The organism is Providencia sp. 6390, from assembly GCF_058148425.1.
In genome coordinates, this window is record NZ_JBYVYL010000001.1 from 1 (window position 1) to 113,578 (window position 113,578).

Below are 113,578 nucleotides of genomic sequence, written 5' to 3' on the forward strand. Positions count from 1 at the left end.
GAATAATGAGCTACAAGCGATTAAGCTCCAAGCCTCATTAACTGCGCAAACGGCGCAAGTTGAACAGAAGAAGACATTAGAGTCTGAGTTGAAAGCGGTACAGCAGCAATTACAAGTTCAAAAATCTGAACTTGAAAAGCAAAATAAAGAACGTGAGCAGCAAGTTAAACGTCTTGAAAGTGATGTTGACAGTAAAGCGAAGCAAACTGCTGAATCAGACAAGCAGTTAGTTGAAGCGAATAAGCTAATCAGCGCATTGAAACTTGACGCAGACAAATTAACTTCAGTAAATGCGCAATATAAAGCACAAAGTGCTGAGCTAGAGCAGTTGAAGAAGCAATTAGCGGATAATACTAAGTTACAGCAAGAGCTAACGCTTGCAAAAGAACAGTTGAAAAAACTCCAAACTGAGCTAGAAAAACAAAAATCAGTAATGCCTGATGAAGCATTGAAATCGCAGATTATGGATCTCAATAAAAAGATCATGCAACTGCAAGAAGAGAATGACAAGTTAAAAGCGAAGCCAGCGGTATCTTCAAGTGGGCCAATTTCAGTCAAACCATCGGTAAAACAGCCGACAGAAAAAGAACTGAATGTGATAGCTCAAGAGAATGATAAACGTAATCAGAAGATAATTGCTGAAATCACTCAGCAAAAATACAGTAAGTTAGATAGCTTTACTTACTATAAAATATTGCAAAAAGGTAAACCGATTGCGAATGTGAAAAATAAAAACATCACATTTATCATGAGAGAACAGCTAACAGATGGAACGGTGACCGTAATGTATACCGATAAAAACCCTGTTACATTGCCTTATAGCGAGTTACCTGTACCACTTAACTCATTTATTGAGAAAGCAGGTGAAGGTGGAATGGTTAAAGTTTATATTAAGCCTGAAGGTGGTTATGGCGTAAAAGGCATACCAGGACAAATCCCACCTAACTCAATGTCAATTATTGATCTGAAAATTATCAGTGCAAAATAATTAGCGATATCAGAAAAGGCTGTTTACTAAATTAAGTAAGCAGCCTTTTTCTTTTATATTAGTCCACTTTAAATTGTAGCTGTTTACATTGAGGTATAGGGACTATGTTTAATCACTTCTAGTGAGCTGCTTGCTTGTCGCCTATTTATATGATTATGGATTATTGTTTTTAGAACTCGCTTGAGGTTGTTCAAAAGGGGATTTTGTCAGTGAAGAGAATGGTCGGTTAGTAGAGCTATCGTGGAGGGAGTTGCCTTTCTGCCAGTATATAGAGATTATAACTGACAGGGCATGTGTCGCTTTAGCTAATTTAAGACTATCTCATTAGTGAGATGGCGCTCGAGATTTACTCGGCGTGTAACCAAAACGCTTACGATAGCTTTGTGTAAAATAGGATTGGCTAGAAAAACCTGCTTCCATTGAAATTTCGACAATACTCATCTGTGTATTCACCAATAATTGATGTGCATACATAATTCTTTTTTCGCTGATCCATGAACGAGGTGACGTTGAATAAACGTTGTTAAATAATTCTTTAAAAGTCGTTAGTCCCATCCCAAATGTTTTTGCAAACTCAGTAAGCTTCCATTCTTTTAGGAAATTATTCTCCATAAAGTTTTGCAAACGTTCCGCTTGGCGATTACTGAGCTGTCTTAAACTGGACAATAGCTGGGAACCTTGGTCACTATAAGAGAGCAATAACAAGAATTCTGAAATGCGTAATGTCACCATTAGACGAGGGTACTGCTCATTGACGATGGCTTTAAAGCTATTTTTTAGTTCATCAATAATTGCTGAAGTAGTAAACCGAATAACATCATGACTACTATTATCAGTCCGTTCAATTTCACTGAGGTGGCTACCATACAGGTTAATAAATTCACGTAAGAAATCATCTTCTAATGAAACCCACAGAAATTCACATTCGGATTCATTATTGGGGATCTGCAATGCGTAAGAACCTTGTTTATGATAAAGAATATCGCCTGCATGTAATGCTTCTATTGCAGTAGGGCTTTCCCATATGAGTGTGCCACGTTTAATAATGATCAACCCTTTAGTCGGCTGCTCAATAATAGAATGCGGGTTCCCTTTATTAATAACCATCCTTTTTATACGTCGATTAGTTACATTGTAATCATTTTGCATAATGTGTTCCAAATGTTAATTTTCATCACTTAAATGTTGAATGTTTTCATCAAAAGTTACTATTAAATGCTTTTAAGGTATAAATATAAGAAATATAAATTCATCTTTATTTGATTTATTAAAATTATATAAAGCAGCTTTTTTTGTGTCACAATTTAATTCTAAATATTAATAAATGTTTCCAAATTGAATGAAACAGCATTAATGACTTTAATTTGTATTTTTATTAATCAATTTTATTGCTTTTATTTTATGATTTTCTATTTTTTTGGGGTTTATGGGGTGTAAATCTCGGGGGTTATACTTTTGTGGTATAAAATAGGTTTGAATATAATTACGCTATTGGAGTGTTTTTTGATCTAGACGCGGAAACTAATCATTTTCAGTATATTAGTGAAAAATTTAGGTATGGCTTTTGTTGTGGTTAATATCGGAAAAAATACCATTTATTAAAAATATTAATGTTTTAAATTGTTAGCTATGTTATTAATTAAAAGTATTTATCGTAATGATTTATTGTATGTATTAAGGTGGCTATAAATTGCAAATTATGAGACATACATCTTATTTATTGTGCGCATTTACCTTAATTATCATTTCTCATGGATAAATAAACATAGATTTTAATTATTAGTTATAATGGGGTACTAATTTTTAGAAATACGTCGTTCTATCATTGGGGCTGTATGGCAACTGTACTCGCAATAAGACATTTCATTACACATACTAGATAAACTAACAATCTGATATTGACTAAAACCAATAAATGAATGAGTAAAAATTAATACAGCCTCAACAATATAGTGAATGAATATTTTAAATGTTGCTTAATGGTTAGCCATTAGGCAAAGTGATTATTGTGCGAATCTATTCATCTTTTGGTCGTATTCTACGTTGTCTTTGAGGAAGCTCAGGTAGTGGCTTTCTGTCATCCAATAAATGGCGTATTGCTAATATAGGATGGCGAAACAACATTTTAGGGCCGGACCAGCGCATAACAATTTTCATTTGCTCACGCATTTTAGGCTGATAACAGTGTACAGGGCATTGCTTGCAGGCAGGCTTGTTTTCCCCATACCGACATTTTTCAAGTCGGTTAATTGCGTATTTATACAATTGTTGGTATTGGTCAGGGAAATCTGTGGTTGCAGGGTGCGATTTCTCATAGATTAGTATCATCTTTTCTATAGTTTTAATTTCTCTCTGAATTCGTTTCCCTGCCATTTTGCTGTCTCAATAAAAAAACATATAAGATGTATTTAATATATAACTTATTGCCAAGGATAGGAAGTACTGATTTAGGTGACTATATTCGTCAAATGTAAAATGGCATAAGTAGAAACTTATGCCATGATAACGAAAGTGTTATTAGCCTAGATAAACCCCTGATATATACTCGTCATACTTCAAGTTACAGCGCTTTACGTTGAGGTATGGTGACTACGCTCATTCGCACCAGTCACATCGTTTTCTATGTTCCTAGCAACTCATTCACTTGTCGCCTAGCTGCACCTCGAATTATTTAGAGTATATGATGCGATGTATTTTTCTAATGAATCAGTAATACAACAAGAGAATTATGTAAACAGGCGGTTACCTAGTAAGTTTATTGTTAACCTTTACTCACTGACTGCATTATTTTTTGCATTTCATCTTTTATATGTAATTTTTCTTTTTTCAGCTTAACGACTTGCTCATTATAGCCAGCGCCTGATGGGCCTTCTAGCTTACTGATTTCTTTATCGAGCTGATGGTGTTTTTCATAAAGGTTTTGAAAACGGGGGTGTGTGGACACTAACTTTGAAACTAAATCTTGATCTGTAGATAACATACTACCTCCTCAGAATGTATTAAGCCTCAATATCAGTATAAGTCTTGCTTATAATTTGTGCATTAGAACGAAATAGAATTTACATATTTTTTATCTGATTTATGATCACTGTACTAAAATTAGTCATAATGACTTAACTTTAAAGAGTTATATTGAGTGTTTTTACTTAATTTTGAAATTAAGAATTATCCATGATGTAAAAGGCAGTGTTTTTAACTTATTCTATAGCAACTTATTTCTTTTTTTGATTAACTTTATTGCACTTAATAGGATTTTATAATGAAAAGAGCGATTTTGTCTGTTATGGCTGTAGCATTGGTTTCTTCTTGCGCAATGGCAACTGGAGAATTGGAAAAGATCGCACCTTATCCTAAAGCTGATAAAGGTATGACTCGTCATGTAATCCAATTGACTCAAAAGCCGAATGAAGAAAATTTCCAAGTTGAGCTGGTGATTGGTAAAACAATTAAAGCAGATTGTAACCGTCAGTGGTTTATGGGGGAACTCGAAGAGAAAACGCTAGAAGGATGGGGCTACAACTATTATAAGCTGGAAGATGTTAAAGGGCCTGCATCAACGATGATGGGGTGTTCAGAACCCGCAAAAGATCGCTTTGTGACCACTCACTTGGGGGATGAAGCATTTGTCCGCTATAACAGCAAATTACCAATCGTCGTTTATGCACCAAAAGATATGGATGTAAAATATCGTATTTGGTCAACTGACGATCAACTACAGAATTCTGTAACAAAGTAATAAGATTATAACCACCCGCTATGCGGGTGGTTATGAATAGCTAATTATCTGATCACCAATACAGATGTTTTAGCATGGCGCACAATCGTTGAGGCTGTTGAGCCTAATAAATAAGTTGATGTGCTTGGGCGATGTGAGCCAATCACGATTAAACTTGCATTAATGTCATCAGCATAGCTGAGAATTTCATCTTTTGCCGAACCAATCCCTACTTTGCAGATAATCTTATCGTCTGGAACCTGAATATCCTTGATGACATCTTCTAAAGCCCTTAGAGCCAAAGCTGAACGCTCTGCTGAGTTTTTATGGCTTTCAGGTAGGATAGTGACTTCAATTCCAAAAAACAGCTCCGCACTTGGAATGACTGATAGAAAATGAATTTCAGGGGAGCCTAATTTTGCGAGTTCTTCAACATGTTTGATGATTTGTGGATTAAGAGTGTCTTCTAATAGGTCAATAGGGACTAAAATTTTATTATGCATAACCACCTCATTAATATGTGAATTTGAATCAGTATATCAGCAATAAGCAAATTTATCATAGGGGTTTACTATTTTGAAAACGTATCTAATCAAAATAAGAATTAATCTTTTTCTGTTATTCTAATCAATATCAAATTATAAAAAATAATCATTATCAGTTAACATAATAATCTACAATTAAATAACAAGACTTTTCTTTTATATTGTGACATCATTCATTTTGTTTTTGTAATTTATTGATTTTTAAAGTTTATTTAAATGATAATTGTTTTGCTTTTCATTAAGAATATATACTATGGATAAAAATAACCTATCAAATACAACAAGTAATGAGCTTAGCCTGCAAGAAGAAAAGTTCCATGCTGCCAAAAAAAGCACTTTAATTAGTGTGATTGTTAATTTAGCTCTTTCGATATGGCAGATTATTATTGGGGTTATCTCACATTCTCAGGGCTTAATTGCCGATGGTATTCATACACTGTCTGATCTTATTGCTGATTTTGTAGTTTTAATTGCCAACAAAAAAAGCCATAAGAAGCCAGATGAAGATCACCCTTATGGACATTTTCGTTATGAAAATGGTGCATCCTTAATTTTAGGGATTATTTTATTAATTGTTGGCGTTGGCATGGTGTGGTCCGCAATCCAAAAAATGCTCAATCCTGAACTCATTCAGGAAGTTCATTTTATTGCATTAGTGGCAGCACTGATTGCACTAGTAGCAAAAGAAGGATTATTCCGTTATATGCTACGGGTGGCAAATAGGGTCAATTCAAGCATGCTGGTGGCTAATGCATGGCATGCACGTTCTGATGCTGCTTCTTCGTTAGTGGTTGCGATCGGTATTATTGGTAGTTTATGTGGATTTAAGATATTTGACCCTATTGCTGCGTTAATTGTAGGAACATTTGTGTTCCGTATGGGGTATAAATTTACTCATCAGTCAATGCAAGACCTCATGGATAAAGGGGCTGATGAAGAAACACTACAAGAAATTCGTAATGTGCTGGAGAATATTGAAGGTATAAAAGGTTTCCATGATTTGAAAACTCGTAAATCAGGCGATTTTTATTTAGTTGATGTACACCTCGAAGTTGACGGTGATATGTCGATTATGAAGGGGCATGATATTGCAGTGAATGTTCGAGATAAATTGATGGAAAATCCACAAATCCTCGATGTGATGACGCATTTAGATCCATACGATGAAGAATGCCTTCACTAAAATAGTTACCTTTCCATAATGACGGCCAGAAGTTTACGGATTTCTGGTCGTTTTATTTTTATCTTCTAACTCAGACAAGCTGATTGGGTATTTGTGTAAACGTTTACACTAACGCGAAGCCGATCACAGATTGTTATGTTGTCTCGTTGCTATACTCCTCAAAGTCGATTTTGCCATTCAAATTTACTAAGGGGTAAATAATGCAACAAACAAAAGTGCTGGTAACAGGCGGGATGGGGTACATTGGTAGCCACACCTGTGTGCAAATGATCCATGCAGGGTTTACCCCAATCATCATTGATAATCTCTGTAACGCCAAAACAGAAGTACTTAACCGTATTGAGAAGCTAACAGGCCATCGACCTGTTTTTTATCAAGGTGATGTGCGTGATGAAGCATTACTCGATAGTATTTTTGTTGAACATAAAATTAATGCAGTAATCCATTTCGCAGGCTTAAAAGCGGTGGGGGAATCAGTAGAAAAACCGATTGAATATTATGATGTGAACGTGAACGGCACATTAGTTCTAATCAGATGCATGCAGCGGGCTGACGTTTCGCGCATTATTTTTAGCTCTTCTGCGACTGTTTATGGTGAACCTAGCGCTGTACCTATCACTGAAACTTTCCCTACTGGCAATACGCAAAGCCCCTATGGTACGAGTAAATACATGGTAGAGCGTTGCTTATCTGACTTATTTATCTCGCAACCTAATTGGTCTGTGACATTGTTGCGTTATTTCAACCCTGTAGGTGCTCACCCATCAGGTGCTATGGGGGAAGATCCTCAAGGAATACCGAACAATTTGACTCCTTATATTGCACAAGTTGCTGTTGGCCGTCGTGAAAAACTGTCTATTTATGGAAACGATTACCCTACTGTGGATGGTACGGGTGTACGTGATTATATTCATGTGATGGATTTAGCGGATGGACATGTTGCAGCGCTTAAATCTGTTAGTCCAAAAACTGGGCTGCACATCTATAACCTTGGCACAGGTAAAGGAAGCAGTGTGCTTGAGGTTTTACATGCATTCGAACAGGCGGTTGGAAGAGCGATCCCGTATGAAATGATGCCTCGCCGGTCAGGTGATATTGCTGAGTATTGGTCAACTTCAGAGAAAGCACAACGTGAGTTAGGTTGGCAAGCGATACGCTCGATTGATGATATGGCGATTGATTCATGGCGTTGGCAATCAAATAACCCGAACGGTTATGAAACACGATGATCGGAGATAATGCTATGAATAAAATTCAATTTAACCCTTCAGATTGCCCTCATCGTCGCTATAACCCGTTGACGGGGCAATGGGTGTTAGTATCGCCGCATCGTGCTAAACGCCCTTGGAGTGGGCAAGATGAAAAGCCAGAAATCAAACAGCTACCTAGCTATGACGAACACTGTTTTCTTTGTCCTACTAACCATCGTGTATCAGGCGATATTAACCCTGATTATCAGGGAACATATGTTTTCCAAAATGATTATTCTGCACTATTGCCTGACGTATGTGAGCAGCCTGAAAAACAGTCTGCATTATTTCAGACACAAGCGGTCAGTGGGCTAAGCCGTGTGATCTGTTTTTCGCCTGATCACAGCAAAACATTGCCTGAATTATCGACACAACAAATTGGGTTAGTTATCGATACTTGGCAGCAACAGATTGATGAGCTTAGCCAGGATTTTCTTTGGGTACAAATTTTTGAGAACAAAGGTGAAGTGATGGGCTGTTCACAGCCACATCCACATGGGCAGATTTGGGCTAGTGATTTTTTACCAAATGAAATTGCCCGCAAAGATCAACATTTACGTCAATATTATCAGCAATATGGCAGTAATCTACTGTTGGATTATGCACAAGCTGAATTAAATGATGGCTCAAGAACAGTCGTTGAAACAGAACATTGGCTTGCGGTTGTGCCTTATTGGGCTGCTTGGCCATTTGAAACCATGCTGATGCCAAAAGCGCATATCAGGCGTATGGGGGAGATGAATGCAGCTATTCGCGCCGACCTCAGTATTGCGTTGAAAAAGTTAACTTGTCGTTACGATAATTTATTTAACTGTGCATTTCCTTATTCAATGGGTTGGCACTTTGCGCCATTTTTTGCTGATGAACAAAATGTAGATCATTGGCAGCTTCACGCATTGTTTTATCCACCTCTACTACGCTCTGCAACGGTTAAAAAGTTTATGGTTGGCTATGAAATGCTAGCAGAAACTCAACGTGACCTAACACCTGAACAAGCCGCAGAAAAGTTACGTGCAGTGAGTGATATTCACTACAAGCACACGGGCGAATAAATTCATTTTATCGAGAGATTGTTTTATGAACAATAATGAAATTCTTCAACAAAAAGTCACTGACGCCTTTATTCAAAGCTTTGGTGATCAACCTGAGATCTATGTTCAAGCACCAGGGCGCGTCAATATTATTGGTGAACATACTGATTATAACGATGGCTTTGTTTTACCTTGTGCAATTGATTACCAAACAATAACGGCAGCAAAAAAAAGACATGACCAGCTAGTTCGTATTGTTGCTGCTGATTATGATAATGATGTCGATGAATTTAGCCTCAACAGTGAAATTCAATTCTTGCCAGAAAAAATGTGGGCAAATTATGTTCGCGGTGTGGTGAAATTTTTACTGGCAAGAGGCTATCAATTTTCTGGATGTGATATTGCTGTTAGCGGTAATGTTCCTCAAGGGGCAGGTCTGAGCTCTTCCGCATCATTAGAAGTTGTGATTGGTCAAACGATCAAGGCGCTATATCAATTAGATATTAGTCAGCAAGAAATTGCCTTGAATGGGCAGCAAGCAGAAAACCAATTTGTTGGTTGTAATTGCGGCATTATGGATCAACTCATTTCAGCTTGTGGTGATGAAGGACACGCCTTATTAATTGATTGCCGTAGCCTAGAATTAGCCCCAATTTCCATTCCTGATGATCTTGTTGTTATGATCATCAATTCAAACAAAAAGCGTGGTTTAGTGGATAGTGAGTATAATATTCGCCGTCAGCAATGTGAAAGTGCCGCTCAACAGTTTGGTGTTAAGGCGTTACGTGATGTCACAATGGCGCAGTTTGAGCAAAAACAGCATGAACTGCCGCCGCTAGTGGCGAAGCGTGCTAAGCACGTTATCAGTGAAAATGATCGAACACTTGCAGCAGCAAAAGCGTTAACAGAAAATAACTTGCCGCAGCTTAGTGTGTTGATGGAACAATCCCATATTTCTATGCGTGATGATTTTGAAATTACGGTCAGAGAGATTGATACTTTGGTTGATATTGTAAAATCAGTACTCGGTGAGCGAGGCGGTGTACGCATGACTGGTGGTGGTTTTGGTGGCTGTATTGTTGCGCTGATGAAACAGCAACTGGTTGAATCAGTGGTGAAAGCCGTTGAACAACAATATTCAGCTTTAACAGGTTTAACAGCTGATATTTATGTTTGCCAGCCAAGTGATGGGGCTGGTGTGATTAACAAAGCATCAAAGTAGGGAGATTAATATGCAGTTATCAAAAGACCAAGGATATGTTGCACGCGCCTCAAAAGTGATCGCGCTCACCAACAGCAACGGGATGAAAATTTTGCTGTCTACCTTGGGGGCTAGCTGGATTAGCTGCATATTGCCTATGCCTAATGGCAAACGTGATGTTTTGCTTGGTTCGCCAAATATGGCGGCGCAGATGGATCAAGGTGTTTATTTAGGTGCAACGGTTGGACGAGTGGCTAATCGTATTGCCAATGGGCGTTTTAGTTTAGCGGGCCGCCAATATACAGTGACAGCAAACCAAGGTGAACACTGTTTGCATGGTGGGCAAGATAACTTTAGTTATCGTGTTTGGCGAGTGACTCAGGTGAATCCGCAAGAGGCCATTTTTTCATTAACTTCAGAGGAGGGTGATCAGGGCTTCCCTGGTGAATTACAAGCTGAAGTTCGCTATATCCTAACTGATGAAAACAAAGTGGTTATTGCTTACCGTACCCAAGTCAGTGAGTTGTGCCCTGTGAATTTAACTAATCACGCTTATTTTAATTTAGCTGGTGAGGATTCAGCTAAAACGGCATTAGAGCATGATTTACAGCTGACGGCGACACACTATTTACCGACTGACAAAAGTGGCATTCCAACTGGAGAATGGCGCGATGTTAGTGACACTTTTTTTGATTTTCGCTGTAAAAAACGGATTGGATATGATTTTTTACAGGATGATGATCAAAAAGCGGCTGGTGGCTATGATCATGCGATGATATTGGATCCTGAGCTGACAGATGGTGAAAAAACAGTTGCTTCCGTCTTTTCACCCGATGGCGATGTCAGAATGGATATTGCGACAACCATGCCATCGATGCAGATTTATACAGGAAACTATCTGATTTCAGTGCCGGGCAAGTCGCGTTATTACACACCATTCTCTGGTGTGGCATTTGAAACTCAGTTTCCACCTGATGCGGTCAACCACCCTGAATGGGGGGAGCAATACAGTGGTATTTCTCAACCAAATCAAGCCCATTATCAGCTAACTAGCTATCAATTTATTTTTTGATCTTAACCTATTGTTAATATATTTGGCGGATACACATAGAGGGAACGAATGGCGACAATTAAAGATGTAGCGAAAGAAGCTGGTGTGTCGGTGGCGACAGTCTCTCGAGTGATTAATCAATCACCTAAAGCGAGCAAAGCTTCAATTGCCTCAGTGAAAAGCGCCATGGATAAACTCGGTTATCGGCCAAATGCTGCAGCGCGAGCGCTGGTTAGCCAAAGTAGTAATACTATCGGCGTATTGGTGAATGACGTTTCTGATCCTTTCTTTGGGACTATGGTCAAAGCGGTAGATGGTGTTGCCCATAAAAATGGTAAACATATTTTAATTTGTAATGGATACCACACCGCACAGGAAGAGCGTCAATCCATTGAGCTATTGATTAATAATCGTTGTGATGGGTTAGTGATCCACTCCAAAGCGTTATCTGATGAAGAGCTAATTGAGTTTGCAGAAGAAGTCCCCAGTATGGTGCTTATCAATCGGCATATTGATGCGATTGCTGACCGTTGCATTTCGCTAAATAACTATAAAGGCGCTTATATTGCTACTGAGCATTTGATTCGTCATGGTCATACCAAAATTGCTTATATTTCCTCAAATCATAATATTGAGGATGTCGAACAGCGATTACAGGGGTATCGTGATGCGTTGAAACAGCATGCTATTACCTTGCCAGAAAGTTATGTTGAGTATGGTGTGCCTTATGGGGAAGGCGGTGAGCAAGCAATGACTAATTTGCTCACTAAGTCGTTAGAGATCACTGCTGTGGTTGGTTATAACGATTTTATGGCTGCGGGGGCGATTGCTGTTCTTGATGAAAATAATATTCAATCACCTGAGCAAATTTCTGTAATCGGTTTTGATGATGGGTTAATTGCACGTTATATTCACCCGCGTTTAACCACTATTCGCTATCCCATTCAGATGATGGCAGAAACCGCGACTGAGTTAGCATTAGCTCTCGCTGGCCAAGAGCCGACTAAGGTGAAAGGCTCTGTCTACTCACCAACGCTAGTGCAACGCAATTCTGTTCGGTCATTAAAATAATTATTGGGAGCTATTTGGCCCCCAATAGTCATTAAATCACCCACAAATCAATAAATTCGCTGACAGGCATGGCTTCAAGCAGTGGCTTATCTAATGAAGCTGAAAGAATACGTAATTGCTGCGTTTGCGGAAACTGCCGAGCAAGGTTGGTGCGGTATTTTTTGAGTAACAGGGGGATACCTTCTTTGCGGCGACGTTTGTGACCTACTGGATATTCGATCAGAACCTCATCTAGCACCATACCATCTTTTAATTTAATGGTTACACCGTTAGCAATTGAACGTTTTTCAGGATCGTGATAGTCCTGCGTAAAACTCGTTTCTTCACGGCAAATAATCTTGTCGCGTAATAGGTCGATACGTGGATCATGAGCAATGCTATCTTCATAATCAGCAGCGGTTAAGCGACCAAAAATTAATGGTACGGCAACCATGTATTGAATGCAGTGATCGCGATCAGCTGGGTTATTGAGAGGTCCTTGTTTATCGATAATGCGTACACAAGCTTCGTGAGTACGAATGGAAACACTTTCGATATCTTCTGAGCTTTTGCCCAATGATGTTAATTTTTCATGTAATTGTAGCGCGGCCTCAACCGCTGTTTGCGCATGAAATTCGGCAGGGAATGAAATCTTAAATAACACATTCTCCATTACATAAGAGCCATAGGAGCGTTGGAAACGAAATTCTTGACCGTTAAACAAGGTATCGTAGAAGCCCCAAGTTTTTGCAGTCAATGCTGTTGGGTAACCCATTTCTCCTTTTTGCGCCATTAGCGCTAAACGTACTGCTCTTGATGTTGCATCGCCAGCAGCCCACGACTTACGAGAGCCTGTATTTGGGGCATGCCGATAAGTACGCAAGCTGTGCCCATCAACCCAAGCTAGTGATACTGCATTTAAGATTTCTTCACGATTAAGCCCTAGCATGTGTGCGACAACGGCGGTTGAGGCGACTTTAACTAAAATCACATGGTCTAGTCCGACTTTATTGAAAGCATTTTCTAATGCAATGCAGCCTTGAATTTCATGTGCTTTGATCATAGCAGTGAGTACATGTTTTATGGTAATCGGTGTTTTACCTTTTGCAATGGCTGTGCGTGATAGCCAATCAGCGACGGCTAAGATCCCCCCTAAGTTATCGGAAGGATGGCCCCATTCAGCGGCGAGCCATGTATCATTAAAATCGAGCCATCGGATCATTGCACCTATATTGAATGCAGCCTGAATGGGATCAAGTTGGAATTGAGTGCCCGGAACTTTTGCACCATTGGGAACAACGGTTCCTTGGATGATTGGTCCTAACAGCTTTTTACACGCAGGGTATTCAAGTGATTCCATACCGCAGCCTAGGGTATCTAAAAAGCAGTAGTAGGCAGTTTCATAAGCTAAGTCAGAAATAATGGGATACTCAGTGACGTAATCAACGATATCACTAATAACTTTATCAAACTCTTGATGTACAGGGGTAATGGTGGTCATTGATATTATCCTTATGAGCGCTGTTCCATGCGGGTAAATAGTTTATTTTCTGGACCCACATAATTGGCGGATGGGCGAATGATTTTATTGTCTTGACGCTGTTCAATGATATGGGCAGACCAGCCCGCAGTGCGTGCCATAACAAACAGTGGGGTAAACATGGCGGTTGGCACCCCCATCAAATGGTAAGTTACTGCTGAAAACCAATCTAAATTGGGAAACATATTTTTTTCGCGTTTCATGATCAATTCTAAATGGTGGGCGATATCATACAGCTGGCGATTTAGGCTCTGTTCTGATAATTGCAGGGCAACGGATTTGATAATGGGATGGCGAGGATCAGCAATAGTGTACACGGGGTGACCAAAGCCAATGATCACTTCTGATTTTCCAAGTCGCTGGATAATGTCTTGTTCGGCTTCTTCAGTGGAGGTGTAGCGTTGTTGAATTTCCAGCGAAACTTCATTCGCACCACCATGTTTAGGACCTCGTAAGGCTGCAATGGCTCCGGTGATTGCAGAATAAAAATCAGTGCCAGTACCTGCAATCACGCGAGCGGCAAAAGTAGAGGCATTGAATTCATGTTCAGCATATAAAATTGAGGCAATATGCATAAAGCGTTCCCACTGTGCTGGTGGTTTTTTGCCATGCAGTAAATGTAAAAAATGTGCACCAATAGAATCATCATCTGTTTCCGTTTCAATACGGCGACCATGATGGCTAAAGTGATACCAATACAGCAACATTGAACCGAGAGAAGCTAATAACCTATCTGCAATTTCTTTTGCGCCAGCTAAGGTGTGAGATTCTTTTTCGGGAAGAACACAACCCATAACCGAAACGCCAGTTCTCATGACATCCATCGGGTGTGCATTGGCAGGAATCGACTCTAAGGTCTGTTTAACACTGGCAGGCAGACCTCTAAGCGCTTTTAGCTTTTCTTTATAGGCTGTTAGCTCTGAGCTGGTTGGTAATTTTTCATGGATCAGTAGATAGGCGACTTCTTCAAACTGACATTGAGTGGCTAAGTCGTGAATATCATAGCCACGGTAGTGCAAGTCATTGCCGTTTTTACCAACAGTACAAAGTGCGGTATTACCTGCGGTGATACCTGATAATGCAACGGATTTTTTAGGTTTAAATTGAGTGTTTCCAGTCGTCGTAAGTTGTTCATTCATCGGAGTATCCTTTGTAGGGGGACAACTTGTTTCATGGGTATTATTTTTGTTGTGAAAATAGCGCGTCTAACTTTTGTTCATAATCATAGTAATTAATGCTTTGATAGAGTTCGTCACGAGTTTGCATCAGTGGAACGACATTTCGTTGTGTACCTTCTTTGCGCAGAGTGCTGTACACCTGCTCAGCGGCTTTGTTCATCGCCCTAAAGGCAGAGAGTGGATAAAGAGCAATCGCAATACCAACACTACGCAATTCATCAAGGGTAAACAGAGGCGTTTGACCAAACTCAGTAAGGTTGGCAAGAACTGGCACTTTAGTTTGATCGACAAACTGTTGGTACATATTTAACTGAGTGATCGCTTCAGGAAATAGCATGTCTGCACCGGCCTCAATGTAGGCATGTGCCCTCTCTAGTGCGGCTTCTAAACCCTCAACGGCTAAAGCATCAGTACGCGCCATAATCACAAAATTTTCATCATTACGTGCATCAACCGCAGCCTTTATGCGATCGACCATCTCTTGAGTCGAAACAATTTCTTTATTGGGTCGATGACCGCAACGTTTAGCGCCAACCTGATCTTCCAAGTGCAAACCCGCAGCGCCAGCTTTGGCAATAGATTTAACCGTACGTGCCACATTAAATGCGGAAGGGCCAAAACCAATATCAGCATCCACCATTAAGGGTAGCTCACAAACATCCGTAATGCGCCGAATATCAATTAGAACATCTTCTAGTGTGGAAATACCTAGATCAGGCAAGCCTAATGAGCCTGCCGCTACGCCGCCCCCTGACAAATAGATGGCTTTATAACCTGCACGTTGTGCAAGCAGTGCATGGTTAGCATTGATAGTACCGACTAGTTGTAAAGGGGTTTCACTACTCAGTGCCTGACGAAATGCTTGACCAGCAGAAATAGATGACATAATAACCTCTCACCATTGTTATTAAATAGATAGCAAAATGTAGCGTGAATTAATGAGATTATTTACAGCAAGTATCGTGCCATAAATAAAAAATAGCTTGGGAATTATTAAAATCCTTTAAAATCATTGTGATATATTCTTGTCTGCTTTTGTGACCTAACAAAGAGTTTTTAACAAAAGTGGATGAATGTTCCATTGAAATGATGATAGTGTTTCAGTGTGTTTCATTCGAAACAAAATGAACTGAAGAGGATGGTTTAATGCAAAAACCAATCATTTGGACAGTTTCAGTATCGCGATTATTTACTCTTTTTCGCGATATTAGCCCTGAGTTTAGTGCTCAGGCGGATATTACACCGCTGAATATTGGTTTTGAGCAAGCCGCCGCGGAAGTTCGAGAAAAGCTGAAAACAGGGCACTGTGATGCGATCATTAGCGCAGGATCGAATGGGGCTTATTTAAAAAGCCATGTTTCAGTACCTGTGATTATTGTGAAGGTCAGCGGTTTTGATGTGATGCAAGCTCTCGCTAAGGCAAGAGAAATTAGCCACAAAGTCGGTATTATTAATTATCAGAAAATCATTCCTTCACTCGATGAATTTCAAAAAAATTTTGGCTTGCGTATAGAACAACGCAGCTATATTACTGCTGAAGACGCGCGGGCACAGCTAAAATCACTCAAAGCAATGGGGATCACGGTTGTTGTAGGCGCTGGGTTAATTATGGATTTAGCCCAAGAGCTATCAATGACGGGGATCTTTATCTATTCAACTGAAACAATACGTCAAGCCTTTTATGATGCAATAGAGCTGAGCCGTATCTCCTACGATCAAAAAACAACACCTATCGGCTATTTACCTGAAAATAGCACTAAGGTTCGCCATACTATTAATGATTTAATCGGAGCATCACCACTGATGGAATCAGTTCGCCAATATATCATGCTATATGCACGTTCAGAGGCGACTGTACTGATCCAAGGCGAAAGTGGTACAGGTAAGGAAATGGTGGCTCAAGCGATACATCATGAATACTGCTTATTTAATCAACATAAAAGAAACAAAGCTCCGATGCCATTTGTTGCCGTCAACTGTGGTGCGATCCCTGAAAACTTACTTGAAGCTGAACTGTTTGGTTATGAAGAAGGCGCTTTTACGGGATCTCGGCGTGGTGGGCGAGCAGGTTTGTTTGAAATGGCAAATGGCGGGACGTTATTTTTAGATGAGATAGGTGAAATGCCACTGGTATTACAAACTCGATTATTAAGAGTATTAGAGGAGATGACCGTCGTACGCATTGGGGGCTACCGCCCATTACAAGTTAATGTGCGAGTGATCTGTGCGACACATTGTGATTTAGATAACTGGGTTAAAGAAGGGCGTTTTCGGGCCGATTTATTTTATCGACTAGGAGTTCTACGCATGCAAGTTCCTTCGTTATATCAGCGTGGTGAAGATATTTTTATGTTAGCAGAAAGACTGCTAAAACTGGCTTTTGCGGGGCTACAACAATCATTACCTGCTTTTCGTGTCCAGCAGTTATTCAGCTGTCATCAATTCTTCAGGTACTATTCATGGCCGGGTAATGTAAGGGAGTTACGTAACTTGATGGAGCGAGTCGCGTTGTTTTGCAGTGCTTACCCTGAAAAAGCCATTACTCAAGAATTATTAGAAAGCTTATCACCTGAACGCAGAATTGAAACCGATGACGTGACACAACTTAATCCTATTGGTGCTTCTTTAACAGAGGTGATGGATTATTTTAACGGTGATAGGCAAGCGATTGCTCAGTATTTAGGAATTAGTCGGACGACATTATGGCGCCGTTTAAAACAGGAAAAGAATGAAAGTTAGTTTTTTTGTATTTAATTAAAGATAAAAGATCTTCAATTTAAAAAATGAACAAAATTAATTATTGATCCTAATAACGGGAACACTAGAACCAAGACAACAGCATAATATTGTAAGAAACTATTTTTCATCACTCTTCTAATAAAGAAAAAATATTTTTTCTGTATAAAAAACGCTCTATTCATAATCATGAATATTTTTATTTAACTGATTGTTTTTAAATTATTTTATTGGGTTTTCCTGATTATTTTAACAAACTTCCTCTCGAAAAAAAACGTGATTTTTCTCACATAAATATTTTTGCTAGTGAGCATTAGTTTTTCTCATTTTAATTTAGTGAATTAAAGTTCTATATTGCCGGCAAATTAGTCTTATCTTTATTTTAATATCTGCACTAGTCGCCGGACTGAGTTGTTATTTTTTGCTTAGTGTTGCCGCATAGCCCCTCGATGAAGATGCAGCGCATTTAATTTTTTATTAGCGGGAGAGTAGGTCGTGAAACAGGCCTCGACAATAATGCGCAAACAAGACAGTACTTTTGTACCTGTCGCTGGTTTAACTATTTTTGCAATCGCTTCAGGGTATTTGATGAGCCTGATCCCATTATCAATGGGCGGCTTTAATATCGATACCAGCTACGCAGGTTGGCTTGCAAGTGCTTATTATATTGGCTTATTAATTGGTTCGATGATGATTGAGCCTGTGATAGCTAAGATAGGCCATCGCCTTTCATTTATTGCTTTTTTATTAATGCTTGCTACGACGGTAGTGGTTTTACCATGGACAGCAACCATCGGCGCTTGGCTACCAAACCGTTTAATTGCAGGTATTGCAGTTGCTGGGATTTTTGTTGTTGTCGAATCATGGTTACTGATTGGTGATAGCGCCAAAGAAAGAGCGAAACGTCTTAGTTTTTATATGACATCGTTATATGGTGGTACGACATTAGGTCAATTAGCGATTGGCGCAATTGGCACCCAAGGCGTCTATCCATTTATGGTGGTGTTAGGTTTATTATTAATGGCTGTTTTACCACCACTGCTGTTTCGCCAAGGGCAGCCTGCTTGTGATTCCCACAAAAAGTTGTCATTGAAAAAAATTACTCGTTTGAGTAAGCCTGCGATGATTGGCTGTATGACATCAGGTATTTTGATGGGAACAATTTATGGTTTAATGCCGTTATCACTTAAAAATGGCCCATTTACCACTCAACAAGTCGGTGTATTGATGGCGTCGATTATTTTAGGTGGCATGTTGATCCAGCCGGTGATAAGCAAACTATCAATTATAATGAGCAAAACACTGTTATTAGCGATGGTTTCATTGCTAGGGGTATTTGCTATGGGGATTATTTATCTCTCTGAAGATTACCTTGTGATGATTGTTGCGTTAGCGTTGTTAGGGATGTCATCTTTCGCACTGTATCCCATTGCGATCACTTTAGCCTGCGATAACCTTGATTCATCTTATATTGTCGCTGCGACACAAGTAATGTTATTTAGTTATAGCGTTGGTTCTGCGGTTGGCCCATTGGTTGCGGGAACGTTCTTAGAGCAACACAATGGTTTGGTTAGCTTCTTCTTTATTGTGTTAACGGTCACGACAATTTATATGTTGATTACTAGTGTGCGCCGTAAAGCAGGTGTGTTGGCTAACTAATTATTGGTAGTCAAAGAAAAGCCGTGTTGCTGATGAGGTAAACACGGCTTTTTTGCTTATAAAGGTTATTTTTTCTTGTTAGGGAAAGATACAGTGGCAAGTGCACCTTCTATTGCAATATTACCCTCTGCACTAGTAATGCGCTGTTCCCACATTTCACCAAGTCTAAAATCCCATGATAGTGGTTGAATTTCTGTACGACCTGCATTTGGCGCGAACGTGAGCTCACTAAAATATAGCTTTTGATCAGACATCAAGAAATCAGCACGGCAATAGTCAAATGGGCTCACAAGTCGCTGAGCTAGCCTGAGCATTTCTTGAAATAATGGTGGTTCAGCAACAGGCTCTAACATGTTTGGGTAGCCAAAGGTCATTGGCTGTAATTGCCATTGCGTATCATAGATATTGATAAACTCAGTGCCATGTTCATCGGTGTAGTCGATCTCTGCGTACGCAGGTTTACCCGCAAAGCAGTGGATACGGCATGTTTCAGGCACTAACTTTCTATTCTTATTCGCAAATAAATCAATATATTGCTCACAAATGATTTTGGCTTGAATATTTTTATAGTGTCGTTCTCGAGTAATATAATACAGGTTTTTTATTAAATGGAACCCAAGCTTGTCTTTAGCTTTTTGTAAATCAAACCGATTTTTATCCGTACAAATGATGCTACTACCACTATCATGGTTACATTTTAATACAAATCGCTCAGGTAATTTATCAATATTGATTTCATTGACATTATTATAAGCGGCTAAAATTGGTACTAAATATTGATCACCTATTTTTCGTGTAACATATTCACGTACAGCAAGCTTATCAGCTAACTGTGTATATAAAGGATTTCTATCATATATCATGCGGTGATTAACTTTTTCATTAAAACTTTTAGGTATATCAAAATTAGGAATATAACCTATCTTTTTCCTAAATTTATTAGTGAGATAGAGTTTATCACTGATGACTAAGGTGCGTAGCTTTTTGAGTAAATATTCGACTTTTTTCATATGAGTCGCCTAACCATTCTTTATGTTATTATTTAATAAATTTTGTACAGCTTAAAATTACTCAGGAATTATATTTGGCTAAACATAAATAGATATTAAATATGGAGGGTATTGTTAAGTTTTCTGATTTTCTGTTTTCTTATTAACACTTGACTTAAGTGATATATTAATTAAACGAATGATAAACAACCATTGTATTAATAAGTCAATTAAAACTGATATTTGTTTGTTTTTATATCAATATTCGCCAGTTTATTTTAGTTAAGCATAGAACAATCCTAATATTATCCTACGATAACAGTAAAAATCTAAGCAAACCTTAAGGGATTATTTAATTCTTATATTGTTAGTTGGCTAATTAATAGTCACTCATCTATATTTATTGATGTGAATTAATCAAACGTATGATGAGGTGTTTGCAGTGAAAGATAATCAACAATCCCAACCTGACTTATTACTGCTTGATATCGACAATCCTGCCATTGTTGGGTACCACAAGATCACGGGGCAAATGCATAATCTTATTGAAGGGCTTGGTGGTACGCCTGATGGTATTGCCGTTGATCCCGAAAGACGCTTAATCTACTGGAGCAATATGGGTGAGGATTATGCGGCAGATGATGGTTCTATCAATGTGGCCAACTTTGATGGCACAGGTTGGAAAGTGTTAGTTAATCAAGGCCGAATTCGTACACCAAAACAGTTGCAGCTTGATCAAATTAATCAGCGGTTATATTGGTGTGATAGAGAAGGTGGCAAAGTCTCATCCTGTAATACTGATGGCAGTGATTTACAAACACACATTGAGCGACCTAGAAATCATCAAGGTAATGTTGACATACTTGATCAGTGTGTAGGAATTACAGTTGACGTTGTGAATAACTGGTTGTATTGGACTCAAAAAGGTACACCAAAAGGTCACCAAGGTCGTTTATTTCGAGCGCCATTACGACCAACCACAAGTAATGATCCTGCCAATAGAAAAGATATTGAGTTATTGCTTGATAAATTACCTGAACCTATCGATCTGTTACTTGATCAGGAAGAACAGATCCTCTACTGGACAGACCGTGGTGGCGAACCAAACGGTAATAGCTTGAATAAGGCTGATATCACTAAACGTGGTTTGGTTAATTATCAAGTGATCTGCCGTGGCTTTAATGAAGCGATCGGTTTAACTTACGACAAGCCAGCTCAGTTAATGTATGTTGCCGATCTATTAGGTGGTTTATACCGTGTTGCCCTGAGCACAGGAGAAATTCAGAAGTTGTACCAAGGCAACGCATACACAGGGTTAACTCAGTATTCAGCAAAAAGCTAATGAGGCACTTCACCCATTTTACGTAAAAAACGGATCTGGGCATCAAGTAACTGCTGGTAGCTGATACAACGATAAGGCAGATTATACTGCTTAGCTAGCCGAGCAATAATAGTGGCTAAAGCAGGATAGTGGCGGTGATGCCAACCAGGAAATAAATGGTGGGTAAGGTGATAGTTCAGCCCACCAGTTAAACGCCATAACCATTTGGGTGAGGGTAGCCAATCGCAAGCGGTCACAAAATTGTGATGATACCAACCATGAGGCATTTGCTGGTTATCAGGAGCCTCAAAGAATTCCGTTTCAGCCCAATGAGTACCGAGCAGTAAATAAACGACAAATAAAGAAGCTATCATTTGGCTAGCCACATAAGTTAACAAGATAGTCATTATGCCGATGCCATGATGATGCGCGACCAATAATGGCAATCCAAGCATTAAGAGTAAATGGCAAATTTTACTCCCTAAAAACAGCGCCCAACCCAATTTACCTTCTAACACTTTGCGTGATTGCAGCGGCGTTTTTCCCGTTCTGTCTGACCAATCAAAAACTAAGGCAATCCATGTGAGAGAAAATGATGCGACGATTGGCCAATAAATGTGCTGATATCTCATCATTGGTCGCCAATTTTGAAAAGGCGTTTGCCTAAAAATACCATTTTCTTCGGTATCTAAATCGTAATGTTCAATATTGGCATAGCGATGATGAAAATAGACATGGCGTACTCGCCAAAATTCAGGTTCGAGACCTAGAGGTAATGTGACTAGGCGACCAAAAATACGATTTAACCACGTTTGCCTAAATAGGGTATTGTGGCAAGCATCGTGCTGGCCTAACACATTCAGTAGCATGATAAGTAATACAAAGCAGACATAGCCGGCAATATACACTATCGTTGAAGAGGTCAATAATGTGGGAACATAACACATCACAGCGATGACCATCATGCTAACAATAAGAAAAATATCTTTCTTACTTGCATAGACATGATCATTTCGACCATTAAGATAGCTGCGACTGGCTTGCTTTAATGCATCATGAAACGCTTGTTCATGCGCCTGTGTGAATTGCAATTCATTTAATTGTTGGCTCATTATTTATCTTTTTATTTGCAAAAGAGATAATTCATTATGCATCAAGTAGCTCTTGCAACATAGAGCCTGCTTTCTCTAACGATTTTAATCCACCTTTCACCCAACGTCCTTTACCACTCCATTCAAGCCGTGCTGCATGATCAAATTGGTCATAATCGACAGGATAAACGAGGGCTGGGATATTGTTTTCTATGCAATGCCACATAATACCTGCGCCACCATGATGGATCACCGCATCGTAACGTGTTAGCCACAAATCATAATTAACCCACGGTATGCGATAGACATTATTCACTTGCTGAGCACCTTCAGTCATCTGATGTCCATCAGTAAAATGAAATACATACTCAGGCAACGTAGAGGCTAATGTGATCACTGCCTTCATCACAGCATCTTTGTGCCAATCCAAATGTGTACCGAGGGTGACTAATATATGACGTTTACCCTCTTCAAACGGTGGCATCTCACATTGCACTGGCGGTGTATATAACGCAGGACCGATAAAGTGAACTGAAGCAGGCCAACTACGTGGAAATTCAAACTCTTTTTCGCCAAGAGCTAATATACATGATGATGAATACGCATTTTCGCTGCCATCAGCGCGATATAACTGAGTGATACCCGTTTGGCGGATCACGTTTCTAAATAACCAAAACACACTTTGTTTAAATAACCGTACTTTCTTTCGATGAAATGCATGCAACCAATTTTGATAAATATTTTGTGGTGGCATCAACCCACCGCAGTAGGCGGGGACACCATCAGGGGTTTCAAGTACACAAGGGGATGGCAGACTACTCCACCATAAAATATCCTGCCTGCGACAGACTTCACCCACAATGGGTAGTGTAAAATCAGCTATTGCTAAATCAGGTTTACCTTCGTCTAGCCATAGCTGATCTAACTCGTCAGCAAAGTTTTTCAATAAACCAACGACATTGCGAAACTGTCGATATAGACGAAGTGGGTTTGCACCCACTGAATATTGTGGGTTAACCACTTGTAGTAATGGCTGATCATAATCACTTGGAAGAGATAAACTGGTTAGTTCAGCGGCAAGGACGGATGCAGCGGCACCTTGCGTGCTAATAACGCGAACTTGGTAATGCGTAGATAGTGCGCGGGCTAGCGCTAATATCGGATGCAAATGCCCTGAAAAGGGAGGAGCCAATAAATCAATACGAGTGGTACCCGTAGGGATCAAGTTGTATAAGCGCTGCATTTAACCACCAAATCTTCTATAAACTGATTGCATAACGATAACAATTGCGGTTGTTCAAGGTAATTCATATGACCGCAGTCAATACGCTTATCGGCATGTCGAAACCAACAACGGGAAATCCAATCTTGTTTTCCTTGCACTAACAAGTGTTGACAGCTAGGGCGCTGCCGAGCAACAGGCCCGTAAGCAAAAATACTCACCCGTTTTAGTAATGCGGGTTCTAAATGCAGCTGGTTAAATAATTCAAGCCCACAACTACCGGAAAGCAATAGGGTGTGATTGGCTGAAGTTAGCATGTTGATCGTTTGCTGACGATAACGTAATGCAAAATTCGCTGAACGAGATCCGAAATATTCACGTGTATTATTGATGCTAGCGCGTAATAGCCCAGTTGTAGTCCATGGCGTAGTTTGAACTGTCCATGGAAAATTCATCATAACTTGCTGATGAGCACCTACAATTTTTTGTAAAAAAGTAGTTTGAACAGGGCTGAGAGACCAATTATTAGGGCGACTACGACCAGTAATAAACGCTACCTGTAAATGATTATTCATCATAATGAAGTGAATCGCTCGTTACTGAAAATGCGATAACGCCGTGAACGCCAATAAATAGTACGGTTAATTAATGCATGTATTAAATGGAATGGTTGTAATAATTCCGATAGCAATGATAAAAGTGGATTACTTGGGATCTCAGGTGCCATGACTTGCTGAATGTAGCGAAGTATCCAATGACGGGTCACTAATATAACGAATATCAGTACACCACTTGTTAAGTTGCTAAAGGCTATCACTAATAAGCCCCATAACAGCAGCGGATGTAACCCTTGCAGAACAAAAATAACTAAATTAGTTGCAGCACTTTTTTCACGCATCAATAAGGTGGCAAATAGAAACCAACGATGCATTTGTCGAAAGTAAGCTTTACTATTAGCGACGCTTGTTTGCACACAAACCGTTGCCGTGGATTGAACGATAGCGATGTTGTGGCGTGTGAGTAAAGTGGCTAAAGCGAGATCATCGGTTAATTGATGCAATATAGATTTAAAGCCGCCAACGCTTTCTAATGTTTTATTACGGACCACATAACACATGCCATTCAATGTTAGCGGTGGAATGAAAGGCAATAACGGTAAATAAGTCATTGCTGAATTATCGTTGACAAATTGCGCTAATAAACGCGAAGGGAGATTATTCGTTGTTCGATACCAAGGTAACGCAGTGACTAACGTATTATCTGCTAGCTTACCTAACATACAGCGTAATGACTTAGCGCTTAATACTGCATCATCATCAAGAACTAAAATAACGTTATTCGTTATTTGTATTCTTGCTTGTTCTAATTTAAATAATTTAGGATTCACCCCTTCAGGCGCTTGAGGAAAAGAGAGAATTGATATTTGCTGTTGCGGATGGCGTGATTGTAACCGTTGCGTTACTTGTTGTGCTTCTAAGTCATCATTATCAATTAACCAGAAAAAATGTGCTCCGTTTAACTGATTAATGGTTTTTTCTAGTACTGTTTCTAATGCGGGATCACCACTGAGAATGGGCTGCATCACTGCCACTGAATTTAAATCATTATCACAATAGATAGCAGGAACCCGTAATTCTTTGAGGGTAAAATAAAACTTAAACAACAGAATACATAGCCAAATAAGGGCAACTAACAGCATTTATTCATCATCCTATAATGTTGTAAAAACGCCTGAAGGCATTGTTGAAGGTCTTCTTCTGGCTTCCCAAAATCCTCATACATTGCTGCTACATCTAATGTGCAAGTATAGCCGAATACACCAATACCAAAACGCGTAATTGGGGGCTCACCTGATAAAGGTAACCAACGCCATAGCCATTCTAACAAGCCAGCAAATCGCATCGCATTGCTTAGTTTTATTGTTCTAACGGGTAAAGGTAACCCTAATTGACTCAGAACTTGATCCAAAAACGCCTCCGTTTCGACGGCTTGTCCCGCTGAAATGTTATAGCAGCTTTTCAATTGGGGATGATAGGCCGCCCGTAACAAATAATCACATAACATCTCAATAGGCATAATATCAGCCTGTGCCGACATCACTTTATTTTTTAGTCTAACTAGCTGATTTTTTCTAGCAGCCGCTAATAGTGGGGGAAGGAGTAATTGATCGCCAGTTCCAAATACAGCACAAGGGCGCAAAATGGTTTTTTCCCCTTGGTAGGAGCTGATTAATTGTTCTGCTTGATACTTACTGCGGCCATATTCATTGGTAAACGCTGTACTTAACTGTTGGCTTTCTTGCAAATTGAGTTGATGCTCAAAACGATAATAGACTGCGGCACTAGATAAAAAGATTAAGCGGGGAAAGCCACATTGGTTACAAAAATTGATAACTTGTTGAGTCGTTTCAACATTATCCTGATGATACTGCTGTATGGAAGCCCAAGGTGATGTTCTCCCTGCCGCATGAATAACCACATCAGGGGTAAAATCGAGTTGTGTAAGTTGACTCAAGGGCAACGTTTGATAGCGTATAGAAGCAGGAAAACCGCTCACCGATCGTCTCCCAATGCCATAAAGTTCAAGATCAGTATTACCAGCAAAGCGTCGTAGAAACGAACTGCCAATAAAGCCTGATGCACCGGTGATGAGTATTTTCATGATGTTAGAGACTGAAAGATTATTGATAAACATGTTTAGTAGCACAGAATACCACCGGTGACTTAAAGGAGGTAGTTGTACTATCTCTTTTAAAATCTTATTAATAGCTCTAATGTCGAGATGATTTTTTAAGGGAAATTAAGTGACATGATGACACGGCTATAAGATGCCGCTTTATCTGTATTAATCACTTTAGGTGCCTGACCTTTTTCAATCCGTTGAAGAAGTTACTTAAAAAACGATAAGCTACATTGATATTTCTGCGAGGTAAAAGATAAAAATCCAGGGCATCTCCTTTGCTGTCAACTGCACAGTGCAGATACGCCCATTTACCATTTGTTTTGGCATTGCTGCAAAGTTTTACAGGAGATAATTTCACTACCAAATATAGCCATTCATCTGATTTAAAATCCAATATATTGTGGCTATAGCGCTCCAATTTTTATAAAATCAAACTCTGCAACAGTGCCCTGCATTTTTCTTTGTGGCCAAAATATAAAGTAATGTGCAGGAGTAAAACACGATTTAAAATGAGACCATATCGGCAGGATTAAAGGTACTTTTCACGGTCAATGCACCTTTAATCAGAGGAATAACGACTGGCGAGATATATTTGCCTAATGGCAACTCGGCATGGTTGATGCGCGTAAGCATGTCGAAGTCGTTGTTGCGCCCAGTCACGTCATCGCTGATGGCCTTGCCGATGCGCACCGTTTGCGCCACGCCGTGGCCGCTCCAGCCATGTACCATATACACTGGCGCTTTGCTTTCGCTCTTGCGGCTATCGGTCGCACCATTGATGGTAAGATCGGTTATTCCACCCCAGGAATACTCAAGCTTTGGCTTCTCCAACTGTGAGAATACAGTCTCAATACGTTCGAGCAAGTAATTGTTAACATCTCTGGGCGACCAGGAATTCCCCGTACCCTGCCCACCGAATAATAAGCGGTTGCCACGTACAGCACGATAGTAATCGATCTGCAATTGTGTGTCGTAGATTGGAAGATCGGCAGGCAGCAGTTCGCGTACATCAGTTTTCAGCGGTTCAGTCACCCCAACATAAGTCACGAATGGCATCGTAGTGGAACTGCCAGAAATAAATTTGTGCGTAGCATAGTGTACTGCCAACACCGCGGCCTTACGTGCTCTGATAACGCCGGAGGCGGTTGTCACTACCGTGCCTTCCGCAGTCTCCTGAATACCTATGACTTCGGTGTCTTCATACACGCGCCCGCCTTGTTGGACAAAACCGTAAACCATGCCACGCAGCAACGCTAACGGATGAACTTGGCCACCAATACTGTCTAGGGTGCCGCCGTGATAGATGTCTGAGCGGACATATTCTTGCAACTCATGCGGGCCGATAATGCTCACATTACGATCGCCAAGCGCGCGCCGCGCATCGGCGTTTTTTACTAGTGCACCTATATGTCCACTATGTATCGCGGCGGTAAGATGCCCGCGCTTGCGGTCACACTCAAATCCATAGCGTTCGGCAAGTTCATCGATGAGCTCCATAGCTTCAATTGAAGAAAAGCGCCATAGACGTCGAGCTTCATCGGATGGTAGGTTTTCGAGGATGGTGTCGGCCTCCCATCGAGCCAGACCGGGTGTAAGCTGACCGCCGTTACGGCCTGAAGCACCTGAGCCGATGTTATTCTTCTCAACCAGAATCACGTCCAACCCGGCTTCAGTCAGGTGAAGCGCTGTCGAGGCCCCCAACAACCCGCCACCAATGACCACCACATCACAGGTCCGTTCACCTGGCAATGCGCTAAAGCGCGGCCATTCGGCCAGAGAGTCTTCATAGTAATTGGCGGGCATGGCGCCGGAAGCACCCTTGCGCCAGTTCCAGATTCTCGGATCAAGCCCCAACTTGCTCTCCGCCTTACGGGCATCCGGCAAGATTAAAGGCCGTAGAAGATCAGAAGCGCCTGCCGTTGTCACGGAGCTTGGCTCTGTCTGTGCAAACAAATAAAATGGCTGTAGAGCTGCTGCGCCTGAAATGGCAGCCGCCTTGAGTACAAATTCACGTCTGTTCAATTTCATAAATTTTTCCTCTGTTCATCAAAATATCTCAAGCTTGTCAGCCCTTGGGATTGGCGCCATATTTATTATTGCCTGGTGTACTATCTAGCAGGGTGAAGGTCAGCACAACGACAGCCCCGATAAGTGGGATTATATAGAGTAGCACCCACCATCCGGAGCGGCTGGTGTCGTGCAAACGACGCACTGTCACGGCCAGAGCCGGCAGCAAAGTGACCAATAGATAAAGAGCCGTGAACCAACCGAAGAGGATTTCAGGGTTGGCGATGGCAAGTTGACGCTCAACAAAAGAGATCGCTAATACGGCGATGATCTGAAACAGCGCGAAATACCAGTAATCCCTGCGCCGAGTTCGTCCCTTGAACACTGCATACTGCTTCAATGCATGCAAATACCCATTCATTTATTTTCTCCCCACGACTCGAAAAACAAGCTAAACATGATGCGCTCTCGGTCTGCTATACAGTTGTTACATCTATTTGAACAATTAAGTTTGTTTGTTCAAATTAGTATCTAAACCAGATTATCGAATATCAATTAAGCGCCGTCGTTTGCTACAGATACTTCAGTTCAGTGTAATCATATATGCCATACTTTGAGCCTTCTCTCCCAATCCGAGGCTAGCCACGTCGAAACGTCTATCTGAAGCGCTTTCGGATAGCCATTGTCTACCGACTTGCGCCTACTGCACAAACAGGGAAGGGTCTTTCATTCTGGCGGCCAGTTTAAAACCGCTTGTCATCACATTTGCTCCCTACCAGTCAGATCAAGCAGTACGGTTTCGAGGATGCTGAGTGCTTCGTCAAAGTGAGCATCCTCGATGGTCAGAGGAGGCAGAAAGCGGATTACGTTGCTGTACACACCGCAGGTCAGCAAAATGAGTCCACGTTCAAGCGCAGCTAGGCGTACCGCACTGGTGAAATCAGGATTGGGGGCAGATTTATCCGCTTTGTTGAATTCGACTGCGACCATAAGCCCCAGTCCACGCACATCGGCGATCTGCGGCACTCGATCGCGTAAAGCCAGTAGGCGTGCTTTGAGCCTATCGCCGAGCTGCTCAGCGCGCGCAGGCAGGCTTTCTTCCTCAATAACATCAAGCACCGCGTGTGCAGCGGCGATGCTAACCGGATTACCGCCGAAAGTGCCACCTAGACCACCTGGAACCGCCGCATCCATCAGTTCTGCACGGCCGACCACCGCCGCTAGTGGGAAGCCTCCTGACAGCCCCTTGGCCAACGTGATCAGGTCGGCGGTGATTTCATGGTGCTCCATGGCAAAAATTTTACCGGTACGTGCGAAACCAGTTTGGATTTCATCGGCGATCAGTACGATGCCATGGCGATCAGCAATTTCACGTAATGCTTTCATCAGAGCCGGCGGGGCTGCATAGAAACCACCTTCTCCTTGCACCGGCTCAATAATGATGGCAGCCACACAGGATGGTTCAATGTCAACCTTAAACAGTGTTTCCAACTCATCCAGAGTCTGTTCGATACTAATTCCATGTAGCTCGACCGGAAACGGAATACGATAGACATCACCGACCAACGGGCCAAAGCCAATTTTATACGGTGTGACTTTTCCGGTCAGCGCCATTCCCATGAAGGTGCGTCCATGAAAAGCACCACTAAAGGCAATCACGCCTCTACGCCCGGTTGCAACGCGGGCGATCTTAACCGCATTCTCCACCGCCTCGGCACCAGTGGAGACGAATATGGTTTTTTTGGCGAAGTCGCCGGGTACGAGTTGGTTAAGCCGCTCAGCCAACGAGACATAATTTTCGTAAGGAACCACTTGATGGCAGGTATGGGTGAACTTGTCAATCTGCGCTTTAGCCGCGGCGATAACCCATGGGTGGCAGTGGCCGGTGTTGACAACTGCGATGCCGGCAGCGAAGTCGATGTAGCGACGCCCCTCCACATCCCAGATTTCGGCATTTAGCGCACGTTCCGCGTAGATCTGCGTGGTCACGCCCACGCCTCTGGCAATCGCTGCGCTGCGTCTTTCAGGTAGGTTGTATAAGGTCATAACGGTTTTCCTTATTGGTTAAAAATGACTGTTGGCAATAATTGTTAGAAACGTTCTAACTCTATGTTTTTGAGAAAAATCTCGGTCTTTCTCAAGCTATATTCAGGTTGTTGCAAGCACCACTAGGTATAACGCGTTTCCCTCACTGCTCGAGATGCGGCTGCGGTCCTTGCCCTTCCAGAGTGAACCGGGACGAACGCCAGACATTGCGGAAGTCACCACCCGCGAATCTCCGTTAATGACCAGCGCCGGCTGACCTATGGCGCCCAATGCTGGCTGGATGAAGCGTTCCAGTGTCGAAACCAGCACATCTACTGCCGCCACTCCGACAAAGGTGTCATCGATCAATACAGGATGCGCTGCGGTGATGGTGTAAGCGCCATTGCAAACATAGTCCACGTAGGGACCGTCAACAAAAGGCCTGTGGTGGCGGGCGGGTTGTTCGAACCAATCGAATAAACGGAAATCTAGACTTTGCCGAGCTTCTTGATTGTGTTCCAGTTGCGCCTGTTTTATGTCCTTTCCCTCCTGGCGCCACCATTCTAGCGTCCAGTAGCCTTGATTGGTCTGCGTCGCTGCATAGCTGGCAAAACCAGCGCCGTTGCATAAGGGGTTGCTTAGCAGCGCTTTGCGGATGTGCCCTTGAAGTGTTTGCCGGTGCTCGTCGGACAATCTGATACCGTCGCCTTTATAAGCTGAAGAGCCAGACAGAAGACAAACTGCTTCCTCGGCCAGCGTTTCGGCTGTTTTCTGCGCATCCATCAGGATACAATCTAAAATGTTTCTGGCCTGATTGATCTGCGAGTTTTCATGTCTCATTTGTTGCCCCCATTTCGATTTCACCACCGCCTACCTAGCGCTGCGCGGCTTCTTATCTATCTAGCCTGCGATTCGACATCAATACGCAATTTGTCCTCGAGCATTCGATCGGTAAGTACAGCGATCATGCTCTGAGCTAACTGGCAACTGACCAGATCGTCTGCCTCGTGTAGAGCGGTTTCCAGCAAACGATAAATCGCTACGATCTCTGCGTGGATCGTTGCATCCTGATACAGACCTGCCGAAAGTGGCGCCCATTCCCCCTGGATTTCCAGCTCTTGGTTAGCGAGGCGTGCAGATTGGGCATTAGCCGCTAGCATCAGCAGGCAGCGCATGTCTGCCTGCGCCCTAGCTTCTGGTTGTACCGCAGCCGCAAAAGCATCTATCTGTTGCGTCAACCTGCGTATTTCAGTCGGTGTGGATCTTTGCGCTGCTAGCCGAGCGCTGTGCCCAACTACCGCGCAGTGAAATTCACCAAGATCTGCCAGATAGTGGGCTGTCGCCAGACGCAACGGGTGGTGTTTCTGCCTCTCTTCAGAAGACATTTCACACACGAAACTGCCACCGTTACGTCCTCGCCTAGTGTCGATCAAACGCCTGATGCGCAGCGTGTTCAGCGCTTCGCGCACAGTCATCGGCGATACCCCCATCAGACGCGACAGTTCAGTCTCGTTCGGTAACTGCTCCTTCGGCTCCAACAGCCCCGCGATAATTGCATTCGTCAACCGTTCAATAACTTGTTCCGACCGCGTCGCCTGACCGATTGGAGCATAAACAATGGAATGTGCGGTCATGTCTTCTCCTCTAGAGATACGCATCGTGTAAGGTGTGCTTATTGTTCAATTCATCAAAAGGCATCGTAACGACGCCGAGCTTGATCGTCTTTCGGTACGGGCGTGATGGCATCCCATAATTCGATCACCTTCCCCCCCTCGACTCGCCACAGTTCGAAATAAGAATGGCGGACGCCAGCGATACTGCCCTCAGAATGAGTCAGTACAAACTGACCGTCAGCGACGGTATGATGGATACGCTGATAGTTTAGCCCTTGCCCATCAGTCCTCAGCTTATCTAGGAAAGCAATCACGGGTTCCACGCCATCGGTGATGTCAGGGCTATGCTGAAAGAAGGTCTTGCCGTCTGTATAGCGGCGGAAACCGTCGTAGTCACTTTCGATCAGCGTGCGAGTGAAAAACTCTGTCACCAAAGCTCGATTTTTTTCACGGTCATGCCCAGTACCGGGTTCGGTAGGGCCGTCAAGCTGAGTGCGACCACTTGCATTGGGTGCGGCCTCAGGCACCAGACCATCCCAGTGTTTGATGATTTTGTCGCCGGCCACTCGGTATAGGTCGAAACCGACCAGCGGCTGTTCATCCAGACCGATAAAACGCCCGTGTATAGCCACGAGATCGCCATCTTGCAATACTCGGTGGGTTTCATGCCGCAGGTTGGGGTGTGTCTCAACTAACTCGCGCAGGCCCAAAACACCCTCTTTTTTGACTCGCTGTGAGTGCTCGATAAAATCGGGCGAAAAGTAGCGGTCAAGCGCTCCCGTGTCGCGCTCAGTGAATAGTTCGCGGTGCGCACGCGACACCAAGTCGCGTAGGGATTCAATATAGTTCATTACAGTCACTCCAGTTGTCAGTCGTTGGCGCTCATGACGTGCTTGATACGTGTATACTCTTCAAAACTATAGGCTGAAAGATCCTTACCATAACCGGAGCTCTTGAAACCACCATGAGGCATCTCACCAGTCAGCGGAATGTGGGTGTTGATCCACACCGTACCGAAGTCTAGTTCACGTGATAGACGCAGCGCGCGTCCGTGATCGCGAGTCCAAACGCTGGAGGCCAACCCGTATTCCACATCGTTAGCTTTTTCGATGGCATCAGCTTCATCTCGGAACTTCTGCACTGTGATGACAGGGCCAAAGATCTCGGTCTGGATAGCTTCATCATCCTGTTTCAGGCCAGTGATCACAGTCGGCTCGAAGTAAAAGCCCAATCGGTCTGCTTGACGTCCACCGGTCTCGATACGTGCATGGGCAGGCAGGCGGTCGATAAATCCCTTAACCCGCTTCAGTTGGTTGGCATTATTGAGCGCGCCGTATAACGCATCAGTGTCGTCTGGATCACCGAAGCGAGTAGCTTTAGCGGCTGCTACCAATTTGGCAACGAAAGCGTCATGGATAGATTCAGCGACAATCACGCGTGCAGCAGCAGTGCAGTCTTGGCCAGCATTAAAGTAGCCAGTCATGGCGATAGTTTCCACAGCTTTCTCCAGGTTAGCATCTTCGAATACTACCACCGGTGCTTTACCACCCAGCTCCAGATGCGTCTTAGTGAGGTTGGCTGCAGCCGAAGTGGCTACCTGCAAACCGGCGCGCACCGAACCTGTGATGGACACTAGAGCAGGCGTTTTGTGTGAAATAACCTTAGAACCGGTACTTGCATCGCCGAGTACCACGTTGAAAGTCCCCGCAGGAAAGAACGGCGCAGCTAACTCGGCTAGCAATAATGAACTTTCAGGTGTGGTATCGCTAGGTTTAAGCACCACGGTGTCCCCTGCGGCAAGAGCCGGAGCAATTTTCCACACTGCCATCATTAGAGGGTAGTTCCACGGTGTAACCTGACCAACCACACCGAGTGGCTCACGGCGGATACTAGAGGTGAATCCTTCCAGATACTCGCCGGAGGACTTACCTTCTGGCAAGCGAGCCATACCAGCGAAGAAGCGGATCTGATCTACGGATGTCGCAACTTCTTCTGATGCGATAAGGTGCTTGATCTGACCTGTGTTGCGGCTCTGCGCTTCGACCAGTCGATCGCTATTTTTCTCTACCGCATCGGCCAGCTCCAACAACGCCTTCTGACGCATTGATGGCGTGCTGCGCCCCCATATTTTGAAAGCCGCTCGCGCTGCAGCGTAAGCCTGGTTTACATCCTCATCGTTGGAGTTTGGGGATTGGGCGTAGACCTTTCCTGTGACTGGGCTTATCAGATCGAAGCGATCATCACTACTGGATTCGACGTATTCACCGTTGATAAAGTTCTTAAGCGTTGAAACGGTCATCGTTCTCTCCTTAACGGGTGTATGGTTGAAAACAAGTCATATTACATAAATGTTAACAATTTGTTATCCTCATAATTAACTATAACCTATAATGTTATATGTTTAATTAAAATTGCTCAAATTATGACCATGGTCACAATATGGCACTGTTGGGATTTGGAGAGAGACGGAATAATAAACGCCGTTAAATGAAGACGTTGTCGTCATCGTAGGTAAGGTCCTAATCGAGCTTGTCTTAAATGCCGGGGAGTGGAATAGACAGCTTGAATGAAAAGTACTCCCCCGTCATTGGTAAATAAAATTACCGTCCACTATTTGTCTGCCGAGTGTGGGCTTTTTTATGCGTCCAATATAGCAGCCTGAGCGCAACTCAGAGCGCACCAATCACCCGACCACACAACGCAATAAATAAAATGGATCGCACTTACTGCATTGCGCTGGCGAATCACAGAGCCCACGAAATAAAAGTTTTCACCACGTAAAACGCACCCGCCTGCACAATTTGGATCTAAAAATTATTTCAGTTTTAAAATTCTACAAACCATATCGCTAAGCCACACCAATACTAGGGAGCTGCCGAAATTATCAAAATGAAATATATAAATATTTTCTATTTTACGTGGATTTCATTGGATCGGGATCTCGATATCACCCGCGTAATTTCAATAAGTCAGTAACCGTACGGCTTGAGGAGAAATGAAAAACTGAAATGAGTTACAAAATTATTTGGGGAAAATAGCGTGACATACTTTTGAAAAAATAAAAGTCGTCGTGACATGTCACGAAAAAATAAGGGGAAGTAAAAAATTTCAGGCTACGAAAATATCCAATGGTTACATAAAATAAAAAAGCCACTTCTTTCACAGTGGCTTAATGTACTCGTTTGAGAATTAAATTTAACTGTAATTTATTTTAAGCAATTTCGACACTAAAAGAGCCTATAGAACAAGCGGTTAAAGCATCATCGAAGTTAGGGAGAATTAAGTCAATATTCTTATTTGGCGATAAAATTAATACAACTTCTTTAATGGTATTTAAAAATGAATATATTTCACCAGCAATCATCATGGTATACCTTACATCATAAAAATTACCAGTATCTACCAGTATAGAATCTCTATTGTCAACAAAGAACTTAACGCATTTATTGGCTAAATCTAGATTAGGATTTACTTTAAAATTCAAAAATTCTTTAACAATATCAATTGATTTTGATATTCGAATTATCTCTTTACCAACAGTTATAAATACTTCATTTGAGTTAATATTAGATTTTTTGAAATTATCAACATCATGTATAGAGTCTCTTATAGTTAGAAACGTGTTATAACATGAACCAATTGATTCATTTAGATAATCATAAAAATCTGGGTTTTCAGTATCTTCATAATTAGATTTTAAATCGAATGCTTTTGTATATAGTAAGTTGGATTGAAAAATTTCTTCATCTGCACTGGTTTTAACAGATGATAGTAACTCATTTATATTTTTCCTAGATAAAAAATATAAATCTACCTTATTCTTTTTTTCTGTAATTTCAATTTGTTTAGCCATCTGAATCGAGCGATGTGCGTAAACAATAAAAGCACCTAAAATCGGTGATAATGCCAAAATACCTAATGAAAATTTATTGATCTCTAAAAATGAATTATAACCATTGGCATCAAATTGAAATGGGTATGGTGCACTAAGCCATAAAATAAAATACAAACTGGAAATTAGTGGAAAAACTATAGCTAATCTGAAAAGCCATTGCTTTTGTAAGCTATCCGAATTTAATGAGAATCGTTTTCTCTTTTTCCATGCCCAGAATGTAATACATAAAGAAATAAAACAATAAATTATGAAACTCATATTATTACGTAGCCTAATTAAAATTGGTGAGAAAATTACACAAGAATTTTATAAATAGTTAGTAAATTTCATCTAAAAGCAATAGTGTATACTAGTGGACGCAAAGTGGACATTAGATAAAGCAAAGGGGCTGTGTTTTCACGCAACCCCTTGATTTAATTGGTGGGCTGGCGGAGTCTGAATTAAGCTTTTATTGCATTGATTTTAAACTAATAAAATCCAATTCAACTTTTAATTTGGGCCTATTGTTGGGCCTAAAGTTTATTTTGCTGTTTTTGTGATGTGGATTAAAAAAGTAGTTTGCTATTCTAACATGGTTGATTGGTTACGTTGTCAATACAGTTCGGATGTTCCAGATATAGTCATTCAAACCCTGAGATTTATACTTCTTAGTGATTTAGAGTATGCAGACAAGCTGCTGACTATGTTTTTTCGAAGAACTTGGAATGCGTATCGATCTCCCGATATAAAGGGTTGCTAATGACTATAATAGAGTAGTTCACTGCTCATGTTGTTCTGGAGTGAGCAGATGAGAAACACGATATTTACATTTATTTTATGGTGGTAAATATTCTTTTTGATTAAACGTACATTAGAAGCAATTGATACCAGGCTCAGAGAGTTGCACTAAAAGGTAAAAGTCAGGATCATTATCTTTGTTATCTCTGGCCCGCTATAGGTAAGCCTTCTACCCCAGTGGTGTAAAGGATGATCTGCAAGATGCAGAGTTAGAGCTAATGCCACACTATCCCTGAAAAATAAAAGTCACAGAACCCGACAGCGCTGATATCCAGTTACTTAAACAGTTAGTTGAGTAGCGCCGACAGCTAGTTAACTACAGCTCCGAGTGTTGTGTTATAAAGGCTAATATTTTGATGGCAACAACGCAGGCGACACAAACAAAAGATGTTAGTTAAATCATCAACACTTATGATGAGTGAATCGAAACGCTGTTTAATACATTCCCAAATACAAAACTGGTCAAATCACTATCAGGCATTGAGCCATGTATGGACCCACGAATACTTATTTAATTTAGTGATAACCGTTACTAATTTAATAACGAGGGATAAATTCAAAACTATGCATGTATTGAGTCAGTAACAGAGTGAAGGGTCAGAAGATGTGGGGGTTATTGACGATGGTAATGTTCAAAGCTCATCCGACAGGCATTCGCAGAGTGGGCAGCGAAAATAGTTAATTCGTCATATTGACCATATTTTGTTATCAGAGCCAGTGAGAAAGAGGAAAATTACCTCAATTAGCCGCATTTAAATGAATAAGTATCATTTATCGGTGCTGTAAGATAAGAACCAACTAGGATGAAGCAAAATATTTGTTGGTACTTGAAGATAAACTGTTTCTCTTTCTAAGGCTAAAAAAGGTTTGCTGAATGTATCAGGGTGTGAACGTACTTCGAGAAGTCTTTTGTATCAAAGTTATAGGATCGGTTATCACTGGCTTGATTTGGAGGGACTGAAAATAATCATGTGTGTCAATCCAAATATCAGAGCGATGCACTGAGTGAATTTTGTATTATTTATAATAAAAAATTGATACTAGTAATGAGGTTTATTTAAACATGCCGTTAGTGTATATTATGTTTAAAATTTCTAATAAAAATTGAATGTAGCCATGAACTATAAGCAGGAAATAAAAAAATGGAATAATGAAGAAATCTGGAGGAAGTTCTCTGTTGATTTTCTGAATGATATGGGATGGGAGACCTATGAAATATCAGATAATATGGGAATTTGTGATTATAGAGGAATAAAGTACCTTGTTTCTTTCAAACACAACATTAATAAGGGAGCTATAGGTACAGGTTTAGAAAAAAATATTGCAGATAGAATCAGAGAGCATAATGTAGAAGGGTTTATAGGCTTTTATTCAGGGAATTACACAACATCGTTACTTGATAGACTCAGGGCTATGCAAATTAATTTCAAGTTATTTAATGGTTCAAGAATAACTACATTTATTCCTTTTTCGCACTCCAATATTATTGACACTTATTTCGGTAGCGGAATAAAAGGTCTATCTTTTATATCAGCAAATTATTATTTGAACTTAAATGATGAATCACTTTATAAGCCACTTGAGTGCATGTGTGGGTGTGGTGAAGATATTTTAAAACCCATTAATATTGCATATTCTATGGTTTTATTACATAAAAATAAAAATAGTATTTATTTAATCTACGGACTTAAGTCTTGTATAAATAAATATGATGATAACACAGAATGTGGATGGCTTGAGATAGGTCAGATATTACATCCTGACCAATTTATTGAATGGAATCAATCTATTAGGTGTTACCTTGAGAAGAGTAAAAATTTGGAAACCGAATGTTTCTATAAATGTAAAAGACTATTTACCATGAGAATTATGCAAAGAATTAGATCTGTTAATGCAGGTCTTTTTTTGAGGTTAGGGTAAAAAATGAATATATTTCAAAATATGTCTCCGGATGACTGGGAGAATTTTGCTGCATATTATTTAGAAAATATCGGATATACGATTTTAGAAGATGCTTCTGTAGGCCCTGACGGAGGTAAAGATCTAATTGCTGAAAAAGATTCAATACGGTGCTTAGTTAGTTGCAAAAACTATGTGAGATCTAATAAATCGGTAACACTTTTTGATGAGGATTCAATTACTGATAGAATGTTACAACATAATACAGAAAGATTTATAGGTTTCTATTCAACTAAGGCAGGGAAAAATTTAAGGGATTATTTAAATTTATCTGATATTCCTCATTTAATATTAGAAAATACTGAGATAGCTAAAAATTTAACAAGTCTTCCATTCATGGTTAATCAAAGTTTTTTTTACTCAGGAAGTATTACTCAGCCTAAGATATTTGGAGCCGACTATGATCCTTTGCTTTGTTGCTGTGGCTGTGGTGATGATCTACTAAATGCTGATAATATCGATAGTGCTAAGTGTTGTTTACTCTTATTTGATAAGGATTTAAATCTAAAGTGGTACTTAAATGACCATATGGGGAAGCTGAAAATTCTTAAGGAATATCAGTTAAATAAATTCATTCACCTAAAAAAGTTAAATACAATGATCAATGAGATTGAATTTTTTATCGATGCTTCAGAATATAATGTTACTGCTCAATTTGATGAAGCTTTTACTAAGATAGTGGAACTATGCCATCAGATGATTTATCCATCTGATTGGCTTATTGATTAGTCAACCTTTTATGTTTTTCGTCTGCTTTTCGTTAAAATCGTTGGTTAGCTGGCTTATTTGTATATTATATCAGAAAGTTGTTAGCCCGAATCTGAACCAATATATATCATTATTAGATTGATGATTAAGATACCTAAAAAGCACCCGAATCAAAAAATGGCAGATCACTCATTCTGCCATATGTTACCTTGGTAGAGAGCCAAAAATGATTATTTCCCCCCAGCCACACTCATCTTCGCCAGCTCCGGATTATTGGCCTCAAAGATCGATAGCGGTAATTCGATTTTGCGTCCATTCTGATATTCCACCGCTTTAACTACTTCAAACTCAGCAACATCCTCACACGGAATTTCCAACCCTGCAAAGGTGGCTCGAGTGGCGCTAGAATCGCCAAAAGGTTCCACTTCCAGTATCGTATCCCCTAATACTTTTCCTTGCCCATCTTTCATTCGCAGCGTTAGTTCTAGTGCGCCAAATTCAGCGTGGTCTAAAACCATATGGTTACCGCCATTATCGAGGGTAAATGAATAACCACAGTAGCCTTGGTTAATAAAATTTGAGCTGGTATGTGTGATGCTCGCATAACGCTGTTGTTCTTCAGCCAAACTAAATGCACTGGCTGCCAATAAACCCACCGCAAATACGCTTTTTATCTTATTCATTACGTTACCTTTTTGTTCTCTTTTATCGTCCTCACTACCGTCAATGGCGGTAGCGAGAATATAGATTTATTGTTGGTAGGCTTGAAATCCGCCTTTAGTACGATCTTTTTCTTTCCAGCGCGGTCGGTTCTTACCTGAGAACTCTTTTTGCATACTCCAATACCCAATGGGGTAACGGGCTACAATCGTCCCACCAACACCAATATCGACCGAGGAGTACTGACCATTATTAATGGTTCCTTTTTGGACGTAGGCATTAGGGCTACAAGTGCCTGTATCGCGTTGTTGCCAGTTTCCGTCAGTTCTTGCCACGATATAAAAATCACCAAATGCACAGTCTGATGCTGATTTATGATTCAGTACAGCAACATAATGCTTGGTTGAGCCCACAATCCTACAGCTACTGTTTTGGCTTCCACACACTTGCCATAAGGTTTTACCGCCATCCCCTTTATATTCCCAAATGGTATTTTTAGGGGGCTGGCTGGTGGCAGAGGCGGGTGATGTCATCAGCCACAGTGAGGCCAATACAGTCACAACTACATATCTTTTCATTATAAATTCCTATCAACATAAATAGAAACGTCAGATTGACGCTTGATGAACACCGTCTAATGGGTGCTTGGTTTTCCCTGATATGGCGTATTCTGTGGTTATCTGGTGAATAAGGCATTCACAACAAAAATTGCTGATCATGCTTAATGTGATGACTGACGGTTTAGTCGCATTGAAACCCAGTGATGAATTCGCCGATGAAGATAAAAGGCGATACCAGTGGCGATAAGCAAATCAATCAGCAATATTGTGGTGGCGATAACTTCAGTAAAACCGTATAGCCAACCGGATGACATGATAATCAGTAGGCTAGAGAGGGCTAATCCGATAATGATGGTAGAGATAATGGCAACTAATTTGGGGTTGAAATGGATTCTATAATCATTCCCCTTAAAGGCACTTAAAACCCACAAGCCTAATTGCGCCAAGAGTTGTGGGATAACCAAAGCAAAGAGATATAAAACGAGGTACATCAATGTGATCCCATACGGGTTCATGATGAGAGCGATAAGCTGGAAGTGTGTTAACAATACGCCAGTGATCCAAAGGCATAACAAAATACTGATAACGATAGCTATTCTCTCTAAACCCAGTTGTAAGTGTGAAACGGTGTTCATATTTTTAAGCTTCCTTATGTGATGATGAGTTCACGGTGTGAGGGTGATTTTGAATAGGCATGATCCATTCGTGGCCGCAATCGCGGCACATCCAGCCCGTGCCCCATGCAATGATGTCTTGCTCAGAAGAACAGTGGGGGCAATGTGTAGGATGCGATGCTGGTGGGGTTAATAGCGTCATGGTCGGCTCCTTTCTTTGTGTGATGGAAGAGAGGTAAGTACTTGTGATATCAATCGAAAATGCGGTAGTGCCGCGATAAAACTGTTTTGTTGTGACAGTTGCATCACTGCATGTTTCGGTGTGAAGGGGGTATTAAGTGATTGAACTTGCTGGATATCCTCTAACAACAAGACATGTACTTGCTGGTGGTATTCCGCCAATAAGTACCACTGACCTTCACGGTAAATGAGTTGATAAGGTTGTAGTGGATTAAAACGACGCTCAGGCGTGAGTAAGCTAATAGATTGCTTACTGGTAATGGCATACACCAATTGATAGAAATGGTCGGCATGTAGAGCTGAAATCTTATGGGCGTGATGCCAAATCAAACAAGGTGCATGGGGCTGCTGGGTTAACAGCAACCCGAGTAAGCGGCTGTCTAGCCCCGGGAACAACCGAGTCATCCCAATCTGTTTCACAAAGGTAAGAACATCTTTGTCTCGATAAGCTTTTAGCGTATTGATGGGCAAGCGATAACAACCTTGCCGACCTTCTACACCAAGATAGGCCAAGCGTTCACGTAAATCCCGTTGTAACGTGCGTTCAGAAACATTGAACTCTTGGACTAAATGCGAGAGCACAAGGCTTTCTCCTGCCATTAAGCGGGCAATCAGCGCAGAGAGTCGCACAGCCATGCGGTCATATTTTCGGTTGGTCTGAAACATAACGTATTGCTCTCAATAACAGACGTTAGGAAATTAAGAAGTGAGGGAGTTTAACTTAGGGGATTGACAGGTTATGTCTGTTGGGAAAAATTCTCATTGGGCTTTTTAGTGAAAAATGACTATAAGTAATTCATTGATAAATAACGCGATGCTGTTTATTTAAACGATAGGAAAGTGAGGTGTAACGACACAACCTGTCAGGGCGGGAAAATTAGTTGGGCTGACGAGGGGCGAGTTGGTTAAATAAGGTATCTGCCATCACCCACAGGGCTTTATTGAGTTTGATATCGCCATCAATCCCATTCACCGAACGAGTTCGGGCCCGTTTACCTTTTGCGGTTCTGCCTGATAATCCCCCTTTAATCAGGTTTTCTTGTAGACGTTGGTACACCGTCCAAAGATCTTCTTTCTTATCTTCAAAGCGTCGAGGCTGTAGAATTTGCTCTCGTGTGACGGGCTGGAACTCTTCACCAAAGCGGTAGGTCAAAGCCGCTTCAGCAAAGGCTTGCTGGGCGGGAGGCGGTAACAATAACGACTGCATACTTTCGCGTTTTTCAGCCACTTGCTCAAAAGTATCTAGCACCTCATACGCCCCTTCAATCACTTTACCCACCACATCCCCTTTATGGGGTACACGCACTTCCCCTAATACATCGCCGCAGACCAAACCGTTAGAGCACACGGCTCTAAAGAGTCCCGGTAACATTTGATAGCTACTTGAGCCATCATGGCTATTGAGCAAAATAATTTCAGGAACTTGTATTCCCGTAATTTGGTCATGGCGTCGAAGCCGTAACATATGCTTGGTGTGCTCTCGACGACTGATATCCCGTACACGGGTCTGGCAAGCAAAGAACGGATAAAAGCCTTCTTTTTGCAGGCTATCGAGTAAGGTAATGGTAGGAATGTAAGTATAACGCTCACTGCGCGAATCGTGTTTTTCTTCAGAAAACACACTCGGTACAGTACGGAATAACTCTTCGATAGTGAGTGGACGGTCACGGCGAATACTGTTAGCAGAGCCAAAACGAGACGCTAATAAACTCATGATAAAACTCCTGATTAATCAATTAAATGGAAAATGGCAGCGGATTCAGGATGTTGTGAAGCGTAGTCACGCAGCTGATAAAAGCGGTCGCACATCACTTCACTTTCCGTTTGGAATGACCAGATACTGTACAGAATCAGACACACAGCAATCCCTGCCGCTTCTTGACTCACAGTGGCTTCATTGCCGTTGTGCATGTTGAATAGGGTTAAGGTGTCTGCGTTGATATCGGGGAAGATAAAGGCACCGCCATTACTGAGCATCCCGTACTCCCAGTAACCGCCATGATACTCGTCGCAGAATTGACCCATCGTGGTGAAGATCACCACTTCAAAGGTGGCCCAGCCTTTCACTGCACCAAAATGGTTGAACCAAAAATCAAGGCGTTGTTCATCAGGGACTAATTCCATTGTGATAGTAGATTCAGTTGTGTTACTCATAAGTTGATACTCCAATAAAAAGAAATAAAAAAGCGCCAATCCCGTTAAGGACTCGCGCTTGATGTCATCAATGTTGTGTTAATTTAAGAAGTTAAAAGAAAAAACTCCACAGGGATTTAGCGACGGAGACGATGCTATTTTTGACCGTACCAATCGTACTTTTTATCAGTGGTGGCAACGGAATGATGTCGATTAAAGTATCAACAATATCACTGACACATTGCCCAAAATCGTTACGTGCCGAAGTTTCTACAGATTGCGTCCGGTAAGTGTTGTTCAGTTGCCTAGCGACACCGCTACTAGCCTCTGCCGGTAATACCTGTATTAATTGCTCTGCTAATTCAGTCAGTTGGTAACCTTCTGCCGCAGAAACCGTCATCACAGGATGATGCGGCTTAAATGCTGTTATCACGGCTTGCTGCTTTAACTTCAAGTTAGCCGCTTGCTCCGGGGAGGGCTGATGCTTGTGTTCATCCCACTGGCGATAGGGTTCTATTTTGTCAGCTTGGTTAAGCACAAATAGAAAGCGGTTTGGTTGATAACCACATTGTTCCGTGAGAAAGCGGTAGCACTGTTCATCTGACGACCATGCTCTATCATCGGCCTTAAGTACCCAGATAATGAAATCCAGTTCCAGCAATAAGCTGCGATAGAGCTGGTGGTATTCTCTATCTCGCTTAAGGCTTTCCCCTACACCGGGTAAATCAACAAAGGTGAGTGTATGGTTGTTCATCGACATACTGAAGCGCTGGGCTTGGCGTGTACAACCAGAAACATTACTTACAGGCGATAGTGAGGATTGGAATAGGGAGTTGATCAGACTGGATTTTCCAGCTCCAGTTTTACCCATCAGACCTATGGTGGGTGAGTAGTTGATTAGGTGATTGAGTTGGTTGAAAAAAGAGGTTTGGAATGAATGAGGTAGAGCGGATAAGATGGGTTTAAAGTGAGAGCTCTGATGCATATTACTCCTTGAAATGAAAGAAAATGACAGTTATTCAAAGAGATAATATATATCTGAGATTTTTTTATTTGTGTTGTTTTTCAATATTACCAATATTGAATTATTGAAATCGATTTGACACAAAATATTTTATAGGTTCATGAAGTTGGTTAATACAAAAATGATTATGCAAAAATTAATACTAGTGATGTTGATATAACACATAGGATAGTGTTTAAAACAATTGAAAAGCTGGAATCCGAAAAATACTACGATAATATTTATTTTTAATTGGTTACTATAGATCGAGTGAGACAGAAAGGGCTGACGCAAATTCTTCTAAAAGATCTGAATCTAAAGGCCAGTCTCTTACAACTCTATTTTTTCGCTCTATTATTAACCAGCCAGTAAAAATAGAGATACTTTGCTTATAGAATGGATTTTTATGTGCTTTAGTTTTTATCACATTAACCAAGTCATAGGCATCATTTTCAATTATTTTTCGTATTCTTAATTGAAACTTATTTTCAAAAAGATCTTCAAATGCATCTAAAACATAATAGGATGACTTTTGCAATTTTAATGGTGGTGAAGATAGAAATTCTGTGTATAAAGAATCAAGTATTGATACAATTTCATATTGCTCAATAGGTCCTTGTAAGCTAGTACTTACTTCTTTAAAAAAATCGTCTGTAGTTTCAATCAATGCCATGCTTTTAGCGACGGTTCGATGGATTTCTGGTTTAACTATTTTGTTAGTTTTATAAATTGAATCATGCGTTAGCTCCGCGTATGCATGCTGAAGTAGGGTTCGAATTTGTATTTCACATGGTGTACTTTCTGGTATGGTTATACCATCAAACTCTATGTTTCCTTTTGCTCGAACAACAAAATGTACAGATTGATATGTGAATAATAATGGACTCTTGTTACGTTCATCGTTGAAATGCCTACATTCCTCAGCAATCCAAGATGTATCAGATCTAATGATATCGGCAATTTGTTCAACTTGATCAATAAGTAACACTACAAATCGACACCCCACCTTATCCTCAATATCATCGTAAGGCTGTTCATATGACTTGTCCGGCCTATAAAAAGCTTTGTCAATAAGTGAATTATTGTCTTTAATTCGAGCAAAAGGTGTTATCTTTACGTAATTGTTAATATCATATCCTAGCAATTCAATAGATGAGTTGATTTTAGATACGACAAAGTTGCCCCAAGCTTGGTAGAAGGGTTTTTCTATATGCCATTTTTCAAGAAATTCAGCCTCATTCACTGTGGTAAGGCCAATTTTTCTTTTATAACTAGTTTAGTCCAATTTACGGGAATACCGTTTTCATCAAATACAATCGGCTCCATAATTACTTTGTCCTTTAGTATTTCAGCAGGTGCTAATAAGCGTATATTTTGTCCAAATGACACTTTTTGCATTTTAAGTTTGCTGTTAACATGCTGTGTATCCTTTGTAAAGGATGTAGTAGGAACCCCCGAATCCCCTAAGTGAGCGATGAAGTCATCAGCAGTGTCAGAATCGAAATAAGTTCGGGCAAATTTGTCTGGTGATATAACTCCGGATTTATCTAGTTTTAAATAACAGACTAGCGCATTATTTAGCTCGTATTTTTCCTCATTCGATACTTCTAGATTCTTGATGAAGGTTTTAACAGATTCAAAGAATTTTTGGGTATTTCTTGCACTTGATTCTGGATATCCGCAGCCTAAGAATGTTTCATAGAAATACTGAGCAGCTATTTTTCCATCTACTTGGCTAATTTGATAGTCGGATACAGCTACTACCCAGCTATCATTTAAGTCAAGAGTTGTTGAATCGCCCGATTTGGGATGTTTTTCAGCAAATGCTGCGGTTTTAAATAGCTTGGAAGACGGTGTTAATAAAGCCTCTTTTACATATTTAAGAGAGATTTCATGAGTGTTCTCATCTTCAATTTTCTGATAGGCGCTGTAAATATCAGCCTTTATAACGCCAACTATTTTTTTTCTTTTATCCGCTTCGGTTGAACCAAAAGAACCCAAGAACACTACTACTATACCACCCGATAAACCTTTACGTTTTTGAGCATCAGCAAGTTTATCTGCTAATACGTATGTTGTGTCAATAAATGTTACATCTGTAACTGATCTTAGAGATGTGAATAAACTTGGTGTTTTGTCTTTATCTTGTTCAATGATCTTCATATCTACGGCTTTTGATTGAGAGCCAAGAGCACCGATTACTCTTTGTTTGAAGGTCTCCATAGCTACCGTATCGAATTTAACAAGAACTGAACTTTTTTCAGGGGCCTTCTTAGAACCGTCTGGGTTTCTTTTAAAAATCTGATGGATACAAATTTTATCTATTTCTAAGTGAGTTAAATGCATGTTAATCCTATTCTAATCATCTGAATTCTTTAATGAGATGGAATTACGGGATGATGTACGATTTATATTACGCCATTCACTACCATTGTCTTCCCAAATATTTTGGTATCGTTCAAATAACTCTAATTGTTTATCATGTGACATTTGTCCTACAGATTGTGAGAAACAAATATCATTTTTTAATTGATATAAGTGTAATAGAGTCGACTTTTGTCTTATCCATAATTTTTTATAATCAAATATCACATTCCAACCGTTTACAGCAGTAAGTATAGCGCCAAAACAGAGGGCCAAATTTCTTTGATATTCTTGGTAGCCACTAATAGTAAGTCCCAAAGTAACAGTAATCGAAGCACCGAGGAGAAGAGTTAATATATTGATAATTTTTGTTTTCCTCTTAAGGCAATCAACCTTTGATTTGAGTGTGACAATACTATTTTCAACTTCGCTCAAAAGGAATGTATCAGTATTAATGATTTCCACTTATACCTCGTTTATACATTTATGAAAATAATGAATTATGCCATTATATCTTAGTGTTTGAAATATCTAACTTGGTAGTGTGTCAGCTAATTCTGTGCCAGATCACATTGGGCGTTAAAGTGGCTGTTTAAAAAAGAATTTTAGCTTTCTCCGCCCAAACTCACTTGATTTTATGCGATAATCTTAGCCAAACCTATTTTGTATACATTATCGGCAGTTAGCGTAAAAATAATCAACACTAACTCCGCGCTTGCCGATAATAACTGATAAGCAAAGAGAATCTATCGATATGGCCAAATCACCCGCGAAAAAACCAACCAAAGGCTTTGAAGAAACCCTGTGGGATACCGCTAATCAACTGCGTGGTAGCGTTGAATCGTCCGAATATAAACATGTGGTGCTTAGTTTGGTGTTCCTGAAATTTATCAGTGATAAATTCGAAGCCAAACGCAGCCAATTAATCAAAAATGGTCAGGAATCCTTTGTTGATATGGATGTTTTCTATCAACAAGATAACGTTTTCTTTTTACCGCAACAGTCTCGTTGGTCTTATGTCCAAGAGCGTGCGAAGCAAGACGATATTGCAGTCATTATTGATACCGCATTATCCACCATCGAAAAAAGCAACGCATCACTGACGGGCGCTTTACCTGATAACTATTTTTCTCGCCAAGGGCTTGAGCCGAAAAGACTTGCGTCACTGATCGACAGTATTGAAAACATCAATACGCTTGCCACCGAATGTGGGGTGGGGGAAGAAGATCTGGTGGGGCGTGTTTACGAGTACTTTTTAGGGCGTTTTGCTGCCAGTGAAGGTAAGGGCGGCGGTGAGTTCTATACCCCGAAGTCGGTCGTAACACTGCTTGCTGAAATGCTCGAGCCCTATCAAGGCAAAGTGTATGACCCTTGCTGCGGCTCGGGCGGTATGTTTGTGCAATCGCTGAAGTTTGTGGAAAGCCACCAAGGGAAAAGTAAAGATATTGCGATTTATGGGCAGGAGCTGACCAGTACAACCTATAAACTGGCAAAAATGAACTTGGCGGTAAGGGGGCTTACGGGCAATTTAGGGGAGCGCCCAGCGGATACCTTTTTTGCCGACCAACACCCTGATCTGAAAGCCGATTTCATTATGGCGAATCCGCCGTTTAACTTAAAAGATTGGCGTAATGACGCTGAACTAACCAACGACCCGCGTTTTGCTGGTTTCCGTACTCCACCAACGGGCAACGCTAACTATGCGTGGATCTTGCATATGTTGTCTAAGCTCAGTGAAGACGGTGTTGCGGGGTTTGTGCTAGCTAATGGTTCGATGAGTTCGAATACCAGCGGTGAGGGCGAAATTCGCCAAAAACTGATTGAAGATGACCGTGTTGAGTGCATGATTGCCTTACCCAGTCAGCTATTCTTTACTACGCAAATCCCTGTTTGCCTGTGGTTTATCAGTAAAAGTAAACAAGCCAGCGCCAAATATGGCTATCGTGACCGCCAAGGGGAAACCTTGTTTATCGATGCGCGTAATTTTGGCACCATGATCAGCCGTACCCAAAAAGAGCTCACAGCGAAAGATATTGCCACTATTGCCGATACCTTCCACGCATGGCGCAGTAGTGAAAGTGAATTGAAACGCCGCGTAGTAGCCGAAGAAATTGGAATTAAGCAGTATCAAGATCAGGCGGGCTTCTGCAAAGTAGCCTCCCTTGACGATATCAAGGCCAACGATTTTGTGTTAACGCCGGGGCGCTATGTGGGCGCTGCGGAGGTCGAAGATGATGGTGTGGCCTTTGAAACCAAAATGCAGGAACTGACCCAAACCCTTTATCGCCAGATGGATGAAGCCGCAGAGCTGGATAAGGCTATTCGTAAAAATATGGAGGCGTTGGGTTATGGGGAGTGAGTGGAAAACAACTAAATTACTTGAACATTATGAGCTTCGTTCTGGTTTATCTAAACCTGCAAAGGACTTTGGGAGTGGGTATCCATTTTTGACGTTCAAAGATGTTTTTTATAATTATTTCACTCCTGATAAACTCGGTGATCTAGTACAGTCTAATGATAAAGAGCGTGAAAATTGTTCAGTTAAACGTGGTGATGTATTTTTAACGCGAACTAGCGAAACAATGCATGAACTAGGGATGAGCTCTGTAGCTCTTAAAGACTATGAAAACGCAACGTTCAATGGTTTTTGTAAACGTCTTCGTCCAACCCAGCAAAGTGAATTATTACCAGAATATGTAGGGTATTACCTGCGTAGTTCTATATTTAGACAAGCGATGCTAGCATTTTCAACTATGTCAACACGCGCAAGCCTCAATAATGAAATGATCGGTAGGCTTGAAATATCTTACCCACCCAAAATGGAACAGGTAAAGATCGCTACCATTTTGAAAAATATAGATGACAAAATCACTCTCAACCGCCAAATCAATCAAACCCTAGAGCAAATGGCGCAAACCTTATTTAAATCATGGTTTGTAGATTTTGAGCCTGTTATCGATAATGCACTAGATGCGGGTTTTTTTGAGCAAGATTTAGCTTTCTCTGATGAATTACTGCACCGCGTTGAAATGCGTAAAGCGGTGCGCGAAAGTGATAATTTTAAACCGTTACCAGAGAATATTCGTCAGTTATTTCCTGATGCATTTGAAGAATGTGCTGAGCCTGCATTAGGGCTCGGGGGATGGGTGCCTAAGGGGTGGATATATAAGGCTGCGGAAAATATTGCAAATGTATCGATAGGAAAAACCCCACCACGTAAAGAAAGTGAATGGTTTAGCGAACAAAAAGAAAGTAATATTACGTGGGTTTCTATTAGGGATATGGGGGAGTTTGGTTCGTATACAGGAAGTAGTCGCGAGTATTTAACTGCAGATGCAGTAAAAAAATTCAACATAAAACTAGTACCAAAAGGTTCTATTCTACTGAGCTTTAAATTAACTCTAGGTAGAGTAACTATTGCAAGTGAAGAACTTACAACTAATGAGGCGATAGCTCATTTTATTGAACCCAAGCATGATATTAGTGCTTCATATTTATATTGTTACCTAACCAGCTTTGATTTCAATTCATTGGGAAGCACATCTTCGATCGCAACTGCCGTAAATTCTAAAATTATTAAAAGTATGCCAATACTAGTGCCGACAAAAAGTATTTTGAATTGTTTCAAAACAAAGGTCGAGCCACTATTTAGAAAAATGAAATTAATAGATGATGAAATTGTTACACTAACCAAACTCCGCGAGACGCTTCTCCCTAAATTAATTTCCGGCGAACTATCCCTGAGCGATGTCAAAATAGACAACCCAGAAGAAACGCTCATCTAATTTATTCGACCGCTTCACACTTTTATTGTTGTGAGGCGGCTTTTGTTATCGAATCAATTAAACTATCTTAATTAAAACAACTCGATAAAAACTAATATCTAGAATAGAAGCCACTGACATGAGCCATATCTTTACTGAAGCCAAACTGGAACAGGCGATAATTGAACTGTTAGGACAACATGCAAACAATGCAGGTCAGTCTTGCTATCCGCATTATCTCGGCAACACTATCCCACGCAAAGACAACAGTGAAGTATTGATAGTGGATGACTTGCGTCAGTACCTTGCAAGGCAATATCAAGGGGATGGCATCACTGACGGTGAAATTAACTCCATCCTACAGCAGCTTCAAGCTTTGCCTGCCAGTGACCTCTATCAAAGCAACAAAACCTTCTGCCATTGGCTCAGTAACGGCTTTTTACTTAAGCGTGAAGACCGCAACCAAAAAGATCTGTATATCGAACTGATCGATACTCAAACTTTGCCTGACCAGCTGGCGAGGTTATTTGCAGGGGAAGACATCGCATCAGAAGCGGATAATAATCGCTATCGGTTAGTCAATCAGTTAGAAATAGAAGGCCAAGCGCGGAATGGTGGAGTACAACTGCGCATCCCTGATGCAATTTTATACGTCAATGGGTTACCGCTGGTGGTGTTTGAATTTAAATCGGCGGTGCGTGGGGAAGAGGCGAGTTTATTTGATGCATGGACACAGCTTTGCGTGCGTTATCGTCGCGATATTCCTAAACTGTTTGTTTATAACGCCTTGTGTATTCTCAGCGATGGCGTGAATAACAAAATGGGTAACCTGTTTGCCCCTTATGAATTCTACTATGCATGGCGCAAAGTCAACGGTAACGAATCAACGGAAAAACAAGGTATCAATGGCTTGTATACCTTAATTGAAGGGCTATTCCATCCAACGCGTTTATTGGATGTGCTGAAAAACTTTATTTTCATCCCGGATACTAGTAAGCACGAAGTGAAAGTGTGTTGCCGCTATCCGCAGTATTATGCGGCTCGTAAGCTGTATTACAACATCGAGAAAGAGCGTAAACAGATTAACGCAAGCGGTGAAAATATTGGCGGTAGTGGTAAAGGTGGCACCTACTTTGGTGCGACAGGTTGCGGTAAAAGCTACACCATGCAATTTTTAGCGCGCTTATTGATGAAAAGCGTCGATTTCGCTAGCCCGACCATTATTTTAATCACTGACCGTACCGATCTTGATGAGCAACTGGCAAAACAGTTTTGCAATGCAAAAGCTTTTATTGGCGATGAAATTATTGTGCCAGTTACCAGTCGTCAAGATTTACGCGATAAACTCGCAGGGCGTGCTAGTGGCGGGGTATTCCTCACCACGATTCATAAATTTACTGAAGACATTCAGCTACTTTCTGAGCGCAGTAATATTATCTGTATCTCGGATGAAGCTCACCGTAGCCAAATCAACCTCGACCAAAAAATCAGTATCAACCAAGAAGATGGTACGGTTAAAAAGACTTACGGTTTTGCTAAGTACTTGCATGATTCACTGCCTAATGCCACTTATGTCGGCTTTACGGGGACGCCTATCGACGCCACTTTAGATGTCTTCGGGGAAACTATCGATAGCTACACCATGACCGAATCAGTGAATGATGAGATCACTGTGCGTATTGTGTACGAAGGTCGTGCGGCGAAAATCGCTCTTGATAACAGCAAATTAGAAGAAATTGAACGTTACTATCAAGAATGTGAAGCCCAAGGCACTAGCGAATATCAGATAGAAGAAAGCAAAAAAGCCACGGCGAATATGAACTCTATTTTGGGTGATCCTGATCGTATCGATGCACTAGCGAAAGATTTTGCACAACATTATGAAAAACGGGTGGCAGAAGGCTCGACTATTAAAGGCAAAGCGATGGTGGTTTGCGCCAGCCGTGAAATTGCCTATGCGTTTTACCAAAGCCTGAAGTTACAACGGCCCGAGTGGTTTGAAGCGAAGCAGGCAATCGACGGTATTTTGCTAACCGAGCAAGATAAAAACGAATTGATGCGTTTACCAATGGTCAATATGGTGATGACTCGTGGGAAAGATGATCATGAGGCGATGTACAACTTACTGGGGACGAAAGACTACCGCAGAGAGTTAGATAAACAGTTTAAGAACCCGAAATCCAACTTCAAAATCGCCATCGTGGTGGATATGTGGCTGACAGGCTTTGATGTGCCTGAGCTGGATACCATCTATATCGACAAGCCGTTGCAAAAGCATAACCTTATTCAAACCATTTCCCGCGTGAATCGCCGTTTTGAAGGGAAAGAAAAGGGATTGGTTGTTGATTATATCGGTATTAAAAGCCGTATGAATATGGCGCTTGCCATGTATTCTAAGGCGGATAAGTCTAACTTTGAAGATGTGCAGCAATCCATCGTTGAGGTACGTAACCACCTTAATTTGCTTTCACAGGTATTCCATCAATTTGATAGTCGTGATTACTTTTCGGGTTCGCCAACGCTGCAATTAGACTGCCTTAATCGAGCGGCTGAGTTTATTCTGCAAACTAAGAAAACTGAATTGCGTTTTATGGGCTTAGTGAAGCGCTTGAAAGCGGCTTATGATGTATGTGTGGGCAGCGAAGATATCACCCAAGATGAACGTGAGCACATTCATTTTTATCTCGCGGTGCGCTCTATCGTTTATAAATTAACGAAAGGGGATGCACCCGATACAGCGCAGATGAACCAAAAGGTGCGCGAAATGATAGCCGAAGCCCTCAAAGCCGAAGGGGTAGAAGAGATTTTTACTCTGGGCGATGATAAAGCTGAGACCATCGATATTTTTGATGATGAATACATGGCACGTATCAATAAGATCAAGTTGCCGAATACCAAAATGCAGCTGCTGCAAAAGATGCTCCAAAAAGCCATTAGTGATTTCCAAAAGATCAACCAACTCCAAGGGATCAATTTCTCCAAGCGATTCCAAGCCTTAGTCGAGCAGTATAATCAACGCAAAGAGAATGATGTGCTCAATGGTGAAGAGTTCGACGATTTCACGGCACAAATGGCGGATATGATTTATGACATCAAGGCGGAAATGATGTCATTTGAGGATATTGGCATCGATATGGAAGAGAAAGCCTTTCTCGATATTTTGCAGCATATGTGCCAGAAATACGATTTTACCTACGATGACGACAAAATGCTGGCGCTGGCTAAGGATATGAAGCTGATTGTTGATGACAGCACACAATATCCTGACTGGAGCAACCGGGAAGATATTAAAGCGAAGCTAAAAGTTGACCTTATCCTGCTATTACACCGTTATGGTTTCCCACCAGTTGCTAATGATGAGGTGTATAAAAGTGTGCTGGAGCAAGCTGAGAACTTTAAGAAATATCAGTTGGTGTGATGGTTAATAGTTGAAATATAGTTGGTGACTCTAATTTACTGAACTAACACACCTTGATGGGAGGAATTGATGGCACAACCGTTTATTCATACCTCTGAGCTTTGCTGGTCACCTCAAGAGCTAGAAGCTATGGCCCGTGCTATTGAATCTTGCTTTGTGCAATACCAAATAAGAGGTGAGGTTGTCAGTTATGATGAAGGCGCAACATTTGCACTCTTTAGAATCGAACTGGGCAGAGGGATAAAAGCCTCTCAAGTGACAGCGTTAGTGCCAGAATTGTGTCGTTCCCTTAGTGTCATTGATATAAAAGTTATTGATTTTATTGCGGGTACACCTTATATCGGATTGCGAGTGACCAATACCTATCGTAGAGCGGTGCCTTTTGTTGAATGCTTTAATCAATGGTGCGGAAACAATGGGTTGTCTTCGCTTTCTATCATGTTAGGAGAAGATATTATAGGGGATCCAGTTGGCTGGGATCTCGCTCAAATGCCGCATTTACTTATTGCAGGCGTGACGCGTTCAGGCAAGTCAATGTTAATGCATTCCTTGATAATGAGCATTTTATACAGAAACTCGCCGGATAAAGTTCGCTTTGTGATGTTTGATACAAGCCAGCTTGAACTTAGTTTATACAACAATATACCCCACTTATTATTTCCTGTTGCCTCTGCTCCTGTTGAATCAATAAAGCCATTATCGTTTTTGCTCACTGAATTGCAGCGCCGTCAAAAATTACTTAGTGCGTTAAATCAGCGCAATTTGAGTGGTTACAATAGGGTAATTTCAAGTGCGAAAGAGTTAGGTAGGCCTATACCTGATCCTTTCTGGCGCCCTAATGAAAATTATAGCGAACATCCTTATTTAGGCAGTGAGCCTGAAATTGTTGTTTGTGTTGATGATTACATTCAACTTATTGGCGAGTATAAACAAATAGGGGAAATGTTAGTTCTATTGAGCCAGCAAGGTCATGTGGTTGGTATTCATCTAATTCTAACGACTCGCAGCCCTTTATCCACCAGTATTGGTTCACAGCTTCGAATTAATATCCCTACGCGTATTGCTCTTTCTGTATCATCTAGGGCTGACTCTAATTTAATCCTTGACCAGTATGGTGCAGAATCACTATTTGGTTTGGGGGATATGCTATTCGCATCACCGAGTTTATCTGAACCGACTAGGATCCAAGGTACTTATATGAGTGATTCAGACATCAGGGATACAGTCGATTATTGCAAACGATGGGGAAGCGCGAGTTATCTTAATTTTTATGGGGATGCCCAGAATGGAGATGTGGCAGAGGAAGAACTTGACCCATTATTTGATCAAGCAACTGAGTATGTTGTAGAAAAACAACGAGTTTCTATTTCAGGGATCCAGCGGCAGTTCCGGATCGGTTATAACAGAGCCGCAATGATTGTAGAGCAGTTAGAACTACAAGGCATAGTCAGTGAGCAAGACTACAATGGTAATCGTGAGGTATTAGCTCCACCGTATGAGTAGCTACTAATATCGATTATTGTATAGGTGGCCCTAAGGCCACCACAAATATCAATACTGACTACGCCCTAAACTACGACGCACAGGACTGTACTGCTTTGAGTATTCTTTTGCTAAATAACTTAATCGTTTCATGACTAATTGGTAATCGTCAGAAAATGATGCTGAAAGTTTATTTAAGCAATATCGGCAGTTTTCCGGGTAGTGTACTAATGTGCCTGTATCAAAAGAAGGATCAAATTCGAGCTGTAATGCATTGTACCAAGCTGTGGTGATCATGGTCCGTAAATTAGGCTCGAACAAATTGTAGTCCCCTAAATGGTAGTATGCGTCTTTATTGAAGACTAAAAATACATGGTAGTGAGGCTGTATTGCAGTTGCGATTTCTTTTACCCACATATAACGCATGTTGTTTTCAAAAGTACGTTTACCTTGAACCTCTTTACGGTGTTGATCGTGCTTAAGTTTAGCTTTTAAGGAATCAGTAAATCGGGATATAGGACTTCCTTCTAAATAAGGGAAACAGGTCGGCATATCGCCATTATCGATAACAGGCGGAAAGTGAAGGTCAACTCGTATTACAGTGATACGAGAGTATTTCTTTAAAGCATAATTTAATGTATCAGCAATGCATTCTAGATAAAATTCATTATATTCATTTTTAGACATGAGTATTCCCTAGGATAATATTGACTTACCCTTTAATATGATTAAAGTAATATTGGGATAACGCAAAGGAGCTGCGTTATCCCTTCTTGCATGATTTAGTTAATAAGGTTTAAAATGGTTTTAATTAAATTAGATATCGTCTCCTCGGTGGTTTTTTATGTAATGCATTCCCACTATGGTTTTTTATTATTTGTTTAGCTATGATAGATGGTATATATAATACCTATCCAACACGAAAACTATATTTAGAGTCGCACTGTAACTGAATTTAATATTAATTAGTTACTCTGGAGTTAGCCTTATTCGAAAATATCTTTATTCCAGTGGCGTTTTATAGTTGAAAGGCTAATGTTAAGCTTATTTGCTATCTCTCGTTGTTTATATCCTTTGCACTTCAGCTCGTAAATATAATCCTTATACTTACTTCCTGCTGGTCGACCTAATGACTTATTTTGGGATAACAAAATGTAATGTCGCCTGCTTAGTTTTAGTGCTTCATAGCATTCTTCTAAATCATTTAATAGATTCAGCACGTCTAGCAAGAAAAACTTCTGTTCAAATATATTCGTGATAGACTGATTAAGGATGATAACAGCCATACCAAGTTCATGGCATCGAGATAAAATCTGTGCAGCCTGCTGAGTATTATTTCCTATATCATAGAGACTCCTTGTTATTAAAGTGTCTTCTGGTGTTAAAATATGGTCAATATGCTCCATAAGTTGTGGTGGAGGAAGTTTCACATCAAGCAATGGTTGACGTTCAATGATGATATTATCCTTAACCTCAGGGCAAAACGTGACAATTTCCTGTGTGTATTGCTCAAGATTTGCTAAGGCATCACTGTCATCATGTCTTACTCGGATGTATGCATAATGGCTCATTTTATTCCCTTAGGTGTCAAAAAACGTATTAATGACCTGTTATAGCGGGTTTATGATTATGGTGTTTGAGCTTTTGTCTATTCTTCTGCTAGCATTGTTCCTATCAATAACTCCAATTAGAATGCATTGATGGTTTGTGTGATAAATGGGTATAAAAGCTTCATAGGTATGTTTTAACTGTACTTTGCTTTTCTTTATTGCTTCTTCAATGCCAAAGAAAACAATATCATTCATCGGTATGTTAATGATCCCATTAAAGTCAAAAACGTAATTTTTATACTCAGTATTTTTAATTAAAATTGTATTTGATAATCCACCTGCTTTATGTAGCTTATAGTGAACATGCCTATCGGTATAAATAAAGATAGCCTTCTTAATATTGGGTTCGCTAATGTAGTGCTCAAGTTCTTCTTGAATACTTATTTTTTCTTTGAGACCAACTTTAGGGCTTTTAAATGCATGAGGATAAGCATGTTGATCAATAATGACACCTTTTTCTATTATGTGCGTTTGCCATATATCTAAAAGATGTTCAGCTAAAGAAAATGTAGATGCTTTCCCTTGATAATTCATTGCAGATTTATCTGGGGAAAATAATTTACTTTCAAGCTCGTTAGTTAATTGAGTGTATTGGTTTATCTCTGAAATTAATGGGCAAGCACTCTTTAATATACTAGATATTAAAGATGAACGTGAAGTTTTATGCTTACAGCAGTACTCATCTATCTGTTTTAAACTATTTTCATTTTTTACAGTAATAGTTATCCGTTGAGACATGATAATTATCCTCTCTTAAGTTTTGTATAAATAATTTTTAACGTTATTGAATAGTCAATATTCGATAAATTAGGCCAGTTTTGGTTTTACTTCTTTAACTTCTTCACAATAATAAACATTCTCAATAAAACATTAATATCGTTAATGATAAAATAATGACTAGCTAAGTTGACTCTCGTTGAAGTAACCAATCGTTGATTTCGGATTCGATCCAACCAACAGATTGTTTCCCTAATTTTTTTTGTTTAGGAAACGTTGGATCATACCTTGGTGATGTTGGGTTTATCCAGTCGTATAGGGTTGACCGTGCGATCCCAATCCGTTGAATCACATATGGTAGTCGTAATATCTTGATCTTGGGTGAACTCATTGTATTTTCCACTCTTTTATTGAGGAGATATCTGAAGTGTGTTTAGTCTAATGGATATCAGAGAAAGTAAATATACAGCAAGCAAAATTTCTGCTATTTAAGTTAATTTATTATTTTGGAGTTTTTTAAGTGAATGATTATAAAATGTTTTTTGATGAGGCAAAACGACAGGTACATTTTAAGCAGAGGCAATTATTTGAAGAAATAGATAAAGGTTGGAGAGGATTAACAAAAAAATCGAAAGATGATGCAATTTGTATGTTAGTAACTCTAGAGCCTGACACAATCGGCTTAATGGGTGAGTTATATAGGGCTGGTTACATACTTCTAGATCATCGTGTAGAGGGTAAAGTCAGTGAACTATATGAACGCATTTTAAAATACCGGAGTAAATTCAAATTGCACGAAAGGTTGTGTTTAAGCAGAGATACCAAAATAATAAATATGCACACAGGAGTTAATGACTTTTTGCTAGACAGGATTTATTGGTCAAGTGTTAATTATAGATTAGCAATGCGTTTTAATAACAGTGACTTACCAGATCTGAAAATTATTGCTATCCGATCTTTATTGAAAAGTATTGAGATGCTAAGTGAGTGTTTTGGTTTGGGTCTCTTCAGTAATTATAGTAAGGAAGTAAATCGATTAAGCAAGCAAAGAACTGAAGCTGGCAGAAAAGGAGGAAAATTACGTAACAAATATATGGTTGATATACAACAGCGTGCATACATGTTGCTACTTGAACGCCAGCCTAGAGATGAAAAATGGAAAAAAAAGAGTATAGCAGTGAAAGCTATAGAGTTGGAATTGAGAAATTATATTCTGACGTTACAAAAAGAAGATGACTATGTAGGGCAAGAGTATGAGAATTTATATAGAACAATAATGGATTGGTCTAGAGAAGATAATAATTTGGTTAAAAAAGCAATGGAAAAGACGGTTAGAATGAAAAATAGTTAAAAAGATATTGAATTAGAATTTTCTAAATGGTTCCTGAAAAAATCAGGGGAGTGGACAGTATGTGTCGATAGGAAATGTGTGTCAAAAAGATTAAATATTGAACGGTTATGGAGTCTGACTAAAAATGACTATTGTATTCATTCCTTCACTTGTCGCATTGCTTGAGTCAAAAGAGAGCGAGGCTGGGTATGAATTAACTCAGAGTGAGGTTGAGTCGATCCGCGATAATGCTATTACTGTTGAGTTGCCATCAGACATTGTCGACGATATGGACAAAAGCCGTGGCTATCAGGATCTCAATGCGAGTAATGTCTGGAATGATTGGTTAATCTACAAGAAAACTAGATGATTGTGAAAACAGTGGAAGTACTACGAACTGAGTTTATCAAAATTACTTATGGGGTAGGTGGGGGAATACCGAACCCTATGTACTACTTTGATTTAAAAGTGAAATTTGTAGGTTTTTGCACTAATAAAACTAAACTATAGTTAAATTTCAACTGGTCATAAGCTTTGGTATTCTGTTTTGTAGCTAGCTTATTAATTTAATGAGAGTGATGTCTGCAATGAGCGAGGAGCAGACATTAGCTTCATATAAATCATAATAATGTGAAACCCAAAAGTAAGTTGTTTAAATGAGCTAACTTCATGTGGATAATTAAATCCCATTGCATAGCCTATCACATAAAGGATATTAATAGATTAATGATATAAATAATAAATCTAAATTTTAAACTTAGGTTGCCATGAGGGTATACATCTGGCAACCACAAGGTGATTAATATAAAACAAATGCGCAAATGGATATATCATTCAATTAGCTTGCTAGTCTCCTGTTTAGTTTCTCTTCAGAGTAAACTCTCCATTTTTTGTTAAGCTTTTTTTGGGTAAATTTATAAACTAAAGGTAATGTTGCTGGGGCCTTTTCGATAGCAGAGTTATAATCCAACATCAAAAGTAGAGCATCTGATTCCAAGTGTCCCCTTACTGAAATAGACTCAACCCTGTTAAATATTTCACTAATAGATGATGCTGCATTTTTATAAGAAAGTAATAAACCAAGTGCATCCGTTGAGATAACAAATATCATCAAAGCTATCATAGCCCGAGATAGTAATATTAAATTATTTGAATTGAATGAGGTGATTGCTGCACCAGTTACTATAAATATTGCAATTACAAGAATGGATAATAGCACCCACATAACCGTTGCACTAGTTTTCTGTAAGTAGCATGTCCAATATGAGGATTCTTCAATCATTTCAACTAACCGTTTATAGCTAGGCTTTTCTCGGGTCGAAAAATGGTCTTCTTCACGCCGTAATGTTTCTTTCGTAATAGCAACATTAAACTTATCACTAATGCGGAGATTTTGACCGGCAGACGGTATTGCATTTAGACCACTAATCAATAGTACTGCACGTCGAGCCTGATCACCTGCGGACCGATGCCGTTGTTGGGCTTGGCTTAAAAAGAACCATGTCAACAGACATATAAAACCAATTATAGCCAACCAAAACAATACGTCATTCTGACTACAGTAAACAGAAACTGCAGCAATAATAGATATTAAAAACTGTAGTACCATCATACGTATTTGTAAGCTTTCAGCTTTATTTGATTCAGCTCTTTGATAACTGAGTAGTCGATTAACCCCAAATTCGTTACCGACCTCACGTAATCTACTCTCAATGAAATCTTTTTTCCCATTCATATAACCAACGATATCATTTTCATGGGTTTGAGCTAAATTTTGCTTTAAAATAGCATATTCTTTCGAAAAATCATCATCGACAGTTAATTCATTTTTAAAGATAAGCATGTCTCTACCCCACTGACTGTGAGGCTCACAAATATGCACATGATATTTTTTTGAATCAGTACTATATTTTGTCAAAAAATATCTAGGAGTATCATCACATTTCTCACTTACTATGTAGCCTAATCGCTGCAATTCCATAACTACTTTTTCAACATCATCCCAGTCACAAATTGATATTAGGATGTCAATAATAGGTTTTCCACAAAGACCATTTACCGATGTTGAGCCAACGTGGTCAATGTAGCATGTTGAAAATTTGACGGCATTTTTTATTTTTTCAGCTTCTTCTAAAAATTGATTGGCCCAAGAAATATCATGTTCAGTAATTATAACTTTGTTCACCACCTACTCCATCTTCATTAAATTATAATTTATTGTTCTTACTATCCTTGAACAACACCGTCTCAGAATGCAAAGGAGTAGTCTCTGCTCGTATTACAAGCGACTACAACTGCATCCTACATTATATTATGTTCAACTTTTCAATCCCATAAAAGACTGATGATAGATAAAAATTCCGATGTGACGTCAGCTATGTGTTATTAAAGTACCAGCTCAAATTTGAGCTGGTACAAATAAACTACCCAACTAGCGATATTCCCCTTATCCCACCTTCAATAATACTTCCCCTATCAGCCGATTCAATAAAATCAGCCCACCATTGCATCATAGGGCGTCTTTGCTCTAAGTAATCACTGCGGTTATAGGCGCGTCTAACTTCGTTTTTATCAACGTGGGCGAGGGCGGCTTCGATAACATCAGGTGCGAAGCCTTGCTCATTGAGAGCTGTGCTGGCAATTGATCGAAGACCGTGAGAAACCAGTACACCTCCGAATCCGGCACGTTTTAATGCAGCATTGACGGTTTGGCTATTCATAGGCTGGGTAGGCTTGATTCGGCTCGAAAAGATAAACTCACGATTACCACTGAGTGGTTTCATTAGCTCTAGAATAGCCAAAGCAGCGTCAGATAACGGAACTGTGTGCTCACGGTTCATTTTCATTCTAACAGCAGGTATCTTCCATTCCTTAGTCTCAAAGTTGATTTCATCCCAACGGGCTTCAGCGGCTTCAGCAGGGCGCGAGATGGTGAGTAGCTGCCACATGAACAGGCATCGAGTCGATAGGCTAATATTAGCTGTACGCATTGTCTGCATGAGCTTTGGTAGCTGATCAGGAGGAATACTTGGCATATTCTTTTTCTTAGGTTTTTCAAAAGCTTTGCCAATATTGATACTCGGTACGGCATCAATTAAGCCAGTATTTTGAGCATAGATCATCACTTCGTTGATTCGCTGACAAAGGCGACGAGCAGTTTCTAATGCACCTCTAGCTTGAACCGGCTGTATCGCTTGAACCAATATATGCGCTTTGATATCGGTAACGCTGATATCACCAATAGCCGGAAACACATCTCGTTCAAGTGAGCGCCAAATATCGTTACCATAATCTTCTGTTACGGTGGACTTCTTCACTTCCCACCAACGTTCAGCGACAAGTTGAAAGGTATTGGTTTTAGCCTCTTGAGAGTTTCTTATTTGATCTTTCTGATATTCTTGAGGGTCAATATCTTTCGCCAGTAATGAGCGAGATTCTGCTCTAAGTTTTCTAGCATCTGAAAGTGTGACAGCAGGGTAGGCCCCAAAACTTTGTTTGGTCCTTTGTTTTGTATACGGGCGGTAGTAACGGAATTGCCATAACTTGCTTCCGCTAGATTTGATTAGCAATGTGAGTCCATCACCATCATACAGCTGATAGTCCTTGTCCTGCGGTTTAGCTGCTTTGATTTCGGTATCGGTTAATGGCTTAGTTTTTCTTGCCATAAAAAATCTCCATGCGTTTAGGCCCAACAAAGATGTTAGTTCTTTTCGTTGGGCCTATCAATGGGCCTAAAGGAATTAGCTTGGGTGAGATAAAATAGGACAGTGTAGGACATAAAAAAGCCCGCAACTCATTGAGTTAGCGGGCTTTTCAGTCTTCTTTGGACGTCCTTAGAAGATAATTTGGTGGAGCTGGCGGGAGTTGAACCCGCATCTGGAATTGTTTAACCTATTGTTATATAAATGATTATTCTATAAATATTACCCTGCGCATGATTTGCGGCTTAACCGTAGTCCTAGCAGTGGCTATTTAGTGTCTATTCTCTTTAAAATCGAGGTGTTACCGTCGTACTCTTTTAAGTATGCTCCGTAGTGCCTAAATAGCATTTCAGGGCCTTTATGTCCCATCTGTGAAGCCAGCCAAAATAGGTTAACGCCGTTACTAATATGCTTAATCGCAAATGTGTGTCGCGTTTGGTACGGGTTTCTATATCGTACACCAGCTTTCTTTAATGTTGGTACCCATGCTTTTTTTCGAATTGAATCTGCACCAGCCCATGCTTTATTTGTTTTTGGATCTTCGAAAATGGTTTCATTTTTTAAAAAAGTAAATGACTTTTGATTGTTAAGTGCAGTCATGGCATCTTCGTTCAATTCCACGATCCGCGTTCCTGCTTTTGTTTTTGTACCTTTAATGACTCCAACAACACTAGCTGCTTGTACATGAGCAGTCCTGCCTATGAAATCAATATCGCCCCAGCTAAGCGCACATAATTCAGAACTACGTAGCCCGGTATTAATTGCAAACTGGAATAAATTTTTCCATTGGTTATATCTTACTGCGCTATATATGGCAGTTACTTCCTCTGGCGTTAAAGGATCCACAATGTAGTCACTATCTGATGGACTACTTTTAGATTGATATCTTGATGCTGTTACCATATTTGCAGGATTGGATGTAATTAAACCATCGGTTACAGCTTCATCTAATGCACTACGTAAAAATGACAGCTGGTTTCTAATTGTCTTTAATGATGTTTTTTGTTTTTGGATCCATGTTTTTAATATGCCGGGCGTCAAATCTACCACTGATAAATCATGCAGTGTAGAAAGGGCACTTTTACATTTTTTATAGCCACCAATTGTGGAAGGGGATAAACCTCTGGTTTCACAAATATCTAAATATTCGTCCAGATATTCATTTATATTTCTTCCTTTATGTTTATTTCCAAATATTTTTAATTTTGATGATTTAGGAAAATACTCAACATAAGAAAAAATACCTTTTTCAATTTTGTTATATATTTCCCCTAATAAGCGTTCTGCATATTTTATATTTTTAGGGTTAACTTCAAGGTTAGATAGGGGCTCTCTACAGTGAACCCCTTTAAATGTAAATGAAATATTGATTGTTTCCCCTGATTTATGTTTTCGGATCATTACTCCGCGAGGGAGGATTTGTTTTGTCTGGCCCATTTATTGACTTCCTTTATATCAATCCAGCGTTCTTTTACGCCTTCAATTTTCAATACGTGAACTCCCTCATGCCAGACTAGCCTTTGTAACCGCTTATTGATTGCATCTGTTGTCTCGCCAAATAACTCGCAGTACTTTGAAATTGGCAAGCATTCAACTGAAAGGCTTGTATTCATAATTATCTCCACATCTGCCGCATACAGATTTAAAAATTAAATAATATTGCTATCAGGTTTAATTAAATTTTTAAATTTCATTTTATTTTTACTCCATTACTAGTTAGTGCGTCTTGACACTTGGCAATACCTTCACTTATTCCATTGAAGTAATATTTTGTTTTGGTATCTCCACCTATAGATGCATTGCATTTCTTGGGTAATTCAATTTCCAAACTTTCACGTGATTCTTGCCAGCTAATCCACATTAAATCAATGTCACGATCAGCGTAATTTAATCCGTTATTAGCTGTTTCGAATTTATTATTTTTTTCTGCATCATCCATGTGAAACTTAATAAACTCTTCAAATTGCCGCCTTGATTTATCCATCACTCCACCTTTTAAATTTATCAGTTTTTATTAAGAGATTTCCCCATTTTTCAAGAAAACAACATCGCCAACTAAGAAATCGTCATCAAATAATGCGCTCTTGGCGTGCTGTGTTGCAGTTATGTTTACTGGGTAGTTTTTGTATTTACCATCTTCATCAATAACAATAGTGGAGTACTCAATCCCATCGATTATCACAGGCTCATTGAAGTCGATTGTTTGAATATACCCACCAACATACTCTTGGAGCTCGGCTAGCATGAACTCGTTACCGAATTCAGGTGTAATTATTGTTGTGCTATTATTTGCATGTAAAATAATTGCCATTATTCATTCCTCTTATTGCATCCATGCGAGTTAAATCATTAACCAATTTCAATATGGCTTGGTAGCCTAATGAAATGACCAAAATCAGCATCTGAATTACTCAGTACGTCAGTGAATGTTTTTGTATAAACTGACAATCCAGATTCATTAAAATTAGATGCCGCCTTTTTATTATCTTTATCGTAAAGATGCAGCGTATCTTCTCCGCAAGCGTAAAAGCCAATGCGACTGGACGGGCATTCATCAAATACTTTCTGAACCTTTTTAATCCATGCCAGTTCTTTTTTGGTTAGTTTTGCCATAGTTAACGCACCTCACAAAATAATTCTGTAAACTGAATTAACTGTTTGTATATAGCCATCAGTTAAATAAGTATCGATATTGATAACTCGTGATGTTTGAATAGGATCACCATCTTGAAAGCGTTTTTTCTTATCTGAATAAATGTCACCCCAAGCGCATTCACCACGGATTGTGCTTAATCTTATATCTGCATCGAATTTAGGTATCGTTCCTGTTAGCTGGTTATAGCGATAAATAAACATTGCTCTTGCTTGTATAGGTGACAATGGGCTAACTGTAATTAAATCAGTTGCCGGAATACCGTCTAAAATTGGCCAGTAGTTATCACCGTCAACTTCTAAATCTCGACGTTCTGTTGCTAACATTGTTAAATCAGCATAATGCACAATATCACTTAAATTGGCTGGTAAGTTCCATTTGTCAGTTATTACCAGTTGTACTCTGCGCTCAATTTCCTTGTATTCTGTTAACAGCGCTTTCAATGGGCTAGGCAAGTCTTTGCAATAGGCTTCCGATGCATCGTGCAGTAATGCTTCCAGAGCATATTCAGGCGGTACAATTTGACTCACATAAACGGAATGTTGGGCAACAGAATAGAATTGGCTAATTTGCCCGGCAAAGCGACATTCATTAGATAAGCCCTGAGCAATATCATTAATATCGATATCATCCGCACTGATATTGATAAAATTAAAATGCTTTCCTGTAAAAGTTGAAATATAAGACATATTCAAATCTCCACACTATTTATTATTTAAATGACAAAAATGTATCAATGGCTTTAATTGCCACTTTATTATTTGTATATCTATTAATTCCCCATTGAATAGCGAAGCAAGCCCACAAATAATGATGAGAGTAGTCTTTGCATATTAAATCCCAAGTTTCCTCAAAGGGAGAATAATCAAAGCCGCCATTTGAAATATTTTGTATTGCCTCAATCATTGACCACTCTTCATCACTGTTTCTAAGCAGATCTTTTAATTCGCTTTTGTGATGCTCGTATTCGAGTTGATACTGTTTAATTTCTTCTGGTGTTGAGCCATCATTAGATGTCAATTCGTTTTCTTTAACCCAATCATTAAAAAGTCCTTTAAGGCACTTTTCAGTTTCTTCCTGTGAATATTCTTTAGCTATATCTCTGCCGCCACCCGCGCCATGTTGCAATTTTTCAGCCCAATATCCAGCATTGATATTGTCACCGTTAAAAAATTCGAACATATCGTGAAGCCGACTAAATACCCAAGTACCCATATCACCAGAAAAAACCAAATAACCGGGGTACGTAACTAAGTCAAAATGATAGGCACTTGTTTTAGGTTTTTTGAACCTGACATGCCGATATAAGCCATCTTCGTGAATAATGAACATTTGGTGATCTTTGGTTTCACTCTGAAAATGTCTTTTTGAATTATCATAATTAGACATGATTAGTACTCCGTAGCTAATGGCGCCACTAGTTTAGTGGCGCATAAATTAATTAAGCTGAAAAATTCCCAATGAACGTTTCGATCTGAGAGCCTTCAAATTTAGAAGCAAGTAGATCACGAAATTCCTGAGCCATTTGTTCTTCTAAATTTTCAAGTTGAACAATACGAAGAACTAATGCTGGCGTATCGTGTGAAGTTAAAATGCTATAGCGCAATTTAATTGCGCGTTCTTGCAATTCTTCATAGGGAGTACATTTGAACTCAAAAGCAGCTGGCATAATGTCTTTGCTTTTTGCTTCGACGTTTTCCATAATTGATTTCTTAGCCGAAAAATCGCTATCTTCATGATCGGATGAACGGCTTGATTCAATAGTAATTCGACGAACAGCACCAATAGCTTGCTTAATATCGAGAGAATTACCTTCAGCGTCGAAAGCTAATAGGAAATCGCGCCAATCTTCCAACCATTCAGCAAGCTCTTTTTGTCCTTGTCTACGTCCATTAACGGATAGAACAGCAGAAAAAGGGGATGTTTTTTTCAGGCCAATTACAGCAGAGTTATCTGCGTGACCAGGAGCTGCAATAGTACCGAGGTTAAAGATGGTTTTTGCACTCATATCTTCAGCATCGATAAAACAACGAACACCATCAGCATCAGAATAACCAATACTATATTTAACAAAATCGCTAATGCTGGTGGTTCTTAATGAGCCACGAAAGCGGTAACGATTATTTTGATACTTTTCAAGATTTACAATTTCAAGCCCATCAGGTTTAGCAACAGCAGGGCAATGCAGATTTTCTACAACATCTAAACGAACACCGGAAATAGTTAGATCTTTAATTTGTGAAATGGCATCACCGTTTAATTGAGACATAAAAGCTCCTACTTATTTAATAAAGTATTTTTAAAGATTGAGTTTTAAATAAAAAAGAAATTAATTAACTTGTTTTAATTTACCGTCAGGTTCGCCTTTAATTGAAAAAAGCTGCCCCTGATCTTCTTGCATAATCGAAAGCTTGCCACCTTTATTTACGTACATTGGCGTTTCAGTAGTATCCTCTTCCGAACGTTTTCCCTTTGGTGTTGGTGCAGTAAACTTAAGTTTATGTTGGATTAATACTCGCTTCTCCTCGATTGAATTATTCATTCGAGAGATATCCATTTCGATAATAACTTTTCCTTTCCCTGCGTGATTTATAACACCTAGTGCAACATCATTTAATACAGCGGCAACTTTATTTTCAAATATCCCTGCATCTAACTCACCTAAAAATTCAGGTATATTTGTTTTTCTATCTTCACTCATGAGTAGATCCTCATAATTAGGTTATTACTCCACAAATAAGACCGCTAATAATAATTAAAACATATTACCTAGTATGGACTGATTAAATATCAGCGGTCTTATATGTGATGTAAAAAGGGTGGCTACTGAATAGAACATTATCATCAACCTCGTAGCGTGGAAGATTCAGGTCGCCACCAAAAATATCAATAACTACTTACTAGCACTGGCATTATTTCTTTCAGCTAAAATACGTTGATAAATTTCTTCACGATGTACTGATACATTTTCAGGGGCAGCGATACCAATCCGCACTTGGTTTCCTTTGACCCCTAAGATTTTTATTTTAATATCATCACCGATCATTACTTCTTCACTGACTCGGCGGGTTAAAATAAGCATTCCCATACTAAACACTCCACACAGTTAATAAGGTTGCCTGAACTAACTTATCCACATCAGGCGGCTGTGGTATTCTTGGAAGCCCTACACAACCAAGAGAAATTTTTATGAGCAACTTAAAAGGTGTTGTCGTTCATATTGAACATCGTATCGGTTGGATTGCTATCCGTGATGAAATCGGCGAAATAACCATTGCTGAACTTATTGGTGGTTATGACGTCGAAAAAGGAAACATCATCACAGGCAATCTACACTCCGAAGGTGGTGAAACCTTTTACAATCTATCTACAGATGAAGAGCTTGATGTTTACGTTGAATACATTCACCTTACTGAGGCTCAGTCTATTCGAGCTATTCAAAAGTGTGGTCGATAAATCGACGAAACATAGCGCAATCATTCAGCGTCCAATTACATTGTTCGGCGGAGATGATTTTCTCCGCGGGAATGTCTGGATTTAGATCGCGCAATGTACGACCTCTTTTCGCTGCCTCTTCAAGTCGCTCAACCTTATTAAGTAATACCTGTTTAAGGTCTAGGCACTTGCATTTACCATTATCAGAATTGCACATACCTAAGCACCCCACATATTTGAAATTTAGTATCTGTTTTGCTGATGCAATAATACTAGGCATAGCCTAATTATAAGTCAATAGGCTATGCCTAATATTTTTGATATAATTAGACCATATTTATTTTTCTATTTAATAATCAAGTGGATGGAGTTTTAGGTACTGCCTAGTCTAACCAATGGCCATCAGACCAAATTAATTTAAGCCGGGCGTTTTTTGGGTTTGTCGTTATTGTCTTTATTATTCAGCCATTCAGAGGCTTGTCGCTCTAAAGTTGTAATATACGCTCTGGTATCACTATTAACCCAAGATGGTTCGTTAGTGCTATTTTTTAGCAAAAGGAAGTTTATAATTTCTTTTCTTTCCGCAGAGGCAGAAGTGTAGGCATGAAAAAGGTCATCAAATTGCCGATCATTCTGTACGCAGCTTGGCTCTACTTTCTTTAACGGGGTGTGTAATTCTTTTAAGCCCCAATGCTCAGGCCCCACTACATCAGAAAAGTAGCTCCATAATTCAGGGAGTTTATCTTTCGAAATTGAACCTTTTTTTATCCAATCATAAATAGATGGAAGCTTAACATTAAAGTGTCGAGCTATCTCAGTCTTTGATTTGACCGATCCAGATGCCAGTTTCTTATTAATTGCCTGCTCTATCGCTCGGCCTAAATCTTTACCATTAAGCATAGCCTAATTATCTTATCTTTATATTGTGTAGGCAATTCCTATTGATTTAATGTTAGGCTTAGCCTAACATTTGTATTTCAACATAGGTCAGAGGTAACTAAATAATGAACCAAGTAAGAGCTATAACCGCAATAAAAACAGCATGTAGCCATGTTGGTGGACAAGCCGAAATGGCTAAACGTCTGGGTATTTCGCCTCCAACAGTAAACCAATGGATCAATGGATCTCGCCAAATACCCGCAAGACGATGCCCAGAAATCGAAAAAGTCACGTTAGGCATTGTTCGCTGTGAAGATCTTCGACCTGATATTGATTGGTCCTATTTACGAGGAACTCAGTCAGTAGCAGCCAATTGATTTACGGAAAGATTAAACCAGAACTGTAATTTTCATGTAACCACAGCAAATTTAAAGGAGATGTGGGATGAAACAAAATTGGCAAGCAGAAAAACAACCAGCATGGCTGGTGGCTGCAATCAGAAAAACAATTTCATCATTGCCTGGTGGCTATGATGAAGCACCAGAATGGTTAGGCAAAAAGGATACCGATAATCCAACAGGGGTGACAACTCAATCGCTTTATAACCGTCTACGTACGGATGGTGATCAGCTTTTTCCTTTGGGTTGGGCAATGGTACTGCAGCAAGCAAGTGGCAATCACTACATAGCAAATGCGGTTGCTAAAGCATCGGGCGGTGTTTTTGTTCCACAACCTGACATTGGTGATGTTGATAACGAGGATATCAATATCCGATTAATGGAAGCGTTATCTGCTATTGGCGAATACTGCGAATGCATTAAAGAATCTATTGCTGATGGTGAAGTTGATGAAGCGGAGCGAGCGAGAATCAAGGAAAGGTCATATTTAGCGAGAGCCAAGATATTAGAACATGAATCACTGATTTATCGCATATTTTGTCGCCCTGAAAAGGTTGACGCCTCAGATATGCGGTCCGAGGCGTCTGGTGCTAACAACCTTTGCGTGGAGTAATTAGCATGAGGAGTCTATCAAATAATTCAGGTTTAGTGCAACTGAGACGCTCAGCGAGTTCCGCTGGTACCTCACAATTGCAATATGAGCTTATGGTACAGAACCAATGGATCCCCGTAAACCGCAGCTATGTTGAATGGGCTGTGGGCAATCTAAATGTCCGCGTTGATTTTAATTGTGAGGGGAAAGGTGATGTCCAATGAAGATGCCAATAATCTCAATCGTATTTATCTGGATAAGCGTGGTATTCGTGTTCGTGTCATACGTTATGACCGAGTCAAAAAGTGGGTCATATTCTTGCGTGACGGTTATGAACATGAATGCTTCGCCCCTTTGTACAAATTTAAAGCCGAATTCACAAGGGTGATGGAATGAGCAGCTTGTTACTACTTAAAACACGCCCACAAATTGTTATACCTGAACTGGCGGTTCGCTTGGGCTTGAATGAGGCTTTATTGCTTCAGCAAGTTCAGTATTGGCTATCTGAAACCTCGTCGGGCGTTGACCATGAGGGGCACCGCTGGATTTATAACACTATTGAAGAATGGCGTGAACAGTTCCCGTATTTTTCTGAATCCACAATTAAGCGTGCATTTAACAATTTAAAAAAATTGGGTGTATTAAATATTGAGCAAATCAATAAACGCACCCATGACCGCACAAATTATTACTCTATAAATTATGAACATGCGTTGTTATCCGATAAGGTCAAATTGAACTCATCGAACAGTTCAGCCGAGCGTATTCGAACAGGTCAAAATGACCTTATCGATAAGCGCAAAATGAAACGTTCGAATAATACCAAAATGACCCCATCGAACGGGGCAAATTGCCCTGATCTTACAGAGAGTACTACAGAGAATACTCAAGAGATTACAACAGAGAGTAACTCTTTTTGTCAGGCTCATGCTGAGCCCGACTATGCACAGATTGTTTTGGATCATTTCAACAAAATCACTAATTCCAGTTACCAGAACAAGAAAACAACGATGGATCACATCAACGAAAGGCTGGCGGAAGGTTACACATCGGATGACCTTAATCAGGTGGCAGACTACCTAACGGCTAAGTGGCTCAATGATATCGAGTACAGCCAATACCTGAGACCTATGACGGTTTTCGGAAAAGAGAAGTTTGAAAGTTATCACCAGCTTTCCCAAAAGTGGCATAGCAATGGGCGTCCAGTGTGTATCAATAAAAAATGGGTTCAGCAGGGTGAGGTGGTTGTCACGATTGATACTGTTGAGCGCGATATTGTGTTTACCAAATTATTTTCAAGCCACTGGAAGCCAGAAAGTCGGATCCAAGCAATAGCAAAAGAGTTAGCGAACAAATCAGGTTTAGGGCGAAAGACTGAATTTGATGCACGTAATGCATGGATTGGTATTTGGAAGCAGGCATCAGAGCAAGCAGCGAAAGAGGTGACCGTATGATGCGTAGTGAAACTAAAACAATCTATGGCGTTGACGTGCTAGGCATGATTGCCATGTTCAAACAGCTACGTAAATGGCGCACGATTCGCAAGCTTCGTAACAGATGGAATCAATCCCGTCGTGATTTGGTTACCTGCAGGAAGTTTCGCCACTTAAATCATTATGCTGACGATTTTCAAGTTCAGCAGCGTTATAGGCATATGCGTGAGTATGTTAAATCCCACCAGCAGCGGGGTGCTATCTAATGGCTGTTTATTCAAGTAATACCGCACCAGAAGATAAAGATTGCTGGCAAACGCCCCAGTGGTTATTTGAAGCTTTAACGCTTGAGTTTGGTTTTTGGTTAGATGCTGCCGCAAATGAGCAAAATGCCTTGTGTCCATATTTCTTAACCATAGAGCAGAATGCATTAGAAAGTGATTGGGTAAGTCGTGGTGCTATATGGTGTAACCCGCCTTACAGCAAAATAAAACCATGGATCGCTAAAGCCGCAGAGCAATGCACAAAGCAAAACCAGCCAATAGTGATGTTATTGCCAGCAGATAAATCAACATCCTGGTACTCATTGGCACTAAAAAGCATTGATGAAGTTAGAACTATCATCGATGGCCGTATTAATTTTGTTGATCCCAATACGGGAAAAGAGAAAAAGGGCAATAGTAAAGGCTCAATTCTTCTTATCTGGCGTCCATTTGTAGAGCCAAAGGCAATTGGGACACACGTCTCAAAAAATCGTTTGATGGAGATAGGCAAAGCAATCTTAGGGGAGGTGGTATGACTCCTTTGTATCTAAGAATCGCGAGCGAATTCAAGGCAGGTAACGAAATAACAACTAAGAAAATCAGAAGTATATATGCATCATCTAATAATCACACAAAAATCACGATAGATTTTTTGCTCAGAGCTAAAGCGATAAAGAAAACAGGAAGAAAAGAAGGGGCTTTTAGTATTTATGTGATTCAGCAAGATGCTTATGAGAAAACAGTCGAACTAGACAATAAAAGCAAGAGATATAGAGCAAAAACAAATCGGCATGTTAAGTGTGATGTTAAAGAGTTAATGAAAACGCACAACCCATTGATATTACAGTTTAATAAACTTTTATCGGAGGTGAGGTCGTGAACAACATAATTCCACCTATGACGGATTCTCTTGGTAAGTACTGGGACCAACCTAGTCGAAAAAATATCCTTATTGATGATACGCACGCTCTTATGAGTGCCAAAGACTTTAATCTATTGGCTGATTACTCGAGTTCAATTCCATCTGGCGTTTATCCGGGGAAAATGTGGAAAGCTACAACCCTAAGCGGTAAAGCCTTTTTGCGCTGGTTTGGTGTGATTGAGGGGCGTGATGATGTGTGTAGCAATAATCAGCGTGAAATCCTGATAGTAGAGGGCCAGAAGGATGACTGACAATATTATCAAAGTTAATTTCACAGACGATACCAAACCAGTATTAGAAACCCAGATAGAGGATAAAAGAGATTTTAGGCAGGTTCAGTGTAAGCACTATGCCGTTATTGTTAGTGAGCAGCATAGGACAGTTAAGTGTAAAAACTGTGGGTGTATTGTTGATGCTTTTGATGTTTTTTTACTGAGGGCTAATGATGCTGAACATCTTTTTAGGCAAGTCTCAACCCTAACCGAACAGCGTGATGATCTGCGTAAATCAGTTGATGCTTTACTGAAAGAAGAAAAGAACACCAAAGCCAGATTACGTAGTGCTAGAACAGATTTAGCGTTTATTGAAAATAAAAAGCTTCAGCATGAGGGGAAGGTTGGATGAAAAGCAAAATAGCCGAAATTTACCCTTGTCCTCATTGTGGAAGTGAAAACATAACCATCGAGAGCCACAGTTATAGAACATGGTTTTACATTCAGTGCCACAGTTGTGGTGAAAAGGGGCCAGAGGTAAATGATAAGCCTACGGCAGTAGCGGTATGGAATAAGGGGGTAATCAGTGAGTAATTCAATATCTCTTATTTTACCCTTTCCTCCAAGTGTTAATGCTTGCTGGCGGAATATCAACGGTAAAACGTTAATCAGTGCAAAAGGGCGTGCGTTCCGGGTTAGTGCAATAGCTGCTATTTATACCCAATTAAGGCCAAGACCTAGGGTAATTACTGAAAATGTATCCGTCATTGTGAAGATGTTCCCACCCACTTATCACAGAAGGGATATTGATAACTATCTAAAAGCACCATTTGACGCCATAACACATGCCAATATTTGGAAAGACGATGAGCAAGTTAAGCATGTTGATATCACTTGGTGTGAGGTAGTTAAAGGTGGTCGATTTGAAATTGAGATAAGACCCCTCAATGCTGAAGTGGAGAAAATGTCATGAATCACCAATGGATATTAACCCCCATCATTATTCCTGAAGTTAAGGCTGTTATGTTTAGACCAGGAGCAAGCCTTAACATGTTTAATGACAGAATGCTGATCTCGACATTACCTGATGAATTAAAACATCAACCATCGGGTCTTATCTCTCTTTCTGGCCAATACCTCAGCGATTTGGTTGGTGATGAACGGGTATCAAAACCTGTATTAAATTTAACCATCGATCCCGAGCCACCAGCAAGCCTAATGCTAAAGCCAAAATTACAGCGTTGGATTAATGATAGCTACTTGCAGTGGGTAAAATCACAACCATGTTGTGTCTGTAACTCTATCGCGCATGACGCACATCACCTAATTGGTCATGGTCAGGGCGGAATTGGCACTAAGGCCCATGATTTGTTCACTATTCCATTATGTCGCATTCACCACAGCGAGTTGCATAAGGATCCAAACGAATGGGAAAGGGAGCATGGTAGCCAGTTGGTTTTGTTATTTCGATTCCTAGACCGTTCAGCGGCACTGGGTGTTTTTGGTTAATGCGTTGTGCGGAACGCAGTGGAGGGTTTTATATGCCAATTTATGCGCATGACTTGGAATATTTAAGCGATATGGCATGGGTAGCTACATCAAATTTAAGAGTCGCAACTAAGGGGCAGCTTGCAGCATTTGAAGATTTTGGGCTAACAGATACTAGGACAACCCCAAGAATTAGAAAAAGGGATTTGGAATTAAATGGCCGCCTTGTTTGCCGTGATACGGATCCAGTTTATGTATTGGAAACTCGCTGTTGCCGAACTCCAAAGCCGATGATAGACCATGAAGATTTCTTACTGTGTTCATGGCGTAGGGCTATCAATGCGTTAAGTGAAGAGCAACACTCATGGATAAAGTATTGTTATGGGCATAGTTTGAAATTTGACCATCAGGTCAATATTAGCGTTCACATATGGTCTGAATTTGAAAAACAGCATAAAGGTAAGAAAATAACCAAAAAGGTCAAAGAGAGATTGAGGTCATTGGTTTGGTTATCTGTTCAGGTTTGTACTGGTCGTGATTACTTACAAACTGACCTAGCCCGGCTGGTGGGTGTAGAGCGTAATAACTGGAAAATGAACTATGAAGTATATTGGAATGACCTTTTAAATATTTGCTATGAGTTAGATAAACAGGCTTTGTTATCCATGGGGCGAACACGAAATAGTCAAATATCCAAAAATAAGTACTATAACTTGCAAAAATGAACAAAATAGGCCATATTTAACGCTAATTTGGTATGTTGCCCAAGTTGTATATAACCTCGCGATGCGGGGTTTTTTTATGCCATAAATAAATATAAGACTTGCTGTTACATTTGGTCAGAGTTACATGTGTAGTTATGCACAATAACTGACCAAAGGTTTAAAATATCATGGTAAAACAGAGTGATATAACGCAAGAAGCTAAAATTATTTTTGAGGCTACCCCATACGCTGAGGCTGTTACGGCGGGTGAGGTTTCACAAGTCACAGGGCTAACACAGCCACGCTGCCAGTTAATATTAACTCAGTTAGCAATGGCTGGGTTAGTTAAAGAAAACATCAAAGAAAACACATTTCAAAATATCCAACTGTGAAAATGGGCGGCTGGTGGGTGTTGGTAGCACCTTCCCAGCCATCTGCCCGTTGTATTGAGGTCACGGACAAACCAAGGCCCACCGCTTATACGCGTAAAGCTAGGTGAGCTTATCAAAAAAGGTTCTCCTGATCTATGAAAAGCACTGTAATATCAAGCGGTATAAATTTGGTTAATGATGATTCACTCAGTTATATAAAGACACTTCCCGATAATTGTATCGACCTAATCGCAACAGACCCGCCTTATTTTCAAGTTAAAAGCTGTAGTTGGGATAATCAGTGGGAAAATGTCACTGCCTATTTATCTTGGCTTGATGAAATGCTTTCTGAGTTTTGGCGGGTATTAAAGCCAACGGGTAGTCTTTATATGTTTTGTGGATCTAAGCTGGCGGCTGATACTGAAATATTGGTTCGTGAGCGGTTCAATCTTTTAAATCACATCATATGGGCTAAACCATCGGGGCCATGGCGGCGGCAAAATAAAGAAAGTCTTAGAAGTTATTTCCCCGCTACAGAACGTATTATTTTTGCAGAGCATTACCAAGGTCCCTATAAAGGGAAAGGTAGTGAATACTTGCAGCAATGCCGTGAACTTAAAGAAAGCGTGCTTAAGCCGCTGATTGAGTATTTCAAACAAGCCCGTGATTCTTTAGGAATAACAGCAAAAGAAATCCACAAAGCTACGGGTAAGCAAATGGCTTCGCATTGGTTTGGTTATAGCCAGTGGCAGCTACCAAGTGAACCGGATTATTTGAAGCTTCAAGAATTGTTTAAGCGCGTTGCTGAGGAAAAGTTAAGCCATAACCCGTTAGATCGTAAACATGCTGATCTAGCGAGTGAACAAATCACGTTAAGGCTCGAATATCATGAATTAGCCGCGCAATACCAATTATTACGGCGTCCTTTCTCCGTGACTGTTGATGTTCCTTATACTGATGTGTGGGCATATCCTCCAGTGCAGTATTATCCCGGCAAGCATCCATGTGAAAAACCTTCAGCGATGATGGAGCATATTATTAATAGTAGTAGCCGCGAGGGTGATGTTGTTGCTGATTTCTTCATGGGTTCTGGCGCCACAATAAAAGCGGCATTAAAACTTAATCGTCGTGTTATCGGGGTAGAGCTTGAAACAGACCGTTTCGAACAAACAAAGCTAGAAATAGAGCAGAATACAGAGCGACAAAAGCTGTAGTGGCTTACAGCAGCCAGCCTGAGCTAAATCAGGCTTCATTTTCGAGGCACGTTATGACGATCGATGAAATAAAGGCTGTTAACGATGCTTATATAGCCAATGAAAAAAGAAAGGCTGTAATAGCGAGAGCCAACAATAAAGCAGATGGCTACCAAGCTATGAAGTGTATTTTTAAGCTAATGGTGGATGATCGCTACGTCAAAAGGTATGAAACCTATATTGATATTACCGTAATGGGATATGACCACGCGACTACATTTTATAATGCACTTCGTGATATTCCATTATTTATTAAATATGGTAAAGAAAACGGCGTGTGGCAGCATCGATTATTTAAGAAGCTATTTTTTTATGACCAAATAAACTGGTCGTATGGCAAAAACTATGTTCGATTAATGCTGTAATTCTTTTCTCACTTCTTCTTTTATCCCCTCAAATGAGGTCGAAAAAGTAGAAGTTAAAACTTTAGGGGCTGCGCATTGCGTGGCCTTTTTCTATTTAAGAGAGGTAGTTATGAGTAAGAAGTATGAATATAACGCAAATAACTTCACACACATTGATTCAGCTATCAATGTTCAGGTATGTGTTGCACCAAGTAATTTTAATCTATTGCCAATTTTTACTATTTCTGTGCCAGTTGAAAAGAAAGATGGTGAAGATATTGATTATTACCGTGCTGAAGCAATTAAGAAGGCAAAAGAAGTAATAGTTGATGTTGCAAAAGAAGCGGCCGTGTGACCGCTAATTAAACTATTTTATAAAAGGAGCGTCTTTTGGGGAAAATGCTTCTTTTACTGGTTTTTGCAGCAAGTTATTAATTGCTTTTTTTACATCACTGACACCGGAGCTACGAATTCTATTTAAATCATGCTCAAGGTTTTCTTTTAGCAGTTCAGTAATATTTTCATTTGGGAGCTTTTCTGAAATTATGTCAATTAGATGCTTTATTACAAAATTACTCGCTGCAGCATTAACATTTATCTGATGCTCAATCACCTTTAGTTGCTGCTTAATATTCATTAACTCGTAAGACATATATATCCTTACTCCGAAGTTAATCAGCCATCCCTTCGGTAAGTCACATAGGGCTGAACCTCTAACTTAACCTAAATATCAACTGAATTCATTAACCCACACTAGCTTCTGTAGCTGGTGGATTTCTATTAAATCAAGAGAACAAATCATTTATGAGCACATCAATAGGGATAACCCTCGGTGCTGCTGGCGGTGGCGCGATGGGCGGTTTCCTTATTGGTGCCGACTATGGTGTTGTGCTAGGGGCAGTTATAGGCGCTTCAGTTTCCGTCATTGCATCCAAAGATAATAACCGACGAAAGATACTTCATTTTATTTTAGCACTCGGTGCAGGGATCCTCATTGCTAAAGAAGCCTCAGATTTTATTGCTCAGGTATGGCAATGGGAAATTAGCCCTAAGATAACAGCCATTGTTATTTCGGCCTTGTTAATCCCCGTTTTGGTGCTTGCTGCAAACAAAGACAACCTTAGAAAGTTGTTTAGTCGTATTGCAGCATCAATAGACCGAAACTTCAGCAGTATCGCACAGGCCATTAAAGATTGGCGAAATAAAGGGGGTAACTGATGGAAACCTTCTTAACTATCTTCACGGATTTAGCAAGCTGGGTGGAGGCTCACCCGCTGGATGCTGCTGATATTTCGTTCATGCTTGTTTCTGCCGCGACTGTATTTCTTTGTCGTTATGAGAAGCGAAGGGATTCTGTCGTAGGCACTATTTTAATTATTTGTTGGGTTTACCAGATATGGGAAACATTAGGTGGTGAACGAGTGTCAGCACCATCTGATGTTGTATTTGATGGTGTCTTTTTCCTCGTTATCTTTTCCGCTGGTGGCAACATCATGTCAATTGTTGTCATTAGTAAGTTAATGTCCCGAATCAAATCAATCTGGCTGCTAATTAAGCGGCCTTTTACTTTTATGGTGAAGAAATGACAGAACCTAAGTGGCTAATCGAAGCCAGAAAAGAAATTGGAGTTACCCGATTCCCCAGCCCGAACAGCAATCCTAAAATTGTTCAATATTGGAAAGATATGAAATGGTCGGGTATCAAGGAGGACAAAACCTCTTGGTGTGCGGGCTATGCTGGTGCGATGCTTGAACGTGCTGGAATTATCGGTAGTCGCTCGGTCAGTAAGGTCCCTGAATCGGCAAAATCATATTTAGATTGGGGTATTGTATTAAAAGAGCCTCATTACGGTTGCGTGGTAATTTTTGATAGAGCTGGCGGTGGGCACGTTGGTTTTTGTGTAGGGAAAACCGCGGACGGTAAGTTGCTTATTTTAGGCGGCAATCAATCGGATGCGGTTAATATCAAATCATTCCCGCTGGCCAGAGTCGTTGGTTATAGATGGCCTAAAGATGTGGAAATTGATAACCGGCCTCTGCCAATCGGCGACGCAGCATTGTCAGTGAAAGAGTCGTGATATGGGTTCGCTAACTAAAGCATTAATGGCCGCTTGTGCCATTTTGCTATTTTGGCTTTGGTGGGTTGCTGATGACTATGACAAATTGAGTGATAAACACACTAAGTTAGAAAGTAGTTTCTCTAAGTTAAATAGTGATTTCAATGAGCAGGTTGCTATCAATGAAGACTACGAAAAGCGCATTAACTCCCTTCACGAACTCGACACCAAACACACAACGGAACTCACAAATGCAAAAGCTGAAATTGACCAGTTGCGTATTGATGTTATCAATGGCACTAAGCGCCTGCGGATCAAAGCCGACTGTCCAAAGCCCGAAAACGGTTCCACCTCCAGCTTGGATGCTAGCAGATCCGCCACCTTGGCGAGAGACTCTGAACAAGATTATTTCGATCTCCTTAAGCAGCTTGAAACACTCGAAAAGCAATACCTCGGCTTGAGAGATTGGTACTTTGCGGAGTGTAAACGCTAATGGATAATCAAATGATTGAACTTAATCGGTTAGTTGATGCAGTGCCCGGGTATAGAGATAGAGTTGATGCAGCTGAAAAGAAGCTCAGGGAAGTTATTAACTCAGATTATGAGGCTGGCATAGTCGCATTCACAAACATAGCCGAAGACATTCTTCAAAAGGCCTCTAATTAGTTAGGGGCCTCTTCATTTATGGAGACAGTCATGTCAGATAAAAAAGAAATAGCCACCCTATCTATAAAGATATCAGTCGATAGCACTGACTTAGATAAGTTGGAAGCACAACTAAAGCGTATTGAAGGGCTGATGATTAGCGCTGGGCTGAAGCAACAAGCAAGTGGTGGGGCTATTGCAAATTCGTTCGATGTATTTAAGTGCAAAGGTGGCGGTGTTTTTATACCAGAGGCGCATATCAGCGCTGCAAGTATTAGGCAGTTATCAGAATTAATGAGTGACAAAGCCAAAGAGGCGATTGAAAAGATAGCTAAACAGTCACCCACTACCACAATGACAATAACCACAGGTATTAATAATAACCATGAGCAATCATCTGCTGTAGCTGCTGATGCCGCTGGAACGCTAAATAAGATAAATGAAGCATTCCACAATAGTGGCAACAAAGCATTTATTGCTGCATTGGATAAGTCCATCGATATAAATATACCCGTTAGCCATGATGAATTTAAAGAGTTCAAGCAGCAAATTGAGGGTGAGTTTAATCAATTGCAGTCTTCTTTTATGTCAATACAAAATACAATGGCTGATTCAGATAAAGCAATCACTGAAAGCCTGAGACAGATAAACCTAAAGCTTTGTGGGCGCACAGTGAGGTAACGTATGGGCAGTCAAGGTTTCAATAACCCTAACCAATTCAGAGAACAGCTGGACAAGCAACTAAATGATGGCGGTACAAATGTTAAAGGGTATCAACCCAATCGGTCTAGCAACTCCAAGCCACTCCCACCACCAAAGAAACCTTAAACTCATTAGATTGATTAATTTTACGCATAATTCAAAAGGTACTCCTGAGGGGGTACCCTTACCACGAGGCGGCGACCACGCGGGAAACGGCTCATTTTCAATTTTTCATGCTGTCAGCAGCAGGTGCGCTAACCTTTTGATTTAGTTTGTAAATATCAATATTGAGGTGACAATTTTCAAAATGAGTTGTCACCTCAATGTGTTATATCTATCTGATAATAAATAAAAATATTAGTTTTCACCTGACAGAGTGAGGTGTCAATGTCCAACATCAGCAATCTGGGGGACGCCTACAACTGGAGCGTGGCTAAGATTGCTGAAGCATTCGGCTTAAATCGCGGAACAGTTAAAAAGCGATTGCTCGATGCAAATACCCCCATTGCAAATACCGTTCGAGGGAATCCTGTTTATGCATTACGGGATATTGGTCCGATACTTTTTGGTGCCGAACCTGACGCGAATAAGAATTGCTTTCAAGACCCATCACAGATGCTGCCGAAAGATCGCAAAGATTGGTTCCAGTCTGAAAACGAACGGATAAAACTCGAAACCACGCTCAAACAATTGGTGCCGGTTGCTGATGTGCATTTAGAAATGGCGGTGCTGGTTAAGGCAATAACCCAAGTTTTAGATACATGGCCCGATAAATTAGAGCGAGATAAGGGGTGGAACGCGGAGCAGCTCACTGAGGTGCAAATCATTGTTGATGAATTACGGGATATTCTCGCTTCTCGCGTGATGGATGCGGAGGATTTTGACGAATGACAGTAAATTATGCCTCAGCATCAACGGTAAGAAAGGATGTTGCATCCTTATTGAAAGCACCTCGTAGAATGCCAATTGCTCAGGCAGTAAAAAAATATATGCGCGTTCCCATGGGAGAAGGTTCATCAATACCGTGGGATGATTCATTAACTCCCTACATTATTGAACCCATGAACTGCCTTTCAGATCGCCGCTATGATTCGGTGATATTTGTTGGTCCAGCTCGTACGGGTAAATCACTGGGGTTAATTGATGGCTGGATTGTTTATGTCATTGTATGTGACCCCGCGGATTTTCTTCTCATCCAAATGACAGAAGAAAAAGCGCGAGAGCATTCTAAAAAGCGATTAGATAGAACCTTTCGATCTAGTCGTGAAGTGGCTAAAAGACTAAGTCCACACCGTAATGATAACAACGTCCATGACAAAACATTTAGGGCAGGAAATTACTTAAAAATTGGTTGGCCATCCGTCAATATCATGTCCTCTTCGGATTATCGATTTGTGGCATTAACGGATTATGACCGATTTCCCGAAGATATTGACGGTGAGGGTGATGCTTATACATTAGCTGCAAAGCGCACAACCACATTTATGTCGGCAGGAAAAACGCTTGTAGAAAGCTCCCCAGGTCGAGAAATAACAGACAGTAAATGGCGACGAAATACACCTCACGAAGCCCCACCCACAACGGGCATTTTGTCACTTTATAATCGGGGTGATCGTCGTCGGTGGTATTGGCCATGCCCGCATTGTTCGGAATATTTCTTGCCTATTCGAGAAAATATGGTGGGCTTTAGTGAGGGTGATGACCCAACAATGGGCAGCAAAGCCGCTCGATTACAATGCCCACACTGTATGGGAATTATCGAACCTGAGCAGAAAAGAGAGCTAAACAATAAAGGGGTTTGGCTTAGAGAGGGGCAATCTATTGACCAAAATGGCGTTGTGACAGGTGAGCCTAGAGAGTCGCGCATTGCTTCATTTTGGATGGAAGGCCCAGCCGCGGCTTATCAAACATGGGAAAAGTTAGTTTATAACTTACTCAATGCGGAGCAGGAATACGAGCGAACCGGTAGTGAGGAAACACTAAAGTCCGTTATTAATACCGACTGGGGACAACCTTATTTACCAAAAATCAGTCAAGAGCAGCGAAGCGGCGATGATCTTAAAGCTCGAGCAGAGTATTGGGACTATGGTTCAGTGCCTAATGGCGTTCGTTTTCTTGTTGCAACTATTGACGTTCAGGGCGGTAAAAAGCGGCGTTTTGTCGTTCAGGTCACAGGCTATGGCACCAGAGGTGAGCGTTGGATAATTGACCGATTTGATATCACTCATTCACTAAGAACAAACGAAGATGGTGAATCACTGCCCATTAATCCTTCATCTTACGCGGAGGACTGGGATGTTCTCATTACGGATGTGCTCGATAAAACCTACCCAATTCATGATCATGACAACGTTGAAATGGGCGTCCATTGCATGGCAATAGATACCGGTGGGGAAGAAGGGGTAACTGATAACGCGTATAAATTTTGGCGACAATGTAAGAAGGAGGGGTTAGCGAGGCGAGTTTATTTATTTAAGGGGGATGGTAAAGCGAAAAGCAAGCTAATTACTAAATCTTACCCTGATAACACTAACCGTTCAGATCGCCGAGCAAAAGCGCGGGGTGATGTACCTATTCATTTATTACAAACTAATGAGCTTAAGGATCGCATTTCTGCTCATCTTGGGCGAGACACCGTTGGCCCTAACTATATTCATTTTCCAGATTGGCTTGATGATTCTTTCTACGATGAATTGACGTATGAAGAGCGCGACAGTAACGGGAAATGGAGTAAGCCGGGTAAAGGGGCTAACGAAGCATTTGACTTAATGGTCTATGCGCATGCGTTGGTAATTTTGCTTGGTTACGAAAAAATCAAGTGGGAGAACCCGCCTAAATGGGCTCGGTTGCCGGATATCAGTGATGTTAAACCATCTCGTCCAGCGCCTAATCAACCTCCTCAAAAATCAACACAAATTCAAACAGAAACACAAGAAACCACACCTAGCACAAGCTCGGCATGGGCTCCTGTGTCTGCAACTTCAGGGGGATGGGTATGACCCGTGAGCAAATTAAAGAAATGCTAGATGCATATTTAAAAGCAGAAATGGAAATACTGCAGGGGAAGAGCATTACATTTAATGGGCAGTCAATGACAATGGAAAATCTCAGCGAGATCCGCAAGGGGCGAGAATATTGGGAACATCGATATTCACAAAGTAGCGCCGCTAATCGCAAATCACCTGGTTATAAATTAGCGAGGCTCTCATGAATATGTTGGAGAAGGCGATTGCGGTATTTTCACCGTCATGGGCGAGTCAACGAGCCAAGTCACGCTATGCCATTCATGCTTATGAAGCTGCAAATCCATCTCGGCTTCATAAGGCGCGTCGAGAGAATCGAAATGCGAACCAATTAACGCAAGTTGGTGGTAAATCCTTACGTGAGCAAGCGCGATGGCTAGATAATAACCACGACCTTGTGATTGGTATTCTCGACAAAATGGAAGAGCGTATTGTTGGTAGCAAAGGGATTATTGTTGAGCCACAGCCACTATCACTTACAGGGCAGATCCATGATGACCTCGCCAAGCAAATCAGAACTGCATGGTCTGAATGGTCCATTCGTCCAGAGGTTACAGGGCAATTTACCCGTCCAATGCTTGAGCGTCTTTTGGTTCGAACATGGATCCGTGATGGTGAAGTTTTTGCTCAATTAGTCAGAGGAAATCAGAAAGGGCTTGATAAGCAAGCGGGTATTCCATTCTGGCTTGAAGCACTTGAGCCTGATTTCGTTCCGATTCACTTGGATGATACCGGGAAAAATATCCGACAGGGGATCCAATTAAATGATTGGGGCCGCCCACAAACTTACTTTGTTTATAAAAACTTGTTAACCGCAGGCCAGCAGATGGGGGAGCTTAAATCTATCCTGACGGAAAACATGCTGCACTTGAAATATGTGCGTCGATTACATCAGCTGCGTGGTAATAGTTTATTTTCCGGCATCTTAATGCGTTTAAGTGCTCTAAAAGACTACGAAGATGCAGAGTTGACGGCCGCACGTATCGCTGCCTCTCTAGGGATGTACATCAAGAAAGGTGATGCAGGGACTTACGATGATGAGCGGGAATATGAGGACCGCACTATCGATATTGTTCCCGGGATTATTTTTGATGAATTACGACCCGGTGAAGATGTTGGCATGATCAAGTCTGATAGGCCTAATCCAAACCTTGAAAACTTTCGGAATGGTCAACTTAGAGCCGTTGCAGCGGGAAGTCGCGGTAGTTATTCCAGTATTGCACGGGATTATAACGGGACATACAGCGCGCAGCGGCAAGAGCTGGTGGAATCATTTGAAGGGTATTACATCTTGCAAGATACCTTCTGCGGCTCAGTTAGCCGACCTATTTATCGACAATGGTTACAGATGGCTATTGCTGCTGGCGTCATTGTGGTTCCAGCTGATGTTGACCGTGATTCACTGTACAACGCGACTTACAGCGGGCCTGTTATGCCGTGGATAGATCCACTTAAAGAGTCAGCGGCATGGAAAACACAAATTCGAGGAGGTGCGGCAACAGAGAGTGATTGGGTTCGCGCTAGAGGTGGTAACCCCGCAGAAGTTAAACGCCGCCGCAAAGCGGAAATTGATGAAAATGAACGGCTTGGATTGGTTTATGACACAGATCCCGCCAACGACAAAGGTAACGACAATGCAGACGAGAAACACACATCTCATGCTACCAAAAAACAGCACGGCGATGAGTAAACCGCTAATGTCGGCACCGGAGAAAAGCTGGTTTCAAATGAAAGCGACCAGTGAAACTTCAGCTGACATTTATATTTATGACGAAATTGGCATGTGGGGGATAAGCGCCCGGCGATTTACCGAAGATTTAATTTCCCTCGGTAATATCAACCACATCAACCTTCATATTCATTCGCCCGGCGGTGAAGTTTTTGAGGGTATCGCCATTTATAACCAACTCAAAAACCACAATGCCACCATTACGGTTCATATCGATGGGCTAGCAGCTTCAATGGCGTCAGTTATTGCCATGGTGGGTGATGAAGTCAAAATGCCAAAAAATGCCATGATGATGATCCATAAACCTTGGGGCGTGTCGTGGGGTGATGCCAATGATATGCGCGATTATGCCGACCTGCTCGATAAGGTTGAAAATGTCTTAATTCCTGCCTACATGGAGAAAACAGGGAAAACAAAAGAAGAAATTGAAGCCATGCTCAGTGAAGAGACATGGTTAACGGCAGAAGAGTGCGTGGAGCACGGTTTTGCTAACTCTGTTATTGAGCCAGTCAAAGCGATGGCCAGCCTTTCATCTAAACGCATTGAGGAATTTAAATCCATGCCGAAATCATTACAAAACACCTTGAAAAATAGCTTAGCTAACCCACGAAACACAACAACATCAAACGCACCGGCGATAGAGCCTGCACCACAATCACAAAATCCAACTAATACGCAACAGCCAGATACGGCAAGCATTCAGGTGCAAGCACGACAAGCCGAGCAAACGCGCATGAATGGGATTAAAGATTTGTTTGCGATGTTCGGCGGTAAGCATGACAGCATCATGGTTGAGTGCCTGACAGATATCAACTGCACCGTCGAGCAAGCAAAGGACAAAATTTTAGATTTGGTAGCCAAAGAGGCGACACCAACAAATACAAATAATTATGGTGCTCACATTTATGCAAATAACGGTAATATCGTGGGTGATAGCGTCCGCGCATCATTGATGACACGAGCGGGGTATGATGAAATTCAAGCCGATAACCCATATAACTGCATGACTTTACGTGAATTGGCGCGTATGTCATTAGCGGATCGCGGTGTGGGCGTTGCGAGTTACAATCCAATGCAAATGATTGCGATGGCCTTTACGCATACAACCTCAGACTTCGGTAATATTCTCCTCGATGTTGCCAATAAATCCATTTTACAGGGATGGAATGAAGCAGAGGAAACCTTTGATTTATGGACCAAGAAAGGCCAGCTTAGTGACTTTAAAACCGCAACGCGTGTAGGGATGGGGGGCTTCAATTCACTTCGTACCGTCCGTGAAGGGGCTGAATATAAATACGTAACGACCAGTGACAAAAAAGAGACGATTGCACTGGCGACTTACGGGGAGCTGTTTAGCATTTCTCGTCAAGCCATTATCAATGACGACATGTCCATGCTAACCGATATCCCAATGAAATTGGGGAGTGCAGCAAAAGCGACGATTGGGGATCTGGTTTACGTTATTTTAACCAAAAATGAAAAAATGCGGTCCGATAATAAACCTCTCTTTAGTGCCGACCATGGCAACACGATTAAGGGGGGAATGGATGTTGATACTATTGGTAACGGTAGAACTGCTATGCGTAAGCAAAAAGAAGGTGAACGCACGTTAAATATTCGCCCTGCCTTTATGCTTGTGCCGACCGCGTTAGAAATTGCTGCTATTCAGGTAGTAGGTTCAGGTAGCGTAAAAGGCGCAGATGTGAACGCTAATATTATTAACCCAATCCGCAATATCGCTGAAATCATCACAGAGCCCCGTTTGGATATCAACAGCGATACTACTTGGTATATGACCTCAGCAAAAGGTACTGACACCATTGAAGTTGCTTATTTAAATGGCGTTGATACACCGTATATCGATCAGCAAGAAGGTTTCACTTCTGACGGTGTAACCACTAAAGTCCGCATCGATGCAGGCGTTGCCCCTGTTGATTATCGCGGTCTGGTGCGTGTCGAAGCGGCATAATTCGCATTAAACATACAAAAACTCGCCCTAACGGGCTTTTTTTATACCTAAAATCTGGCTCTTAGGAGCCAGAAGGAGAAGTTATGGCTAAGAATTACCAACAGCAGGGGTTAACTGTTGAAATTATCAATGCAGGCACAACCACTATTCTCAGTGGCGATTTGGTTATGGTGGGCGCATTGGCTTGTGTCGCAGCGACAAATATTGAACCCGGTGAGACGGGAGATGGCTTTGCAGAGGGCGTCTTTTTACTAAAGAAAAAGGCGGGCGTTGCATTAACAGCGGGTCAAGCGGTGACGGGGGATAAAGGGGTTGTTGCTGATAAAGGTGGCGTTCCTGTGGGTATTACATGGGGGGCGGCAGAAGCGGGCGCGGAATTAGTGCCCGTTAAACTGAATATTTTCCCAGCAACTGCGGCGGCAGGTGGTTAATTTATGAGTGCGTTTGAACGGTTCGCAGATCGACTGGACGCACTCACCGCAAAGCGAATGGGAAAGCCTATCACCATTAACGGTGTTGACTATATTGGGGTGGAGTCTCATTTCTTACCCGAATTCGGGCCAGTTACGGGGGATGGGCTTTCTTATGTCATTTTTTCTGATACGTATAAGCCCGGGAAGAATGACAGTGTTATTGCTGACGGCTTCCATTATAAAACCACTCGCCGCCAACGCTTTAATGGCAAGTGGATGATTTTCTTAGAGGTTGATGACGATGAAGGGGAAAGATGAAGCGGTTCGTAATCTTGGTATTATCGTTGATAAAGTGACCCCGATTGCCACGGCACAGGCGATAAATCGGATTGCGGCAAGAGCCGTTAGCCGCAGTGTCAAGCAAGTTTCCAAAGAAGTCAAAATCCAACAAAAGATCATCCGTAAGCGTGTAAGGCTTAAGAAAGCCAGTATAAAGCAGGGCACCCCTAAAGCACGGATCACAGTAAACCGAGGTAATTTACCCGCGATTGTGCTCGGCACAGCGCGTGTTCAATTATCTCGTCGTAGGGGAGTCGATAGGCGGCATGGCAGTGTTTTAAAAGTGGGTAAATTTACATTTAAAGGTGCGTTTATTCAACAGCTAAAAAATGGTAAATGGCATGTCATGCAACGGCTCAGCCTAAGCCGTTACCCGATTGATGTTGTCAAAATACCCGTTTCTAAACCGCTAACAGAGGCCTTTGAAGAGCACGCCATTAAAGTTCGTGAAGAGGACATGAGCAAAGAAATGCAATACGCCTTGAATAACCAACTTCGACTTTATTTTAAGGGGGGATAGTGATTAAGCACACCAAGATCCGCCAGTTAGTGATTGAGGGGCTCAAGACTAGCCTCCCAAAATTATCAATTTATGATGGGCGACCCGTTAACTTTGATGAAAGTGAGCTGCCTGTCGTCGCTGTTTATTTAACTGAACCTCATCCAGATCCAAAGTACCTTGATAGCAACCAATGGACTGCCATTCTTCATATCGAGCTTTTTCTAAAAGCGGCCAAAACCGATTCTGATTTAGATAAATGGGTAGAAGAAAAACTGTATCCAGCAATCAAAAACATAACCAATTTAGGTGACGTATTAACCGATATGACGCCAAAAGGGTTTGATTATGATCGTGATGATGAAATGGCACTATGGGCATCGGTTGATATTACTTACCAAATTGAATATGAAATGTAAGGAATTTTAAGATGGCAAAAGTACCAAATCCATTAGCTCCCACGAAGGGGGCGGGTACCACACTTTGGGTCTATACCGGTACGGGTGACCCAACCCAAGATCCCTTTAGCGAAACGGGCTTTGTTCGATTAGCTAAAATTAAGTCACTGGAGCCGGGAGAAATCACGGCGGCAAGTGAAGATGATAGCTACCTTGATGATCCTGATGGGGACTGGGAAAACACCACTCAAGGTGAGAAATCCTCGGGTGAAACCAGTATTACTCTTGCTTGGTTACCGGGCGAGGAAGGACAAAAAGACTTGATTGAGTGGTTTGATGAAGGCTTGCCGCGTTTTTACAAAATTTCGTACCCAAACGGCACGCTGGATTTATTTAAAGGTTGGATTAGTGCCCTCGGTAAATCCATTCCAATCAAAGAGACCATGACGCGTACGGTAAAAATTAAAAATACTGGTCGCCCAACGATGGCGGAAGAAATTACACCGAAGCCATCGGGTAAGACGGCACCTCAACCAAAAGAGTAATAAAACTTTTAAATCAATTATATAGCCACAGAAATGTGGCTTTTTTTGTAACTAAATAAAGGTAATGTCATGTTTTTAAAGAAAAAAGAAATCACTATTGGCGATGAAAATATTGTTCTTTATGAGCTGTCAGCCCTACAACGTGCTGATTACTTTGATTTTTTAGCAAAAAAAGAAAAGGAAACGGACGGTCTTGAAGGCGCTGAAAAAGATGCCAAATCGATGCGTTCAATGGTAGAGAGCCAAGCATGGTTGGTTTCTCGTTCACGTTGGCATGAAGACCGCGATCGTGAGATTGACGATCTCTACGACGAAATCGCGCAAACATGGAGCATGGATGCATTAAGCGAAGCGGTTCGCGCGATCTCGAAAATCAGCGGCATGTCGAGTTCTGAGGGTGATGACGATGAAGCGGAAAATGGTGAGTCTATCACGTTGGAAAAGTAGCCAGCCGTGAGCGTATTTTTGCTTTGCGACTTGCACGTGAATTTGGGCGTCCAGATTGGCGTCGAATGCTAAGTGAAATGAGTGCCTCCGAGTTTAGTGATTGGGTAGCGCACTTTAGCAAGACGCCTTTTATGCCTCAACTTGTTGATATTGAGTTTGCTGCCTTGCACACCTCTCTTTATATGGCGATGGGTGGCACGAAAACCGAGTTGACCGATTTTATGTTGCTAACCGATGTTGAGGTTGACGAGGGAGGAATGTCAGATGAGGCCATTCAGTTAGCTAGCGAGGGGATATCAGGAGGGGTGCGGTATGAGCAACCAAATAGCGGATCTTGAGATTAAGATTGGCGCGAATACAACCGAATTTCTTGAAAAAGCAGGTCGGGTTCAGCGTGAGCTTAACGATCAGGAACGCAAAGAGCAAGCCTCAATTAAGCGGCAGCAAGACTTTTTAGCCAAACAAGCGGCGAAGGCAGAAGCAGCACTAACACGTTCACGGTCACAACTCAAACAGTTTGAAAAAGAGTCTATTTCAGCAGAGCAAAAATTAGCCAGCGAACGGAAGCGAGCTAATGATGAAATGGATACTGCCCATCAAAAAATACAAGGACTCATTCAAGCTGAGGCACAACGGGCGCAAAATGCACGAAGCCAAGAGGTACTTGCTGAGCAATATTATGCACAGTTAGATGCAATTAAAGCGAATGGTAAGGGGCTGGAAGATCTGAGCGCAATTAAGCGCAAGATGAACAAGGACATGCAGCAGGGGTTATTGCATGTCAAAGATTATCAAGCGCTTACCTCACAAGCGATTGGTACATCGAAATCCATTACACAGGCAGAAAATAGCGCGGCACAAGCCAAGCAGCGCTTTATTAATAAGTTAAAAGAACAGGTCACACAGCAAAACCTGTCACGCACTGAAATGTTGCGATTGCAAGCAGCACAGCTTGGGGTATCGAGTTCAGCTGATATTTATATTCGTAAGCTTGAAAAACAAAATAGTGTTATGAAAGGGGTTACTTTGACCTCTGGGCAGTATCGTCAGGCCATGCGTCAGTTGCCTATGCAAATGACCGATATTGTCACTTCTTTAGCTTCTGGCATGCCATTATGGTTGGTGGCCATTCAGCAAGGCGGGCAAATAAAAGACTCTTTTGGTGGGTTTGGTAATTCACTAAAAGCCATTACATCTTTAATTACCCCTTGGAAAGTCGCCATGGTGGGCGGGGCTGGCGTACTAACGGCTTTTGGTATTGCGGCATACCAAGGGTCTAAAGAGCTTAGCGAGTACAATAAGCAACTTATCTTAACCGGTAATTATGCGGCTAAAACTCAGGGTGAACTCAATGCCTTGGCTAAATCCCTTTCGAGTGAGGGGATAACTCAGTACAAAATGGCTGATGCGCTGGCACAAGTAGTCGGTTCTGGTTCGTTTACGGGCTCACAGGTAGACATGGTTGCAGGTGTTGCCGCGAAAATGGAGAAGGCCACAGGTCAATCCATTGATGAAACTATTAAACAGTTTCAGCGCCTTAAAGATCAACCCGTTCAAGCTGTCATGGAATTAGACAAATCCCTTCATTTTTTAACTGCAACTCAACTTGAACAAATAACCACACTTGAGGAGCAGGGGCGCTCTACCGATGCCGCTAAATTAGCCATGGAATCATATGCTAACTCAATGAGAGAGAGAGCATCAGATATAACTGAAAGTCTTGGATTTTTGGAGTCCGCTTGGGCTGGCGTAAAAGAAATGGCAAGTTCTGCATGGGATGCCATGCTTGATGTTGGTCGACAGAAAACACTGGATCAGCAAATAAATACAATAGAACAAAAATTAGTTGATTTTCAAATAAATCCTGCTTCAAAGGGGTTGTATTTTCATGAGACCGGTAAGACGGCTGATGATTTGCGGCATGAGTTGGAGCTGTTAAAAGAAGAAAAATTTCAACAGGATATTAAAAGTTCTAGGGAAAAAGCTGATAACAGAGAAGAAGAACGTAAGAAAAAACAAATTACCGCCGATTTAGCCTTAAAAAAACAATATGAGTCAGCGGAAGAAAAGCATCAAAGTAAACTTGAAAAAATAAGGAATGATGAATACGCCTCTCAAGCTGCAAAAGACCTAGCTATTCAGCGAGAAAAGGAGCGGTATCAAAAAGAACTAGACCGTAAAACACCAAAAGGGAAGGCCTATAAACCAGATATGGGCACTCGGCATGACGAGTCCGCACAAGCAGAGGTTACATCTCTTCAGGCACAATTAAGACTTCTTGAGCAGCATTCTTCAGCAACTGACTTCCTTAGTCAGCAACGTAAAAACCTGCAATTGGAGTTGGCTAAATTTGAAGTTTTAGAAGAAGCTCGAAAGACGCGCAAATTATCTCTTGATGAACAATCTTTATTGAAAAATAAAGAAAGTATTCTTGCGAATAAAAAGCAGTTAGCGGATTTGGGTGACAAAATTGCCAAGCAAGAGCACTTAAATAAACTGCAAGATCAGGCTGATAAGTATGTCAAACAACAGGAGGCGAGGCAAAAAGCAATTGCTGATTCACTGGGTAAGTCCACCATAGAACTTCAGCGTGCCTTGGAAATGGAACAGCTTCGCACTGTTTATGGTGACACACCACAATGGGGCAAAGTTAAATCAGCTAAGCAAGCTACTTTTGATAAGGAGGATGCTGCAAAAACGGATTGGGCATCAGGTGCTAGTACTGCTTGGGGTAATTATCGTGATGCAGCGTTGGATGCTAATGCGCAAATCCAAAATGTAACCTCATCTACGCTCAATGGTTTTAGCTCTCAGCTGGCGGAAACGCTCACGGGTGGAGAGGCTAACTTTAAAGATTTCACTCGCTCTATCCTAAAAATGTTAGCTGAAATTGCGATTAAAATGACCATTGTTAAAGGGTTTGAAGCCTTTGGTTTTGGTAGTGTGACCCCGAATGCTAATGGTGGTGTGTATAATACTCCTGGTCTAAGTGCATATAGCGGTCAGATTGTTTCTAAACCAACGTTATTTCCATTTGCTCGCGGTGCTGGACTTATGGGGGAGGCGGGACCAGAGGCGATACTACCTTTGCGCCGAGGCATTGATGGAAAACTAGGTGTTATTGCTGCGAATACTAAGCAAAATTCTGGTGATTTCTATCAAACCAATCATGTTACTATTCAGAATGATGGTTCAAATGGTGAGATTGGACCTCAGGCGCTTAAAGTAGTTTATGAAGCGGGTAAAAAAGGTGCTGAAGATTATATGAGAAAACAGCGTCGTGATGGCGGCTCATTTTCTTCATAAAGTAAACTTAAAGCCTCCAGAATGAAGGCTAAATAATGGAGGTTTAATGGAAACGTTTAATTGGCCAGTTAAGCCGGGGATGAAAACGGATTTTTCACCCCGAGCAAGATCCGTGCGCTTTGGTGATGGCTATGAGCAGCGTAAAGTCGATGGATTGAATGCACATCTTGAAAAATTCAGTGTTAATTTATCGCTTGTTCCCGAAAAAGCAGACCAAGTACTGGAATTTTTGAGGCGACACGGTGGCGTAAAGTCGTTTTTATTTCAACCTATCAAAAGTGAACCTGCAGTTGTAGTTGTTTGCAGAAAATGGTCTTCAGATAGCGGAAATATCCGCAAAACAATAAGTGCGGAATTTGAGAAGGTCATTTTCTAAGGTTTGATCTCTTTTCCTTTTGCTTCAATGCGCTAATATAATGTCAATTATTATAGTTAGAGGTCATTATGAAAGGATTTGGACTATTTCTTTTGGTTGTTGGCATAATTGGCGCTATAGCCTCTTTCTCAATGGATGTCACTGTAGCAACAGAATATGGAAGAATAGTTAACAATATAGGACTAATGTCGAGCAGACAAAATTTCATACTAATAAGCTGTTTTGTAACCCTCTGTGGTTTGTTAATGATTCTGTTTGGAGGGCGAAAAAACATCAAAGCACAGGTCTTAGATATTAATAACTATCCAGAACTGAATATAAAATGTCCTTATTGTGCCGAATTAATTAAACCAGAAGCTATTAAATGCAAACACTGCGGGAGTGATATTCCAGTAAAAAATTTCAGCACGAATACAAACGGCTCATTTATATTCGATGATAAAAAGTTACTTATAAAAATTAAAGATGGTTATTTAATTGATGATAATGCTGTCATGGAGTTAATTGCCTTAATTAAGGAAAAATATCCCGAGTCTATAAATTTAATAAAAGATAGTGCAGGTGATGTGAGTGATATAAAGAATAAAATTCCTACTATTGTTCATGAAGCATTCACTCGTAAGTTTAATTATTTGATTAATAAATAGGAAGCTTTAATCATTTATAATAACCACCCTCGGGTGGTTTTTTTGTAGGTAAATAAAATGCAAAACATCCCACCTGAGTTACTGATTGCAGTTACTGAAATTGAAGGTGACTCCGAAATAATATTATATGAAATAGATTTAACCAATATTGGTGGTGTCCGCTATCGGTTTCATGATGGTGCGAATGAATTATTAAAACCGATTACTTGGCAAGGGCAACAATATGAACCTTATCCTATTGTTGGTGAAGGATTTGGATTTAATGGTAAAGGCCCATCAAACCGTCCAACTATTTCATTATCAAATATATTTGGTTTAGTTTATGGCATTGCCAGTCGATTAAATTCTGGTATAGGTGGCATAGTGATCCGCAGGAAAACGGATGCCAAGTTTCTCGATGCTGAGAACTTTGCTGGTGGTAATAAAAATGCGGATCCGACTCAAGAGCAAGTTAGCCGTTGGGTAATTGAGCAGTTGACCTCGATAAATGCAGAAGCAGCCACTTTCGAGTTAGCCGCCCCAACAGAAACGGATGGGGCGACATTGCCAGCTCGAGTCATTCTTTCTGATGTATGTAATTTTGTTTATCGGGGTGAAGAGTGCGGCTATAAAGGTGGTGCTGTTGCTGATGAGTTCGGGAACCCAACCCAAGACCCAGCAAAAGATAAATGTGGAAAGCGGTTATCTGATTGTGAATTAAGAAATAACGCAGGTCGAATAGGCTGTTTCCTTTCTTCTTCTCGCCTTAGTCAATAAGGATCCCTATGTTAGAACAAACTATTCTGGAACATGCCAAAAGCATGGTACCACAGGAGTCGTGCGGCCTTGTGATTATTCAAGAGGGTGCTGAGGTTTATATCCCCTGTGAAAATAAGCATGCCGATCCTGATAATTACTTCTCGATTTCAGTTGAAAACTACATTCAAGCCGAGCGTTTAGGTGATGTGGTTGCTATTGTTCACAGCCATCCGTACGGAAAACCTTATCTGAGTTCAGCAGATAGAGCTCACCAACTAAAAACACATCTACCTTGGTGGCTGGTGTGTGATGAAAAAATTATCAAATTTGATTGTGTACCTAAGTTATTAGGCCGTGAGTTTATTCATGGCTCTACAGATTGCTATGGCCTATTCCGTGACGCTTACCATTTAGCCGGTTGTTCATTGCCAGATTTTGACCGCGAAGACAATTGGTGGCGGCAAGGGAAGGAGCTTTATTTAGATAATTTGACTGAAAATGGTTTTAAGCAAGTCAAAAGAGATATCCAGCCCGGTGACATTATTTTGTGTTGTTACGCAAGTTCTCGGGCAAATCACGCTGCAGTCTACCTTGGTGATCAAACCATTCTACACCACGTCCCTAATCAACTGAGCAAACGTGAGGTTTATAACGAAAGATGGCAAAAAATGACTCACTCGATTTGGCGTTACCGAAATTGGCAACCATCCGATTTTATGGGGATCTGCAACGATTTGGCCGTCGATTCGATTTAAATATCAAAACTGCAGCAGAAGGGCTTCATGCCTTATTCCTTCAAGTTCCCAATCTTAAACAGCAATTCCGCGAAGGTTGGTACCAAATCCGTATCAGTGGTTCTGACGTCAAACCCGATGAGCTTCACCAGCGCATTTATGAGCCGCTAATACCTAATGCGGTTATCCATATTGTGCCACGCATTGAAGGCGCTAAGTCTGGCGGTGTTTTCCAGTTTGTGGCAGGTGCCGCTATTTTGGGGCTAGGGTGGTGGGGGCCAGCTTGGATATCAGCGACAGCAGCAACCATGATGATGTCAGCTGGTGCCGCAATGATGCTGGGTGGCGTTGCTCAAATGCTTACCCCACTTCCTAAACGGGCCAGTTTATCTCGCTCTGAGGAGGAAAAAGGGAATACCTATTTCAGCAACCTAGATAATTCAGTGGCTCAAGGGATGGCGGTACCTATCGCATACGGTGAAATCATGTGTGGTTCAAGGGTAATTTCTCAGTCAGTCGAAATTATGGATGACAGTGACGGAAAAGATATTGATGTGGGTAAACACGGCGGTAGTGGGGAGACTTAATCATGGGTAAAGGTGGAGGAAAGCAACGTACTCCGTACGAAGCACCTAACGATTTAACATCAAGGCAAAAACTGTCTATTGTTGACCTTGTAAGCGAAGGGCCAATTGAGGGGCCTGTGGGTGATTTGAAAGGTGTGTATCTTAATAATACCCCTGTGATTGATTCGTCTGGTAATAGCAACGTTAATGGCATGACGGCTCAGTGGGTGTCGGGTACATTAGAACAGCCAGCATTAGAGGGGTTTTCTTCATCCTCAAGTGAAACCCCTGTGGGGATTGAAGTTAAAAAAAACTCCCCAGTTACCCGGACAATTACTTCGCGTAACATTGACCGCCTCCGCTTAACGTTTGGAACTCAAACATTGGTCGAAGTTAAGGATAACGGGGATAGAGTACCCACTGCCGTAGAATTACAAATACAAGTGCAGCGTAATGGTACATGGGTGACAGAGAAAAATATTACAATCCGAGGAAAGCGTAGTAATTCACCTTATTTAACTGCGGTTATTATTGATAATTTACCCTCCCCACCATTTAGTATTCGCATGGTTCGCATTACACCTGATAGTAATAGCGATAAACTACAGAACAATACGATATGGTCAAGCTACACCGAGATCACTGATATTAATCAAACCTATCCGGGGTCAGCAGTTGCCGGGTTGACGTTTGAAAGCGAACAGTTTGGCAATCAATATCCTTCTCGTAGTTACCTCATTAGGGGGCGCATTGTTCAGGTACCTGATAACTATAACCCTGAAACGCGAGAGTATAGTGGTATATGGGGTGGGACATTTAAGCCTGCTTATACCAATAACCCTGCATGGGTTTTATATGACCTATTGACAAATACCCGTGCTGGGCTAGGTAAGCGGTTAAAACTATCAGAAATTGATAAATTTTCCCTTTATGTTATTGGTCAATATTGTGATCAGAAAGTGCCTGATGGTTTTGGCGGCAAAGAGCCTCGTGTTACCTGCAATGCTTATGTGACAGACATTCGCAAGGCTTATGATTTTTTCCAAGATCTCTGCTCACAAATGCGGGTGATGTTTGCATGGAATGGGCAAATGCTTACCTTCATCCAAGATCGCCCGAGTGATGTTGTCTGGCCTTACACAAACGCCAATGTGGTTGCGGGTCGATTTAATTACAGCTTTAGCCCAGCAAAGGCTCGTCATAACATCATTGAAGTTCGTTTTATTGATCCCGATAACGGCTGGAAAACCAGTATCGAGCAGGTGACAGATGATGCATTGGTGGCTCAGTTCGGTCCTAATGTTTTGCGTCTCGATGCATTTGGGTGTACAAGCCGAGGCCAAGCAAGGCGCTATGGTTTGTGGGTGTTAATGACTGAAAAGTTAGAAACACAAACGGTAGAATTTGACGTGGGGGCAGAGGGTTTACGCCATACTCCCGGTGACATTATTGAAATCATGGATAATGACTGGGTCGGTGGTGAGGATCCTATTAGTGGTCGTTTAATTAGCATTAACACCACTCAAAAGGTTTTAACCCTAGACAGAGAAATCACCGCGCCTAAATCTGGCGCAATATTTATTACCCTGATGAATGGTACCGGGAAATATGAGCGTGTAAAAATTACGGGGTATTTATCAAACAATCAAATCAAAGTTGAAATGGTACCAAAAGGACTAAAAGCAAAAACCATTTGGGGGATTAATCCACCTGATTTGGCTCGACGCTTGTTTAGAGCCATCACCGTTTCTGATAAAGGTGATGGTACCTACGGTATTATTGCAGTTCAGCATGTTCCTGAAAAGGAGTCCATTGTTGATCAGGGCGTAAAATTTGAGCCCTTGCCCGATACGCCATTGGGTGGCTATATCCCCCCAGTTGAAAACCTTTCCGTAGAGATCAGCGCTGATAGTGATAACTGGCAAGTAGAAGCCAACTGGACTACGGCAACCGCGATCCGTGGTGTTGATTTTATTCTCAAATTAACCCAAGCAGGGCGTATTGTTGGTACCGCTAAAACCCAAGAAAACCGTTATCGTATTGGGAATTTACCGCAGGGCAATTATTTGCTTTCCGTGGTACCACAAAATAAAGATGGGCAAAAAGGTGAGCAGGCCTCTGTCTCTTTTGATATTAACCCACCGCCACCGCCGTCTTATATTGATGTCGAGCCGGGCTTTTTCAGCTTAGGGATTATCCCCCATGTGGGGGGGCAAAATGCGCTGCGCCTGCAGTATGAGTTTTGGTTTTCCGAGAAGCAGATTGCCAACATTAATGAAGTAGAGTTGCTAGCTGAATACCTTGGCAATGGCACGATGTGGGTTATTCAGGGAAGAAAGCTTAAAGCTGGCCAGACATATTATGTTTATGTCAGAACCGTGAACCCAGTAGGCAAATCGCAGTTTGTTGAAGCCAACGGCAAGCCAGAGGATCGGGCTGATGAAATATTGGAAGTTATTGGCGATAAGTTTCTCAGTACTGAAGCTGGCCAGCGAATGGAATCTCGAATTGAGGATATTGAGGAAGAGCAAGTCAATATCAAACATGACATCGTTGATGTTGACAGCAAGACAATTGAACTTGATAACAAAGTTTTTCAACTCAATACGAACGTTGAAATTGTGGGTGAAGCTGTCCTGCAGAATGTGCAGTATACAACGCGAGTAAACTTTAAGCTGAATGAGGAAGTTAAAGATCGTAAAGCGGAAATCTTTGAAATCAAGCAAGTGCAAGTTGCAGATAGAGAAGCCGCGGCACTTTGGCAGACTCAAACGAGCGCAACAATAGCCTCTAATACATCATCAATTTTAGAAGTTAAACAAGCGCAAGCCACGTATGAGAAAGCTTCAGCGGAAAAAATAGACCAAGTCAAAGCCGATGTAGACGGTGTGACAGGGCGAGTCACACAGGTGGAAAAAGCGACAGCCACGCTGGAAAAAGCACAGGCCGAGTTTAAGCAAACCACAATTGCAGAGTTTGGCGATATTTACGGCGCGATCACTCGCATGGAAATTGCGAACACTAACAAGGAAATTGCCCAAGCCGAAACGGCTATGCAGACCATTGCTAGCTTTAGCAAGATGACTGACCGTTTGAGAACCTCTGAAGCCAGTATTTTACGGAATGAAAAGGCGATTGCGACGGCTGACAAGGCTATAGCGGAAACGGGTGTTCAGCTTAAAGCGCATATTGATGATACTGCGGCAAATATCACTGAAATCAAAAAGGTTCAGGTTGAACAAGACAAGGCACTTGCACAAACCCGAGAGCAGCTCACTGCGGATATTAAAGCGGGTGATGACCAACTGAAGGAGGATATTGATAAACAAGGGCGTGAGTTGTCGGATGTGAGTAGTGTTGTTGATTCTCAAAAAACGGCTATTGCTAATTTGGAAGAAACGGCAACAGAAACGAAAGAAAATCAGCAAAGTATCTATGAAGAAATGCATGCTAACTTTGCACAGGTACGTAAAACGCAGGCAGATCAGGAATTATCACAGGCTGAGTCGACATCTCAAACTACAGCGGAAGTGAGTAAAGTCCGTAACGATAATCGCAAAATCAAGGCTCAAGTTGAGCGTACGGAAGAAGCAACAGCCACACTGGATAAAGCCCAAGCGAAGTTATCCGAAAAAGTTTCTGCCTTAAATGAAGAAACGGAAGCGGCATTTGTCCGCGTCACAGAGTCAATCGCTGAAAAAGACAAGGCCCAAACCCAGCACACCGAGCAAACCCGTGCGGAGTTACAGAAAAACATTGATGAGAAAGGCCAACAAATCGATGAACAAGGAAAGGTCATTGATAAGCAAGGTAAAGACCTTTCTGACGTCAGTTCAGCGGTGACTAAAAACACCAATGCGATAGCTGACACTAATAAAACTGTTGCAGAAAACGAGGAGAAAACAAGCAGCCGCTTTGAGGGTAACGAAGCCGATATTGCCCATATGCAGAAAACAGAAACAGACAAAGAGTCTTCCCAAGCGGAAACACTCTTACAGCTTGCTGTGCAAAATATGAAGCAAGGCAATGATGCAAGGGTAATTAAGGCTAGCATCATTGAGACCAATAAGCTGATTGCGACCAATGAAAAAGCCCATGCTGAAAAATTCTTACAGCTAAATGCACAGTATGAGCAAAGCAATGCCCGCGTGACTCAAATTGAAAAAGTGATTTCAGACAATGAAAAGGCTCAAGCGGCAGCTAATGAGCTAATTCATTCCGAAATTAAAGACACTAAAGCGGAAATTGAAAAACGGGCGGAGACGTCAGTTGATCACAACGGAAATGCCTCTTCGATTTTTGGTATTAAAAATGCGGTTATGGTGAACGGTCAATACTATGAAGCCCAAATGATGATGAGTGCGATTGTCAAAAATGGGAAAGTGACCACGCAAATTGGTTTCAGTGCTGACACATTTGGTATTTTCAATCCCTCCAGCGGTAAGTTGGAACCCGCATTTATGGTTGTTAACGGGCAAGTTGTTATTAATGAAGCGTTTATCAACAAAGCGGTTATAGGCAGTATTGTTGTGCAAACGGATATGCGCTCACCTGACTATGTGCCGGGTAAATCGGGTATGCGTATCGATATGCAAAACGGTGTATTTGAAACAAACAGTAATGATGGTGATTACTCAGTTATCCGAAACAGTAAAGGTAACTACTTCAAATATAAGGGGGTGTATATTATGGAGCAAGGATGGTTCTTATGATTGATAGGTTATTCGGTCTAAAGATCCGCAATTTAGACGGCAGTGAGTTTATCTTCAATGAGCACACTGCCCCAGCGACAAACCTTTGGACTCGTTATGTCAAAAGAAGCGATGGACTATCTCCAGATGGTGGTTGGCTAACATACAAATGGAATTGTCCCAATGAAATTCCAGAAGGGTATGGGTTCCAAGTGGTTTCTTTGAGTGCAGCAGAGGTGACGTTTACGCAAAGTGGCGATAGGCGCTATGTATCAGGCACAAAGGATAAAATTGCGTATAGCTCAAATGGTAGAAAAGTCACAGTGATGGGAATGATGGATTATGACTTAAACTATGTAAAAATTATTGCATTTCCAACTATTGAATCCCAAAAGGTTACTCGTGGTTTTGGGTTAAAAGTGATGGGGAGCTCTATCTTTCTAGAAAATACACCACCTCTTGGTTATGCCTACGCGACTCACAAAGCAAAGGTCTATATTACAGAGGGATTTAACATCGGAGAGACCTTCCCAGGCTTAACGATTGAGAATGCGGTATTTTTCTTTTATACCGATGATAATAAGTCCTTTATTCGCTTAGAGCCTTCGAACGTCCAAAGCTGGGAGACGTTAAAATGGTGGCGTTATGTTAGTCGAAATCGAAACAGCACCAATATTACCGCCTATTCACCCGCGTGGTATTGGGTTGTTGCTTTTACGAATGTGCAGCCCGCCCAACTGGATACACCCGGCTTTGGCTTAAAAATCCGCAACCTTGAAGGGAAAGTCACATTTAACTCTCAAATGGGTGTAATGACACGGCCTATTACCATTCCGGGCAATCAAATACCGCTAGGCTCGGGTATTAACGTAGATTCCATTCGTCGGCCCATGTACACACCGACAAAGGTCGGGGAGATATTCAGCAGTGATGGCGGTTTAGGTTGGTGGCGAGACCTAAATATCGGGAATTTAGGTGAGTCTCAAATCAGCTTATTCCAAACAAGTACCTCTCAACAACGAGGCCATCATGGTAATCAAACGATAGCCCGAACCGCAACACCCGCTATTTTTCTAGACGCTGCAGATTATTTTCCTTTTCCATAGGTAACCAGATGAAAAAAATTAAATATGCGATATTCGCAGGGATCGTCGTGCTTATTGCTGCGTGCAAATCACCTGTAACAGTGACGCATGAGGTTTGTGAAGGGCTATTTGTGGTCACGCAATCAGACACAAATGAATTCAAGCAACATCATTGTATGAAGTAAGTAAACGAATACCTATAGGCCGCTTAATTGTGGTTTTTTTACGTCCAAATTTCGGAGAATCAATCTTATGTATAATATCGGTACCGTTACCACCACAGCAAATAGTCCAAAAATTACAGGGACAGGCACACGCTGGAAAGATAACACCACGCTTGTCTCAGTCGGACAAATTGTGTTGATTGAAAATGGATCCACTCTAATCATCAACTGCATTGATTCGATTGAAAGTAACACGACTTTAACGCTGGGCTTTCCAGTGTCAGTAAAACTGACTAATGTTAAATATAGAATTCTAACAACAATGATTGACTCTATTTCTGACGGAGTTAATAAAGCGACAGCACAAGTCATTGCTAGCGAGATATTCACTGATATTTTCACAGAGCTGATGACAGGTACAGGCACTCTCGATTTTGAATTACCTAATGGGCAGAAAGTTAAATTACGCACTGAAAATGAAAAGGATAAGTTGCTAGATGGGAAGCTTGATAAAACGGGAGGCGAAGTTTCAGGTAATTTATCTGTTACAGGTACAAATTTTACTGTTGGGAAAGATGCAAGCATGTTGCAATTCAAAGCAGGGGCATTAGTACCAAAACCGTTTATCAATTACAGAACTGATTCGACATGGTACCAGCACTACTTTCAAGATAAAACAGGAACACTAATGCATGTGCGAGACTTTGGCATTGGTGCTATTGCGAGTGTCGCAGCAACTGCGCCAACCGTAAGTGATATGAATAGCTTAGAAACGAGTGGATTTTACGGTGCTTCAGGGGCGGGTTCATTGAATGCATTCAATCAAACTTCACCCTGCATTTCAGCAGTCAGAAATGGCGGCGGCTCAGGAACGGGTATGGTTTTGCAAATTCAAGCAAAGGCTAACGGCAGCATAGGGACTAGATTTAGAAGTGAGAATGTATGGTCTTCTTGGATTGAAAATTACAATGTAACAAACACTACCAAAGACGCCCAAGGTAACTTAAGGGTTGCATCACCAATTATTAAAGTATTTGCTGACCATATTGAAACCAATGATGAAAGTGAGGGCGTAACACTCGAAAAACTGGGTGTTGGTCGATATAAACTCAAAGGAGTGTTGGGGATGAACTCTGACGCTAGCTGGGGTGGATTTAACGGTGGTATTGTCATACCAAATGGCATTAATGGTCTTGAACTTGTATGGGCTGATTATAAAGTTCTTGCGGATGGCGATATCATTCTAGAGACTCACTACAGAAAGCACAGCGATTTACCGCCACCAGTAGTTTTAAACCGATTAATTGCTTACCCTGAATTTATGGACGAAAACGGTAATGAACTGGAAAGCTACACGCCTTGCGATATTCCGAATGGCCACTGGATTGATATTCGTGTGCAAATGCCTAGCAACTCTATCTACAATCAAAAGCAAGCTGAAGCTGAGAGACTCGCTAAGATAGAAGCAGAGCGATTAGCACAAGAAGAAGCTAAACGTATTGCTGAAGAAGCGGAAAGGGCAGAGCAGGAAGCTGCGGAACGTAAACAATATGGTCTTGATGATAATAGTGTATTGCTGTAATTAGGCATTAAAAAGCCGCAGAAATAAACTGCGGCTATAAAACATCATTAAGCTAAACTATGTTTTTTGCGGAGGAGTGTCTTTATCTTGCTTGTTTATATCTAGCAAGTTAATTTGTCGATCTATTAACGCTCTATATTTGGCTCTCTTTTCTGCGTCTGTCAGTGGAGAACTGTCTATTAACATAGTTAAGTTGTCGAAATCTTCGTTTATTGTTTTTCCGTTTATAGCCTTTATCAGCGTGCGTATGTTGATTAACAGTATAAAAAAAATAAAAAGGAATGAATTTGTATAAAACCCAACTTGAATACCACATAAATCATTTATTTTATGTGCAAAAATATTTGAAATGCAGACAAATAGAAATCCAATTAGAGCCCCAAATGCCGTTTTAATTGGGTGAGCTAATGTTAAAATATCTAAGAACTTATGGAAAAAAAGGCTAGTCCGACTATCCATTACACCACTCCTTCCTTGGCTCCACCAGCATGTATTTTAGTCTCTTGTAATCCGAAAGGATCTCTCAGTATTCGCCCGCTGCCACCGTTTATGTTTATATCCCTTTTTTGGATGAACTTTAGCAGTTGCATCGCTTCATAATTGTTATAGCCAAAATAGCCATGCTCAATTCTAAACTTCAATAGAGTATTTTTAGCTGCAATGAAGCATGAAAGGATTAATGGAAATGTTAAAAAATATAATGGAGTGTTGCTATACGTACAGAAAACGAAAAGAATTGGTAGGGGCAAAACTAAAATTAGATAGCTATAAAATGCCTTTTTTTGCTCATTCAACAAAAACAGAACAGCTAATGACTCAGCCTTTTTCTCACTCGCTGATCTTTTGTAATGTCGCTTGCGGTAAATTACAGCCTTATACCTTCGAAATCGTTTTACTTTATTTTTTGAGTAATAGATGTTAGCTACAAATCCAGTTAGGACGCTGCAGAGACCGCCCAATAATCCTGAAAATATCACTGTATGCTCTTTAAGCGTATCTTCTGTGAAAGAGAAATGGAGTGTTAGTACCAAAAGGCCTGCAACAATTAATGATATTACGAACCTACCATAGCCATTCATTCAAATATCCTTTGAGGTTGGTTTTCCGTATGTAAGGTAGTTTAGCATATAATTTTATTTTTTTTATAAGCAAGAAAAAGCCCACCGAAGTGGGCTTTTAGTGAACTTAATAATCCGCGTACGATTTGCGTATCATTTGTAGTCCTATTTGTGTCAGTGCGTAGTCCAACTGATTTTGCTAACTTCCTGTTTTTAAACCTGTTGTCCTATCACTGACCCACCAAATTTGGTGGAGCTGGCGGGAGTTGAACCCGCGTCCGAAATTTCTACATCCTCGGTACTACATGCTTAGTCTAGTCTTTAATTTCATTTGCCAGCTGCGGACAGACACGCCACCAACAAACTATCCTGATTAAATTTAACGCTTCAACCCCAGGCAAGGCATCCACGCGATCTCTTTTGGGTTTGACTTCTCTTGATCCCCGTCCTAAGAGAGGAGGCTAGGGAGAGAAGGCTCTAAGCAGGTTATTAAGCTGCTAGTGCGTAGTTTTCGTCGTTTGCGACTATTTTTTTGCGGCTTTTAACGAGGCCAACCGCCCCTCGGCATGCACCTTGGGTTTCGCAAATCCCGTCGAATCCAGAATCAGCCCCAAGTTGTTGAACGCAGTATAACAGAAAAATACTCTAAAAAGCTAGAACTTAGCGATTAGAATGTTTCATTATACGTGCTTTATCTAATTGCCATTCACGATCTTTTATATCTGAGCGTTTATCGTGCGCTTTTTTACCTTTTGCAACGCCAATTTTGACTTTGCACCACGCATTTTTCCAGTATAAAGACAATGCAATGACAGTGTAGCCTTCACGGTTTACTCGACCATAAAGAGTATCTAGTTCTCGTTGGTTTAGTAACAGCTTTCTGCTGCGAGTCGGATCACAGACGACATGAGACGACGCAACATTTAACGGAGTAAAGTTTGCACCGAATAAGTATGCTTCACCGTCCCTAAGTAAGACATAGCTATCACCAATATTTGCTTTACCAGCACGTAGTGATTTTACTTCCCAACCCTGTAGGGAGAGGCCAGCCTCGAACTCTTCTTCGATAGAATATTCGTGGCGAGCACGTTTGTTCATGGCAATTGTTGCCGAACCGGGTTTATAAGCTTTTTTCTTTGTCATAGTTTGTTCATTATACTGTAAGCTGTAGTGAAATAAATCTCTCCAAGCCTAAAATTATGCCGATTGTGCATTTATTGTGCTTAATCGGTTTTGTTTTTTGTTTAACCAATCAATAGTGGTAATATATGTGCAGTTTTTGGGGATAGGAATTGATATGCCACAGATTAGTCGCTCTGCGTTAGTGCCATTTAGTGCAGAACAAATGTATAAACTCGTTAATGATGTTATTGCATATCCCAGTTTTTTACCTGGGTGTGTCGGTAGTCGTGTGATTAGCCATAGTGACGATGAAATGACCGCTTCTGTTGAGGTTTCAAAAGCGGGGATCAGTAAGACCTTTGTCACAAAAAATGTGCTAGAGGATAATACGCGTATTCATATGCAGCTAGTTGAAGGGCCTTTTAGTAAATTAACTGGAGGATGGCGTTTTATCCCTTTGAGTGCCGATGCTTGCAAAATTGAATTTCATCTTGATTTCGAATTTACTAATAAATTGATTGAACTGGCATTTGGTAAAATCTTTAAAGAACTTGCCAATAACATGGTTCAAGCTTTTACGCTCCGAGCGAAGGATATTTACAGTGTCTGAGTTAAATGTCGAAGTCACATATGCTTTACCTGAAAAGCAGTATTTATTGCCAGTAAAGATTACTGAAGGTGCAACTGTTGAGGACGCAATTATTGCTTCAGGCATTCTTGCATTGAGAGCTGATATTGACCTTAAAAAAAATAAGGTGGGTATCTTCAGTCGCCCAGTTAAGTTGAGTGATACTTTGAAGGAAGGGGATAGAGTTGAAATCTATCGGCCTTTGATTGCTGATCCTAAAGAATTGCGCCGTAAGCGAGCTGAAAAATCTAAAGATAATAAAAAGTAATTATCTTTTAGTACTCTATTAAACCGAGAGATTTCTCGGTTTTTTTGTTGATACCATGTAAGAAATAGGCTGGATAGAACAAAGATTGATAGATAACAATGATGGGTGAATAGCAATAACTACCTGTTAAAAACAGGTAGTTATTCAAAACGGTTAACCAGCTATAAAACGGATAACAAAGAAGCTTAGTTATCTTAGTTTGCTAACCATTTCTGATTTGGTGCAGTTGGCTGTGACTCAGTTGTAGGCTCGGTAGCTTTTAGCTGACTTTCTGGAGCTGGTTCTACAGCTGACTGGGTGCTTTCAGCTTCTTTTGCTTCCATAGCTTCTTGTGCAGAAAGATTCTTCTCATTTTTGATGTCGGTGAGTATACCGTTACGATCAAATGTGAGAGTCAATGTTTCTTGCTTAACAGGATCATGACCGAGTTCTTGGCGGAAAACATAGTACCAAGTTTGAGTACCAAACGGGTCGGTTAACATTGGTGTGCCCAAAGTATAAGCGACCTGTTGCTGAGTCATTCCTTTTTGGATCTTAGCAACATCTTTCGCTGTCAGGTAATTACCTTGGTTAATGTCCGGGTGATAGACCAAACGTTCCATCATTGAACAGCCCGATGACATTAATGCGAGTGATAGTGCAGCAGCAGTTAACAGTTTATAACGCATGGATATCTCATTCCTTTTGGAGTCAGAACATCAATGATAATCGACATTGATACAATTTAAAACCTTCCGTATTGACTCTAAGACCATATGAGAGCAAAAAAGTTGTCAAAATTTACGCAGCAAGCAATTCTTTTGCATTTGCCAAGGTGTTTTTAGTCACTTCACTACCTGCTAATAAGCGAGCGAGCTCTTGTAAACGTGCTTTTTTATCAAGTAATTGCATGTGTGTTTCTGTTTCGACACCATTAGTTTCTTTGCTGACATAAAAATGATGGTGACCACAGCCTGCAACTTGAGGTAAATGTGTGACGCACATAACTTGGGTTGATTCGCCAAGTTCACGAAGTAAGCGACCAACAATAGCAGCCGTTGGGCCGCTAATACCGACATCGACTTCATCAAAGATCAGTGCCGGTGTATCCATTTTTTTCGCGGTGATAACTTGAATTGCTAGTGCAATACGTGATAGTTCACCACCAGAGGCAACTTTAGCAAGAGCTTGGTGAGGCTGCCCTGGGTTTGTGGTCACGTTAAATTCAACTTTGCTTGCACCATCTGATTGTAAATGCTCTGGTGTAAATTTGACATCAATGGTAAAGCGACCATGAGGCATAGACAGTTGATGCATGCTGTTTGTGATTAGTTGGCTTAGTTCTTGAGCAAACTCTACACGTACTTGATGAAGCGCTTGCGCACAAGTAATGGCTTGTTGATGAGCATGTTGGACTTGTTCACTCAGTGCTTCACAATCTTCATTTTGATTGGCTATTTTTTCTTTTTCATCAAGGAGTTGTTGGTAAAGCTCTGGTAATGCTTCTGGCGTAATATGGTGCTTGCGAGCAAGGCTGATTTGTTTTGATATACGCTGTTCAAGCTCAAACAATCGGTTAGGATCTAGCTCGTATTGATCGCAGTAATGTCTGAGTTCATCACTTGCTTCACTGACTTGAATTGAAGCTTCTTCCAACATGTCTAATAAATTTGAGAATTTACTATCTAGAGACGCTAGCTCCGTTAATTGATGTTTTGCGATATTGAGTAAGCTCAATATATTGGCATCATCATTATCGGACAATATTTGTACGGCATTTTGCCCAAGTGATAAAAACTGGCCATAATTTGCGAGTTGTTTATATTCTTGCTCAATAGTTTCAAATTCGCCTTGAATTGGTGTGAATTCACTTAATTCCTTTAAATGATACTCGAGTAGTTGTTGGCGTGATTCACGCTCTTGCATTTGCTTTTGAAATAAAGCGAGTTGTTGGCAGGAATCATGCCACTGTTGCCAAGTCTTTTTCATTTGAGTAATTAAAACTTGTTGATTGGCATAGGCATCAAGGAGCGATTTTTGATGTGAGTTATCGAGTAATTGCTGATGTGCATGCTGACCATGAATTTGGATAAGTAAAGCGCCGAGCTCGCGTAGTTGGGAGAGGGGAACCGCAGTTCCATTAATAAAGCCACGGGAGCGACCGTCTAGTGTAATGGTTCGACGTAATAGGCATTCATTATGGTTGTCTAGCTCATGATCAGTTAGCCATTTGGCTGCGATATCGGCATCTATTAGAGAAAAGCGCGCGCAGAGGTCAGCCCGTTGTGCTCCAGGGCGGACCATATTGGCGTCACCTCGGTTACCTAAGCAAAGACCAAGAGCATCAATAGCGATAGATTTACCTGCGCCAGTTTCACCTGTAATTGTGGTCATACCGCTACGAAAATCAATTTCAAGATCACGAACGATAGCAAAATTATTAATGGTAAGTTGGGTAAGCATCTGCGCTCTCCTGTAAAAATACACACCTGTGTTTTCATACAGTTTAAACTGTTTTTTTATACAGTAAAGAGGCAGATGATAAAAATTAGAAAGTTTTTTTAGACCATCCTAATTTTGAGCTTAATGTATTGAAATAATTGTAATCTTTGGGATGGATAAGGTTCAGATTCTTGTTACTACGTTGTATGATAACTTCTTCGCCATCTTGTATTGGTAACATTATCTGGCTATCACAGCTTACTTCGTAGTCAATATTTGTACGTAAGAATTTTAAGCGAATGCTACTATTACTACTTATCACCAGTGGGCGCGATGATAGTGTATGTGGAAACATGGGGACTAAGACGATGGCATCTAAGTTAGGTGTAAGGATTGGGCCTCCAGCTGAAAGGGAATAGGCAGTAGAGCCTGTTGGTGTCGCAATAATTAGACCATCAGAGCGTTGTGAAAAGGCAAAGCGGTCATCAATATAAACCTCAAATTCGATCATATGAGCGACTTTACCTGGGTGTAATACGACCTCATTGATAGCACTACTTTTGCGAGCCTTTTGATTAGGTTTTATGACTTGTGCTTCGAGTAAAAAGCGTTGTTCTTCATGGTATTCGCCATCAAGTACGCGAGATAGTTGTTGTAACGCGTTATCAGGATCGAGGTCGGTAAGAAAGCCAAGGTTTCCTCGGTTAATGCCAATCACTTTATTATTATAGCGTGATAAGATCCTTGCGGCGCCAAGCATATTGCCATCACCGCCAACAACAATCACTAAATCTGCCTGTTGGCCAATTTCGGTGAGATTGCCTGTATTTGCATTATGCAGTTTTAAATCTTTGGCGACTTGTTTATCAATAATGGCATGATAGTTTTTGGATAACAGCCAATTATAGATTAATTCATGGGTAGCCAGAGCTTCGGGGTGGCGCGGGTGGCCAACAATACCGATAGTTCGAAAAAGTGTCTTTTGCGAGCTTTTGTCCTTACGCATATTTTTTTGGCCTCTCATTGCATGACTTCCCTTGAATCCCTGTTTTATATCCCCATAATACTCTAATAAATGGGATTAATGCTAAATACGCGGAGATATTCATGAGTAGTAAAGAACAAAACATGCATGATGAGCAAGCCCCTGAGCTAAATGAATCACAAAAATCGGAGCTAGAGCAAGAAGCACAGCCGGCAGATCAACAAGCAGAAGTGCAAGCGTTGGCAGCGCGTATTGCTGAGCTTGAAGAACAACTTGCGGCATCGCAGAAAGTGGAACGTGAAGCAATGCTTCGCGCCCATGCTGAAATTGAAAATATCCGTCGTCGTACAGAACAAGACGTTGAAAAAGCGCATAAATTTGCTCTTGAGAAATTTTCAAATGAGTTGTTGCCTGTGATTGATAACTTAGAGCGTGCTATTGAAGCCGCAGATCATGAAAGCGAAAATTCAAAAGCAATGTTAGAAGGTTTGGATTTAACTCTTAAAACTTTTTTAAGTGCTGTTGGTAAGTTTGGGATTGAAGTGGTTGGTGAATCGAATGTTTCATTTAACCCAGAAGTTCACCAAGCGATGACGATGATTGAATCACCTGAACATCAACCAAACCAGGTTATTGATGTTATGCAAAAAGGTTATGTTTTAAATGGTCGTTTATTGAGACCAGCCATGGTTATCGTTTCTAAGTAAAACTGATTGGAAACCGGGTTGATTCACCCGGTTCAGGCTGCTGGCAAGCGTATTTTGTTTGTCGGCAGTCGTTAGGTTTTTAAAATCAATTAGGAAAATTAACTTATTGATTTTTGTCTCTATAGAAAATTAACCTTCAATTTTAGGTTGCCAATCGATAGGAGAAAGCCCTTGTTGCTCTAATAATTGATTGGTTTGTGAGAAATGCCCACAACCTAAAAAGCCACGGTGAGCTGAAAGTGGTGAAGGGTGCGGTGCTTTTAGTATGTGATGACGCTTGCTATCAATAATACGGCCTTTCTTTTGCGCATGAGATCCCCACAGTAGAAAGATGACACCTTCTCTGTTTTCGTTGATAGCCGCAATCACTTTATCTGTAAATGTTTCCCAACCTAGATGAGCATGTGAATGTGCATTGCCTTGCTCGACAGTTAATACGGTATTGAGTAGTAATACACCTTGTTGCGCCCAACTGAGCAAGTAACCATGAGTAGGACGCTGGAAGTTTGGAATATCTTTTTCTAACTCTTTATACATATTCACCAGTGATGGTGGTGGCTTAATACCCGGTAGCACTGAAAAGGATAGTCCATGTGCTTGCCCTGGTCCATGGTAAGGATCTTGACCTAAGATAACCACTTTCACATCTGCAAGCTCGGTGTATCTAAACGCATTAAATACATCTGCTTGTGGGGGATAAATGATTTTTCCTTTCTGACGTTCATTAGCAACATAGGCAAGCGTATCAATAAAGTAGGCTTGTGTTTTTTCTGAGCCAATGACATCGTGCCAAGTGGGGATATTTGCCATAAAAATTCCTATAATAATCAAATTATAGCTGTAAGCTTACTGGTTTGGCTGCAAGAGATAAAGGCCCGTTTCTATTAATTGCTCTCAAATATTTTTTAAATTTAGCTAAAAAAATTGATTTTAGTGATCTGCTAAAATTGATTTAAAACAGGATGTTGGCCTATTACTGATTAATTGTCACTCGAAATTATTGATAAATATCAAAGAAGCCATGATGGCTAGCTGGTATATAGTATGTAGAGACATTGGTTAGACCAATTTTTTAATTGACAGTTAAATAATGGGATTGATTTCAATCCTACCTGAAAGTGGAGGTCGACATGATTACTGGTATTCAAATTACTAAAACTGATAATGCAGCGCTATTAAATTCTTTCTGGTTGCTTGATGAAGAGAAAAACGAAGCACGTTGTGTGTGTGCTAAAGCGGAATATAACGAAGGGCAAGTCGTTGCTAAAGATGAACTAGGTGCGTTTGAGTACCGTGAAGTTCCTTTAGAAGTTAAGCCTACGGTGCGTGTTGAAGGTGGCCAGCACCTGAATGTTAACGTTTTAAGCCGTGAAACGTTAGAAGATGCGGTTAAAAACCCTGAAAAATATCCTCAGTTAACTATTCGTGTTTCTGGTTATGCGGTGCGTTTTAATTCACTGACACCAGAACAACAACGTGATGTTATTACTCGTACTTTCACTGAAAGCTTATAATAGGCGTATCATTTCAGATAAAAGTATTAGTTTAAAATTAATTAAAAAAGCCATTGAATTTAATGGCTTTTTTATTCTTCACTAATAAAGTACATTGTTTTTCCCTCCTAAAATTTCCCCTTTAATGATCTCCCTTACCTCACCTTCATCGGGAGAATCTATGCCATATCTTAATAAAAATATTCAAATTCAATCAGCGAATGAGATATCACTAATTCGAGAAAGTCTTAATATTTATCAACAAAAGAATAGCTCATTTGCC

General features: G+C 40.9%; 127 protein-coding genes, 1 other RNA gene and 3 pseudogenes (1 of these 131 cut by a window edge). 72 read left to right on the top strand and 59 right to left on the bottom strand.

All coding sequences use genetic code 11. The features are described 5' to 3' along the window. Positions 1-988 (top strand): FKBP-type peptidyl-prolyl cis-trans isomerase (locus AC3Z9T_RS00005; RefSeq protein ID WP_490124207.1); only part of this gene is annotated, 988 nt, incomplete at its 5' end. 324 nt (positions 989-1,312) lie between these two features. Here AC3Z9T_RS00005 and AC3Z9T_RS00010 read toward each other — a convergent pair. The 3 genes from AC3Z9T_RS00010 to AC3Z9T_RS00020 all read right to left on the bottom strand — a co-directional run bounded on the left by AC3Z9T_RS00010 (position 1,313) and on the right by AC3Z9T_RS00020 (position 3,968). Further along, entirely contained in the window at positions 1,313-2,137 is an 825-nt protein-coding gene (locus tag AC3Z9T_RS00010) for a helix-turn-helix transcriptional regulator (protein WP_490124208.1), read from the bottom strand. Between the two features lie 867 nt (positions 2,138-3,004). Then, positions 3,005-3,361, bottom strand: coding sequence for a nitrous oxide-stimulated promoter family protein (locus tag AC3Z9T_RS00015; RefSeq protein ID WP_490124209.1), 357 nt, complete (start codon positions 3,359-3,361; stop codon positions 3,005-3,007). A 388-nt stretch (positions 3,362-3,749) separates the two neighbouring features. Further along, complete coding sequence (locus tag AC3Z9T_RS00020) at positions 3,750-3,968, bottom strand: DUF465 domain-containing protein (protein ID WP_490124210.1); 219 nt, start codon at positions 3,966-3,968, stop codon at positions 3,750-3,752. Positions 3,969-4,247: 279 nt separating this feature from the next. Between AC3Z9T_RS00020 and eco the strand changes: the two genes are divergently transcribed. Beyond that, positions 4,248-4,724, top strand: coding sequence for a serine protease inhibitor ecotin (gene eco, locus AC3Z9T_RS00025; protein ID WP_490124211.1), 477 nt, complete (start codon positions 4,248-4,250; stop codon positions 4,722-4,724). 44 nt (positions 4,725-4,768) lie between these two features. Here eco and AC3Z9T_RS00030 read toward each other — a convergent pair whose 3' ends face one another. Then, complete coding sequence (locus tag AC3Z9T_RS00030) at positions 4,769-5,206, bottom strand: universal stress protein (protein ID WP_490124212.1); 438 nt, start codon at positions 5,204-5,206, stop codon at positions 4,769-4,771. Positions 5,207-5,501: 295 nt separating this feature from the next. Between AC3Z9T_RS00030 and AC3Z9T_RS00035 the strand changes: the two genes are divergently transcribed. From AC3Z9T_RS00035 to AC3Z9T_RS00060, 6 genes are all read left to right on the top strand, one after another. Beyond that, positions 5,502-6,431: a cation diffusion facilitator family transporter gene (locus AC3Z9T_RS00035; protein WP_490124213.1), complete on the top strand. Its 930-nt coding sequence runs from the start codon at positions 5,502-5,504 to the stop codon at positions 6,429-6,431. 200 nt (positions 6,432-6,631) lie between these two features. Continuing rightward, positions 6,632-7,660 (top strand): UDP-glucose 4-epimerase GalE, encoded by a 1,029-nt coding sequence (gene galE / locus AC3Z9T_RS00040; protein ID WP_490124214.1) that lies wholly within the window; start codon positions 6,632-6,634, stop codon positions 7,658-7,660. 14 nt (positions 7,661-7,674) lie between these two features. Further along, positions 7,675-8,733: a UDP-glucose--hexose-1-phosphate uridylyltransferase gene (locus AC3Z9T_RS00045; protein ID WP_490124215.1), complete on the top strand. Its 1,059-nt coding sequence runs from the start codon at positions 7,675-7,677 to the stop codon at positions 8,731-8,733. A 25-nt stretch (positions 8,734-8,758) separates the two neighbouring features. Further along, positions 8,759-9,934 carry a galactokinase gene (gene galK / locus AC3Z9T_RS00050; protein ID WP_490124216.1) on the top strand — a complete coding sequence of 392 codons (1,176 nt, stop codon included), beginning with the start codon at positions 8,759-8,761 and terminating at the stop codon, positions 9,932-9,934. A gap of 10 nt (positions 9,935-9,944) precedes the next feature. Next, positions 9,945-10,985 carry a galactose-1-epimerase gene (gene galM / locus AC3Z9T_RS00055; RefSeq protein ID WP_490124217.1) on the top strand — a complete coding sequence of 347 codons (1,041 nt, stop codon included), beginning with the start codon at positions 9,945-9,947 and terminating at the stop codon, positions 10,983-10,985. A gap of 48 nt (positions 10,986-11,033) precedes the next feature. Then, on the top strand, positions 11,034-12,035 hold the full coding sequence (locus tag AC3Z9T_RS00060; RefSeq protein WP_490124218.1) for a substrate-binding domain-containing protein: 1,002 nt from the start codon (positions 11,034-11,036) through the stop codon (positions 12,033-12,035). A 31-nt stretch (positions 12,036-12,066) separates the two neighbouring features. Here AC3Z9T_RS00060 and AC3Z9T_RS00065 read toward each other — a convergent pair whose 3' ends face one another. The 3 genes from AC3Z9T_RS00065 to prpB are packed head-to-tail and all read right to left on the bottom strand — an operon-like array spanning position 12,067 to position 15,618. Then, a complete protein-coding gene (locus tag AC3Z9T_RS00065) occupies positions 12,067-13,515 on the bottom strand; it encodes a bifunctional 2-methylcitrate dehydratase/aconitate hydratase (RefSeq protein ID WP_490124219.1) in 1,449 nt (482 codons plus the stop codon). A gap of 11 nt (positions 13,516-13,526) precedes the next feature. Next, positions 13,527-14,693 carry a bifunctional 2-methylcitrate synthase/citrate synthase gene (gene prpC / locus AC3Z9T_RS00070; RefSeq protein WP_490124220.1) on the bottom strand — a complete coding sequence of 389 codons (1,167 nt, stop codon included), beginning with the start codon at positions 14,691-14,693 and terminating at the stop codon, positions 13,527-13,529. Positions 14,694-14,733: 40 nt separating this feature from the next. Continuing rightward, entirely contained in the window at positions 14,734-15,618 is an 885-nt protein-coding gene (prpB, locus tag AC3Z9T_RS00075; protein WP_490124221.1) for a methylisocitrate lyase, read from the bottom strand. Positions 15,619-15,878: 260 nt separating this feature from the next. Between prpB and prpR the strand changes: the two genes are divergently transcribed. Both prpR and AC3Z9T_RS00085 read left to right on the top strand, forming a co-directional pair. Continuing rightward, positions 15,879-17,471 (top strand): propionate catabolism operon regulatory protein PrpR, encoded by a 1,593-nt coding sequence (gene prpR / locus AC3Z9T_RS00080; protein ID WP_490124222.1) that lies wholly within the window; start codon positions 15,879-15,881, stop codon positions 17,469-17,471. Positions 17,472-17,984: 513 nt separating this feature from the next. Further along, positions 17,985-19,127 carry an MFS transporter gene (locus AC3Z9T_RS00085; RefSeq protein ID WP_490125112.1) on the top strand — a complete coding sequence of 381 codons (1,143 nt, stop codon included), beginning with the start codon at positions 17,985-17,987 and terminating at the stop codon, positions 19,125-19,127. A 65-nt stretch (positions 19,128-19,192) separates the two neighbouring features. On the opposite strand, the gene AC3Z9T_RS00090 is transcribed toward AC3Z9T_RS00085, so the two are convergent. After that, positions 19,193-20,137 (bottom strand): ATP-grasp fold amidoligase family protein, encoded by a 945-nt coding sequence (locus AC3Z9T_RS00090; protein ID WP_490124223.1) that lies wholly within the window; start codon positions 20,135-20,137, stop codon positions 19,193-19,195. Between the two features lie 421 nt (positions 20,138-20,558). On the opposite strand from AC3Z9T_RS00090, the gene AC3Z9T_RS00095 reads away from it, so the two are divergent. Next, a complete protein-coding gene (locus tag AC3Z9T_RS00095; RefSeq protein ID WP_490124224.1) occupies positions 20,559-21,458 on the top strand; it encodes a hypothetical protein in 900 nt (299 codons plus the stop codon). Here the strand turns inward: AC3Z9T_RS00095 and AC3Z9T_RS00100 are convergent. From AC3Z9T_RS00100 to AC3Z9T_RS00165, 14 genes are all read right to left on the bottom strand, one after another. After that, entirely contained in the window at positions 21,455-22,549 is a 1,095-nt protein-coding gene (locus AC3Z9T_RS00100) for a fatty acid desaturase family protein (protein WP_490124225.1), read from the bottom strand. The two genes, AC3Z9T_RS00095 and AC3Z9T_RS00100, sit on opposite strands and share 4 nt — an antisense overlap. Before the next feature lie 34 nt (positions 22,550-22,583). Further along, complete coding sequence (locus AC3Z9T_RS00105; RefSeq protein ID WP_490124226.1) at positions 22,584-23,771, bottom strand: glycosyl transferase; 1,188 nt, start codon at positions 23,769-23,771, stop codon at positions 22,584-22,586. Then, positions 23,750-24,328: a hypothetical protein gene (locus tag AC3Z9T_RS00110; RefSeq protein WP_490124227.1), complete on the bottom strand. Its 579-nt coding sequence runs from the start codon at positions 24,326-24,328 to the stop codon at positions 23,750-23,752. The genes AC3Z9T_RS00105 and AC3Z9T_RS00110 overlap by 22 nt, the downstream gene beginning before the upstream one ends. Then, positions 24,325-25,449, bottom strand: coding sequence for a glycosyltransferase family 2 protein (locus AC3Z9T_RS00115; RefSeq protein WP_490124228.1), 1,125 nt, complete (start codon positions 25,447-25,449; stop codon positions 24,325-24,327). Before AC3Z9T_RS00115 ends, AC3Z9T_RS00110 begins: the two co-directional genes overlap by 4 nt. Beyond that, on the bottom strand, positions 25,440-26,414 hold the full coding sequence (locus AC3Z9T_RS00120) for an NAD-dependent epimerase/dehydratase family protein (protein WP_490125113.1): 975 nt from the start codon (positions 26,412-26,414) through the stop codon (positions 25,440-25,442). Before AC3Z9T_RS00120 ends, AC3Z9T_RS00115 begins: the two co-directional genes overlap by 10 nt. A 184-nt stretch (positions 26,415-26,598) precedes the next feature. Then, complete coding sequence (locus AC3Z9T_RS00125) at positions 26,599-26,790, bottom strand: DDE-type integrase/transposase/recombinase (RefSeq protein ID WP_490124229.1); 192 nt, start codon at positions 26,788-26,790, stop codon at positions 26,599-26,601. 146 nt (positions 26,791-26,936) lie between these two features. Next, entirely contained in the window at positions 26,937-28,460 is a 1,524-nt protein-coding gene (locus tag AC3Z9T_RS00130) for an NAD(P)/FAD-dependent oxidoreductase (RefSeq protein WP_490124230.1), read from the bottom strand. Positions 28,461-28,497: 37 nt separating this feature from the next. Then, positions 28,498-28,860: a DUF805 domain-containing protein gene (locus AC3Z9T_RS00135; protein ID WP_490124231.1), complete on the bottom strand. Its 363-nt coding sequence runs from the start codon at positions 28,858-28,860 to the stop codon at positions 28,498-28,500. Between the two features lie 338 nt (positions 28,861-29,198). Beyond that, entirely contained in the window at positions 29,199-30,485 is a 1,287-nt protein-coding gene (locus tag AC3Z9T_RS00140; protein ID WP_490124232.1) for a 4-aminobutyrate--2-oxoglutarate transaminase, read from the bottom strand. A 102-nt stretch (positions 30,486-30,587) separates the two neighbouring features. Continuing rightward, positions 30,588-31,304: a cache domain-containing protein gene (locus AC3Z9T_RS00145; protein ID WP_490124233.1), complete on the bottom strand. Its 717-nt coding sequence runs from the start codon at positions 31,302-31,304 to the stop codon at positions 30,588-30,590. 56 nt (positions 31,305-31,360) lie between these two features. Then, positions 31,361-32,098, bottom strand: a complete 738-nt coding sequence (locus AC3Z9T_RS00150) for a FadR/GntR family transcriptional regulator (RefSeq protein WP_490124234.1) — start codon at positions 32,096-32,098, stop codon at positions 31,361-31,363. 53 nt (positions 32,099-32,151) lie between these two features. Then, positions 32,152-32,928: a nuclear transport factor 2 family protein gene (locus tag AC3Z9T_RS00155; RefSeq protein WP_490124235.1), complete on the bottom strand. Its 777-nt coding sequence runs from the start codon at positions 32,926-32,928 to the stop codon at positions 32,152-32,154. A gap of 17 nt (positions 32,929-32,945) precedes the next feature. After that, positions 32,946-34,376, bottom strand: a complete 1,431-nt coding sequence (locus tag AC3Z9T_RS00160; RefSeq protein WP_490124236.1) for a gamma-aminobutyraldehyde dehydrogenase — start codon at positions 34,374-34,376, stop codon at positions 32,946-32,948. Between the two features lie 912 nt (positions 34,377-35,288). Next, on the bottom strand, positions 35,289-36,230 hold the full coding sequence (locus AC3Z9T_RS00165) for a hypothetical protein (protein WP_490124237.1): 942 nt from the start codon (positions 36,228-36,230) through the stop codon (positions 35,289-35,291). 692 nt (positions 36,231-36,922) lie between these two features. Between AC3Z9T_RS00165 and AC3Z9T_RS00170 the strand changes: the two are divergent. The 3 genes and pseudogenes from AC3Z9T_RS00170 to AC3Z9T_RS00180 form a co-directional block, all read left to right on the top strand. Next, positions 36,923-37,551: pseudogene (locus AC3Z9T_RS00170) on the top strand (IS110 family transposase); the annotation flags it as partial. A gap of 314 nt (positions 37,552-37,865) precedes the next feature. Next, positions 37,866-38,669, top strand: coding sequence for a hypothetical protein (locus AC3Z9T_RS00175; RefSeq protein WP_490124238.1), 804 nt, complete (start codon positions 37,866-37,868; stop codon positions 38,667-38,669). 3 nt (positions 38,670-38,672) lie between these two features. Next, positions 38,673-39,437 (top strand): restriction endonuclease, encoded by a 765-nt coding sequence (locus AC3Z9T_RS00180; protein WP_272691413.1) that lies wholly within the window; start codon positions 38,673-38,675, stop codon positions 39,435-39,437. A 209-nt stretch (positions 39,438-39,646) separates the two neighbouring features. Here the strand turns inward: AC3Z9T_RS00180 and AC3Z9T_RS00185 are convergent, their stop codons facing one another. The 10 genes from AC3Z9T_RS00185 to AC3Z9T_RS00230 form a co-directional block, all read right to left on the bottom strand. Next, a complete protein-coding gene (locus AC3Z9T_RS00185; protein ID WP_490124239.1) occupies positions 39,647-40,099 on the bottom strand; it encodes an IrmA family protein in 453 nt (150 codons plus the stop codon). A gap of 66 nt (positions 40,100-40,165) precedes the next feature. Beyond that, positions 40,166-40,654, bottom strand: coding sequence for a hypothetical protein (locus AC3Z9T_RS00190; protein WP_490124240.1), 489 nt, complete (start codon positions 40,652-40,654; stop codon positions 40,166-40,168). A 143-nt stretch (positions 40,655-40,797) separates the two neighbouring features. Beyond that, positions 40,798-41,271, bottom strand: a complete 474-nt coding sequence (locus tag AC3Z9T_RS00195; RefSeq protein WP_490124241.1) for a hypothetical protein — start codon at positions 41,269-41,271, stop codon at positions 40,798-40,800. 177 nt (positions 41,272-41,448) lie between these two features. Further along, the gene (locus tag AC3Z9T_RS00200) at positions 41,449-42,156 is read right to left on the bottom strand and encodes a WYL domain-containing protein (protein WP_163784989.1); all 708 of its coding nucleotides are present in this window, start codon (positions 42,154-42,156) and stop codon (positions 41,449-41,451) included. A 211-nt stretch (positions 42,157-42,367) separates the two neighbouring features. Beyond that, complete coding sequence (locus AC3Z9T_RS00205; protein ID WP_490124242.1) at positions 42,368-43,204, bottom strand: DUF932 domain-containing protein; 837 nt, start codon at positions 43,202-43,204, stop codon at positions 42,368-42,370. Positions 43,205-43,218: 14 nt separating this feature from the next. Next, a complete protein-coding gene (locus AC3Z9T_RS00210; RefSeq protein WP_490124243.1) occupies positions 43,219-43,644 on the bottom strand; it encodes an antirestriction protein in 426 nt (141 codons plus the stop codon). 91 nt (positions 43,645-43,735) lie between these two features. Further along, positions 43,736-44,608: a GTPase family protein gene (locus AC3Z9T_RS00215; protein ID WP_490124244.1), complete on the bottom strand. Its 873-nt coding sequence runs from the start codon at positions 44,606-44,608 to the stop codon at positions 43,736-43,738. A gap of 277 nt (positions 44,609-44,885) precedes the next feature. After that, on the bottom strand, positions 44,886-45,869 hold the full coding sequence (locus tag AC3Z9T_RS00220; protein WP_490124245.1) for a GTP pyrophosphokinase: 984 nt from the start codon (positions 45,867-45,869) through the stop codon (positions 44,886-44,888). Further along, positions 45,866-46,972, bottom strand: a complete 1,107-nt coding sequence (locus tag AC3Z9T_RS00225) for a nucleoid-associated protein (RefSeq protein ID WP_490124246.1) — start codon at positions 46,970-46,972, stop codon at positions 45,866-45,868. The genes AC3Z9T_RS00220 and AC3Z9T_RS00225 overlap by 4 nt, the downstream gene beginning before the upstream one ends. Positions 46,973-46,984: 12 nt before the next feature. Continuing rightward, positions 46,985-47,455 (bottom strand): SLATT domain-containing protein, encoded by a 471-nt coding sequence (locus tag AC3Z9T_RS00230; RefSeq protein WP_164526512.1) that lies wholly within the window; start codon positions 47,453-47,455, stop codon positions 46,985-46,987. A 289-nt stretch (positions 47,456-47,744) separates the two neighbouring features. On the opposite strand from AC3Z9T_RS00230, the gene AC3Z9T_RS00235 reads away from it, so the two are divergent. The 4 genes from AC3Z9T_RS00235 (at position 47,745) to AC3Z9T_RS00250 (ending at position 55,675) form a co-directional block, all read left to right on the top strand. Beyond that, the gene (locus AC3Z9T_RS00235; protein WP_490124247.1) at positions 47,745-49,349 is read left to right on the top strand and encodes a type I restriction-modification system subunit M; all 1,605 of its coding nucleotides are present in this window, start codon (positions 47,745-47,747) and stop codon (positions 49,347-49,349) included. Then, the gene (locus tag AC3Z9T_RS00240; protein ID WP_490124248.1) at positions 49,339-50,775 is read left to right on the top strand and encodes a restriction endonuclease subunit S; all 1,437 of its coding nucleotides are present in this window, start codon (positions 49,339-49,341) and stop codon (positions 50,773-50,775) included. Before AC3Z9T_RS00235 ends, AC3Z9T_RS00240 begins: the two co-directional genes overlap by 11 nt. A 118-nt stretch (positions 50,776-50,893) precedes the next feature. Then, positions 50,894-54,172: a type I restriction endonuclease subunit R gene (locus tag AC3Z9T_RS00245; RefSeq protein ID WP_490124249.1), complete on the top strand. Its 3,279-nt coding sequence runs from the start codon at positions 50,894-50,896 to the stop codon at positions 54,170-54,172. 69 nt (positions 54,173-54,241) lie between these two features. Then, on the top strand, positions 54,242-55,675 hold the full coding sequence (locus AC3Z9T_RS00250; RefSeq protein ID WP_490124250.1) for a DNA translocase FtsK: 1,434 nt from the start codon (positions 54,242-54,244) through the stop codon (positions 55,673-55,675). 48 nt (positions 55,676-55,723) lie between these two features. Here the strand turns inward: AC3Z9T_RS00250 and AC3Z9T_RS00255 are convergent, their stop codons facing one another. The 4 genes from AC3Z9T_RS00255 to AC3Z9T_RS00270 form a co-directional block, all read right to left on the bottom strand. After that, positions 55,724-56,341 carry an inovirus Gp2 family protein gene (locus AC3Z9T_RS00255; RefSeq protein ID WP_490124251.1) on the bottom strand — a complete coding sequence of 206 codons (618 nt, stop codon included), beginning with the start codon at positions 56,339-56,341 and terminating at the stop codon, positions 55,724-55,726. 299 nt (positions 56,342-56,640) lie between these two features. Further along, positions 56,641-57,225 (bottom strand): resolvase, encoded by a 585-nt coding sequence (locus tag AC3Z9T_RS00260; protein ID WP_490124252.1) that lies wholly within the window; start codon positions 57,223-57,225, stop codon positions 56,641-56,643. 39 nt (positions 57,226-57,264) lie between these two features. Further along, on the bottom strand, positions 57,265-58,002 hold the full coding sequence (locus tag AC3Z9T_RS00265) for a hypothetical protein (protein WP_490124253.1): 738 nt from the start codon (positions 58,000-58,002) through the stop codon (positions 57,265-57,267). A gap of 163 nt (positions 58,003-58,165) precedes the next feature. Then, on the bottom strand, positions 58,166-58,372 hold the full coding sequence (locus AC3Z9T_RS00270) for a helix-turn-helix transcriptional regulator (RefSeq protein ID WP_195569419.1): 207 nt from the start codon (positions 58,370-58,372) through the stop codon (positions 58,166-58,168). Between the two features lie 129 nt (positions 58,373-58,501). On the opposite strand from AC3Z9T_RS00270, the gene AC3Z9T_RS00275 reads away from it, so the two are divergent. Beyond that, positions 58,502-59,332, top strand: a complete 831-nt coding sequence (locus tag AC3Z9T_RS00275) for a hypothetical protein (RefSeq protein WP_490124254.1) — start codon at positions 58,502-58,504, stop codon at positions 59,330-59,332. Between the two features lie 124 nt (positions 59,333-59,456). Then, on the top strand, positions 59,457-59,681 hold the full coding sequence (locus AC3Z9T_RS00280) for a hypothetical protein (RefSeq protein ID WP_310989533.1): 225 nt from the start codon (positions 59,457-59,459) through the stop codon (positions 59,679-59,681). 468 nt (positions 59,682-60,149) lie between these two features. Here the strand turns inward: AC3Z9T_RS00280 and AC3Z9T_RS00285 are convergent, their stop codons facing one another. The 12 genes and pseudogenes from AC3Z9T_RS00285 to csrA form a co-directional block, all read right to left on the bottom strand. Continuing rightward, positions 60,150-61,496, bottom strand: a complete 1,347-nt coding sequence (locus tag AC3Z9T_RS00285) for a GrpB family protein (RefSeq protein WP_490124255.1) — start codon at positions 61,494-61,496, stop codon at positions 60,150-60,152. A gap of 238 nt (positions 61,497-61,734) precedes the next feature. After that, positions 61,735-62,976, bottom strand: coding sequence for an integrase (locus tag AC3Z9T_RS00290; protein ID WP_490124256.1), 1,242 nt, complete (start codon positions 62,974-62,976; stop codon positions 61,735-61,737). Between the two features lie 303 nt (positions 62,977-63,279). Further along, positions 63,280-64,449 carry an Arm DNA-binding domain-containing protein gene (locus AC3Z9T_RS00295; protein ID WP_490124257.1) on the bottom strand — a complete coding sequence of 390 codons (1,170 nt, stop codon included), beginning with the start codon at positions 64,447-64,449 and terminating at the stop codon, positions 63,280-63,282. Then, complete coding sequence (locus AC3Z9T_RS00300) at positions 64,413-64,625, bottom strand: excisionase (protein WP_125892353.1); 213 nt, start codon at positions 64,623-64,625, stop codon at positions 64,413-64,415. The genes AC3Z9T_RS00295 and AC3Z9T_RS00300 overlap by 37 nt, the downstream gene beginning before the upstream one ends. Before the next feature lie 77 nt (positions 64,626-64,702). Beyond that, positions 64,703-64,996 (bottom strand): phiTE_015 family protein, encoded by a 294-nt coding sequence (locus tag AC3Z9T_RS00305; RefSeq protein ID WP_490124258.1) that lies wholly within the window; start codon positions 64,994-64,996, stop codon positions 64,703-64,705. A gap of 30 nt (positions 64,997-65,026) precedes the next feature. Continuing rightward, on the bottom strand, positions 65,027-65,323 hold the full coding sequence (locus tag AC3Z9T_RS00310) for a DUF3846 domain-containing protein (RefSeq protein ID WP_283027181.1): 297 nt from the start codon (positions 65,321-65,323) through the stop codon (positions 65,027-65,029). A gap of 38 nt (positions 65,324-65,361) precedes the next feature. Continuing rightward, a complete protein-coding gene (locus AC3Z9T_RS00315; protein WP_336432419.1) occupies positions 65,362-65,625 on the bottom strand; it encodes a hypothetical protein in 264 nt (87 codons plus the stop codon). A 213-nt stretch (positions 65,626-65,838) separates the two neighbouring features. Beyond that, positions 65,839-66,354: pseudogene (locus AC3Z9T_RS00320) on the bottom strand (YfbR-like 5'-deoxynucleotidase); the annotation flags it as partial. Positions 66,355-66,376: 22 nt separating this feature from the next. Beyond that, positions 66,377-67,054 carry a hypothetical protein gene (locus AC3Z9T_RS00325; RefSeq protein ID WP_490124259.1) on the bottom strand — a complete coding sequence of 226 codons (678 nt, stop codon included), beginning with the start codon at positions 67,052-67,054 and terminating at the stop codon, positions 66,377-66,379. A gap of 52 nt (positions 67,055-67,106) precedes the next feature. Then, on the bottom strand, positions 67,107-67,934 hold the full coding sequence (locus tag AC3Z9T_RS00330; RefSeq protein WP_490124260.1) for a YfdQ family protein: 828 nt from the start codon (positions 67,932-67,934) through the stop codon (positions 67,107-67,109). A gap of 60 nt (positions 67,935-67,994) precedes the next feature. After that, on the bottom strand, positions 67,995-68,366 hold the full coding sequence (locus AC3Z9T_RS00335) for a YfdP family phage-associated protein (protein ID WP_102137758.1): 372 nt from the start codon (positions 68,364-68,366) through the stop codon (positions 67,995-67,997). A gap of 192 nt (positions 68,367-68,558) precedes the next feature. Beyond that, positions 68,559-68,747 (bottom strand): carbon storage regulator CsrA, encoded by a 189-nt coding sequence (gene csrA / locus AC3Z9T_RS00340; protein ID WP_490125114.1) that lies wholly within the window; start codon positions 68,745-68,747, stop codon positions 68,559-68,561. Between the two features lie 107 nt (positions 68,748-68,854). On the opposite strand from csrA, the gene AC3Z9T_RS00345 reads away from it, so the two are divergent. Further along, positions 68,855-69,121 carry a hypothetical protein gene (locus tag AC3Z9T_RS00345; RefSeq protein ID WP_490124261.1) on the top strand — a complete coding sequence of 89 codons (267 nt, stop codon included), beginning with the start codon at positions 68,855-68,857 and terminating at the stop codon, positions 69,119-69,121. On the opposite strand, the gene AC3Z9T_RS00350 is transcribed toward AC3Z9T_RS00345, so the two are convergent. Together AC3Z9T_RS00350 and racR are read right to left on the bottom strand one after the other, a co-directional pair. Further along, entirely contained in the window at positions 69,099-69,317 is a 219-nt protein-coding gene (locus AC3Z9T_RS00350) for a hypothetical protein (protein WP_490124262.1), read from the bottom strand. The two genes, AC3Z9T_RS00345 and AC3Z9T_RS00350, sit on opposite strands and share 23 nt — an antisense overlap. Positions 69,318-69,517: 200 nt before the next feature. Continuing rightward, complete coding sequence (gene racR / locus AC3Z9T_RS00355; protein ID WP_490124263.1) at positions 69,518-70,000, bottom strand: DNA-binding transcriptional repressor RacR; 483 nt, start codon at positions 69,998-70,000, stop codon at positions 69,518-69,520. 104 nt (positions 70,001-70,104) lie between these two features. Here racR and AC3Z9T_RS00360 point away from each other — a divergent pair, with 104 nt between their 5' ends. From AC3Z9T_RS00360 to AC3Z9T_RS00445, 18 genes are all read left to right on the top strand, one after another. Further along, a complete protein-coding gene (locus tag AC3Z9T_RS00360) occupies positions 70,105-70,356 on the top strand; it encodes a transcriptional regulator (RefSeq protein ID WP_272686834.1) in 252 nt (83 codons plus the stop codon). Positions 70,357-70,423: 67 nt separating this feature from the next. Continuing rightward, a complete protein-coding gene (locus AC3Z9T_RS00365) occupies positions 70,424-70,990 on the top strand; it encodes a YmfL family putative regulatory protein (RefSeq protein WP_490124264.1) in 567 nt (188 codons plus the stop codon). A 5-nt stretch (positions 70,991-70,995) separates the two neighbouring features. Next, positions 70,996-71,193, top strand: a complete 198-nt coding sequence (locus AC3Z9T_RS00370; RefSeq protein WP_490124265.1) for a hypothetical protein — start codon at positions 70,996-70,998, stop codon at positions 71,191-71,193. Further along, positions 71,183-71,365, top strand: coding sequence for a DUF4222 domain-containing protein (locus tag AC3Z9T_RS00375; protein ID WP_350572654.1), 183 nt, complete (start codon positions 71,183-71,185; stop codon positions 71,363-71,365). The genes AC3Z9T_RS00370 and AC3Z9T_RS00375 overlap by 11 nt, the downstream gene beginning before the upstream one ends. Further along, positions 71,362-72,423: a conserved phage C-terminal domain-containing protein gene (locus AC3Z9T_RS00380; RefSeq protein WP_490124266.1), complete on the top strand. Its 1,062-nt coding sequence runs from the start codon at positions 71,362-71,364 to the stop codon at positions 72,421-72,423. Before AC3Z9T_RS00375 ends, AC3Z9T_RS00380 begins: the two co-directional genes overlap by 4 nt. Next, on the top strand, positions 72,420-72,668 hold the full coding sequence (locus AC3Z9T_RS00385) for a hypothetical protein (RefSeq protein ID WP_423731161.1): 249 nt from the start codon (positions 72,420-72,422) through the stop codon (positions 72,666-72,668). The genes AC3Z9T_RS00380 and AC3Z9T_RS00385 overlap by 4 nt, the downstream gene beginning before the upstream one ends. Next, on the top strand, positions 72,668-73,201 hold the full coding sequence (locus AC3Z9T_RS00390) for a phage N-6-adenine-methyltransferase (RefSeq protein ID WP_490124267.1): 534 nt from the start codon (positions 72,668-72,670) through the stop codon (positions 73,199-73,201). Before AC3Z9T_RS00385 ends, AC3Z9T_RS00390 begins: the two co-directional genes overlap by 1 nt. Next, positions 73,198-73,545 (top strand): hypothetical protein, encoded by a 348-nt coding sequence (locus AC3Z9T_RS00395; RefSeq protein WP_490124268.1) that lies wholly within the window; start codon positions 73,198-73,200, stop codon positions 73,543-73,545. Before AC3Z9T_RS00390 ends, AC3Z9T_RS00395 begins: the two co-directional genes overlap by 4 nt. After that, positions 73,542-73,838, top strand: coding sequence for a hypothetical protein (locus tag AC3Z9T_RS00400; protein ID WP_102137769.1), 297 nt, complete (start codon positions 73,542-73,544; stop codon positions 73,836-73,838). Before AC3Z9T_RS00395 ends, AC3Z9T_RS00400 begins: the two co-directional genes overlap by 4 nt. After that, positions 73,831-74,211 (top strand): hypothetical protein, encoded by a 381-nt coding sequence (locus AC3Z9T_RS00405; RefSeq protein ID WP_102137770.1) that lies wholly within the window; start codon positions 73,831-73,833, stop codon positions 74,209-74,211. Before AC3Z9T_RS00400 ends, AC3Z9T_RS00405 begins: the two co-directional genes overlap by 8 nt. Beyond that, positions 74,208-74,393 (top strand): Lar family restriction alleviation protein, encoded by a 186-nt coding sequence (locus tag AC3Z9T_RS00410; RefSeq protein ID WP_423727084.1) that lies wholly within the window; start codon positions 74,208-74,210, stop codon positions 74,391-74,393. The genes AC3Z9T_RS00405 and AC3Z9T_RS00410 overlap by 4 nt, the downstream gene beginning before the upstream one ends. Continuing rightward, on the top strand, positions 74,386-74,772 hold the full coding sequence (locus tag AC3Z9T_RS00415) for a RusA family crossover junction endodeoxyribonuclease (RefSeq protein ID WP_490124269.1): 387 nt from the start codon (positions 74,386-74,388) through the stop codon (positions 74,770-74,772). Before AC3Z9T_RS00410 ends, AC3Z9T_RS00415 begins: the two co-directional genes overlap by 8 nt. Beyond that, positions 74,769-75,308, top strand: coding sequence for a DUF968 domain-containing protein (locus tag AC3Z9T_RS00420; RefSeq protein WP_490124270.1), 540 nt, complete (start codon positions 74,769-74,771; stop codon positions 75,306-75,308). The genes AC3Z9T_RS00415 and AC3Z9T_RS00420 overlap by 4 nt, the downstream gene beginning before the upstream one ends. Positions 75,309-75,340: 32 nt before the next feature. After that, positions 75,341-76,012, top strand: coding sequence for a bacteriophage antitermination protein Q (locus AC3Z9T_RS00425; RefSeq protein ID WP_490124271.1), 672 nt, complete (start codon positions 75,341-75,343; stop codon positions 76,010-76,012). A gap of 167 nt (positions 76,013-76,179) precedes the next feature. Beyond that, complete coding sequence (locus AC3Z9T_RS00430; RefSeq protein ID WP_490124272.1) at positions 76,180-76,383, top strand: TrmB family transcriptional regulator; 204 nt, start codon at positions 76,180-76,182, stop codon at positions 76,381-76,383. Positions 76,384-76,517: 134 nt separating this feature from the next. Then, positions 76,518-77,576, top strand: coding sequence for a DNA-methyltransferase (locus tag AC3Z9T_RS00435; RefSeq protein WP_490124273.1), 1,059 nt, complete (start codon positions 76,518-76,520; stop codon positions 77,574-77,576). 53 nt (positions 77,577-77,629) lie between these two features. After that, on the top strand, positions 77,630-77,980 hold the full coding sequence (locus tag AC3Z9T_RS00440; protein ID WP_490124274.1) for a hypothetical protein: 351 nt from the start codon (positions 77,630-77,632) through the stop codon (positions 77,978-77,980). Positions 77,981-78,089: 109 nt separating this feature from the next. After that, complete coding sequence (locus tag AC3Z9T_RS00445) at positions 78,090-78,314, top strand: DUF1327 domain-containing protein (protein WP_272686122.1); 225 nt, start codon at positions 78,090-78,092, stop codon at positions 78,312-78,314. Between the two features lie 12 nt (positions 78,315-78,326). Here AC3Z9T_RS00445 and AC3Z9T_RS00450 read toward each other — a convergent pair whose 3' ends face one another. After that, positions 78,327-78,611: a hypothetical protein gene (locus AC3Z9T_RS00450; RefSeq protein WP_272686121.1), complete on the bottom strand. Its 285-nt coding sequence runs from the start codon at positions 78,609-78,611 to the stop codon at positions 78,327-78,329. 152 nt (positions 78,612-78,763) lie between these two features. Here AC3Z9T_RS00450 and AC3Z9T_RS00455 point away from each other — a divergent pair, with 152 nt between their 5' ends. The 28 genes and pseudogenes from AC3Z9T_RS00455 (at position 78,764) to AC3Z9T_RS00590 (ending at position 104,613) form a co-directional block, all read left to right on the top strand. Next, positions 78,764-79,177: a putative holin gene (locus tag AC3Z9T_RS00455; protein WP_490124275.1), complete on the top strand. Its 414-nt coding sequence runs from the start codon at positions 78,764-78,766 to the stop codon at positions 79,175-79,177. Then, positions 79,177-79,545 carry a hypothetical protein gene (locus AC3Z9T_RS00460; protein WP_490124276.1) on the top strand — a complete coding sequence of 123 codons (369 nt, stop codon included), beginning with the start codon at positions 79,177-79,179 and terminating at the stop codon, positions 79,543-79,545. Before AC3Z9T_RS00455 ends, AC3Z9T_RS00460 begins: the two co-directional genes overlap by 1 nt. Next, complete coding sequence (locus tag AC3Z9T_RS00465; protein ID WP_490124277.1) at positions 79,542-80,036, top strand: TIGR02594 family protein; 495 nt, start codon at positions 79,542-79,544, stop codon at positions 80,034-80,036. The genes AC3Z9T_RS00460 and AC3Z9T_RS00465 overlap by 4 nt, the downstream gene beginning before the upstream one ends. Before the next feature lies 1 nt (position 80,037). Further along, positions 80,038-80,508 (top strand): lysis protein, encoded by a 471-nt coding sequence (locus AC3Z9T_RS00470; protein WP_264967521.1) that lies wholly within the window; start codon positions 80,038-80,040, stop codon positions 80,506-80,508. 11 nt (positions 80,509-80,519) lie between these two features. After that, the gene (locus AC3Z9T_RS00475) at positions 80,520-80,681 is read left to right on the top strand and encodes a hypothetical protein (RefSeq protein ID WP_490124278.1); all 162 of its coding nucleotides are present in this window, start codon (positions 80,520-80,522) and stop codon (positions 80,679-80,681) included. Positions 80,682-80,711: 30 nt separating this feature from the next. Continuing rightward, the gene (locus AC3Z9T_RS00480; RefSeq protein ID WP_490124279.1) at positions 80,712-81,341 is read left to right on the top strand and encodes a hypothetical protein; all 630 of its coding nucleotides are present in this window, start codon (positions 80,712-80,714) and stop codon (positions 81,339-81,341) included. Between the two features lie 408 nt (positions 81,342-81,749). Beyond that, on the top strand, positions 81,750-82,253 hold the full coding sequence (locus AC3Z9T_RS00485; protein ID WP_490124280.1) for a DUF1441 family protein: 504 nt from the start codon (positions 81,750-81,752) through the stop codon (positions 82,251-82,253). After that, positions 82,250-84,361 (top strand): phage terminase large subunit family protein, encoded by a 2,112-nt coding sequence (locus tag AC3Z9T_RS00490; RefSeq protein WP_096863826.1) that lies wholly within the window; start codon positions 82,250-82,252, stop codon positions 84,359-84,361. The genes AC3Z9T_RS00485 and AC3Z9T_RS00490 overlap by 4 nt, the downstream gene beginning before the upstream one ends. Continuing rightward, positions 84,358-84,573 (top strand): DUF6148 family protein, encoded by a 216-nt coding sequence (locus tag AC3Z9T_RS00495; protein ID WP_238564590.1) that lies wholly within the window; start codon positions 84,358-84,360, stop codon positions 84,571-84,573. The genes AC3Z9T_RS00490 and AC3Z9T_RS00495 overlap by 4 nt, the downstream gene beginning before the upstream one ends. Next, positions 84,570-86,075: a phage portal protein gene (locus AC3Z9T_RS00500; RefSeq protein ID WP_490124281.1), complete on the top strand. Its 1,506-nt coding sequence runs from the start codon at positions 84,570-84,572 to the stop codon at positions 86,073-86,075. The genes AC3Z9T_RS00495 and AC3Z9T_RS00500 overlap by 4 nt, the downstream gene beginning before the upstream one ends. After that, the gene (locus AC3Z9T_RS00505; protein ID WP_490124282.1) at positions 86,020-88,083 is read left to right on the top strand and encodes a ClpP-like prohead protease/major capsid protein fusion protein; all 2,064 of its coding nucleotides are present in this window, start codon (positions 86,020-86,022) and stop codon (positions 88,081-88,083) included. Before AC3Z9T_RS00500 ends, AC3Z9T_RS00505 begins: the two co-directional genes overlap by 56 nt. Positions 88,084-88,166: 83 nt before the next feature. Further along, the gene (locus AC3Z9T_RS00510) at positions 88,167-88,514 is read left to right on the top strand and encodes a DUF2190 family protein (RefSeq protein WP_490124283.1); all 348 of its coding nucleotides are present in this window, start codon (positions 88,167-88,169) and stop codon (positions 88,512-88,514) included. Between the two features lie 3 nt (positions 88,515-88,517). Further along, complete coding sequence (locus AC3Z9T_RS00515) at positions 88,518-88,814, top strand: ATP-binding protein (protein WP_490124284.1); 297 nt, start codon at positions 88,518-88,520, stop codon at positions 88,812-88,814. Then, entirely contained in the window at positions 88,792-89,355 is a 564-nt protein-coding gene (locus AC3Z9T_RS00520; protein WP_238564592.1) for a phage tail protein, read from the top strand. The genes AC3Z9T_RS00515 and AC3Z9T_RS00520 overlap by 23 nt, the downstream gene beginning before the upstream one ends. After that, on the top strand, positions 89,355-89,753 hold the full coding sequence (gpU, locus tag AC3Z9T_RS00525; protein ID WP_490124285.1) for a phage tail terminator protein: 399 nt from the start codon (positions 89,355-89,357) through the stop codon (positions 89,751-89,753). The genes AC3Z9T_RS00520 and gpU overlap by 1 nt, the downstream gene beginning before the upstream one ends. Positions 89,754-89,764: 11 nt before the next feature. Further along, positions 89,765-90,256 (top strand): annotated as a pseudogene (locus AC3Z9T_RS00530) (phage tail tube protein); the annotation flags it as partial. Between the two features lie 90 nt (positions 90,257-90,346). Further along, positions 90,347-90,724, top strand: a complete 378-nt coding sequence (gene gpG / locus AC3Z9T_RS00535) for a phage tail assembly chaperone G (RefSeq protein ID WP_490124286.1) — start codon at positions 90,347-90,349, stop codon at positions 90,722-90,724. Between the two features lie 23 nt (positions 90,725-90,747). Next, entirely contained in the window at positions 90,748-91,062 is a 315-nt protein-coding gene (locus tag AC3Z9T_RS00540) for a phage tail assembly protein T (RefSeq protein ID WP_490124287.1), read from the top strand. Continuing rightward, a complete protein-coding gene (locus tag AC3Z9T_RS00545) occupies positions 91,037-94,030 on the top strand; it encodes a phage tail tape measure protein (protein ID WP_490124288.1) in 2,994 nt (997 codons plus the stop codon). Before AC3Z9T_RS00540 ends, AC3Z9T_RS00545 begins: the two co-directional genes overlap by 26 nt. A gap of 46 nt (positions 94,031-94,076) precedes the next feature. Then, complete coding sequence (locus AC3Z9T_RS00550) at positions 94,077-94,406, top strand: phage tail protein (protein ID WP_490124289.1); 330 nt, start codon at positions 94,077-94,079, stop codon at positions 94,404-94,406. A 68-nt stretch (positions 94,407-94,474) separates the two neighbouring features. After that, positions 94,475-95,053 carry a zinc ribbon domain-containing protein gene (locus AC3Z9T_RS00555; protein WP_490124290.1) on the top strand — a complete coding sequence of 193 codons (579 nt, stop codon included), beginning with the start codon at positions 94,475-94,477 and terminating at the stop codon, positions 95,051-95,053. 57 nt (positions 95,054-95,110) lie between these two features. Then, positions 95,111-95,809, top strand: a complete 699-nt coding sequence (locus AC3Z9T_RS00560; RefSeq protein ID WP_490124291.1) for a phage minor tail protein L — start codon at positions 95,111-95,113, stop codon at positions 95,807-95,809. Positions 95,810-95,817: 8 nt separating this feature from the next. Next, the gene (locus AC3Z9T_RS00565) at positions 95,818-96,546 is read left to right on the top strand and encodes a C40 family peptidase (RefSeq protein WP_490124292.1); all 729 of its coding nucleotides are present in this window, start codon (positions 95,818-95,820) and stop codon (positions 96,544-96,546) included. Beyond that, the gene (locus AC3Z9T_RS00570; protein WP_423727063.1) at positions 96,450-97,112 is read left to right on the top strand and encodes a tail assembly protein; all 663 of its coding nucleotides are present in this window, start codon (positions 96,450-96,452) and stop codon (positions 97,110-97,112) included. Before AC3Z9T_RS00565 ends, AC3Z9T_RS00570 begins: the two co-directional genes overlap by 97 nt. Positions 97,113-97,114: 2 nt before the next feature. Continuing rightward, entirely contained in the window at positions 97,115-101,803 is a 4,689-nt protein-coding gene (gene gpJ, locus AC3Z9T_RS00575; RefSeq protein ID WP_490124293.1) for a TipJ family phage tail tip protein, read from the top strand. Next, positions 101,800-102,888: a hypothetical protein gene (locus AC3Z9T_RS00580; protein WP_125892292.1), complete on the top strand. Its 1,089-nt coding sequence runs from the start codon at positions 101,800-101,802 to the stop codon at positions 102,886-102,888. Before gpJ ends, AC3Z9T_RS00580 begins: the two co-directional genes overlap by 4 nt. Before the next feature lie 8 nt (positions 102,889-102,896). Beyond that, positions 102,897-103,052, top strand: coding sequence for a hypothetical protein (locus tag AC3Z9T_RS00585; RefSeq protein WP_181420507.1), 156 nt, complete (start codon positions 102,897-102,899; stop codon positions 103,050-103,052). A 67-nt stretch (positions 103,053-103,119) separates the two neighbouring features. Then, positions 103,120-104,613: a pyocin knob domain-containing protein gene (locus AC3Z9T_RS00590; RefSeq protein ID WP_490124294.1), complete on the top strand. Its 1,494-nt coding sequence runs from the start codon at positions 103,120-103,122 to the stop codon at positions 104,611-104,613. 57 nt (positions 104,614-104,670) lie between these two features. On the opposite strand, the gene AC3Z9T_RS00595 is transcribed toward AC3Z9T_RS00590, so the two are convergent. The 4 genes from AC3Z9T_RS00595 to smpB all read right to left on the bottom strand — a co-directional run bounded on the left by AC3Z9T_RS00595 (position 104,671) and on the right by smpB (position 106,814). Then, complete coding sequence (locus AC3Z9T_RS00595) at positions 104,671-105,072, bottom strand: hypothetical protein (protein WP_490124295.1); 402 nt, start codon at positions 105,070-105,072, stop codon at positions 104,671-104,673. After that, positions 105,072-105,692 carry a hypothetical protein gene (locus tag AC3Z9T_RS00600; RefSeq protein WP_490124296.1) on the bottom strand — a complete coding sequence of 207 codons (621 nt, stop codon included), beginning with the start codon at positions 105,690-105,692 and terminating at the stop codon, positions 105,072-105,074. The genes AC3Z9T_RS00595 and AC3Z9T_RS00600 overlap by 1 nt, the downstream gene beginning before the upstream one ends. A 227-nt stretch (positions 105,693-105,919) precedes the next feature. Beyond that, positions 105,920-106,283: a transfer-messenger RNA gene (gene ssrA / locus AC3Z9T_RS00605) on the bottom strand. Between the two features lie 48 nt (positions 106,284-106,331). Then, positions 106,332-106,814 carry an SsrA-binding protein SmpB gene (gene smpB / locus AC3Z9T_RS00610; RefSeq protein WP_070930020.1) on the bottom strand — a complete coding sequence of 161 codons (483 nt, stop codon included), beginning with the start codon at positions 106,812-106,814 and terminating at the stop codon, positions 106,332-106,334. A 154-nt stretch (positions 106,815-106,968) separates the two neighbouring features. On the opposite strand from smpB, the gene AC3Z9T_RS00615 reads away from it, so the two are divergent. Next, a complete protein-coding gene (locus tag AC3Z9T_RS00615) occupies positions 106,969-107,403 on the top strand; it encodes a type II toxin-antitoxin system RatA family toxin (protein ID WP_490124297.1) in 435 nt (144 codons plus the stop codon). Continuing rightward, positions 107,396-107,689 carry an RnfH family protein gene (locus tag AC3Z9T_RS00620; protein ID WP_490124298.1) on the top strand — a complete coding sequence of 98 codons (294 nt, stop codon included), beginning with the start codon at positions 107,396-107,398 and terminating at the stop codon, positions 107,687-107,689. Before AC3Z9T_RS00615 ends, AC3Z9T_RS00620 begins: the two co-directional genes overlap by 8 nt. A 194-nt stretch (positions 107,690-107,883) precedes the next feature. On the opposite strand, the gene bamE is transcribed toward AC3Z9T_RS00620, so the two are convergent. The 3 genes from bamE to nadK all read right to left on the bottom strand — a co-directional run bounded on the left by bamE (position 107,884) and on the right by nadK (position 111,116). After that, positions 107,884-108,357 carry an outer membrane protein assembly factor BamE gene (gene bamE, locus AC3Z9T_RS00625; RefSeq protein ID WP_490124299.1) on the bottom strand — a complete coding sequence of 158 codons (474 nt, stop codon included), beginning with the start codon at positions 108,355-108,357 and terminating at the stop codon, positions 107,884-107,886. A 112-nt stretch (positions 108,358-108,469) separates the two neighbouring features. Continuing rightward, positions 108,470-110,131, bottom strand: a complete 1,662-nt coding sequence (gene recN / locus AC3Z9T_RS00630) for a DNA repair protein RecN (protein ID WP_490124300.1) — start codon at positions 110,129-110,131, stop codon at positions 108,470-108,472. Between the two features lie 85 nt (positions 110,132-110,216). Beyond that, the gene (gene nadK / locus AC3Z9T_RS00635) at positions 110,217-111,116 is read right to left on the bottom strand and encodes an NAD(+) kinase (RefSeq protein WP_490125115.1); all 900 of its coding nucleotides are present in this window, start codon (positions 111,114-111,116) and stop codon (positions 110,217-110,219) included. A gap of 101 nt (positions 111,117-111,217) precedes the next feature. Here nadK and grpE point away from each other — a divergent pair, with 101 nt between their 5' ends. Beyond that, positions 111,218-111,802, top strand: coding sequence for a nucleotide exchange factor GrpE (grpE, locus tag AC3Z9T_RS00640; protein WP_490124301.1), 585 nt, complete (start codon positions 111,218-111,220; stop codon positions 111,800-111,802). A gap of 129 nt (positions 111,803-111,931) precedes the next feature. Here grpE and ung read toward each other — a convergent pair whose 3' ends face one another. After that, positions 111,932-112,612: a uracil-DNA glycosylase gene (ung, locus tag AC3Z9T_RS00645; protein WP_490124302.1), complete on the bottom strand. Its 681-nt coding sequence runs from the start codon at positions 112,610-112,612 to the stop codon at positions 111,932-111,934. A gap of 320 nt (positions 112,613-112,932) precedes the next feature. Here ung and grcA point away from each other — a divergent pair, with 320 nt between their 5' ends. Both grcA and AC3Z9T_RS00655 read left to right on the top strand, forming a co-directional pair. Beyond that, positions 112,933-113,316 carry an autonomous glycyl radical cofactor GrcA gene (gene grcA, locus AC3Z9T_RS00650; protein ID WP_490124303.1) on the top strand — a complete coding sequence of 128 codons (384 nt, stop codon included), beginning with the start codon at positions 112,933-112,935 and terminating at the stop codon, positions 113,314-113,316. A 160-nt stretch (positions 113,317-113,476) separates the two neighbouring features. Continuing rightward, positions 113,477-113,578, top strand: the 5' portion of a protein-coding gene (locus AC3Z9T_RS00655; RefSeq protein ID WP_490124304.1) for an ankyrin repeat domain-containing protein. Its footprint extends 1,353 nt past the window's final position; the window shows 102 of its 1,455 coding nt (coding positions 1-102); its start codon is at positions 113,477-113,479; its stop codon lies off the right edge, out of view.

Coding starts and splice junctions, on each gene's coding strand:
- AC3Z9T_RS00470 (WP_264967521.1), top strand. CDS start 80,038: ATGGGTTCGCTAACTAAAGCATTAATGGCCGCTTGTGCCATTTTGCTA.
- smpB (WP_070930020.1), bottom strand. CDS start 106,814: ATGACAAAGAAAAAAGCTTATAAACCCGGTTCGGCAACAATTGCCATG.
- AC3Z9T_RS00570 (WP_423727063.1), top strand. CDS start 96,450: ATGGCAAAAAATGACTCACTCGATTTGGCGTTACCGAAATTGGCAACC.
- AC3Z9T_RS00500 (WP_490124281.1), top strand. CDS start 84,570: ATGAATATGTTGGAGAAGGCGATTGCGGTATTTTCACCGTCATGGGCG.
- AC3Z9T_RS00175 (WP_490124238.1), top strand. CDS start 37,866: ATGAACTATAAGCAGGAAATAAAAAAATGGAATAATGAAGAAATCTGG.
- AC3Z9T_RS00210 (WP_490124243.1), bottom strand. CDS start 43,644: ATGAGTAACACAACTGAATCTACTATCACAATGGAATTAGTCCCTGAT.
- AC3Z9T_RS00460 (WP_490124276.1), top strand. CDS start 79,177: ATGGAAACCTTCTTAACTATCTTCACGGATTTAGCAAGCTGGGTGGAG.
- AC3Z9T_RS00235 (WP_490124247.1), top strand. CDS start 47,745: ATGGCCAAATCACCCGCGAAAAAACCAACCAAAGGCTTTGAAGAAACC.
- AC3Z9T_RS00375 (WP_350572654.1), top strand. CDS start 71,183: ATGTCCAATGAAGATGCCAATAATCTCAATCGTATTTATCTGGATAAG.
- AC3Z9T_RS00595 (WP_490124295.1), bottom strand. CDS start 105,072: ATGGATAGTCGGACTAGCCTTTTTTTCCATAAGTTCTTAGATATTTTA.
- prpB (WP_490124221.1), bottom strand. CDS start 15,618: ATGTCATCTATTTCTGCTGGTCAAGCATTTCGTCAGGCACTGAGTAGT.
- AC3Z9T_RS00240 (WP_490124248.1), top strand. CDS start 49,339: ATGGGGAGTGAGTGGAAAACAACTAAATTACTTGAACATTATGAGCTT.
- AC3Z9T_RS00600 (WP_490124296.1), bottom strand. CDS start 105,692: ATGAATGGCTATGGTAGGTTCGTAATATCATTAATTGTTGCAGGCCTT.
- AC3Z9T_RS00090 (WP_490124223.1), bottom strand. CDS start 20,137: ATGAAAAAAGTCGAATATTTACTCAAAAAGCTACGCACCTTAGTCATC.
- galK (WP_490124216.1), top strand. CDS start 8,759: ATGAACAATAATGAAATTCTTCAACAAAAAGTCACTGACGCCTTTATT.
- AC3Z9T_RS00165 (WP_490124237.1), bottom strand. CDS start 36,230: ATGAGTTTCATAATTTATTGTTTTATTTCTTTATGTATTACATTCTGG.
- AC3Z9T_RS00105 (WP_490124226.1), bottom strand. CDS start 23,771: ATGCAGCGCTTATACAACTTGATCCCTACGGGTACCACTCGTATTGAT.
- prpR (WP_490124222.1), top strand. CDS start 15,879: ATGCAAAAACCAATCATTTGGACAGTTTCAGTATCGCGATTATTTACT.
- AC3Z9T_RS00310 (WP_283027181.1), bottom strand. CDS start 65,323: ATGGCAATTATTTTACATGCAAATAATAGCACAACAATAATTACACCT.
- AC3Z9T_RS00505 (WP_490124282.1), top strand. CDS start 86,020: ATGCAGACGAGAAACACACATCTCATGCTACCAAAAAACAGCACGGCG.
- galM (WP_490124217.1), top strand. CDS start 9,945: ATGCAGTTATCAAAAGACCAAGGATATGTTGCACGCGCCTCAAAAGTG.
- AC3Z9T_RS00410 (WP_423727084.1), top strand. CDS start 74,208: ATGAAAAGCAAAATAGCCGAAATTTACCCTTGTCCTCATTGTGGAAGT.
- AC3Z9T_RS00455 (WP_490124275.1), top strand. CDS start 78,764: ATGAGCACATCAATAGGGATAACCCTCGGTGCTGCTGGCGGTGGCGCG.
- AC3Z9T_RS00390 (WP_490124267.1), top strand. CDS start 72,668: ATGGCTGTTTATTCAAGTAATACCGCACCAGAAGATAAAGATTGCTGG.
- AC3Z9T_RS00190 (WP_490124240.1), bottom strand. CDS start 40,654: ATGAAAAGATATGTAGTTGTGACTGTATTGGCCTCACTGTGGCTGATG.
- AC3Z9T_RS00345 (WP_490124261.1), top strand. CDS start 68,855: ATGAGCAACTTAAAAGGTGTTGTCGTTCATATTGAACATCGTATCGGT.
- AC3Z9T_RS00445 (WP_272686122.1), top strand. CDS start 78,090: ATGAGTAAGAAGTATGAATATAACGCAAATAACTTCACACACATTGAT.
- gpG (WP_490124286.1), top strand. CDS start 90,347: ATGTTTTTAAAGAAAAAAGAAATCACTATTGGCGATGAAAATATTGTT.
- AC3Z9T_RS00260 (WP_490124252.1), bottom strand. CDS start 57,225: ATGAGCCATTATGCATACATCCGAGTAAGACATGATGACAGTGATGCC.
- AC3Z9T_RS00180 (WP_272691413.1), top strand. CDS start 38,673: ATGAATATATTTCAAAATATGTCTCCGGATGACTGGGAGAATTTTGCT.
- AC3Z9T_RS00475 (WP_490124278.1), top strand. CDS start 80,520: ATGATTGAACTTAATCGGTTAGTTGATGCAGTGCCCGGGTATAGAGAT.
- racR (WP_490124263.1), bottom strand. CDS start 70,000: ATGCTTAATGGTAAAGATTTAGGCCGAGCGATAGAGCAGGCAATTAAT.
- AC3Z9T_RS00110 (WP_490124227.1), bottom strand. CDS start 24,328: ATGATGAATAATCATTTACAGGTAGCGTTTATTACTGGTCGTAGTCGC.
- AC3Z9T_RS00060 (WP_490124218.1), top strand. CDS start 11,034: ATGGCGACAATTAAAGATGTAGCGAAAGAAGCTGGTGTGTCGGTGGCG.
- AC3Z9T_RS00145 (WP_490124233.1), bottom strand. CDS start 31,304: ATGAGACATGAAAACTCGCAGATCAATCAGGCCAGAAACATTTTAGAT.
- AC3Z9T_RS00435 (WP_490124273.1), top strand. CDS start 76,518: ATGAAAAGCACTGTAATATCAAGCGGTATAAATTTGGTTAATGATGAT.
- AC3Z9T_RS00450 (WP_272686121.1), bottom strand. CDS start 78,611: ATGTCTTACGAGTTAATGAATATTAAGCAGCAACTAAAGGTGATTGAG.
- AC3Z9T_RS00465 (WP_490124277.1), top strand. CDS start 79,542: ATGACAGAACCTAAGTGGCTAATCGAAGCCAGAAAAGAAATTGGAGTT.
- AC3Z9T_RS00115 (WP_490124228.1), bottom strand. CDS start 25,449: ATGCTGTTAGTTGCCCTTATTTGGCTATGTATTCTGTTGTTTAAGTTT.
- AC3Z9T_RS00370 (WP_490124265.1), top strand. CDS start 70,996: ATGAGGAGTCTATCAAATAATTCAGGTTTAGTGCAACTGAGACGCTCA.
- AC3Z9T_RS00330 (WP_490124260.1), bottom strand. CDS start 67,934: ATGTCTCAATTAAACGGTGATGCCATTTCACAAATTAAAGATCTAACT.
- csrA (WP_490125114.1), bottom strand. CDS start 68,747: ATGCTTATTTTAACCCGCCGAGTCAGTGAAGAAGTAATGATCGGTGAT.
- AC3Z9T_RS00510 (WP_490124283.1), top strand. CDS start 88,167: ATGGCTAAGAATTACCAACAGCAGGGGTTAACTGTTGAAATTATCAAT.
- AC3Z9T_RS00420 (WP_490124270.1), top strand. CDS start 74,769: ATGAATCACCAATGGATATTAACCCCCATCATTATTCCTGAAGTTAAG.
- AC3Z9T_RS00185 (WP_490124239.1), bottom strand. CDS start 40,099: ATGAATAAGATAAAAAGCGTATTTGCGGTGGGTTTATTGGCAGCCAGT.
- AC3Z9T_RS00385 (WP_423731161.1), top strand. CDS start 72,420: ATGATGCGTAGTGAAACTAAAACAATCTATGGCGTTGACGTGCTAGGC.
- AC3Z9T_RS00360 (WP_272686834.1), top strand. CDS start 70,105: ATGAACCAAGTAAGAGCTATAACCGCAATAAAAACAGCATGTAGCCAT.
- AC3Z9T_RS00425 (WP_490124271.1), top strand. CDS start 75,341: ATGCCAATTTATGCGCATGACTTGGAATATTTAAGCGATATGGCATGG.
- AC3Z9T_RS00215 (WP_490124244.1), bottom strand. CDS start 44,608: ATGCATCAGAGCTCTCACTTTAAACCCATCTTATCCGCTCTACCTCAT.
- AC3Z9T_RS00195 (WP_490124241.1), bottom strand. CDS start 41,271: ATGAACACCGTTTCACACTTACAACTGGGTTTAGAGAGAATAGCTATC.
- AC3Z9T_RS00480 (WP_490124279.1), top strand. CDS start 80,712: ATGTCAGATAAAAAAGAAATAGCCACCCTATCTATAAAGATATCAGTC.
- AC3Z9T_RS00295 (WP_490124257.1), bottom strand. CDS start 64,449: ATGGGCCAGACAAAACAAATCCTCCCTCGCGGAGTAATGATCCGAAAA.
- AC3Z9T_RS00585 (WP_181420507.1), top strand. CDS start 102,897: ATGAAAAAAATTAAATATGCGATATTCGCAGGGATCGTCGTGCTTATT.
- AC3Z9T_RS00015 (WP_490124209.1), bottom strand. CDS start 3,361: ATGGCAGGGAAACGAATTCAGAGAGAAATTAAAACTATAGAAAAGATG.
- AC3Z9T_RS00335 (WP_102137758.1), bottom strand. CDS start 68,366: ATGAGTGAAGATAGAAAAACAAATATACCTGAATTTTTAGGTGAGTTA.
- AC3Z9T_RS00440 (WP_490124274.1), top strand. CDS start 77,630: ATGACGATCGATGAAATAAAGGCTGTTAACGATGCTTATATAGCCAAT.
- AC3Z9T_RS00520 (WP_238564592.1), top strand. CDS start 88,792: ATGACGATGAAGGGGAAAGATGAAGCGGTTCGTAATCTTGGTATTATC.
- AC3Z9T_RS00490 (WP_096863826.1), top strand. CDS start 82,250: ATGACAGTAAATTATGCCTCAGCATCAACGGTAAGAAAGGATGTTGCA.
- AC3Z9T_RS00405 (WP_102137770.1), top strand. CDS start 73,831: ATGACTGACAATATTATCAAAGTTAATTTCACAGACGATACCAAACCA.
- AC3Z9T_RS00365 (WP_490124264.1), top strand. CDS start 70,424: ATGAAACAAAATTGGCAAGCAGAAAAACAACCAGCATGGCTGGTGGCT.
- AC3Z9T_RS00290 (WP_490124256.1), bottom strand. CDS start 62,976: ATGGCAAGAAAAACTAAGCCATTAACCGATACCGAAATCAAAGCAGCT.
- recN (WP_490124300.1), bottom strand. CDS start 110,131: ATGCTTACCCAACTTACCATTAATAATTTTGCTATCGTTCGTGATCTT.
- AC3Z9T_RS00250 (WP_490124250.1), top strand. CDS start 54,242: ATGGCACAACCGTTTATTCATACCTCTGAGCTTTGCTGGTCACCTCAA.
- AC3Z9T_RS00245 (WP_490124249.1), top strand. CDS start 50,894: ATGAGCCATATCTTTACTGAAGCCAAACTGGAACAGGCGATAATTGAA.
- AC3Z9T_RS00205 (WP_490124242.1), bottom strand. CDS start 43,204: ATGAGTTTATTAGCGTCTCGTTTTGGCTCTGCTAACAGTATTCGCCGT.
- gpJ (WP_490124293.1), top strand. CDS start 97,115: ATGGGTAAAGGTGGAGGAAAGCAACGTACTCCGTACGAAGCACCTAAC.
- AC3Z9T_RS00065 (WP_490124219.1), bottom strand. CDS start 13,515: ATGACCACCATTACCCCTGTACATCAAGAGTTTGATAAAGTTATTAGT.
- AC3Z9T_RS00100 (WP_490124225.1), bottom strand. CDS start 22,549: ATGAGCCAACAATTAAATGAATTGCAATTCACACAGGCGCATGAACAA.
- AC3Z9T_RS00140 (WP_490124232.1), bottom strand. CDS start 30,485: ATGACCTTATACAACCTACCTGAAAGACGCAGCGCAGCGATTGCCAGA.
- AC3Z9T_RS00305 (WP_490124258.1), bottom strand. CDS start 64,996: ATGGATAAATCAAGGCGGCAATTTGAAGAGTTTATTAAGTTTCACATG.
- AC3Z9T_RS00045 (WP_490124215.1), top strand. CDS start 7,675: ATGAATAAAATTCAATTTAACCCTTCAGATTGCCCTCATCGTCGCTAT.
- AC3Z9T_RS00325 (WP_490124259.1), bottom strand. CDS start 67,054: ATGTCTAATTATGATAATTCAAAAAGACATTTTCAGAGTGAAACCAAA.
- AC3Z9T_RS00350 (WP_490124262.1), bottom strand. CDS start 69,317: ATGTGCAATTCTGATAATGGTAAATGCAAGTGCCTAGACCTTAAACAG.
- AC3Z9T_RS00030 (WP_490124212.1), bottom strand. CDS start 5,206: ATGCATAATAAAATTTTAGTCCCTATTGACCTATTAGAAGACACTCTT.
- grcA (WP_490124303.1), top strand. CDS start 112,933: ATGATTACTGGTATTCAAATTACTAAAACTGATAATGCAGCGCTATTA.
- AC3Z9T_RS00555 (WP_490124290.1), top strand. CDS start 94,475: ATGAAAGGATTTGGACTATTTCTTTTGGTTGTTGGCATAATTGGCGCT.
- AC3Z9T_RS00300 (WP_125892353.1), bottom strand. CDS start 64,625: ATGAATACAAGCCTTTCAGTTGAATGCTTGCCAATTTCAAAGTACTGC.
- AC3Z9T_RS00255 (WP_490124251.1), bottom strand. CDS start 56,341: ATGTCTAAAAATGAATATAATGAATTTTATCTAGAATGCATTGCTGAT.
- AC3Z9T_RS00160 (WP_490124236.1), bottom strand. CDS start 34,376: ATGACCGTTTCAACGCTTAAGAACTTTATCAACGGTGAATACGTCGAA.
- AC3Z9T_RS00150 (WP_490124234.1), bottom strand. CDS start 32,098: ATGACCGCACATTCCATTGTTTATGCTCCAATCGGTCAGGCGACGCGG.
- AC3Z9T_RS00265 (WP_490124253.1), bottom strand. CDS start 58,002: ATGTCTCAACGGATAACTATTACTGTAAAAAATGAAAATAGTTTAAAA.
- AC3Z9T_RS00280 (WP_310989533.1), top strand. CDS start 59,457: ATGACTATTGTATTCATTCCTTCACTTGTCGCATTGCTTGAGTCAAAA.
- AC3Z9T_RS00395 (WP_490124268.1), top strand. CDS start 73,198: ATGACTCCTTTGTATCTAAGAATCGCGAGCGAATTCAAGGCAGGTAAC.
- AC3Z9T_RS00380 (WP_490124266.1), top strand. CDS start 71,362: ATGAGCAGCTTGTTACTACTTAAAACACGCCCACAAATTGTTATACCT.
- AC3Z9T_RS00495 (WP_238564590.1), top strand. CDS start 84,358: ATGACCCGTGAGCAAATTAAAGAAATGCTAGATGCATATTTAAAAGCA.
- AC3Z9T_RS00565 (WP_490124292.1), top strand. CDS start 95,818: ATGTTAGAACAAACTATTCTGGAACATGCCAAAAGCATGGTACCACAG.
- AC3Z9T_RS00200 (WP_163784989.1), bottom strand. CDS start 42,156: ATGTTTCAGACCAACCGAAAATATGACCGCATGGCTGTGCGACTCTCT.
- AC3Z9T_RS00430 (WP_490124272.1), top strand. CDS start 76,180: ATGGTAAAACAGAGTGATATAACGCAAGAAGCTAAAATTATTTTTGAG.
- nadK (WP_490125115.1), bottom strand. CDS start 111,116: ATGCGTAAGGACAAAAGCTCGCAAAAGACACTTTTTCGAACTATCGGT.
- AC3Z9T_RS00035 (WP_490124213.1), top strand. CDS start 5,502: ATGGATAAAAATAACCTATCAAATACAACAAGTAATGAGCTTAGCCTG.
- AC3Z9T_RS00130 (WP_490124230.1), bottom strand. CDS start 28,460: ATGAAATTGAACAGACGTGAATTTGTACTCAAGGCGGCTGCCATTTCA.
- AC3Z9T_RS00270 (WP_195569419.1), bottom strand. CDS start 58,372: ATGAGTTCACCCAAGATCAAGATATTACGACTACCATATGTGATTCAA.
- ung (WP_490124302.1), bottom strand. CDS start 112,612: ATGGCAAATATCCCCACTTGGCACGATGTCATTGGCTCAGAAAAAACA.
- bamE (WP_490124299.1), bottom strand. CDS start 108,357: ATGCGTTATAAACTGTTAACTGCTGCTGCACTATCACTCGCATTAATG.
- grpE (WP_490124301.1), top strand. CDS start 111,218: ATGAGTAGTAAAGAACAAAACATGCATGATGAGCAAGCCCCTGAGCTA.
- AC3Z9T_RS00515 (WP_490124284.1), top strand. CDS start 88,518: ATGAGTGCGTTTGAACGGTTCGCAGATCGACTGGACGCACTCACCGCA.
- AC3Z9T_RS00560 (WP_490124291.1), top strand. CDS start 95,111: ATGCAAAACATCCCACCTGAGTTACTGATTGCAGTTACTGAAATTGAA.
- AC3Z9T_RS00135 (WP_490124231.1), bottom strand. CDS start 28,860: ATGAATGGGTATTTGCATGCATTGAAGCAGTATGCAGTGTTCAAGGGA.
- AC3Z9T_RS00485 (WP_490124280.1), top strand. CDS start 81,750: ATGTCCAACATCAGCAATCTGGGGGACGCCTACAACTGGAGCGTGGCT.
- AC3Z9T_RS00590 (WP_490124294.1), top strand. CDS start 103,120: ATGTATAATATCGGTACCGTTACCACCACAGCAAATAGTCCAAAAATT.
- prpC (WP_490124220.1), bottom strand. CDS start 14,693: ATGAATGAACAACTTACGACGACTGGAAACACTCAATTTAAACCTAAA.
- AC3Z9T_RS00315 (WP_336432419.1), bottom strand. CDS start 65,625: ATGGCAAAACTAACCAAAAAAGAACTGGCATGGATTAAAAAGGTTCAG.
- AC3Z9T_RS00580 (WP_125892292.1), top strand. CDS start 101,800: ATGATTGATAGGTTATTCGGTCTAAAGATCCGCAATTTAGACGGCAGT.
- AC3Z9T_RS00550 (WP_490124289.1), top strand. CDS start 94,077: ATGGAAACGTTTAATTGGCCAGTTAAGCCGGGGATGAAAACGGATTTT.
- AC3Z9T_RS00545 (WP_490124288.1), top strand. CDS start 91,037: ATGAGCAACCAAATAGCGGATCTTGAGATTAAGATTGGCGCGAATACA.
- AC3Z9T_RS00155 (WP_490124235.1), bottom strand. CDS start 32,928: ATGAACTATATTGAATCCCTACGCGACTTGGTGTCGCGTGCGCACCGC.
- AC3Z9T_RS00615 (WP_490124297.1), top strand. CDS start 106,969: ATGCCACAGATTAGTCGCTCTGCGTTAGTGCCATTTAGTGCAGAACAA.
- AC3Z9T_RS00225 (WP_490124246.1), bottom strand. CDS start 46,972: ATGCATTTAACTCACTTAGAAATAGATAAAATTTGTATCCATCAGATT.
- AC3Z9T_RS00010 (WP_490124208.1), bottom strand. CDS start 2,137: ATGCAAAATGATTACAATGTAACTAATCGACGTATAAAAAGGATGGTT.
- AC3Z9T_RS00085 (WP_490125112.1), top strand. CDS start 17,985: ATGCGCAAACAAGACAGTACTTTTGTACCTGTCGCTGGTTTAACTATT.
- galE (WP_490124214.1), top strand. CDS start 6,632: ATGCAACAAACAAAAGTGCTGGTAACAGGCGGGATGGGGTACATTGGT.
- AC3Z9T_RS00020 (WP_490124210.1), bottom strand. CDS start 3,968: ATGTTATCTACAGATCAAGATTTAGTTTCAAAGTTAGTGTCCACACAC.
- eco (WP_490124211.1), top strand. CDS start 4,248: ATGAAAAGAGCGATTTTGTCTGTTATGGCTGTAGCATTGGTTTCTTCT.